Source organism: Cellulosimicrobium cellulans (assembly GCF_006539945.1).
GTDB lineage: Bacteria > Actinomycetota > Actinomycetes > Actinomycetales > Cellulomonadaceae > Cellulosimicrobium > Cellulosimicrobium cellulans.
Window position 1 is genome coordinate 1 of the sequence record NZ_BJNZ01000006.1, and the last position, 115343, is coordinate 115343.

Sequence of the window (115343 nt, forward strand, 5' to 3'; positions counted from 1 at the left end):
GATGAGGCGATCGGTTCGTGGGCGCGAGTCAGATCGTGGGCAGGAACACCCGCATCGTTCCCGGTCCGTGCTCCGCCCAGCGGTGATAAGGGACGAGCGCGAGAGGGAGTTCCTCGTGCAGGGTCGTGATGGGCGAGGATCTGAGGTAGGGCAGCGTTGAGTGCTCGGTTCGGTGTCGCACGGTTCTGGCTTGGATGACTGCGCCGTCTCCCTCGGGCTGCGGGGGTGTGCCGACGTCGACGCGGACGTTCTCGATCGCCACTCCGGAAGGCAGGTCGGCGGACTCGAGACAGAGGACGAGAGGTCCCCTTTCGATGGCAACGGTGCTGCGCAGGGCGTCGATTTGGGGGTCTGGCCAGGTGAAGCGGGGCTCGACTGGCAGGTCGAGTGTGAGGGTGTCGCCGGTGCGCAAGATGGCGCAGATGGCGGCCCAGCCCGGGGCGATGAGCCGCTCGTGACCGCCGGTGTCGGTGAGCGTCGCCCCGTGCGCCCAACTGGGCACTCGCAGGCGTAGCGTCACTTCCCGATCAGGAGCGTCAAGGATCGTGACGTGGATGCGTCCGTCTACGGGGTATCTGGTCTCCACGCATACCGAGAGCCGACCACCGAGGTTGAGGCCTACGTCGATCTCGCAGGGTGCGTGCTGGATCAGGGTGAGTTCGTCGCCGTCGATGGTGGCGACGTAGGTCTGCCAGGACGCGAGGGTGCGCGCGACGTTCGTGGGACAGCAGGACACGTCGAACCACGGTGCTCGGAGTCCGCCTTCGGCGCGCGGGTTGACCTCGTCGGCTTGTGCAGTGTTGCCCAGGACACGTTGTTGCAGGGGGTTGGCGTAGAAGAACGCACGACCGTCGGCGCGCGGTGAGGTAGCGATGACGTTGTAGTAGGTGCGTTCCATGAGGTCGGCGTAGCGGACGTCGCCGGTGGCGAGGAAGAGCCTCCAGGACACCATGGTCGAGGCAATGCCGGCGCACGTCTCGCAGTACGCGCGGTCGGGTGGTAGCTCCCAGTCCTCCCCGAATCCTTCGTCTTGGTGGCGCGACCCCATGCCGCCCGTGAGGTAGGTGCGTCGCTGGACGGTACGTTCCCACTGAGCGGTTACGGCCTCGAGAAGGCCATGGTCGTGGGTGTCGACGGCGACATCGACAGCGGCGGTGGCGAGGTAGAGCGCGCGGACGGCGTGTCCGCGCCAGACGTCTGCTTCGCGCACGGGGATGTCGTCCTGGAAGTAGGCCGGGCTCAGCAGCGGGAGGGGGATCAGCGTGCCGCGTCCTCGGCGTTCGATGAAGAGGCGGGCCTGCTCGGTGTATCTCGGCTCGTCGAGGGCCCGACCGAGCTCGGCGAGGCCGAGCTCGATCTCGGGGTGGCCGCAGATGCGCTGCTGGCCCTGGTGACCGAACTCGCGGCAGACGTGGTCGGCGGCGCGACGGGCGACCTGGACGAGTAGGTCGTCCTCGCCGAACGTGCGCACGCGCGCGACCGCTGCCTGGAGGAGGTGTCCGGTGCAGTACAGCTCGTGCCCGCGTTCGAGGTCGCTGTAGCGTTCGCGTTGTCCGGGGTGGCCGTAGCAGGTGTTGAGGTAGCCGTCCTCGTCTTGTGCGGCCGCGACGCGCGTGACGAGGCGGTCGAACGTCGCCGCGAGCGGGCGGGCCCCGGTCCGTGCCTGTTCCCAGGCCATGGCCTCCAGAAGCTTGTAGATCTCGGAGTCGGAGAACTGCCAGCCGGGGCGCTCGCGCCGGGTGCGGCCGCCTGCAACGGCGTCGAAGTTCGTGATCCATCCCAGCCGTTCCATCCAGGTCAGGCAGTGCTGGATGGTCGCCCACGCGTTCGTCTCTTGCCGAACGCCCCAGAATCCGCCGGTCAGTCGGACCTCTCCGACCCCGAGCCCGCGCCGGGACTCCAGGAGCGGGGCGACAGGGCGCGCCCGCGGCGAGCCGGTGCGTCCCTCTGCGTCGAGGCCGAGAGGCGCACCGGCTGGGGTGGGATGGCTCATGAGCCGAGGTGTGCGAGCAGCTCGTCGAGGGTCTGGTCGCGCACGAACACGGGCACCACGTCCAACGGTGCGTCGACATCGATCTCGTGCCCGCCGTCGTGAACGGCTCCCGTCGCGTGCTCCACCCATCGCGCCCCGGCCGGGAGGTAGACGGTACGCCGACGGGCGCCGGCGGTGGTAACAGGCGCGACGAGGATGTCGGGCCCGTAGAGGTACTGGTCGTCGACGTCCCAGGCGCGGGGGTCCTGGGGGAACTCGTGGAACAGTCCGCGCAGGACCGGCTGTCCGTGCTCGTGGGCTTGGGCCATGAGGTGGCGGGTGTAGGGGCGCATCCTCTCGCGCAGCTCGAGGTAGCGCACAAGGATGTCGTAGACGTCCTCGCCAAAGCTCCACAGCTCGTTCGGGCCTCCCGAGCGCAGTCGGGGGCCGCCGTCGGCCGCGGTGACGTCCTCGTAGGGCAGGCGGTCGCCGTGCATGCGCATGACCGGGCAGAACGCACCGAACTGCATCCAGCGGATGAGCAGCTCGTGGAACGCGGGGTCGGTGGAGTCGCCCTGGTGGAAGCCCCCGATGTCGGTGGTGAACCAGGGGATGCCCGCGACGCCCATGTGGATTCCGGCGGTGATCTGGCGGCGCAGGTCCTCGAAGGTGGAGTGGATGTCTCCGGACCAGACGAGGACGCCATAGCGCTGACTGCCGGCCCAGGCGCACCGCACGAGGTTGACCACGTCCTTCTGCCCGGCCTCGACCTGCCCGTCGTAGAACGCACGCGCGTACAGCTGGGGGTAGATGTTGCCGACCTGGGCGTTGGTGCCGGCGTGGTAGCGGTAGTTGTCGAAGTCGTAGACGCCGTACTCCGGCTCAGCCTCGTCCAGCCAGAACGCTCGGATGCCGTGGTCGTAGTAGTTCTTCGTCACGATCTCCCACAGGCGGGCCCGGGCGGCGGGGTTGGTGACGTCGTAGAACATCGACGGGCCTTGGAAGCCCATCTGGACGTCCAGGCCGCGGTCGGCCTTGACGAGGTAGTTGCGCTGGCGGAACTCGGGGAAGTTCTCCGACTGGGTGGAGACCTGGGGCCAGATGGAGACCATGAGCTCGATGCCGAGGTCGTTGAGCTCGGCGACCATCGCCTTGGGGTCGGGCCAGAACTCCTCGTCGAAGCGGAAGTCTCCCATCTCGGGCCAGTGGAAGAAGTCGGCCACGATGACGTCCATCGGCAGGCCGCGGCGCTTGTGCTCGCGGGCTACCTCGAGCAGCTGTTCCTGGTTCCAATAGCGCAGCTTGCACTGCCAGTACCCCAACCCGTACTCCGGCATCATCGGCGCGTGACCGGTCGCGTCGGCGTAGGCGCTGGCGATCTGGGCCGGGGTGTCACCGGCGGTGATCCAGTAGTCGAGCTGCTGGGTGGAGCCGGCGGTCCACTCGGTACGGTTCGCGGCGAACGTGGCCTGTCCGATGGCGGGGTTGTGCCACAAGAAGCCGTAGCCGGCGCTGGACAGCACGAACGGGACGCTGGCCTGAGAGTTGCGGTGCGCGAGCTCGAAGGTGCTGCCCTTGATGTCGAGGATGTGCTGCTGGTACTGCCCCATCCCGTAGAGCTTCTCGCCGGGGTTGGGCTCGAAGCTCGCGGTGAGTCGGTGGTCCCCGCCCAGCAGCGGCTGGAACGCCCGGGCGCGGAGCTTGAGCGACCCGCCGGCGCTGAGCTCGCGCAGCAGCGTGCGCCCGTGGTGGTCGACGAACTCGATCGAGCAGGTGGCGGTGTCGTACCCGGTCTGCTCGTCGTACCCGCGCTTGGCGCGCAGGTGGGCGCTGATGCGTCCGTTGGTGATCACGGCGTGCTCGTCGCCGGTCGTGATCTGCGCGTCGCGGGTGCCCGGCTCGAGCAGCGCCCAGTCGGCGTCCAGGACCTCGCCCATCACCGTGGCCCTCACCCGGAGGCTGTTCGCCCCCCAGGGCTCGACGACGATCGTCTCGCCGTCGCCCCGCCAGATCAGGCGGTGGCCCTCGATGTCGAAGGTCCTCATCGTGTGCTTCCTTTCCGATGGTGCCCACCGCGACGACTGCGTCGCAGCAGGACGTGATGCCCCTGCTGAGGTGAGTGCGTGACCGCTAGTCCTTGACCGCTCCGGCCGTCACGCCCGCGGCGACGTAGCGCTGCGCGGCGATGAGGAGCAGGGCGGTCGGGATGGAGGCGACCACCGCGGTCGCCATCATCGGGCCCCATTCCTGGTTCTGGGCGCCGATGTAGTTGTAGATGCCCATCGTGATCGGACGCAGCTCTCCGCCCTCACGGTTGAGGGTCGAGGCGAAGATGAAGTCCGACCACGCCCACAGGAACGCGAACAGTGACGCGGTCACCATCGAGTTGCGCGAGACCGGGATGACGACCGAGCGGAACGTGCGCCAGGTCGAGGCGCCGTCGAGCTGGGCCGCCTGGATGAGCTCGCGCGGGATGCCCCGCATGAACGCCGTGAACAGCATGACCGCGAACGGGATCGCGATCGTGGAGTCGGCGATGATGAGGCCGGGGATCGTGTTGAGCATGCCCAGGCGCGAGTAGATCGAGTAGAAGCCGAGCGACATGACGACGGCCGGGACCATCTGCGCGACGATCAGGACGAAGCTCAGGGTGTTCCCCCACGGCAGCGCGAGCTTGGCGATCGCGTACGCAGCCGGCATCGCCACGACGAGGGTGAGCACGACCGTGCCCAGCCCGACGACCAGGCTCGTGCCCAGGTAGGGCAGCTGCTCGGACAGCACCGTGGCGTAGTGACCGAGGGTGAAGTCGAACGGGAGCAGGTCACCGCGACGGATGGACTCACGCCGCGTGAGGGAGACGTTGACCATCCAGTAGATCGGGAACAGCATCACCGCGGTCAGGGCCAGCGCGATGAGGGTCTTCCACCAGGTGCGATGCGTGGTGTGCAGCATCAGTCCTCCTGCTTGCGTTGCAGTGCGAGGTACAGCAGGCCGAAGGCGAGCGCGACCACCAGCAGGATCGAACCCACGGCCGATGCCTCGGAGTACTGGATGGAGGCCGAGGTGCCCTTGCCGAACGCCATCGCGTACGACCAGGTCGCCAACGTCTGCGACGTGCCGGTGCCCATCGTCATGATCCAGATGATGTCCACGACCTTGAGCGTGTAAACCAGGCCCAGCAGCAGCGTGATCATTGACACCGGCCGCAGCAGGGGGAAGGTGATGCGCCAGAACTGCTGCCAGGTGTTCGCGCCGTCCAGCGCCGCCGCCTCGTACAGGTCCCCGGGGATGTTCTGCAGCCCCGAGTACAAGATGACGAGGTTGAACGGGATCCCGAGCCAGATGTTGGCGATGATGACCGCCGCCAGGGCGTTCTCGGCGTTCAGCCACCAGACCGGGTCCACGCCGAAGAGGCCCAGGAATCGGTTGAGGATGCCGTTGTCGGCGTTCATCATCCACTGCCAGGTCGTACCCGAGACGATCACCGGCAACAGCCACGGCACGAGGAACATCGCGCGCAGCACGCTGGACAGTGGGAACGCGCGACGGAAGAACACGGCCAGTCCCAGACCGGCGGCGTACTGCACGATCAGCGAGGCGAACGTGAAGATCGCGGTCTGGATGACGATACGGCGGAACCGGTCCTGACCGAGGATGTCGGCGTAGATGTCGAAGCCGACGAACGGGGCCCCGCCGTAGACGAACGTGTTGCGGTCGTACTCGTGCAGGCTCATCGAGAAGTTTTGGACGAGCGGGTAGACGTAGAACAGCACGAGGTAGATGACCAGGGGCGCCGCGAACGCCACGGCCACCCAACGGGGCGACAGGCTGGGGCGGCGGCGAGGCTGCCTGGCCGGGCCCACAGGTGGACGGGCCGATTGCGGGCTCGTCCGGGCCGGGGCAGGCATCGTGGGGGACGACATGGAGTTCACCTGACTGACGAATCGGTGGCGGGCGCCAGCGGCGTCCACCTCGCGGCGACGCCCGATGCCCTGAGGCGCGGGCGTCGCCGCCGGGTGTGGCAGATCAGCTCTCGGCCGCGTCCTTGAAGGCGGTCTCGACCTGGGCGCTGTCACCTGCGGCGTTGAGGGAGGTCTGCAGGGCCTCGCTCAGGCGTGCCGAGACGTCGACGTACTCCGCCCCGAGCTCGGTCGTGCGGCCCTGCGCGCCCTCGACGATCGGTGCCCACGGCTCCCACAGCGGGTTGGCCGCGACCTGCTCGGCCCGCACCTCGGGCTTGGCCGCGAGGTAGCCCAGGGTCTCGTTCGTCTCCAGGAGCTTGTCGCCCTCAGTCAGGCACGAGATGACCGCGGCCGCGTTCGCAAAGTGGTCCGAGGCGTTCTCCGACTGCACCGGGGCCATGAGGAACTCCCCGCCCGTGGGCACGGGCGCCACTCCCCCGTCCTTGGCCGGGATCGGGATGACGCCGACCTCGAAGCCGGCGTCGGCCGCGGCCGCGGCGAACCACGACCCGTTCTCGGCGAAGGCGTACTCCCCCGTCAAGAACAGGTCCCACGCCGCCGACTGGTTGTCCGTGGCCGCGGACTTGGGTGCGTACCCGTTGCCGATCCAGTCCGACATCAGCTGACCGGTGGCAACCGCCTCTGCCGAGCCCAGGTCGGACAGATCCGCGCCCGCGCCCCAGTACCACGGCAGCGCCTGGAAGACACCCTCCTCACCGGCGATACCGGAGAAGGTGATGCCCTTGTCGCCGGCCGCGGTGACCGCCGCCAGCGCATTCTCCAGCGCGGCCCAGTCCGTGATCGACGCCGGGTCGATTCCCGCTGCCGACAGGATGTCCGCGTTGTAGTACAAGCCCAGGGCGTTCGAGCCGAACGGGATCCCGTAGGTCGTCCCGTCGACCACACCGGGGCCGAGCAGGTTCTCGTCGATCCCACTCGAGTCGATGCCCACCTGGTCCGCGGTCGCCACCAGGCCGGCGCCCACCGCCTCGGGCATCGCGGGGTTGTCCAGCAGGATCACGTCGGGCGCGTTGCCCTCGCGCACCGAGGTGGTGAGCTGGTTGATCAGGTCCGCCGTCGGGGCGGCGGTGCGGGTGATCGTGGACCCCTGCGGCGCGCAGCTCTTGACCAGGGTGTCCCACGGCGTGCCGTCGGTGTGCTGAGGGTAGGGGTCCCAGAAGGTGATCTCGTCGGTCGTGGTGCCTTCGCTCGCGTCGCCGGTCGCCTCGGGCACGCCCCCGCCGCCCGAACCGCACGCGCTGAGCGCCAGGCCCACCAGCGTCACCGCACCCAGGGCGGCGATATTCCGCCTGCGCTTCGTTGCCATCACACTCTCCTCCACATCGAGGGCTGTTCCTGCGTCCCGGTCCGTCCCGGCAGCTCCGCAGTCCATCCGGTGTCGAACCGGTTCGAGTTGAACGTACCGACAATGAATCGAACCGTCAACTCTGTGTGAGGTGACGGTTCGATAACGGGGGGACTGCCCGGCAGATCTAGCTAGCTCAGCGTGCGCACGCTGCCGCGGTCGGTCAGCTGCGGGGGGACGAGCATGTGCGAGGTGGTCGACTCGGCCTGTCCACCCATGCGCTGGGTGAGCAGCCGCACCGCGGACTGCGCCACCATCTCGGGCTGGGACTCCACGGAGGTGTAGGGCAGGGCGAAGAAGTCGGCAAGCTCGGAGGAGTGCAGGCTGACCACCGACAGGTCCCGGGGCACCTCGAGGCCGGCCTCGTGCAGCACCGTCGGGAGCATCGCGACCGCCCCGTCGTTGTGGACCAGCAGCGCGGTCGACCCGTCGTGGCGGTGCAGCAGGTCGCGCAAGTCCTGGCGGATCTCGGCCGGCTCGGGCCGACAGTAGTGGTCCACGAGCCTGACCCCGAGCCGGCGGGCACGCGCCCGGGCCGCGCGCTCGAACCGCGTGGCGAAGGTGTGCCCGGCCTGGTAGATCTCCTGCGGCCAGCGCACGAAGGTGACCTCGCGGTGGCCCTTGTCGTGCAGGTGGTTGACCAGTGTCTGCGCCCCGCTCGCGAAGTCCAGGTCGACCGCGTCCAGGCTCGAGCCGTCGGCCATCCCGACCAGGACCGCCGGGAATCCGGCGGTCTCGATGGGGTCGACGCGCGGGTCGTCGGCGACGACGTTGAGCAGCACCAGTCCGTCGACCTGGTGCCCGGCGATCGCGCTGCGCACGGCCCGCACACCGTCGCCGTCGGTGATGAGCTGCAGACCGTAACCGGCCTCTCGTGCCGCGTCCGACAGCGCCACCAGGTAGGCCGCCATAGCCGGCTGGAACTCGGAGTGGTGGAACTGCACGACCACGCCGATGTTCATCGTGCGGGCCGTGGCCAACGCCCGGGCGCTGGAGCGCACCGAGAAGTCGAGCCGCTGGATTGCCGCGTTGACCCGGTCCTTGGTCTCCTGCGAGATCGTGCGCTTGCCCGACAGCACGTAGGACACCGTGCTGCGCGAGACGCCCGCCTCGCGCGCGACATCTCCGATGTTTGCCATGCGCCTCTCCTTCAGCCCGCCCCCGACGGGGGCCCCGCCTGCCGCGGGGATCGACCGGGGGTCACCTCGCACTGTCGAACAAAGCGAGCCCCCGTCGTGAGTGCACCCTTGACCACTCGTAGACGTCAGGCTAGCGTAATCGAACCGGTTCACCACGTCCAAGGTCGGACGCGTGATTGACGAGACGACCGGGGGGCGTGTGCACCGACTGTCCAGTCACACGAGAAAGTTGGATCCAGTGGTACGACGACGTACACCGGCGCGCACGCGCCACGCGACCCCACTACGCAGAGCGATCGGCGGCGGGCTCGCCGCCGCGCTCTCCTTCGGGACCCTCGGCACCGCTGTCGTCCTGGCCCCGTCAGCCGCTGCAGAGGTGCCCGACGACGAGCTGGTCCTGCACTACGACTTCGAGCCGTCCCAGGTGTCCGGCGGAGTGATCGAGGACCTGTCCGCCAAGGGCCTCGACGGGACTCTGGTCAACGCCGACAACGCGACCTTCCCGCAGGGCCACACCGACGGCAGCGCAGCGCTCGAGCTCCCCGGCGGCTCGACGGGCTCCACCACCGCCCCCTACGTGCAGATCCCCAACGGAGTCTTCGAAGGCCTCGAGGCCGCCACGATCTCCACCTGGGTTCGCTGGGACGGCGGAGCCGACTTCCAGTGGGTCTACAACCTCGGCCGAGACAACAACCGGGCCACGTTCCTCACGCCATCCTTCGGCGGCGACCCACGATCGCGCTCGTCGATCAAGCCGGTCAACAACAACGCCGAGGTCGGCGTCTCCAGCATCGGCAAGCTGCCGACCGGTGCCTGGGTCAACGCCGTCACCGTGATCGACCAGACCACGATCACCTACTACCTCAACGGCATCAAGGTCGGCTCGACCAACGCCACCCTCGACCTCGACGCCGTCATGCACTCCCCGAGCAACACCACGTCCGGGTTCCTCGGCAAGCCATTCTGGGGCGGTCACCCGTTCTTCGACGGTGCTCTGGACGACTTCCGCGTCTACGGCACTGCCCTGGGCGCCGAACCCGTCGCCGAGTTGTACGGGCAGGACCTGCCCACCCTCGAAGGCGTCGCGCAGACCTCGTTCTCGGTCGAGACCACCAGGGGCACGGCCCCCTCGCTCCCGGCGACGGTCTCCGGCGACTTCAGCGACAGCATCCAGCGCGCCGTGGGCATCACGTGGGACGAGGTGGACCCCGGCGCCTACGCTCAGCCCGGACGATTCTCCGTCAACGGCACCGTCGAGGGCACCGACCAGGTGGTCACCGCGAACGTGCGCGTCACGCTCCCCGGCCAGACCACGATCGACCTCGCCGAGAGCACCGGGGCCTTCCACGGTGGCGCGTCAGGCACCCTGTACGGCCTGTACGACCAGGGCCTGCCATCGAACAACCTCGTCGACGCGATCAACCTGCGCACCGTGGCCACCAAGGCCCAGGACGGCCCCCAGCACCCCGGCGCGGACGCGCTCGAGGTCGTCAAGCCGCTGGCAGACTCCTCCGACGGCGACGTGTACATCTACATGACCGACATCCACCGCGGCTTCCCCTACCAGTGGCCCGGCAGCACACCCCAGCAGAAGCTCGACCTGTACATGGAGAAGCTCGAGAAGCAGGTCGACCAGGTCCTCGAGCTACCCGCCGAGTACCAGGACAACATCGTCCTCATGCCCTACAACGAGCCCGAGGGCAACATGTTCGGCACCGGTGAGTGGAGCTACAACCGCGTCAGCTGGCTCAACAACCCCACCGACTTCTTCGCCGCCTGGGACCGTGCCTACACCATGATCAAGACCAAGTGGCCCGAGGCCCGCATCAGCGGACCCAACACGAGCATCCTGTACAACCAGGTCTACGGCTTCATGGAGCACGCCGTCGAGGCCGGAACCGTTCCCGACGTCATCGCCTGGCACGAGCTCTCCGACCCCGCCACGATCCGCAGCTCCGTCGACCGGTACCGCGGCTGGGAGGACGAGATCTTCGCCGGCACGGACCTCGAAGGCACCCACCTGCCGATCAACATCACCGAGTACGCCTTCAACTACCACACCTCCGTGCCCGGGCAGATGATCCAGTGGGTGTCCGCGCTCGAGGACAAGAAGGTCTTCGGAGACATCGCGTACTGGAACATCGACGGCAACCTGTCCGACTCCGCCGTCCAAGCCAACCGCGCCAACGGCCAGTGGTGGCTGCTCAACGCCTACGCCCAGATGAGCGGCGACACCGTCAAGCTCACACCGCCGCGCCCGAACGTCAGCTACACCCTGCAGGGCGTAGCGACCCTCGACCGGGACAAGGCACAGGCCCGCACGATCCTCGGAGGCGCCGGTGGCGAGAGCTTCGTCACCTACGAGAACGTCCCCACCGACCTGCTGGGCCAGAAGGTCCATGTCCAGGTCCAGGAGATCGGCTGGACCGGGCAGATCGGCGACTCCGCCAACCCGCCCACCGTCGCCGAGTACGACGCCCAGATCAGCAACGGCGGGCTCGTCGTCCACTTCGGCGGCGAGCATGTCCCGGCCATGAACGCCGAGTCGGCCTACCAGATCATCCTCACCCCCGGCGCGAACGCGTCCGCTTCCTCGACCAGTCCGACGATCTGGGACGCGACGTACGAGGCCGAAGACGCCGCTCACACCGGCTCCGGCTGGTCCCTGAACGGCCCCGAAGGTGGACCCACGCGTCAGGGCAGCTTCTATACCTCGGGCGAGTACAACGTCGGTGGCTTGCGCACCGGATCCAACGTCACGCTCGATTTCGCCGTCGACGTTCCTCAGGACGGCACCTACGACCTGAGCGTGTTCGCGAACTCGCTCAACACGTACAACGCGATCCAGGAACAGGGCCCCACCAATGTGTTCCTGCGCGTGGACGGCGACGCCGCCACCGAGCAGGAGATCCACCTGCCCCTCGGGTACAAGTGGGTCGTGTGGGACCACGCCGACACCACCGTCGACCTCACCGCCGGGGAGCACACCATCACCCTGGCCGCCCGCAGCCTGGACGGCACGGGCGAGACCAAGGGCGACGCCATCGTCGACAAGATCGACCTGTCCCTGGCCAACCCCGAGCACACCCAGGAGATCTACGAAGCCGAGTACGCCTCCCTCGACGGGGCACAGCTCGACTACACCGTCCCGGACGTGTCCGGCTCCGGCGTCGCGAGCATCGGCGCGGACCAGTCCGTGACGTTCTGGGTCTACTCCCCAACCGACGCCGGCGCCCACCTCACCGTGGACGCCACCGGCGACGGCGAGCGTGCCCTGGTGGTCAACGACCGCCAGATCACCACCCAGAACGAGGTCACCACGTTCCTCATCGGCGGGATCAACAAGATCACCGTCCAGGGCACGGCGGGCACCACGCTCGTCGACCGCCTGCGCGTCGAGTTTGACGACGAGTCCCTGACCGGCACCGCCTACGAGGCCGAGGACGGCGAGCTCGCCGGCACCGCCCAGGCGTCCGACCTGACCCTGGCCAGCGGCGGCAAGACGGTGACCAACGTGGGAGGCGATCCAGGCAACGCCAACACCCTCACGTTCACCGACGTGGAGGCCCCCGAAGCCGGCACGTACGCGATGACCGTGCGTTACTCCAACCAGGAGCAGTCGCCGGCCACGCACTACAACCCCGACCCGCTCGCCCGCTACGCCCACATCTCGGTCAACGGCGGCGAGGTCCAGAAGGTCCCGTTCCCCCACTCGTTCCACCAGAACAACTTCTGGGACCTGACCGTGTTCGTTGAGCTCGACGAGGGCACCAACACCATCCGGTTCTCGTCGGAGGAGAAGCCCAACTTCGACGGCGTGACCTACGCCTCGGACGCCTGGCCGGACGTGCTGCTGCGCTCGAAGTACGCGCCGAACCTCGACAAGATCACGATCACCCCGGCTACCGCGGTCGAGGCCGACGAACTCGACGTCTCGGTAGAGGCGACGCCGCGCTGCCTAGCTGGCAAGGCCTACCTCGCCGTGCGGGCGACGAACAACGAGGACGGGCCGGTGGACATCACCGTCACGACCCCGTTCGGCACAAAGACGTTCGCCGACGTCGCACCGGGCAAGAACGCGTACCAGTCGTTCAACTCGCGCGCCACGAACCTGGCCCCAGGAACCGCGACCTGGGAAGTCACTCACGAAGACCAGGCCACCACCCTCACGGCGGACTACCAAGGCACCCAGTGCGGGTGAGGCTCGCACTGTGATGCCCCATTGATGGCAGGGCCGGTCCAGGTGAACGCTCATCTGGACCGGCCCTGCCACGCCACCACCGGCACACGCCGCGTACGCGTGTGAGTCACCCACGGACGTTTGGTACTGGACGCCGCTGGGCGTTCGATAGTGGTGTGCGAGTGGTGGTAGCTCATTGGCGGCCCACTGTCGCCTGACTGATGCGGAGTCTTCCCCGAGCAGACTCCGAGCTGCCAACCCTTCGCGGGTTAACTAGGGCGCGTCTCTCAAGTCGGAGGCCCCGGCCTGGTGGTCGTTGATGCGGCAGAATCTCGGCTGTGATCAGGGTTGGCTTCACGCGCAGCATCGAGGACAACTACGAGGCGATCGTGCTGCTGGACGTGGAGTCGGGAGACACGATCGAGTTTCAACGCTCGCTTGCCCACGATCCGCAAGACGTGGCGCTGGGAATGGAGACCTACGCGATCGTGCGTGATGGTGCAGCCGTGCACTACGGCGGGCTTGTGCGGTTCGATGTGCAGGGCGACGTCCTTGCGCTCGAACTGGACTCTGAGGCAGCCGGAGTACTCGAGCTGCCCAACCTGGTCGAACTCGCCCTGGACGGAGCGGCAGCCGAGATCATCGAGCAGCACCTGCCTCGGATCGTGGCGCCGACTCGTTAGTCACGGTGTGCTCGACGCCCAGAGCAGGATCGCTGCGAGAACGGCGCCGCCTCGGTAGACGAGCGCGTGTTTGTCGTAGCGGGTCGCGAGTGCTCGCCATTGCTTGATGCGGTTGAAGAACCGCTCGACCGTGTTGCGGCCCCGGTAGGCGACGGGGTCGTAGGTCACGGGCCGTCCGCCTCGTGACCCACGCCTGCGACGGTGAGCCTGCTGATCGCGAGGCTCGGGGATGACCGCGACGATGCCGCGCCGGCGCAGCTCGGCACGGATCGCGCGCGAGGAGTACGCCCTGTCGCCCAACACGGCGTCCGGGGTGGTGCGCGGTCTTCCCGCCCCCACCCGGGGGACCCGGATCACATCCAGCAGCGGCAGGCACATCGGCGCGTCACCGCCCTGGCCTGGTCCCACGAGTACCGCGAGCGGTCGCCCGTTGCCGTCGACCGCGGCATGGATCTTCGTCGACAACCCGCCACGGACCGGCCCAGCGCGTGGTCAGCCGGTTCGCGCCGTTCCAGATTCTTGTGATTCGTCGGTGCCCCCTGTGGTCCGGGGCAAGGTCGCGGCGTGCTGGTGGGCCCGGTTGATCGTGGAGTCAACGCTCACCCGCCAGTCGATGCCACCGTTCGCGTCCGCACGGACCTGCAGGGCCGTCAGGATCTTGTCCCACGTCCCGTCGCGGGAGAACCGCGCGTGGCGCTTCCACGCGGTCTGCCAAGGCCCGAACCGCTCGGGAAGATCACGCCACGCGACCCCGGTCCGATACCGGTGAACGATCCCCTCGACGACCTGGCGATGATCCCGCCACGGACGCGAGCGACCCGACACCTTCGGCATCAACGGGCCGATCACCGCCCACTGCTCATCCGACAACTCTCGACCACGATCCACGACCGCACTCTGCAACGTCGCGGCGGTGCGACTAAGGAGACACGCCCTAGGCGTCGCCAGCTGCGAGGGCGTGTCTCCAGACCTCTCACCCGAGGTGCGGAGACACGCCCTTGCTGCGTCCACGAGTCGGTCTCGTCCACGGGCATCCGTCCCCTCGCTCCGTTCGGAGCGGCGCGGCGCTTACCAGCTGGGGTTTGCCGATCAGCAAGTTTCCTTGCCGCTCTCCGTCCAGGGCCCACATGCTCGGTCCGGTCGCCCTCACGCTTCGTGAGATCGACCGACCCGCGCTGACAGGGACCGGGTCGACATGTCGGGCACGACCTGTCTGCGCCGCGATCTCTCGCGCCCTCCACCGGAAGGACTCCTATGACCTCGACCCCCGTCACGGCAGCAGCCGACGGCTCGTCCACGATCGACGATCCGCGCCGACGCCGTTCGATCCTGCTCGCGGTGAGCCTTGCGCTCATGGCCGTGGTCGCCTCGGTGTCTGGACTGAACGTAGCCCAGCCGCACCTCGCGCTGGAGTTCTCCGCCTCGCAGAGCGAGGTGCTGTGGATGATCAACACCTACACGATCACCCTGGCCGCGCTGCTGCTGCCTCTCGGCGCCGTCGGGGACCGGTGGGGCCGCCGACCGGTTCTCTTGATCGGCCTCCTCGTCTTCGGCGTCGCGAACGTCGCGGCTGGTCTTGCACCGACCATCGGAGTCATGGTGGGTGCGCGGCTGGCCAGCGGTGTGGGCGCCGCGCTCGTCATGCCCGTCACGCTGTCGGTGATCACGTCCACGTTCCCCGACGGAGAACGGTCCAAGGCCATCGGAGCATGGACCGCGGTCGCCGGCGGCGGCGGGATCCTGGGCATGTACCTCTCGGCACTGTTGGTGGATGTGGCCGACTGGCGGTTCCTGTTCGTCTTGCCGGTCCTGCTCGTCGTCGCCGCAGGCGTGGTCGCGCTGCGCTCCGTGCCGAACTCGCGGGAACATCGGTCGCACCGCTACGACATCGTCGGCGCGCTCACCTCGGTCGTCGCCGCGGTCGGGTTCACCGTCGCGCTGCACGAGGGCCCTGAGCGAGGATGGTCTGCCCCGGTACCGAGCGTCAGCCTCGTCCTGGCGCTCGCGGGCGCGGTGGGCTTCGTGCTGTGGGAGCTGCGCACCCCTGCGCCCCTGTTGGACGTCCGCCGGTTCCGCACTCGGGGGCTGTCCAGCGGGTCGACCCTTCTGCTGGTGATGTTCGGGGTGCAGGCCGGCGTCTCCCTGGTGCTCTACCCCTTCTTCCAGGTCGTGCTCGGCTGGACCGGGCTGCTGTCGACCCTTGCCATGATGCCGATGGCACTGCTCATGATGCTGATGTCCGGTCTTGCTCCTCTCGTCGCCGCTCGCGTGGGCGCCCGGGCCACGATGGCTGCCGGCGTGCTGATCGCCGGCGCAGGGCTCGCGACGATGGCCTCGCTCGTGTCCGTGGAGGGCGGCTACCTCACCGTCCTGCCGGGGCTCGTCGCCATGGGCCTGGGCATGGGACTGGCCATGACTCCTTCTACCGAGGCCATCACGTCCTCCCTGCCACGCGAGCAGCAGGGTGTGGCCTCGGCCCTGAACGACCTCACGCGCGAGCTCGGCGCGGCTCTCGGCATCGCACTGCTCGGGGCGCTGCTGACCGCCGGCTACCGCACCGCGGTCGAACCGCAGCTGGTGGGCGTGCCTGCCGCGGTCGCCGACGACGCCCGAGACGGGATCGCCAACGCCGTTGCGGCCAGCGCGGACGCGGGGCCCCTGGCCGCCCAGGTCGTCCGCGCAGCTCAGGAGTCCTTCGTCACCGGCTGGCAGCAGTCGATGTGGATCGGCGCCGCCGTCATGGCAGCCATGTTCGTCGTCGTCCTCCTCCGTGGCCCGCAGCGAGGACCCACGCTCTCCGCCCCGACGCCCGAGCCGTCGCTCGAGACCGACGCCGACCAGCCCAGCCACCCGCTCACCGCGAAGTGAGCACCATGGCCGACAGCACGCCCATGCGCAGGGCCTGCCCGGGGCCCAGTCCAGGCAGACCTACCTGACCGCCCTCGAACGGGCCGCGACCTCATGACCACGACCTCATGACCACGCCCACCGCGCGGCATGCGCGCTGGCAGACTGACCGTATGCCCGCCGACACCGACCGCACCCTCGACGCCGTCGGCGCACGCCTGAAGCTGCTCCGGCAGCGACGCGGGCTCACCCTGGCCGAGCTCGCCGACCAGACCGGCATCTCCGTCAGCACGTTGTCGCGCCTCGAGGCGGGTCTCCGCCGGCCCACCCTCGAGCAGCTGCTGCCCCTCGCACGCACCTACGGCGCGACACTCGACGAGCTCGTCGACGCTCCGGCAACCGGCAACCCCCGGGTCAACCTGCGCCCCATTCCCTGCGCCGACGGCTCCGTCATCCTCCCGCTGACACGCCGCCCGGGCGGCATACAGGCCTACAAGTTCATCCTCCCCACCGGCGACGACGACAAGCAGCCCGAGCTGCGCACCCACGAAGGGCACGACTGGGTCTACGTCCTCAACGGTGCGCTCCGGCTCGTCCTGGGCGAGCACGACCTCCTCCTCGAACCCGGAGAGGCCGCCGAGTTCGACACCCGGACCCCGCACTGGTTCGGCGCCACCAGTGCTGGCCCCGTCGAATACCTCAGCCTGGTCGGACGACAAGGCCAACGTGCCCACGTCCGCGCGTCGTCCGAGCGTGACCGCCACGCCCACCCCTGAACCTGCATCCACGACCGCGCTCCGCAAGGCCGGGTGTCGCCGCTCGGGCGAGGGGCTAGTCCGGGCGGGGTGCGTACATGATGACCGCGACGCCGGCGAGGCAGAGCAACGCGCCGGCGACGTCCCAGCGGTCCGGTCGGAAGCCGTCCACGACCATGCCCCACGCGAGCGACCCGGCGACGAACACCCCGCCGTAGGCGGCGAGGATGCGACCGAAGCTCGCGTCGGGCTGGAACGTCGCGACGACGCCGTAGAGTCCGAGCGCGACGACGCCCGCCCCGATCCACAGCCAGCCCCGGTGCTCGCGCAACCCCTGCCACACGAGCCACGCCCCGCCGATCTCCAGCAGCGCGGCGAGCACGAACAGCGGGATCGAGCGCGCGAGGTCCATGCGCGCCAGGGTAGGCGAGCGTGTGCGCACACCCTGGGGGCCCGAGTCCGGGTGCGGCCGGCGCGGGCCGCCGTGGGTGCTACCGCCGGATCTGCTCCAGCGGCTCGGCGAGCCGGGTGCACTCGCTGCACCGCAGCCGTCGCGCCGTCCGCACCACGGGGTTCCCCACGGAGCTGGCGGGGATCCGGATCCGCACCTCTCGCGTGTGCTCCGCGCACGTGGCTGCGCCGCACTCGCTGCACACGGCCGTCGCGGGCCGTCCGTCGCGGGAGGTGGTTCCGCACTCTGCACACTGCATGAGTCCTGCTCTCCGCCGGCACCGGCGCCGGCTGTCCGGGTGACTGTGTCGTCGAGCGCGCCGGGTGTCTTCGGCCCGGCGCGCGGGCTGGTTCAGCGGGAGGTGGTGTCCTCGGGGGCGGTCGTGATCGCGCGGACGGGACGGCACGGGTTCCCCACCGCGACGACGCCCGCGGGGACGTCCCGCGTGACCACGGACCCCGCGCCGATGATGCTGTCGTCGCCGATCGTCACGCCGGGCGTGATCGTCACCGAGCCGCCGATCCACACGTTGCTCCCGATGACGACGGGCTCGGGGCGCTCCCATCCCTCGCGGCGGCGGACGACGTCCTCGGCGTGGTTCGGCGTGTAGATCGAGCACCGCGGCCCGATGAGGCAGTCGGGACCGATCGTGACGAGGCCTCCGCCGATGACCATGAAGTCGGCGTTGATGAAGGTCCGCGCGCCGATCAGCAGACGGTCGCCGTAGTCGATCGTCAGCGGCGGGCGGAAGTCGATACCGTCCTCGGCGCCGGGGACGAGGCGGTGGAAGAGGCGGCGCGCCTCGTCGACGTCCTCGAAGTACACGCGCCCGATCCGGGCGCACGTCGCGTGCGCGTCCCGGGTCAGCTCCTGGAGCGCCGGCGACGTGCGGTAGCGCAGCCAGCCGCCGGAGAGCAGGCTGCGGAGGTCCTCGTCCGTGGCGGCCAGCTCGGCCATCCTCGTCGTCGGCTCGGTCGTGCTGCTCATCGGACTCCTTCGTCCCGGATTAGTATTTCGGTTAAACATATAGGCGCCCGCGCGGTGGCGCAAGCCCCGTGCGCAACCTGCCGCGCCGCCGTGACTGCCGGTGTCCGGGGTGGCGGCCGCGGCACGGTCAGGCCGTGCGGTCGAGCACGCGGCGCAGGCGCGCCTTCTTCTCGTTCTCGCGCACGACCCACGCCACGTCCGGGTCCGACGACCCGCGCAGCGCGGCGAACCGCGGCGCGCCGGCGGCCGGGTCACCGGCGACGGCGACGCTCCAGCAGTACCCGAGGGCCTGACGCAGGGTGCGCACGTCGGCATCGCGGCGTGCGTCGGAGGGGAGCGCGCCGATCGAGGCGGTCGCGGCCGCGCACGCGTCCAGCGCGGCGGTCGCGGTCGCGGCGTTCCGGAGGAGGCGCGGCTCGCAGATCCCGGCGACCGCCGCGCGGCGAACGAGCGGGTCTGGGTCAGCCACCCACGACGACACGAGCGCGTGGAGCGTGGCGGGCTCGGCGTCACCGATCCGCTGGAGCGCCATCGCGACGGCCTCACGGACGCGCCACGACCCGTCCGACGCGCGGGCACGCAGCCGGTCGGTCGGCCTCGCGCGTGCGTCGGCGGGGGCCTGGACGACGAGCCGGCCCAGCCCGCACGTGCCGCAGCAGCGGAGGTACTCGTCGGGGTCGTCGGCGAGGTCGCGCACGAGGTCGGCGGGGGCGACGTCGGCGAACGCGCCCAGGAGCTCGAGGTTCGCCCGGGGCCCCGGGAGTCCGGAACCCGCGGCGAGGTACGCCCGCACCGCGGCCGGGTCACCGTCGAGGGCGCGCAGTGCCGCCCGGTGCTCCTCTCGCACGCTCATGACGACCACGCTAGGACGCGGTGCCTCCGCCGGACAGGGGCTTTCGGCCGGGTCGGCCGGGTCGGTCGCCGTCGGGCTCAGCGCAGCGGGTCGAACGGGCGGATCTCGTCGGGGGTCTCCCCGGTCGTGACGAGGTGGGCGAGCGCGCGGCCGGTCGCGGGGCCGAGGACGATGCCCCACATGCCGTGGCCGCCCGCGACGTAGACGCCGGGGGTGCGCGTCGCGCCGACGAGCGGGAGGCCGTCGGGCGTGACGGGGCGCGACCCGACCCACTCGTCGTGCCGGTCGTCGAGGTCGACGCCCTGGAACAGGTGCCGCACGGACGCGAGGATCGCCTCGATGCGGCGCGGCTGGAGCGGCTCGTCGGGGCCGCGGAACTCCATGGTTCCCGCGATGCGGAACCGCCCCTGGTACGGCGTGCACGCGACGCGGCGCGCGGGCAGGTAGATCGGCGTCTCGACGGGCTCGTCCGTCTTCACGGTGAACGAGTAGCCGCGCCCGGCCTGGACGCGCGTGCGCACGCCGAGCGGCGCGGCGAGCGTCGGCAGCCATGCGCCGGTCGCGAGCACGACGGCGTCGCCACGCAGCACGACCCCCTCCTCGCGCTCGGCGGGGGACCCCGCCCGGCGGGGCGTCCCGGCCTCGTGCCCGACGGCGTCGCCCGCCCCGGCCGAGCCGCTCGCCCCGGTCGCACCCACGAGCGCGGGGTGCGCGGCGGCGTCGGGGTGCACGGCGCGCGCGAAGACGCACGCGCCCAGGCGGCCCGGCTCGACGTCGAGCACCTCGAGCCCGGTGAGGATCCGCCCGCCGCGGGCGCGCACGGAGTCGGCGAGGGCGTGGACGAAAGGTCCCGGCTCGAGGAAGCGCTGGCCCTCGAGGGCGTAGACGGTGGAGACGTCGTCGGTGAGCTGGTGGGCGCGCTCGCCGGCCTCGACGCGCCGGACGGGCACGGACTGCCCGGCGGCGGCGACGTGCTCGAGCTCGCGGAGGAACGGCCGGGCCTCGCGCACGTGCTCGAACGCGACGCTGAACGGCCCGGGCGTGGTGCCGACCTCGACGCCGTGCCCGAGGCTCCCGCCGGCGGCGAGCTCGTCGAACGCGGCGAGCGCGACGCGGTCGATCGGGGTGAGCGCCGCCATCGCGTGGTCCCAGCGGCGCTGCGTCGCGTGCGCCATGAAGCGCGCGAAGAACGACCACAGGCGCGGGTCGAACCGCAGCGGGACGTGCAGGGGTGCGGCGGGGTCGAGGAGGGCGCGCGGGCCGTACGTCCACAGGGACGGGTCGGCGAGCGGCATCGCCATGCCGGGGGTGAGCCACCCCGCGTTGCCCCACGAGGATCCGGCGGCGACGCCCTCGCGGTCGACGACGGTCACCTCGACGCCCTGCTCCTGCAGGTGCCAGGCGGTGGCGAGGCCCACCATGCCGGCGCCGACGACGACCGCCGTGCGGGGCGCTCGGCCGGGCGACGCGGACCGGGCGTCGTGGGTGCGGGGACGGGGACGAGAGGTCGTGCTCACGCCGGGCTCCTTCGACCGACGCCCGCCTCGCGGGTGGCGAGGCGGGCGCGTGGCTGGTGTGCGACGGGATGGTGTCGCAACCACTCCAGCGTGGTGGATCCTTCGGTGTGCGGCAAGATGTGCCGAAGGATCGTCGTCGCGCCCGGCGGCGATCGACCCGATCTCCGCCGAACGACCTGAGGAGGCTCCTCGTGCCGAAGGATCTTCGACCCGCCGTCCTGGACGACGTGGACCGCCGCATCCTCGACGTCCTCGCGACCGACGCGCGGGCGACGAACGCGGCGATCGCGGCCCGCGTCGGCGTGGCCGCGTCGACGTGCCACGCGCGCGTGCGCGCCCTCGTGGACCGGGGCGTGATCCGCGGCTTCCGGGCCGACGTCGACCCGGCCGCGCTGGGGCGCGGGCTCGAGGCGCTCATCGCGATCCGGCTCCAGGCGGGCGCGCGCAAGGGCCTCGAGGCGTTCCGCGACTATCTGCTCACGCTGCCCGACGTCGAGGGCGTCTTCTTCGTCACCGGCGACCGCGACTTCCTCCTGCACGTCGCCGTCGCCGACTCCGACGCGCTGCGCGACCTGGTGTCCAAGACGCTCAGCGTCCGGCCCGAGGTCGCGGGCACGAGCACGACCGTGATCTTCGAGCACGCGCGCCCTTGACCCCGGCGGCGCGGTCGGGGTCAGGGGCGGGCGACGGGTCAGACGGCGGTGCTCTCGCGGACCTGCGAGCGCAGCACGTGCTTGGTGAGCTTGCCCGACGGGTTGCGCGGCAGCTCGGTGACGAGCACGACGTCGCGCGGCACCTTGTAGCGCGCGAGCCGGTCGGCGAGGAACGCGCGCAGGGACTCGAGCGAAGGCTCGGCGCCGGGGGCCGGCACGACGAACGCGACGACCGTCTCGCCCCAGTCGGCGTGGGGGCGGCCCACGACGGCGACGTCCGCGACCTCGGGCGACCCGCGCAGCGCCTCCTCGACCTCCTGGGAGTACACGTTCTCGCCGCCCGTGATGATGACGTCCTTGAGCCGGTCGACGATGAACAGGTACCCGTCCTCGTCGACGTGCACGACGTCGCCCGTCCGGTACCAGTCGCCGACGAGCACCGCCTCGGTCGCCTCGGGGTCGTCGAGGTAGCCGACCATGCGGGTGTCCGACCGCAGCCAGACCTCACCCGTACCGCCCGGCCCGACGTCGTTCCCGTCGAGGTCGACGACCCGCACGTCGACGCCGGGCATCCCGGCGTGGCCGATCGAACCGGCCTTGCGCTCCTGGTCGGCCGGGCCGAGCGCGGTGCCGACCGGACCCATCTCGCTCATGCCGTACACCTGGTGCAGCTCGCCGGGGTACGCGGCGCGGATCGCGCGGACGGTGTCCGCGCCGACGGGCGCGCCGCCGGCGAGCCAGAGCCGCGCGCTCGACAGGTCGAAGGCCGACAGGTCGATCCCCTGCGCGGCCGCGACCTGGAGCGGCGCGACGTACGCGATGGGCGCGCCGAAGAACGCGGTCGTGCGCTCCGCGGCGACCGTGCGCAGCATCTCGATCGGGTGGTACTCGCGCAGCAGCACCGTCGTCCCGCCGAGGAACACCATCGACAGGAACCAGTTGTTGAGCGGCGACGCGTGCCAGATCGGCATCGCGAGGAGAAAACGGTCGTCCGCGCGGAGCCCGACGGCCGCCGTCGTGTAGGCCGCGACCGAGCTCAGCCCGCGGTGGGTGTGCTCGCAGCCCTTGGGGGCCGCCGTCGTGCCGGACGTGTAGAGCACCTGGGCGATCGCGTCCTGGTCGGGCGCGACGCCCTCCCACGGCGTCGCCGCAGCGACGATCCGGTCGAAGTCGTCGCGCTCCTCCGTCCCCTCCGCGTCCGGCCCGACGGCGTCCGCCTCCGTCCAGAGCCAGCGCACCCCCGGCGCCGCGACCGTGGCCACCGGGGCGAGCGAGGCGTCGGCGACGCCCAGCACCGCGCCGCTGTGCGTGACGAGCCGCGCGACCTCCGGCGCCCGGAGCTTGTGGTTGACCGGCACGAGCACGGCGCCCGCACGCCACAGGCCGAACGCCGCGACGACGAAGCCAGGGGTGTTGAACGTCATCACGGTGACACGGTCGCCGGGCCGCACCCCGGCGTCGCGGAACACCGCGGCGGCGCGGCGCGCGGCGTCGTCCAGCTCGGCGTAGGTGAGCCGACGCTCGCCCAGCACGAGCGCCTCCTTGGCGGGGACCTTGCGTGCCGTGCTCTCCAGCATGCTGCCCAGGTGCATGTCGTCCTCCTCGACGTCCTGCCCGGCGTCGCCCTCGACGCCGTCTCGGCGGCCCGGCCGGAGCCGGTACCGCGATGAATTGAAGCATGGTTCAATTCTTGGTGGGAAGCCGCGACGGGGCGGCGCACCCTCGACGACGACGGAGGAACCGTGCCCTACCGCGAGACGCCCGCCACGCGGGCCGCCCGCGAGCGCAAGCGCGAGGCGCTGCTCGACGCGGCGCGCACGATCGTCGCCGGGCACGGCTTCGCGGGGGCGAGCGTGCAGGCGCTCGCCGCGCGCGCCGGGGTGAGCACGGGCGGCGTCTACTCCTACTTCCCCACCAAGGCCGACCTGCTCGTCGCCGTGTTCCGGCAGGCGGCCGACGTCGAGCTCGACGCCGTGCGGGCCGCCGCGTCGGCGCGTGCGGACGACCCGGCCGGCGGGACGACCGTCGCGCGCCTCGGCCGCGCCGTCGACACGTTCGCGCGGCGCGCGCTGCGCGGCCCGACGCTCGCGTGGGCGCTGCTGCTCGAGCCGGTCGACCCGGCCGTGGACGCCGCGCGGCTGGAGTACCGGCGCGCGTACGCCGAGACGTTCGCGGAGGTCGTGCGCGCCGGCGTCGACGCCGGGGAGATCCCCGACCAGGACGTCGCGGTCGTCGCGACCGCCCTCGTCGGCGCGATCGGCGAGTCGCTCACCGGTCCGCTCTCGCCGCTCGCGTCGGGCCGCCCGGACGCCCCCGACGGCGCGGTCCCGCCCGCGGCGCGCGACGCCGTCGTCGCGACGATCCTGCGCTTCTGCCTGGGCGCCGTCGGCGCCCAGGCCGCCGCGCGGGTGGCCCTGACCGTGTCCGAGCCGACCTGAGCGTCGGACCCCGCCCGCACCGCCGCCGCAGCGCGGCCCCGAGCCACCCGCAGAGCCGCAGGAGGACACCGTGACCCCGACCGACACCACCACGACACCCGCCTCCGCCCCTTCCTCGAACCCGGCCGCGACGGCGCCGTGCCCGGCGCCCCACGTCACCCACCGGGTGACGAACCAGCCGCCCGAGCGCGAGGGCGTCAACGAGTACCTCGACCACCCCGTGCTGCGCGAGGCGGTGCACGCGTACGGCGGCGCGTGGGGCGAGGACCGGCTCGTCGAGGTCGGCGCGCTCGTCGGGACGGGCGACTTCCAGCGCGCGGCCGAGCTCGCGAACGTCCACGAGCCCGTGCTGCGCACGCACGACCGCCGGGGCCACCGCATCGACGAGGTCGAGTACCACCCCGCGTACCACGAGGTCATCGGGGCGGCCGCCGCGCACGGCGCGCACACGAGCGCGTGGGCGGAGCCGGGTCCGGGAGCGAACGTCGTGCGGGGCGCGGTGTTCACGCTGTTCGCACAGGTCGAGCCGGGCCACGCGTGCCCCATCTCCATGACGCACGCGGCGGTGCCGTCGCTGCGCCACGCGCCGGGGCTCGCCGCGGTCTGGGAGCCGCGACTGCTCTCCCGCGGCTACGACGGCGCGCTCGCGGCCCCGGGGAGCAAGCCCGGCGCGCTCGTCGGCATGGCGATGACGGAGAAGCAGGGCGGCTCGGACGTGCGCGCGAACGCGACGACGGCCGTGCCCGCCGGAGCGGACGGCGGCTACCTGCTGACCGGGCACAAGTGGTTCTGCTCGGCGCCGATGTCGGACGCGTTCCTGGTGCTCGCGCAGGTGCCGAGCGCGCCACGCGGGACCGCGGGGGGTGGCGACGCGGCGCCGTCGTGCTTCCTCGTGCCGCGCGTGCTGGAGGACGGCACGCGCAACGTGTTCCGCATCCAGCGGCTCAAGGAGAAGCTGGGCAACCGGTCGAACGCGTCGTCGGAGATCGAGCTCGACGGCACGGTCGGGTTCCTCGTCGGGGAGCCCGGGCGCGGCGTGCGGACGATCATCGAGATGGTGTCGCGCACGCGGCTCGACTGCGTGCACGGCTCGGCCGCGGGCATGCGCCAGGCGGTCACCGAGGCGCTGTGGCACGCGCGGCACCGCAGCGCGTTCGGCGCGGCGCTCGTGGACCAGCCCGCGATGACCGCGGTGCTCGCCGACCTCGCGCTCGAGTCGGAGGCCGCGACGCTCACGTCCGTGCGCCTCGCCGCCGCGCACGACGGCGAGTCCGAGCACGACCGCGCGTTCCGCCGCCTCGCGACGGCCGTGAGCAAGTACTGGGTGTGCAAGCGCGGGCCGCACCACGCGTACGAGGCGATGGAGTGCCTGGGCGGCAACGGGTACACCGAGGCGTTCCCCCTCGCGCGCCGCTACCGCGAGCAGCCGGTCATGGCGATCTGGGAGGGGTCTGGCAACGTCATCGCGCTCGACGTCCTGCGGGCCATGGGCCGCGAGCCCGCGTCCGTCGCGGCCTTCGAGGCCGAGCTCGGCACGACGGCGGGCGCGCATCCTCTCCTCGACGCGCACGTCGCGCGCACGCGCCGCCTGCTCGCCGAGGTCGCGGCGTCCGACGCCGGCGCGCAGCAGGCGCAGGCCCGCCGGGTCGTGGAGTCGCTCGCGCTCGCGCTCCAGGCCTCGCTCCTGGTGCGGCACGCGCCGTCGGGCACGGCGGACGCGTTCGTCGCGGCGCGCCTCGGGGAGGACCGCGGCCACGGCTACGGCGTCCTGCCCCGCGGCACCGACGCGCACGCGATCCTCGCGCGCCACACGGGCGAGGACGTGGTCCCGCGCGCGTGACCGGCCGGCTCGTCCGTGCGCTCGACGCCGCGTCGGACCCCCGGCGTACGGTCCCGGTATGGACGTGCGACTTCGCGACCTCGCGGACGGTGACCTGGACCGGCTCTTCGGGTGGGAGCGCGACCCCGCCGCCGTCGCGCTGGCGGCGTTCACGCGGGCGGACCCGTCCGACCGCGCCGCGTTCGACCGCCACTACGAGCGCATCCGCGCCGACCCGACGTGCACGGTGCTGGCCGTCGAGCACGCCGGGTCGTTCGTCGGGACGATCGGGAGCTTCACCCTCGACGGCGAGCGGGAGGTGACCTACTGGGTCGACCCGTCGCTCTGGGGGCGAGGGATCGCGTCGTCCGCCCTCGCGGCGTTCCTGACGGTCGAGCGCGAGCGACCGCTGCGGGCGCGCGTCGCCGTCCACAACGTCGGCTCCGCCACGGTGCTGGTTCGCGCCGGGTTCGTGGAGGAGGGGCGCGAGACGTCCTACGCCCCCGGCGTCGGCTCCGACGTGGTCGAGCAGGTCTACCGTCTGGACTCGTGACCGCGGAGCGCTCGTGTGGGTGCTGGGCCGTAGCGTCGCGGCCATGGACCGTGAGACCTTCTGGGAGATCGTCGACGCCGCGCGTGACCGGGCGGGCGCCGGTGCCGACGACCGCGGCGCCGAGGACGACCCGCTGCCCGACGTCCTGACCGACCTGCTCGTCGAGCGGCTGAGCCCGGACGAGATCCTCGCGTTCGCCGACGTCGTCGGTGCCGTGGCGCGCGGCGCGTACACGTGGCCGCTGTGGGGCGCGGCGTACCTCGTCGAGGGCGGGTGCAGCGACGACGGGTTCATGGACTTCCGCGACGGGCTCGTCCTCGCGGGCCGTGCCACGTTCGATCGTGCGGTCGCCGACCCGGACTCGCTCGCCGACCAGCCCGTGATCGCCGCGATGGCGGACGGCGGGTCCGCCTGGTTCGGGTACGAGTCGCTGGACTCGCTCGTCGGCGACGCATGGTCGCGTGCGACGGGCGAGGACGACGAGGCGTACTACGCGGCTCGGGAGCGGACGTCGTCGGGCCACGCCCTCGCCGAGCCCGCCGGCGAGCAGTGGGACTTCGACGACGACGAGGAGAACGCGCGTCGCCTCCCGCGGCTCACCGCCCTCTTCGCCGTGTGACCGCGACGGGCCGGGGCGCCTCCCCCGGGCGCCGGGGGAGGCGACGACGTCACTGGCGCCAGGCGAAGAGGCCCGTCGGGTCGTAGGCCGACCGCACCGACGCGAGACGCGCCGCCGTGTCGGGTGACCAGGCCCGCGCGAGCGTCTCGTCCGTCCACGGCCCGGGCAGGAAGTTGATGTTCGTCTGCGTGGCGGCCCACGGCTGCGACCACTGCGCGAACGCGGCGGTGGTCGCGACCATGTCCGGCACGCGCGGCGGGTTCACCCCGACCAGGCTGCACAGGAACCCTGCCGTCCGGCCGCCCGCGGCCGACCCGCCGTCGACGTCGCGTGCTCCCGCCGCGCCGACGTGCCGCAGCTCCGCCGCGACGAACGGGGACCCGCTGCCCGGCCCGAGCTCGGCGAGGAACCGGTCGAGGAACGCCGCGTCGACGTCGCGCAGCCCGGCACCGTAGACCCACGACGGGCCCGCGTCCTCGGGGTCGGCATGGATCGTCGCGACGGCGGTCGTCGGGATCTCCCCGAGCGCGTCGGCCATGACCGGCGCGAGCGCCCGCAGCGGCGCGGCCAGGCGCTCGCCCTCGCCGACGTCACCCGGGTAGGCGAAGCGCAGGTTGAGCACCGTGCGACCGCGCAGGTGCTCCGGGATGAACGGGAGGTCCGGGAGGGCGAGCACGACGACCGAGGTCGTGACGTCGTCGGGCGCGGTCGCGGTCCAGGCGACCCAGCCGCGCAGCACGTCCTCGATGTGCGGAGCGTCGAACGTGAGCGCCCCCGCGTACAGGGTGCGCAGCGGCGCGAGCTCGACGTCGACGCGCGTCACCACGCCCAGACCGCCCTTGCCGCCGCGCAGCGCCCAGAACAGGTCCGGCTCGGACTCCGCGCTCGCCTCGACGACCGAGCCGTCGGCCAACACGACCCGGAAGCCGCGGACCCAGTCCGTCGTGAGACCGTGGCTGCGCGTGAGCGGGCCGAACCCGCCGCCGAGGGTGTACCCCACGACGCCGACGCCCGTGGACGACCCCGTGACGGGGAGCAGCCCGTGCTCCGCCGCCGCCTCGACCACGGCCTTCCAGCGCGTGCCCGCGGCGATGCGCGCGATCCGTGTCTGCGGGTCGACCTCGACGCCCGCGAGGTCGCCCGTGCCGAGGACGAGGCCGTCCGTGACGGGCGAGGCCGCGCCGTGGCCCGTCGCGTGGGCCCGCACGCGCAGCCCGTGGTGGGACGCGAACCGGACCGCCTCCACGACGTCGGCCTCGGTCGCGGCGAGCACCGCGAGGTCCGGGTCGTGCGCGACGAGCGTGCTGTGGGCGGCGACGGCCTCCGCGGCCGTGGGGCCGCCGTCGGGCAGGTCGCCACGGGCGAGGACGCGGCCCGTGACGCGGTCGCGCAGCGCGGCGACCTCGGTGGGCGGGAGCGTGGTGGCAGCGGTGGTCATGGTGGTGGTCCCCTTCGTCGCGGTGTGCGCGTCTCGACGCCAGGTACGGCTACCCACACGACGACGCGCGGGCACGGTGTGTGACACGTGCCCCGACGCGTAGGGAGGGCTGCGGGTCAGTTTCGTGGCGTCCCCGGCAGCGGCAGCCAGTCGAGGACGTCCTGGATCGTGCGGTCCCAGAAGCCCCACTCGTGCGTGCCGGGCGAGAACTCCGACCGCAGCGCGACGCCGGACTCACCGGCGACCCGCTCGAACGCGCGGTTGCCGTCGACGAGGAAGTCCTCCGTCCCGCACGCGAGGAACAGGTCCGGCAGGTCCGCGGTGCGCCCCTCGGCGGCAGCCCGGCGCAGCAGCGCGAGCAGGTCGTCGTCCGAGCCCGCGATCTCGCGGTCGCCGAACACGCGCTCGATGTCCGGCAGGCGGCGCTCGCGGTACGACTCGTCGGCGAGGTCGAGGACCCCGGACAGGCTCGCCGCGGCCGCGAACCGCTCGGGGTGGCGCAGCGCCCACCGGAACGCGCCGTAGCCGCCCATCGACAGGCCGGCGACGAACGAGTCCTCGCGGCGCGACGACACCCGGAAGAACTGGTCGACCAGGCTCGGCAGCTCCTCCGACAGGAAGGTCCAGTACCTGTGCCCGTGCGCCTCGTCGGCGTAGAAGCTCCGCTCCACGCGCGGCATGACGACGGCGAGCCCGCGGTCGGCGACGTACCGCTCGAGCGACGTCCGGCGCGTCCAGATCGTCTCGTCGTCGCTCATGCCGTGCAGCAGGTACAGCACCGGCGCGCCCTCGGCGCGGGCGCTCGCGGACCCGGCCATCCCGATCTGGGTCGTCGTGGCCTGCGGGAGCACGACGGTCATCGTCGTGCTCACCTCGAGCACGTCGGAGTAGAAGGAGCAGCGGACGAGGGCCACGGGGTCGCCTCCAGGGGGTCGTTCGGGTCGCCGGGGCGGGTGCCCGACGGCGCCCGCCCAGTCTGCCGGACCGCCGTCCTCGAGCGCCGTGTGAGGCATCGCACGGCCTGTGCGGCTCGCCCCTCGGGAAATGAGGCTAGCCTTACCTTGCTCTGACGCCGCGCCCGGCGGCGCCACCGTTCCCCTGGGAGAGTCCATGCGTCGTCCGACGTCCTCCACCTCGCACCGCGCCGCCGCGGTGGCCACCCTCGCGCTCGGCGCGCTCGTGCTCGCCGGCTGTTCCACGGGGGCCGACGACGGCGCCGCCGCCGACGCGCCCACGACCCCGGCCGCGGGTGGCGCCTTCCCGGTGACGATCGAGAGCGCCCTGGGCGACGCCGTCATCCCCGAGCAGCCCGAGCGGGTCGTGACCTGGGGCTGGTCGACGCAGGACGCGGTGCTCGCGCTCGGGGTCGTCCCCGTCGCGATGCCGCGCAACGACTACGGCGGCGGCGAGGCCGGAATCCTGCCGTGGGACGAGGACACGATCGAGGAGCTCGGCGGCGAGACGCCGACCCTGCTGTCCGGCTCGGGCACGGGCGAGGTCCCGTTCGAGGAGGTCGCCGCCGCCCAGCCCGACGTCATCCTCGCGCCCTACTCCGGCATCACGCAGGAGGAGTTCGACCGGCTGTCCGAGGTCGCGCCCGTCGTCGCGTACCCGGACCAGCCGTGGGCGCTGCCCTGGCAGGACCAGCTCGAGATCGTCGGGACGGCCCTCGGCAAGAGCGACGAGGCGGCTGCGCTCCAGGCGGAGACCGACGAGTACGTCGCCGCGCTCGCCGCCGACCACCCCGAGCTCGACGGCACCACGTTCGTCTACGCCGCCGCGAACACCCCGGGCACGCTCAACGTCTTCCGGGCGGACGACCCGCGCGTCGACCTGCTCGAGGACATGGGCATGACGCTCAGCCCGAGCGTCGCCGAGCTCGACGCGTCGCCCGACGACGGCACGTACTTCTACGGGCTCAGCGAGGAGCGCCTCGGCGAGATCGACACCGACGTGCTCGTCATGTACTTCGGCACCCAGGAGGAGGCCGACGCGTTCACCGCACTGCCGTCGGTCGGCGCGATGGAGTCGGTGCAGCAGGGCCGGTTCGCCCCGATCGTCGGCGAGTCGTTCGTCATGGCGAGCAGCGCCCCGACCGTGCTCTCCATCCCGTGGATGCTCGACCAGTACGTCCCGCAGCTCGCCGAGGCGGCTGCCGCGTCGAAGTGAGCAGCGTGGCCGCATCGTGCGCGACGCGGCCACGGTGGCGGGATCAGCCGCCCAGGGCGTCCAGCAGGCGCCGGACCGACGTCCCGAGTCCCCACCGTTCGGTGAGCTCCGCGAGCGCGTCGGGGTCGGCGGGGGCCGTGGGGAGCGCGTCGTGGAAGTCCCCGACGGGTGCGTCGGGGGCGACGCGCACCACGAGCGGGGCGACCTCCAGGTAGGTGGCCGCCTCGGTGAGCCGACGGCGCTGGGTCGCCGTCAGGCCGGGGTCCCCGGCCTCGCGCGCGGCGAGCACGCCCGCGAGGTCGCCGTACTTCCCGAGCAGCGCGACCGCCGTCTTCTCCCCGATGCCGGGAACGCCCGGCAGGCCGTCGCTCGGGTCGCCGCGCAGCACCGCCATGTCCGCGTACGCCGCGCCGGTCGTGATGCCGTACCGCTCCGCGAGGCGTGCCTGGTCGACGACGTCGAGGTTCCGCACGCCCTTGGTCGGGTAGAGGATGCGCACGCCCGCGGCGTCGTCGACGAGCTGGAACAGGTCGCGGTCGCCCGTGACGACCTCGACGGCGGCGCGCCCCGACGAGTCGGGCGTCGCACCCTCGGCCGCGCGCCGCGCGACCTCGCGCGCGGTGAGCGTGCCGATGACGTCGTCGGCCTCGTAGCCCGCCGCTCCGACGCGCGCGATCCCCAGCGCCGCGAGCACGTCGACGATCACCGGGACCTGTGCGACCAGCTTCTCCGGGACCTCCTCGACCCCCGTGGTCCCGGGCACCTTCTCGGCGACGCGGTGCGCCTTGTACGTCGGGATCGCCTCGACGCGGAACGCCGGGCGCCAGTCCACGTCCCAGCACGCGACGAGGCGCGACGGGCGACGGTCGGCGACGAGCGTCGCGATCATGTCCAGCAGCCCGCGCACCGCGTTGACCGGCGTGCCGTCGGGGGCCTTGATCGAGTCGGGCACCCCGAAGAACGCGCGGAAGTACAGGCTCGCGGTGTCGAGGAGCATGAGCTCGCCACCCGCGGTCGTGCCGGTACCCGCCGGGTCGCCAGCGGGGCCGCTCGAGGGGGCGCCGTCGTCCGTGCTCTGCGTCATGCCGCCATCCTGCCGCACGGCCCCGACACCCGGCCCGCGGTGGTCCCACGGTCCTGCCCTCGCCGTCCAGCGGCGCGCGCGGTTCACTGGTGCCGTCGACGGAGACACGGAGGTGAGCGTCATGTCCACGACGGCGCGACGAGGAGCCGGTGCGGCTCTCGCCATCGCGGTGATCCTGCTCCTGGGGGCCTGCGCGGCCGGGCCGAACCTGGAGGCGAACCCGGGCGGCTACGGGTTCTGGTGGGGCCTGTGGCAGGGCATGATCCTGCCGATCACCTTCATCGTGTCGCTCTTCACGGACACGGTGAGCATCTACGAGGTCGACAACAACGGGAACTGGTACGACGTCGGGTTCATGCTCGGCATCGCGCTGTTCTCCGGTCCCGTGATCGCGCTGCGGGGCCGTCGGTCCTGACTGCCGGCGCGCTCGCTCAGGCGCCGTTCGGTGCCGCGGTGCGCGTCTCGGCGGCCTCCTCTCGTCCCGCGCACGGTGGTCGACGACCACGACGGCGCGGGCGTCGCTGACCGCGGCCGCGGGAGAAATCGACTGGAGATCGTCCGGCCAGGGTCGCAGGATCGACCCGTGACCGGACTCCTGCTCCGTCCCGTGCGCCCCGACGACACCGACGCCCTCGTGGACGTGTGGCGCCGCGCCGTCGAGGCGACGCACGACTTCCTCGCGCCGGACGACGTGCGCGAGCTCGAGACCGGCCTGCGGGACGAGTACCTGGCGGCGGTCGACGTGACCGTGGCCGAGCTCGACGGTCGGGCCGTGGGGTTCGTCGGGACGGACGAGCACCGGGTGGAGATGCTGTTCGTCGACCCGGACCGGCACGGGCGGGGGATCGGCCGCGCGCTGCTGACCGAGGTCGGCCGGGCGCACCCGGTGCTCGAGCTGGACGTCAACAAGCAGAACCCGGCCGCGCTGGGCTTCTACAGGGCGCTGGGCTTCGAGGTCACGGGGCGCTCCGAGACGGACGGCCAGGGCCGCCCGTTCCCGCTGCTGCACCTGCGCCGGGAGGCGTGACCGCGGTCCGCGACCGATGAGCGGGAGAGCCCGCGCCGGTCGACCCTGGGGAGAGCGGGCCGCCGGCCCGCGGGACCCCAGGAGGAGACATGCTCGGCAAGGCGTTCAGCGGGTTCTCGGTCGACGACGTCGAGGCCGCGCGGCACTTCTACGCCGACCGGCTCGGGCTCACGGTCGAGGGCGACGACCTGCTGTGGATCCGGGTGCCCGGCGACTCGGGCGTGCTCGTCTACCCGAAGGGCGACGCCCACGAGCCCGCCTCCTTCACCGTCCTCAACTTCCCGGTCGACGACGTGCCCGGCACGGTCGCGGCCCTGCGCGAGCGCGGCGTCGTCTTCGAGCGGTACGCGGGGACGCCGGTCGAGACCGACGACGACTTCGTCTTCCGCGGCGGCGGCCCGCTCATCGCATGGTTCACCGACCCAGCGGGCAACGTGCTGTCGGTCATCCAGGAGGACGAGGGCTGAGCGGACGCGCGCCGAGGACGGGTGCACGGTCCTCCCTCGATGACCGCTCCTCTACCTCGCGGTGCCCAGACCCTCCTCACGGGCCCGGACGATCGCGGCGGCGCGGTCGCGGACAGCGAGCTTGGCGAGCACGTTCGCGACGTGGTTGCGCACGGTCTTGGGGCTGAGCACGAGGCGCCGGGAGATGGACGCGTTGTCGAGACCGGCCGCGACGAGGTCGAGCACCTCGCGCTCGCGGTCGGTGAGCTGGGGGAACGGGACGCGTGCGGCGGCGCGACCGCCCACGACGTAGGCCATCGCCCGGTCGGCGACGGAGGGGGAGAGGATCATCGCGCCGTCGGCCACCGCGCGGACGGCGCGCTCGACCTCCGCGGGGCTCGCGGACTTCACGAGGAACCCGCGGGCCCCGGCACGCACCGCGGCGACGACGGCGTCGTCGTCCTCGTGCATCGTCACCACGAGCACGCGCGCGGCGGGGTCGGCCCGCACGAGCTCGCGCGTCACGTCGACGCCCGAGCCGTCGCCGAGGTCGAGGTCCATGAGCACGACGTCGGGCGTCGTCCCCACCCCGTCCGCGCCCACCACGTCTCCCGTCGGGGTGAGCCCGAGCAGCGCGCGCGCCCGGGCGGCGGACGCCGCCTGCCCGACGACCCGCACGCCGTCGAACGAGTCGAGCAACGCGGCCATCCCGAGCCGGAAGACCGGGTGGTCGTCCACGACCGCCACGCGGATCACGAGGCGCCCTCGCGCGCGAGGGCACCGGATGGGAGCAGCGGGAGGGTGGCGCGCACGCGCGTGCCCGGGCGCTCGCCGTCGGGCCGGACCGCGGTGACGTCGAGCCGCCCGCCGAGCTCGTCCGTGCGCTCCCGCAGCGACCGGGAGCCGACGCCGCGCGTCGCGTCGGGCCCGATCCCGCGCCCGTCGTCCTCGCACGTCACGACGAGGCACCGGTCGCCGAGCCGCACCGTCAGCCGGCACTCCTCGGCGCCGGAGTGCCGCGCGGCGTTGACGACGCTCTCGCTCGCGATCGCGTAGGCGGCCGCGGCGACGCGCGGGTCGAGGCCGTCGCACGGGTCGCACCGCACGTCCACGACGAACCCGGAGAGCGCCTGGCGGCCCGCGAGCTCGCCGAGCGCGACCTCCAGGCCGTGCTCGTCGAGCGACGGCGGCAGGAGGCTGCGGGAGAGGGCGCGGACGTCCTCGACGCGCTGCGCGACCTCGGCGCCCAGGGCGTCGAGCACCGCGGCGGCCGAGGCGGGATCGGTCTCGAGCGCGTTGCGCGCGCCCTGGAGACCGAGGCGCAGCCCGACGAGCCACGGCCCGACGCCGTCGTGCAGCTCGCGGCGGATCATGCGCCGTTCGGCGAGGCGGGCTCGGGTCGTCGCGTCGCGCGCCTCCTCGAGCTCGCGCGCGCCCTGGGCGAGCGCGAGGCCCGCGCCGAGCACGGGCAGGAGCTGGTCGAGCGCGTCCCGGGTCCGCGCGTCGAGGCGCTCTCCTGCCCGCGCGACCACGTGGACGCGGCCGAGCACCCGCCCGCCGTGCTCCACGGGGAGCGAGGCCGTCTGCCCGGTCGAGAAGGAGGTCGGCCCGGCCCATGCCGGGGCGGGCAGGTCTGCGGGTGCGCCGGGCGTCGTCGGGCGGTCCGGGGCGCGCTCGATCGTCACGCTCTCGAGGCGCAGCGCCTCGCGCACGCCGACGGCGAGGCTCACGACGAGGTCGTCGGCGGTCGACGCGGACGACAGGTGCCGCCCGACGCTCAGCGCCGCACGCCCCGGGTCGTTGCCCTCCCCGTACACGAGCGTGCGCACGCGGTGCCGCAGCCACGTGTGCAGCGGCTGCACCGCGAGCGCGACCCCGACCGCCGCGACGACCTGCGCGGCCGGGCCGTCGACGACGGTCGTCGCGAGCACGACGACCACGGCGTAGACGACGGCGAGGCCCACGGCGAGCATCGCCGCGACGGTCGCGCGCGACAGCACGAGGTCGATGCCCCACAGCCGGTTGCGCAGCACGCACACGAGGATCGCGGCGGGGAACAGCGCCTGGCACGCGAGGTGGGTGAGGGGCAGCGCGAGGAGCACGTCGGGGTTGGCCCACGTGCCGAGCAGCGGGAGGAACGACAGCGCCATGAGCGCCGTGCCGAGCGCGAGCAGCCCCAGGCCGCGGCGCTCGTCCGCGGGCCCGTGCCGCCAGCGCCAGGCGGTCGCGGCGGCGGTGACGAGGCCCCATGACGACGACGCCGACGATCGCGGGGCGCGGGTCGTCCGTGGGGGCGCGGAGGAAGAACGCGACGGACGCCACGCCTCCCGCGACGCCGCACCACGCGCCCGCGCCGAGCCGCCCGCCGCGCACGAACCACGGCACGAGCACGAACAGCCCGACCGTCCCCGGGACCCACGCCCACCCGTAGGCGTCCGCGAGCGGCGTCAGCGGCGGCAGGCCGGGGTGGGTCGACGCGTAGCTGCGCCACCCGCCGCCCAGGGCCGCGACCCCGCCTCCGAGCCCGGCGAGCGCGACGAGCCACCCGACGACGTGCGGCCGGCGCACGAGGATCACGGCGGCGACGGTGCCGTACACGAGCGCGACCGTCGCGTCGACGACGACGAACAGCAGGTCACCCAGCAGCAGCGGCACCCCGGAGGTGAGCTGGAGCGCGAGCGCGGACACGCCGAGCACCCAGGCGAGGACGCCGATCGTCCAGCCCGTGCGGGGCATCCCGGCGCGGCCGGGCCCGGGGTCGGCCACGGGCCCACGGTAGGGCCGCGGCACGCGCGGCGAGAAGGGCCCGGGCGGGAGATCACCCGGCCGCGGTCGACGGCGAGATCGGCGGTCCGAGCCCAGGTCGGCGGTCTGGACCGCCGACCTCGACCGGACGTGCCGATCTCGCCAGGAGCTGCCGATCTCGCGCGTCGTGCTCAGCGCCGGTCCCCGAGCGCGAAGCCGAGCGCGGTGACGACGAGCCAGATCGGGCCGACGAAGCCCGCCATGTACTGGAGCGGCGAGACGCCCGTGAGGAGCGCGAGGCCACCGAGCACGAGCCCGACGACACCGATCCAGCGCGGCGCGGCCGCGTGCCGCAGCGCCGCGACGGCGAGCGCGACGCCCGACACGCCGGCGCCGACCCACAGCCACGGGATCGTCGCGACCCAGTCGGCGTAGAACGCGCCCGACTCCGGGACGATGAGCGCGGTGTCGCCGAGACCGAAGAGGAACTGCGTGTCGAGGCCCGAGCCGAGCAGCCCCGCGACCGAGACGAGCACGAGCCCCCAGCCCGCGACCGTCGGCAGGAGCGACCCCGCGGGGGCCTGCGCGTCGAGCCGACGCTTGAGGCCCGCGGCGAACACGAGCACGAGGAGCGCGCACGCGATCGTCGCGGTGTGGAAGAGGATCTGCGTCCCGGTACGGCCCGCGAGGTCGGCGACGATCGCGTCGGCGTCCCCGGCCGTCTCCTCCCAGTTCGCGCCGAGGGCCATGGACGACTGGATCGACAGGAGGCCGAGGGCCCCGGCGACGACCCCGGTCCAGGCCCACGCGCGCGGAGACGAGCCGCGAGCGCGGCGGGCAGGTTCGCCGGCGAGCGGCGACGGGGCGGTGAGCGAGCTGTCCTGCATGGGACGACCTTCCGTTCGAGGCCGCCTGTCCCGCGGCCGGGGCCCGCCACGTGCCGCGGCGGTCCCCGCAGCGTCGACCGGGCGGCGTCCCGGGCCCCAGGGGCAGGTGTCCCGACCGTGCGGGCGGATCGCGCGGGCTCGCGGGCCTGCCGCGACCCGTGGTGCCTCAGCGCGCCTTGAGGACCGCGATGAACTCGTCGGCCATGTCGAGCTTGCGCGCGAGGTCGGCCCGGCGCTCCTCGGCGGTCCCGACGTACACGGCGAGGCGCTCGCGCAGCCGGGAGTCGACGTCGCCCGCGGCGAGCCGGTCGGAGATCTCGAGCAGGTCGGCCATCTCCTCCAGCGTGAACCCGAGCGGCTTCATGCGGCGCACGACGAGCAGCTGCTCGACGTCCTGCTCGGTGTACAGACGGAAGCCGCCGTCGGAGCGACCCGAGGGACGGACGAGCCCCACGTCGTCGTAGTGGCGCAGCGTGCGCAGCGACAGGCCGGTGCGGGAGGCCACGGCGCCGATGTGCATCGTGGCCGGGAAGGTACCGGTGGGCTCGTCCATGGTCCCGATTCTCTCGTGCCACGGGCGGGCTCCGACCCTACCCTCACGTCAGGGTAGGGTTGAGGTCGGCTCGGGCTCCTCCGCTCCCCGCTCCCGAGGACCCTCGCCGCCACCCTCACTCTTCGCGCGCAGCGTGGCGCGGCCCTGTCCTGCCCGACGGGACCGTGCCGCCCGGCCCGGCTCCGGGGCGCGCCGCGCCCGTCGACCCTGAAGGAATCTCCGCGTGCCCGACGACGTCCGTGCCACCCAGCCCGACCCCGCCCCGGCGCCGCAACCCGTCCCCGGCGTGCCCGAGGCGGACGAGTCCTTCTCCGTCCTCGCGGCGCTGAGGTCGCCGCGGCGGCTCAAGACCGAGGTGCTGGCGGGCCTGGTCGTCACGCTCGCCCTCATCCCCGAGGCGATCGCGTTCTCGATCATCGCCGGGGTCGACCCCCGGATCGGACTCTTCGCCTCGTTCACCATGGCGGTGTCGATCGCGTTCCTCGGTGGACGCCCGGCGATGATCTCCGCCGCCACGGGCGCGGTCGCGCTCGTCATCGCCCCCGTCGCGCGCGAGCACGGGATCGACTACCTCGTGGCCACGGTGATCCTCGCGGGGATCATCCAGGTGGTCCTGGGGCTCCTCGGGGTCGCGCGGCTCATGCGGTTCATCCCGCGCTCGGTCATGGTGGGCTTCGTCAACGCGTTGGCGATCCTCATCTTCCTGTCCCAGCTCCCGCACCTGCAGGACGTGCCGTGGTCGGTCTACCCGCTGGTCGCCGTCGGCATCGCGATCATGGTGCTGATGCCGCGCTGGACGAAGGCGGTCCCCGCGCCGCTCGTCGCGATAGTGCTGCTCACCGCGGCGACCGTGCTCGCGGCGATCCACGTCCCGACCGTGGGCGACGAGGGCGAGCTGCCCGAGTCCCTCCCGTCGCTGCTCCTCCCCGACGTGCCGCTCAGCCTCGAGACCCTCCAGGTCATCGCCCCGTACGCGCTCGCGATGGCGCTCGTCGGCCTCCTCGAGTCCCTGCTCACCGCGAAGCTCGTCGACGACGTCACCGACACCCACTCGAACAAGACGCGCGAGGCCTGGGGCCAGGGCGCCGCCAACATCGTCACCGGCTTCTTCGGCGGCATGGGCGGGTGCGCGATGATCGGCCAGACGATGATCAACGTGAAGGTCTCCGGGGCGCGCACGCGCATCTCGACGTTCCTGGCGGGCGTCTTCCTGCTGATCCTCGTCGTCGGCCTCGGTGACGTCGTCGCGATCATCCCCATGGCCGCCCTCGTGGCCGTGATGGTCATGGTCTCCGTCGGCACCTTCGACTGGCACTCGGTCCGGCCGAGCACCCTGCGGCGCATGCCGAAGTCCGAGACCGCCGTCATGCTCGCCACCGTCGTCGTGACCGTGTGGACCCACAACCTCGCCTACGGGGTGGTCGTGGGCGTCCTCGTGGCGATGGTGCTCTTCGCGCGCCGCGTCGCGCACCTCACCACCGTCACGCGCCTCGACGCCCGGCCGGGAACCGGGGCCGACGACGGCACCCGCACCTACGCCGTCGAGGGCGAGCTGTTCTTCGCCTCCTCCAACGACCTCGTCTACCAGTTCGACTACGCGGGCGACCCGGCGCGGGTCGTCATCGACATGAGCCGGGCGCACGTCTGGGACGCCTCCACCGTCGCGACGCTCGACGCGATCCGCTCCCGGTACGAGGCGAAGGGCAAGAGCGTCACCATCGTCGGCGCCAACGCCGACACGACCGAACGCCTGGAACGGCTCGCGGGACGGGTCACCGCGGGCCACTGACGGCGGCGCGGCCGGCCGTCGTCCGGCGCCGTCAGGTGCCGGCCGTGGCGACGAGCGCCGCCGCGACCTCGTCGACGGCACCGGGGACCACCGCGTAGTACGCCCAGCGCCCGCGCTGCTCGCGGGAGAGGTAGCCGGCGTCCACGAGGATCTTGAGGTGATGGCTCACCGTGGGCTGGGAGAGGCCGACCGGGGCGGTGAGGTCGCAGACGCACGCCTCGCGACCCTCCTGCGCGGCGACGATCGCGAGCAGCTGGACCCGGGCCGGGTCGGCGAGCGCCTTGAACACGCGGGCCAGCCCGCGCGCCGCCTCGGGGTCGACGGCGGCCGTCGCGTCCGGCGCGCAGCACCCCGTGGCGCTCGCGGTCGGCGCGAGGGGAAGCTCTGTCGTCGTCATGACCACCATCGTCGCACACATTGACAAACATCGATACGTGGCCCCACGATGGCCGCATCGACAGTCTTCAATGTGTGAGGAGCGGTGATGAGCGAGGTCGTGCGGGACGAGCTGCCGGTCGTGGTGGTCGGAGCGGGGCCGGTGGGTCTGGCGGCGGCGGCGCACCTGCTGGAGCGGGGGCTCGAGCCGGTCGTGCTGGAGGCGGGCGACGGCCCGGGCGCGGCGATCGCGTCGTGGGGGCACGTCCGGTTGTTCTCGCCGTGGCGGTACGACGTGGACGCCGCCGCGCGGCGCCTCCTGGAACCGACCGGCTGGGTGGCGCCGGACCCGGACACCCTGCCGACGGGCGGGGAGCTCGTCGGGCGGTACCTGGCTCCGCTCGCCGCGACGCCCGAGATCTCCGCACGGCTGCGCACCGGGGTGCGGGTGCTCGCGGTCGCCCGTGACGGGGCGGACAAGACGCGGTCGCTCGGGCGGGAGCGCCGCGGCTACCGGGTGCGCACGGTCGATGGTGACGGCGTCGTGCGTGACGTGCTGGCGCGCGCGGTGATCGACGCCTCGGGCACGTTCGCGACCTCGAACCCGTTGGGCGTCTCCGGCCTTCCGGCCGCCGGGGAGGCGCAGGCGGCCGGGTTCGTGACGGGGCCGCTGCCCGACGTCCTGGGGCCCCAGCGCGACCGGTTCGCCGGCCGTGACACGCTCGTGGTCGGGATGGGGCACTCGGCGGCGAACACCCTGCTGAGCCTCGTCGAGCTCGCCGAGGCCGAGCCGGGGACGAGGATCACGTGGGCGATCCGCGGGGGGTCCGCGCGTCGCCTGTTCGGTGGTGGGTCCGACGACGAACTGCCGGCGCGCGGTCTGCTCGGCACCCGCCTGCGCGCAGCCGTGGAGGCGGGGCGCCTGACCCTGCTCACGCGTGTCTCGATCGAGCGCCTCGTGCCCGACGGGGAGACCGTCCAGGTGCTCGGGACGGCCCGCGACGGCGCGCTGCACCTCGACGTGCACCAGATCGTCAACGCGACCGGCTTCCGCCCGGACCTCGACATGCTGCGCGAGGTGCGCCTGGACCTCGACCCGGTCGTGGAGGCGCCGTCGGCGCTGGCTCCGCTGATCGACCCGAACCAGCACTCCTGCGGGACGGTCCCCCCGCACGGCGAGCAGGTGCTGTCCCACCCCGACGACGGCTTCTACCTCGCGGGCATGAAGTCCTACGGGCGGGCGCCGACCTTCCTGCTCGCCACGGGGTACGAGCAGGTGCGCTCGATCGCCGCGGCGCTCGCCGGGGACCGCGCCGCGGCCGACGTGGTCGAGCTGGACCTGCCCGCGACGGGTGTCTGCTCGAGCGACCTGGCTCTGGGGGCGGACGGCGAGAGCGCGGGCGGGTCGTGCTGCGGCACCGGGCCTGCGGAGCCGCAGCTGGTCACCCTCGGCGTCGGGGCGCCGGCCGGCGTCGGGTTCGCGACGGGCGTCGTGCACGGGCGCTCGGGCGACGGCCCGGAGGCGTGAGCCCGACTCCTCGGGCGGGTGTCAGGCGGTCGCGTCCGGGACGGGCGCGACGCCGAGCTCGTCGACCAGGGTGAGCACACGGCCGCGGATATCGTCGCGGACGGGGCGCACGGCCTCGATGCCCTGCCCGGTGGGGTCTTCCAGGGGTCGGGGTCTGCGTGGTCGTGACGCACCTCGACGGCCCGCGCGGATCACCGCGCGATATCGACCGTGCATCGATAGTGACAGGTATCGATCTGGTCGCCGGGTGGCCGCACGGAGAGCCCGTCACGTCGTCCGACCTCCCGGATGCAGCATCATGACGGCGCTGCGATGCTCCGAGACATGTCGACTCCGAAGCCAGCGACGCCCGCGGTCGTCGCGCAGAACACCGCTCTCCTCCAGACGCTCCCCTTCGCGGACACCCGGGACTTCGACGACGCGACGCGCGGCCTGCTGGCGCGGCGCGAGCCGAACGCGATCACGGCGGACGACGGCCGGGTCGTCTGGGACAACGACACCTACGCGTTCCTCGAGGGCGACGCGCCGGACACGGTGAACCCGAGCCTGTGGCGGCAGTCGCGGCTCGTCGCGGAGCAGGGCCTGTTCGAGGTCACGGACGGGATCTACCAGGTGCGCGGGTTCGACCTGTCCAACGTGACCTTCATCGAGGGCAGCACCGGTGTGATCGTGCTCGACCCGCTCATCTCGACCGAGACGGCCGCGGCCGCGCTCGCTCTGTACCGCGAGCACCGCGGCGACCGGCCCGTCACGGGGATCATCTACACGCACTCGCACGTCGACCACTTCGGCGGGGTCAAGGGCGTCACGACCCAGGAGGACGTCGACGCGGGCCGCGTGCCCGTCGTCGCACCGGAAGGCTTCACCGAGCACGCGATCGCGGAGAACGTCTACGCGGGGACGGCGATGGCCCGCCGCGCGGGCTACATGTACGGCGCGGCGCTCGCCCGCGGGCCGCAGCGCCAGGTGGGTACCGGGCTCGGGCAGACGACGTCGACCGGGACGGTCACGCTCATCCCACCGACCCTGTTCGTCACGACCACCGGCCAGGAGGAGACGGTCGACGGCGTCCGGATGGTCTTCCAGATGGCGCCGGACACCGAGGCACCGTCGGAGATGCTCATCTGGTTCCCGGACCACAAGGCGCTGTGCTCGGCAGAGGACGCGACCCACACGCTGCACAACCTGCTGACGTTGCGCGGGGCCGTGGTCCGCGACCCGCACGTGTGGTCGCGCTACCTGACGGAGTCGATCGACCTGTTCGGCGCCGAGGCCGAGGTCGTGTTCGCGTCGCACCACTGGCCGACGTGGGGCTCGGAGCGGATCGTCGAGTACCTGTCGCTCCAGCGCGACCTCTACGGGTACCTGCACGACCAGACGCTGCGCCTGCTCAACCAGGGCCTGACGGGGCCCGAGATCGCGGAGCAGATCGTGCTGCCGCCCGCCCTCGAGAACGCATGGCACGCGCGGGGCTACTACGGGTCGGTGAGCCACAACGTCAAGGCGATCTACCAGCGGTACATGGGCTGGTTCGACGGCAACCCGGCCCACCTGTGGGAGCACCCGCCGGTCGAGCGTGCCCGCCGCTACGTCGAGCTCGGTGGCGGGGCGGACTCCGTCGTCGCGACGGCGCAGTCGGCGTTCGACGCCGCGGACTACCGCTGGGTCGCCGAGCTGCTCAACCACGTGGTGTTCGCCCAGCCCGACCACGCGGGTGCCCGCGAGCTGCTGGCCGACACCTACGAGCAGCTCGGCTACGGCGCGGAGAACGGCACCTGGCGCAGCTTCTTCCTCTCCGGGGCGACGGAGCTGCGCGACGGTCCGTTCGGCACCCCGACGGCGACGTCCGCCCCCGACATCCTCGCCGCGCTCACGCCGACGCTGCTGTTCGACGCGCTCGCGGTGCAGATCGACGGTCCGCGCGCGTGGGACGAGGACCTCTCGATCGACGTCGTGCTCACGGACTCGGGCGAGCGCTACCGGCTGTGGCTGCGCAACGGCGTCCTCTCGTACAGCGCCGCGCCGCAGCGGGGCGACGCTGACGCGACGCTGACGGCCACGAGCACGGCGCTCCCGGTGCTCGCCACGGGCGCGGCCACGCCGGACGCCCTCGCGGCCGCGGGGGTCGAGGTCGCCGGGGACGCGAGGGTGCTCGCGCGCCTCACCGCCGTGCTCGACCCGGGCGACCCGGACTTCGCGATCGTCACCCCCTGAGCCGGCCGACGCCCGCGCCACAGCCCCACGGGCGGTCGCGCGGGCGTCGTCGTTCCCGGGCCCGTGCGCGTCCCCGTTCGCCGCGACGAACCCGAGGCGCTGTGTCAAGGTCGTGACGGCGGGCGTGTGCCGGCATGCGCCGCGGGGCCGAGCATGACCGGAGGGCGACGGCATGACGAACGGGCGGGCGACGCAGGTGACACGGGGGACGCGAGCACGGGCCGCGCGGCGTTCGAGACGCCTGCGTCGCGCCTGGGCGGCCCTCGGGACGTTCCTCCTCGCGCTGCCACTGGTCCTCGTGCCCGCCGTGCCGGCCTCGGCCGCCACGTGGAGCATCAGCAAGGAGGCGACCACCCCCGGCCCGTACAGCCCGGGGCAGCTCGTCACGTACGAGGTGCAGATCTCGTGCTCCGACCCGAGCACCGCGTGCCAGAACACGGTCTTCACCGACGACCTGCCGGACGGGCTCCAGCTCGTCTCGGCCGAGATCATCAGCCAGCCGAGCGGGACCGCAGGCGACCTCACGGTCGACACCGACGGCGACGTCGTCACGGCCACCTGGCCCTCGTTCACGAACGGCGAGCAGGCGACGATCGACATCACGGTGCAGATCGACCCCGATCTGCCGTTCAGCGCCGACGGCGTGCCGATCGTCAACACCGCGTCGGTCGTCGCGGACAACGCCCCGCAGAACACCGCCGACGAGTCGATCACGCCCGAGGTCGAGCTCGTCCTGGACTCCGAGACGACGAAGACGATCGCGCCCGAGGGAGCGCTCGCCGTCCCGGGGACGCCTGCCACCATGACGATCGGCGCGACGAACACGTCGAACGACCCGGTCGACACGCTCGTGATCCAGGACCCGGTCGACCCGAGCGCGGACCCGAACCCGTTCACGTACCTCGAGTACGTGAGCACGGGGGACGTCACGCTGCCGCCGAACGCGACCACGGTCACCGAGGAGTACTGGGACGGGGACTCGTGGGAGCCGCTCGACGACACCGTCGACCCGGCGACGGTCCAGGGCGTGCGGTACACGTTCAGCGGGGACATCCAGCCTGGCGCCTCGGCGAGCATCCCGGTGAACGTCCAGCAGTCCGACGCGGTCACCGGGCTCACCGACCCCACGACGATCACCAACGACACGTCGTCGTACGTGACCCACGCCCAGGGCGAGTCCGACCCGACGACCGCGGACGACACGTACGTCGTCACGCCGCCGAACAACAGCGTGACCGCCTCCAAGAGCTTCGACCCCGCGACGGTGAGCGCCGGCGACCCGACGACGGTGACCCTCGGCGCGACGAACACGGGCACGGCCGTCGATACGTTGACCATCAGCGAGCCCGCGCCCGGCACTCCGAGCCCGTTCGAGGGCGACGACCCGCTGACCTTCACCGGGTTCGGGCCCACGGGCGACGGCACGGGCGTGCAGTGGCCGATCGGGGCGACCGGCGCGAGCGTGACGTTCACGTGCGCCGACGGCTCGACGCCCGAGGTCGACGCCTCCGCGCCCAACACGCTGCCCAACCCGCCCGACGACTGCGTCGTCGTCGGCTTCACGGTCGTCTTCACGGGCGACCTGCCCAACGGCGCGGCGGCGTCGATCCCGTTCACGGCCGACACGGACCCCGACCAGGAGGCCGACGACGTCACGCACCCCAACACCGTCGAGGCGACGGTGCCGAGCGCGGACCCGGCCGACTCCACCGCGAACCTGGTGACGCTCGTCGACCGGCTCGCGACGCAGACGGACAAGCTGATCTCGCCCTCGGAGATCCCCGCGATCCCCGGGCAGAGCGTCATCGTCCAGCTCCCGACCACGCTCCTCCCGTTCGGTCCCGACGGCTCGACGACGAACGCGGACCAGGTGGTCGTCCAGGACCCGACCGACCCCGCGAACCCCGGCGACTTCTGGGACCACTTCGAGGCCTCGTCGGTGCGCTCCACCGACGTCCCGGCCGGCTCGACGCTCACCGTCAACTACTGGGACGGCTCCGCGTGGGTCGAGGCCCCGGACTGCGGCAGCCCGGTCGCCGGAGCCGCGACGGTGAGCTGTGACCTGCCCGAGGACGCGCAAGGCGTGCAGTTCGTGTACGACTCGACGAGCGGCGGCTTCCCGCCGGGGACGAGCTTCCAGCCGAACTTCGTCGCGGACTTCACCGGACCCACCGGCTGGGACGAGCCGCTCACGAACTGCGGCGGCTCCAGCGCGTCGTCGGGCTCGGTGTCCCCGACCGAGCCCGCCGAGGGGTGCGCGTCGGTCGACCCGTACCCCGTCGACGGCACGGGCGACCTCGACTTCATCCAGAAGTCGTTCCTCGGCGATGCCCCGGTGAGCGTCCTCGCCCGCTCCGACGACCAGGTGACAGCGCAGATCACGTGGTCGACCAACGGGTTCTCCGGGGTCGACCCGATGGTGATCTCGGACATCGCCGACCCGGAGACGACGGCCGTCGCCGACTCGTTCTACGACGCGTTCGACCTCGTCCGCATCGAGGCGATCGACGGCTCGGTCGACCCGCTCATCACGTACGACGCGATCGTCGGGGTCGAGCTGTACGACGGCGCGACCTGGACCCAGGCGACGAACGCCACGTGCACGACAGCGACGCCGTGCGCCGGGGGCATGCCCGCCGTCGACCTCACGGCGGACGAGCAGGCGTCCACGACGTCGGTCCGGCTCGTCTACACGGAGAGCCCGGACCGTGGCACGAGCGACCCGCTCGCCCCGCAGCCGGGGGACGGGGTCGCTCGCTCGACGCTGGCGGACGGGCGCCACCTCGACCTCACGTTCGAGGTGCGGGACTACAAGCGCTCCGACCCCTCGGTGCCCGTGCTCGGCTCGACCAACGGGACCCTGTACAACACGGCCGACCCCGGCCTGGTCGACGACACCGCGCGGGCGACGGGCACGTTCGACGGCACCGACTACACGGACACCGACGACGACGCCGTCCTCATCATCGACCAGCCGCTCAACGTGACCGTCGCCAAGGACTGGACGGGCGGGCCCATCTCGGTCCCTCCGACCGGCACCCCGGCCGAGTTCTACCCGACGACGGACGTGGTGGTCACCGCGACGAACGCGTCCGCCGCGAAGGTGGACCAGCTCCGCATCGTGGAGCCGGGAGCCGTCGACTCGAACGACGTGCAGACCGCCGCGGGGACGAAGCCCTTCGACGCGTTCACCCTGCGGGCGATCTCCATCACGTCGCCCGACGGCGCGACGAGCACGACCGTCCTGCTGACGAACGCGGCGGGGGAGGTCGGGACCTTCACCGAGGCCGAGGCGGAGGCGCTGACGGTCGGAGAGCTGGCCGGGGTCGTGGGCGTGGTCGTCGAGTTCGACGGCCTCGTCGAGCCCGCGGCGAGCGGGACGCTCGACCTCACGCTCCAGCTCCGCGAGCTCGACCGGTACACGGGTGCGCCCGTGACCGTCGCGGGCTACAGCCCTGTGCCGAACGGCGCCGTCGCCACGATCAGCGACCCGGGCGGCGTCCCGGGCCAGGACGACCGCCACGCGTACGACGACGCCGAGATGGTGCTGCAGGACGCGGCCATCGACATCGCCGTGGGCAAGTCGTTCAGCCCCGACACGATCGTCGAGCCCGGGACGGGCCCGGTGACGATGACGATCTCCGGTCAGCCGCTCGGCCCGTCGCGCAGCGTCGAGATGGTGCTCACCGACGACGACCCCCAGTTCTGGAACCAGTACGACTTCGTCGGGTTCGCGGGGGCGAGCCTCGTCCCGCCGATCCAGCAGGTGCGGGTCGACGCGTTCGTCGGCGGCACGTTCTCCGGCGACCCCGGCTCGCCCGACCCGGTGACGGTGACCGGGGGTGGCTGGGTGCTCGGCCAGGAGCAGGCCTTCTTCGCGCTCCCGGACACCGTCGACCCTGCCGACGTGCAGGGTCTGCGGTTCACGTTCAGCCGCACCGACGGCTCGATCTGGGAGAACCCGGCGACCCCGCTCCAGCCCGTCCCGATGTCGGTGGAGCGACGGGAGGAGATGCGCTCCGGGGGACCGGTGCTCCCGGACCTCGCGGCGAACCCGCCCGGTCCGGGCGAGACCGCCCCGGGAGTGGCGAGCAACTCGGTGCAGGGCACGACGACGGGCGCCGACCTCGTCGTCGACCCCGGGACCGGCGAGCTGGTCCCGGTGAGCGCCGACGGCTCGGCGGACGCGTCGATCCTTTACGAGCACGCCACGAACGGGGTGCAGATCGTCAAGGACTTCGACGGCGTCGCGTCCGGCAGCCTCAAGCCGCCGAACGCGGTGATCCCGATGAACATCGCGATCACGAACACGGGCGACCGGCCGATCGTCGACCCCGTCGTGGTCGACGATCCGATGCCCGCGGACGCGCTGGGCCCGCAGCTCACGCTGGCCGACGCGGCGCAGCCGTTCGTGTACGCGCTGAGCGGGGCGGACCCCGACCCGACGACGCCCGACCTGCCGACCGACGCGACCCAGGTCACGGTCGACCAGGCGGGGAACATCGAGAGCCTGCGGTTCTCGTTCCCTGACGGCTCGGTGCTGGAGCCCGACCAGACGTACACGATCACGGTGCTCGTGAAGTTCCGCGTCGGGATCGCGCCGAACACGCTCGTCGCCAACACGGCCGGCGTGATCGGCGACCGCCCGTGGGACGAGTGCGTGACGCGGCTGGACGAGGAGACGGGTGCGTGCGAGGCGGACGCCGACGTGCGTCCCACCGAGACTGCCGTCATCGCCCAGTCGAAGTTCGTCAAGGCGACGGACGACGACGAGCTCGACGTCTTCGTGGACCCGGACTACACGGGCGCACCCGTCGTGTGCCAGCCCAACGCCGCCGGCTTCTACTCCTACCCGTGCGTCCCCGTCATCGCCCCCGGGCACGACGAGACCTGGCGCGTGCGGATCGACAACGTCGGCAACAACCCGTTCACCAAGGTGGTGGGGTACGACCGGTTCCCGACCCCGGGCGACGCGGGCTCGTACGACACGTCGCCGCGCGGGTCGGCCTGGGCGCCGGTCCTCTCCGCCGACCCGCCCCCGGCGCTCGTGAACGCGCCGCCGGGGACGCAGGTGCAGTTCTCCTTCACGACCGCGGACGACCTCTGCGGCGACGACATCGAGGACCCGCTCGACGAGCCGATCTGCCCGACGGACCCCGCGACCGGGTGGGCGCCGTTCGTGCCGGGCCTGCCGGCGTCGCTCCTCGAGGAGATCACCGCGATCAAGTTCGTCCTCACGTTCCCCGAGGACGAGCCGTTCGAGCCGGGCGAGTTCGTGGCGATCGAGGCGACGTCGACGACGCCGCCGGAGGTCCCCGAGGCGGGTGACCGGTCGATCGCGTGGAACTCCGCCGCGGTGTCCGCGGCCTACCAGCGGTCGGACGGCACCATGCACAGCCTCCTGCCGACCGAGGGCCAGAAGGTGGGCGTCGCGACGGCGTCCGGGCCGCTCGAGGTGAACAAGATCGTCACCGGCGAGGGGGCCCAGCACGCGCCCGACTCGTTCTCGATGTTCGTGCAGTGCACCTCAGCCGTCGGGTCGTGGCTCGAGACGCAGCTGGACCCGATCCCGATCACGGTCGTCCCCGGGACACCGACGGTCGTGCCGAACCTTCCGTACGGTGCCGAGTGCACGATCACCGAGGACGGGACCAACGGGGAGACCGAGCTGATCGTCGGCACCGTGACGATCGACAGCGAGGACCCGGAGGATCCCGTCTCGATCACCGCGACCAACGTCTACGCGCTGTCGAGCATCGAGATCTCGAAGGAGGTCGTCACCGACGCGGTGGACCAGGACGGGAACCCGGTGCCGTTCGGCCCGTTCGCCGTCGACGTCGCGTGCACGTTCCTCGGCGAGGACGTCTACGCCGAGGGCTACGACGCCGAGAACCCGATGACCGACCTCCCGATCGAGGACGGGGAGACGATCGAGCTCACGGGCCTGCCCGTCGGCTCCGTCTGCACCGTCACCGAGTCGGGCACCGGCAACGCGTCGTCGGTGACGATCACCGTCGACCAGGGCCTGCCGGGCCATCCCGTGACGACCGACGGTCCGACGACGGACGTCACCCTCACCCCCGACGTGCTCGGCACGAGCACGAACGACGTCACGCTGACCAACACCTACGACGTCGGCGCGATCGGTCTCCAGAAGGTGGTCGACGGCGAGGGCGGGCCCGCGTACGGGCAGGGCCCGTTCACCATCACCGTCGTGTGCACGTACGACGACGACGGCGACGGGCCGGGCGAGCCGCGCACGGTCTACGACAGCCAGGTCGTGCTGGGCGGCGCCGGGCCGCTCGACGCGCAGATCGCGAACCTGCCCACGGGCGCGGTGTGCGACATCGAGGAGGTCGACGACGCCGGGGCGACCGGCTCCGTCGTCGTCCCCGACTCCGTCACGGTCGGCAGCGGGGACGTCGCGAACGTGGTCGTCACCAACACGTTCGACGTCGGCTCGATCCAGGTCGACAAGGAGCTCGCCGGGCTCGGCGCGCTCTACGGTCCTGGGCCGTTCGAGTTCACGCTCGAGTGCGTCTACCGGGACGCCGCCCTGACCATCCCGGGCGGCGCCACGCGGGTGGTCGACGGCGGGGAGAGCGTGGTCTACGACGGACTGCCGGTCGGGTCGTTCTGTTCCGTCACCGAGACGGACGCTTTCGGGGCGTCGTCCGTGACCATCACGGTCGACGACGGAGAACCGGTGACCTTCGACCCGGTGGATCCGGAGGCGCCTCCGTCAGCGGAGGGGATCACGGTCCCACCGGCGGGTGGGGGAGAGCCGACGACCGTGACGGTGACCGTCGAGAACACGTTCACCACGGCACCGCTCGTCGTGCGCAAGGTCGTCGACGGTGACGCCGCGGGCTTCGCGCCCCCGATGCCGGACCTGCCGCCGCTGCCCGAGGTGCCCGACGGCCCCGTCGACCCGGAGACGCTGCTGGAGCTGCTGGAGCAGCTCGAGGAGTACCTGGCGGCGGTACCGTTCGACGAGTTCCCCTACGCGGTGACGTTGGAGTGCACCACGTCCCAGGGCGCGCCGGTGACCTTCATCCCGGGCGGCCCCGACCGGCGGTTCGGGCCCGGCTTCCCCGCGCTCTACTTCGGGCTCCAGGACGGTGACACCTGCACCGTGACGGAGACGGAGACCGGCGGCGCGACCGGGGTGGCCTACGCGCCGAACCCCGTGGTCATCACGGGGACGTCGAGCGCCCTCGACCCGGTCGAGGCGGTCGTGACCAACACCTACGCCGCCGGGTCGCTCGAGGTCGAGAAGGTCGTGGCCGGCGACGGCGCCGAGGCGTTCGGCACCGGGCCGTTCACGGTGAGCGCGGCGTGCACCTTCCTGGGCGAGCCCATCGAGGTGCCCGGGGGCGCGGACCGCACGATCTCCGGTGGCGAGGTCGCCGTCTACGACGGCCTGCCCGTCGGCGCGGAGTGCGTCGTCACGGAGACGGCGACCGGCGGGGCCGCGTCGACGACGATCTCCGCGTCGGTCGAGGGCGGCGAGCCCGGTGCCGCCACGATCGGTCCCGACCCCGCCCGGGTGACGGTGACCAACACGTTCGACGTCGGGCAGGTCGTCGTCACCAAGGTCCTCGCCGGGTCGGGCGCGTCGCAGCACCGCGGCGACGAGTTCGTCGTCACGCTCGCGTGCACGTGGGACGTCGACGGCGTCACGACGGAGGTCGTGGTCCCGGGCGGCGCCGAGCGGACCCTCTCGGCGGACGACGACTGGACCGCCGTCTACGAGCTGGTCCCCCAGGGGGCCGAGTGCACGCTCGCGGAGACCGACGCGGGCGACGCCGTGGCCGTGACGCTCGCCGTCGCGGGGACCGACGTGACCGTCGACCCCGACGACAGGACGCCGACGTCCGACGCGTTCACCGTCCCGACGGGCGGCGCCGCCGAGGTCGACGCGACCGTGACCAACGCGTTCCGCGCCGACGGCGGGGGCAGCCTCCCGCCGACCGGCGCGAGCGTCGGTGCGCTCGCGGTGCTCGCGATCCTGCTCACGGGTACCGGCGCACTGCTGGCCGACGCCCGGCGGCGTGGAACCCGGACCCCGGGCCGTGCCTGACACGCCCTGGGTCAGGCCGCGCCTGCGGTTGCGGAACCTGACCGGGGGCGGGACCGTTACCGCATGATCCGCTTCCTGCTGAGCTTCGCGATCAACGTGGTCCTCGCCGCCGTGGGCCTGCTCGTGGCCTCCAGCCTGTTCGACGGGGTCACGGTGCACGCCTCGGGCTTCGTCGTCGCGGTGCTGATCTTCGCGGTGGCGCAGGCGATCCTCGCGCCGTTCGTGTTCAACGTGGCGCGCAAGTACGCGTCGGCGATCCTGGGCGGGATCGGCCTCGTGTCGACGTTCCTCGCCCTGTGGGTCGCGACGCTCATCGGGGACGGGCTCGAGATCTCGGGCGCGTCCACCTGGATCGGCGTCACGGTCGTCGTCTGGCTGATCGGGGCGCTCGGCGGCTGGTTCCTCGGCTGGCTCGTGCTCACGCGCTGGTGGGACCGCCGTCAGGAGCAGAAGCGGATCCGCGAGGCCACGGCCAAGGGCTGATCGCGACGGCCGGCCCCGACGGACCGAGGGCCAGCCGTCCGTGCTACCGCAGCAGCGCGTCGACGTGCTCGACGCTGTCGGGCCCGCCCCGCACGCCCTCGTGCACGACGAGCCGGGCGAGCTCGCGCAGCGGCACGTTGCGGTTGTTGGACGCGCGCTTGAGACGGGCGAACGCCTCGTCGGGGTGCACGCCGTAGGCGGCGACGACGACGCCCTTGGCCTGCTCGATCGTCCCGCGGGTCTCCGCGGCGGCGGCGATGTCGTGCCGTGCGCGCTCCTGCGCGTTGTCGGTGACGGTCCGCGTCACGTCCACGAAGTACCCGACGAGCTCGGTGACCTCGCCCGTCTCGCGGTCCCGTCGGCCCTGGCCGACGACGACGAGGAAGCGTTCGCCGCCGTGGGCGTCCATGATCCGGTGCACGCTCGAGAACGGCTCGCCGGTGAGCCGTGCCTCGTCGAGGATCTGCCGGACCCGCTCGCGGTCGTCCGGGTGCTTGTGGGCGAGCACGAGGGTGGTCGTGGGCACGACGTCGCCCGGCTCGAAGCCGTGCAGGCGGTACGTCTCGGGCGACCACCACCACACGCCCGTGCTCAGGTCCAGGCGGTACTGGCCGATCTGCTGGTGCGCGCCTCGCGCGAGTGCCTGCTCGATGGCATGGTCGTCGACGGACATGCTGGCCTCCGGATCTCCGGTGGATGAGGAGCCAGGTCCAGACTCGACCCTCTGACCGTACTCCACTTCTCCCGCCGGGAGTGCCGCTCGCGAGCACGGGGTGACTTCGGCGAAGTCCGGGTCGACCGCGTGGAGGGCCGGCGCGCGCACGTCCGGCACGGACGTGTCGCCGCTGAGGACGAGCGGCCTCAGCCGTACTCGGGCCTGCCCGCGGGGACGGCGACGCGCATCGGCGGCATCGAGCGGACGACGAGCCACAGCGGGAGGACGGCCACGCACAGCACCGGGAGCAGGTGGACGTCGCCGACGGTCACGGCCGCCATGAACAGGGCGAGCCAGCCGTCGCGGGCCACCACCAGGACGGCTCCCAGCACGCCGGCGGCGACGGCGACCGCGGGGGGCACCGCGGGGACGAGCCCGGTGGCCGAGAGCCCCAGGGCCACGCCGACGAAGACCGCGGGGAAGATGCGGCCTCCGCGGAAGCCGGCGCCCGCGGCGACGACGAGCGCGACGAGCTTGACGACGGCCATGAGGAGGATCGCGGACCAGGCGAGGGTGTCGGCCTGGTCGGCGAGCTCCTTCATCTGCTCGAGGCCCTTGAAGAGGGTGAGGGGCCCGCCCAGGACGCCGAGCAGGCCCAGCACGAGGCCGCCGATCCCGAGCGCCAGCACCGGGCTGCGGAAGCGGTGGAACAGGGCGTGCACGGGCGTGAACGCGAGCACCGCGAGGAGCGTGACCAGGGCCGCGACGGTGGCGATCACCGCCGTGCTCAGGACGTCTCCGAGGGCGGGGCCCGGGTAGTCCGGGAGCGAGATCGCGAACGTCGGGGCGCCGAACGCCGTCATGGTGACGGCGCCCGCCCCGGCAGCGCCCAGGGGGGCGAACAGCCGGTCGAACAGCGGGCCGCTCCGGTCCCCGCGCTCGGCGAAGCTCTCCGTGAGCACGAGCGCGGCGGCGACGGGCGTCGCGAACATCGCGCCGATGGTGCCGGCCATCGCGAGCGCGACCGCGCCCGTGACGGGGACGCCGAACCGCGGGCGGCACAGGAACCACGCGGCGAGCGCGACGTTGAGGGCGATGATCGGGTTCTCGGGCCCGAGGCTCACCCCTCCGGCGAGGCCCAGGACGAGCGCGAGCGCGAGACCTGGCAGGGCCCGGAGCGGGAGCGGGGCGGAGACGAGCTCCGTGGTGGCCGGGTCGACGCCGGCGTGCCCCGGCGCCCAGCGCACGGTGGCGCCCACGAGCACGCCGGTGAGGGTGAGCACGAGGACCGTCCACCAGGTGCGCGTCGTCGTGACGCCCCAGGCCTCGGGCAGCCGGTCCCACACCAGGTGCTGGATCCAGCCGGCGAGCTCCGAGAGCGCGAGGAGCGTGAGCGCGCTGACGACCCCGACGACGAGTGCCGGGACCACGGACCGCAGGAGGCGCCTCGTCGTGAGGGCGGTAGCCGGCGTGTCGGACACACGGGAAGAGAACCACGGTGGGGCCGGGGCTGCATCCGGAGCCCCGGCGTCCGCGGGGCGTGGATCGGTGCCATGCTCGACGCGCGCGACCCGGCACCCGGGGATACGTTCGACGCGTCCCGGGGCGCAGCGTCGCGCTCCCGCCGAACGTACGAGCCGGAACGAGAGGTCTGCCGTGGCAACGCTCACCGTGTGGAAGTTCGACACCCCCGAGGGGGCGCAGCGCGCCGAGGACGCGCTGCTCGCGCTCCAGAAGCAGGAGCTCATCCAGGTCCAGGACGCGGCGGTCGTGTCCTGGGAGGAGGGCAAGAAGAAGCCGAAGACGCGGCAGGGCACCAGCACGACGGCGGTCGGGGCGCTCGGCGGCACGTTCTGGGGCCTGCTGTTCGGCCTCCTCTTCTTCGTCCCGCTGCTCGGCGCGGCCATCGGCGCGGCGTCCGGCGCGATCGCGGGCGCGCTGACCGACGTCGGCATCGACGACGACTTCATCGACTCCGTGCGCAGCAAGGTCACGCCGGGCACGTCGGCGCTGTTCGTGCTGACGTCGGGTGCCGTGATCGACCGCGTGCACGACGCGCTCCAGGCCGAGGGCGTCCACGGCGAGCTCATCCAGACGAACCTCTCCGCGGACGAGGAGGCCAAGCTCCGCGCGGCCTTCGACGAGAACGCCTGAGCCTGACCAGGGCTCGCGGGTGAGACGCCCGCCGCGGTGCGTGCCGCCGTCGTGCCGCCGGCGGCCGCGAGATCCACCGACCCGCGCGACGGGCGGCACGCCACCGCGAGTGCCGCCCGTCCTCGTCGCGGTGCTCGGAAGGCCGACCGCCACCGCCGGTCCCGGCCTTCTGATCGGCGTGGTCGGCCCTACCGGTCTTGATCGACCAGTCGGCTTCGGGTCTGTCCGACGGACGGGTCACGGCGCTCCTCGGCTGCTCGAGGGCTGATGCGCCCCTCGAAGGTGACGACGAACGCGGTCGGTGCAGAGGAACCTACGGATCTCGACGTCGTGGTCCACGAACGGCATGACCTCGCTCCCTGCGCCTGCTCGGTGTCGACCGCGGTGTGCATCGGCTTGAGCTCCCGCACGGTGGTGATCGCGTCGGGCGGGCCCTCGAGGCCGTCGCGGACCGCGATGCGTACGTCGGAGACGGTGTCCTTGGAGACCGACGCGCCGTAGACCTCGGCGAGGTGCGCGCTGGTCTCCCCGGTCCTCAGGCCCCCGCGCGGTCGCCGGCTCGGCATGTCCAGGCCGAGACCCACCCACCGTTGGTCAGACGGACCCGTCGCGGCCGAGCCCGACGGCGAGCGATGTGCCGCCGACGCCGTCAGGACGTTCTGAGCCCGCTGTCGTCGGACGCACTCGTGAAGAAGAGCGCGCTGAGCTCTATCGCCTCGTTCCTCGTCGAGCATCCGAGCTTGCGGTAGAGGGACTTGAGCTGTGACTTGATCGTGTTCGGCGAGACGTGGAACTGGGCTGCCAGATCGGCGACGGTGCGATGGAGCGGGAGCGCGTACAGCACGCGCAGCTCGCTCCCGGTCAGTGCCGACCGGTTGGGCACGTCGCGCAGCTCGAGGCCGTCGACCGATCGGTCGAACTGGAGCGCCGACCGTTCGCCCAGGCGGCCACGGACCGCTTCGACGAGCTGCCGAGGCGTTGACGCGATCAGCCGGCGGATGTCGCCCGTGCTCGCGGTACGAGCGACGGCCAGTGCTGTGTGGTGGCTGACCCTCCCGTTGTGCGCCAGCTCGAGCCATGCCGAGAGCACGAGGTGCTCGGCACGCAGACGTGGCCCGAGCGGCGAGTCGCCGGCGAGCCGCCGCAGCGTCTTCGTCGCTGTGTCGAGCCGGCCGAGGTGCAGGTCCACCCGGACGGCGGCGAGCCTGGTCATCGGGCCACAGCGGACCCGGTCCTCGGCCAGGCGGCGCGCGGTGGCCTCGTCGCCCATCGCGAGCATCGCCTCGATCGACACCGCTGCGACGATGTCGTTCGCGATCGAACCGTGCTGACGCGGGTGCGACTCCTGAGCGAGCTCAGTCACCTCGATCGCCTCGCTCGGCCTGTGCTGGGCGACGAGCGCGCGTGCACGGGCGAGGAGCGCGAAGGGCCACGTCATCTCCACGCTGTGGTAGGGCTCGAGCTCCGCGAGCCGCAGCTCCATGTCCGCGCTCATCCTGTCGACGGCGACGAGAGCCTCGGCGGTGGCCTCGGCCGCCTGCGTCGACCTCTCGTGCGCCGGGGTGGGGCCAGGCTTGCCTGAGCCCTCGTCGAGCGTCGTCCGTGCGTCGTCGAGGGATCCGCGCAGCGCGTGGGCGAGGGCGAGCCTGCTCAGGGTGAACCGCTCCGCATCCGGCTGGATGGAGTGCCGAGCGAGCTCTCGGGCGGTTGCGAACTCCACGAGTGCCCGACGGGAGTCGCCGGCAAGGAGGTACGTCGAGCCGATCTGGGCGTGCGCGAACCAGAGGGGCCCGTCGGTCCGTTGGTGCCACTCGGCATCGGCGTTCGCGAGCCGGTCGCAGAGGCGCTGAGCGCACACCACCGCTGCCGCGACGTCTCCGCTGAGGCGGAACGCGAGCATCTGCGCCATGGCGAGGCAGTCGAACTCCTCCGCACTCAGAGTTCGTGCCTCGTCGGGATCGATGAGCGGCTTGAACGGGCGGTGCGTCCGGGCGAGGAGGGGCGTCATCGGGTGGACGATGCGGAGCGCGAGGTACCGCTCGACCGTCGTGGCCGGCAGCCCTTCGATCGTCCGCACGAGCAGGTCGTAGTGCGCGCTGTAGAGCGGCCAGAGATTCGTCATCGCTGTCGCCGCGACCGTCTCTGGCGAGCCGGATGCGACCGCCTGTTCGAGCGCCCTGACCGCCGCGACCGGGTCGTTGAGGTTCACGGGGCTCCCTGCTGCGCGCCGGTGACCGGTGCTGTCGTGGGTCGGCCCCCCCGGACCACGGCACCCCTGGGCGGACCACTCCACTCGCTGTCGCGAACGTCGTTCGACATCGTTTGTCAGAACCTCCAGGTCGGCAGCTCGGAGCCGCAGATCGGTCAATCTGAACTCAGTCGTACCACGGGAGCAGCAGGTCAGCATGCCCAAATAACAAAATACCGGGTGAAAGCGCGGGTGAAAGACCGGGGGGTGCCGCGTGTGAGAGGTCGGGGGAAATTGCAGATTCGACGTCGGGTGTGCAAGTGGTGCTGGTTAGCATCGCGGCATGAGCGTATCCACGGCGGCATCCCAGAGAATGATTATTCGGAATGTCCGAGTTTTCGACGGTCTGAGCGAGAAGACGCTCGACAATGCGGACGTGCTGGTCGAGGGCCAGCACGTCGTCGCGGTCTCGTCGTCGCCCGTCGGAGGCCACGAGACCGACGGCGTCATCGAGATCGACGGCGGGGCAAGGTTCCTCATGCCCGGCATGAGCGACGCCCACGCGCACCTCATGGGCAACGCCAACACCATGATGGATTTCGTCCAAGGACCGACCGGCACCTTGTACGGCAACACCATCGCGGAGGCGAGACGCATGCTCCTGCGCGGGTTCACGACGGTGCGCGACATGGGTGGGGACACGGCGCCGGTGAAGGCGCTCATCGACCGTGGCGTCTTCGAGGGGCCGCGCATCTTCCCGAGCCAGGCGATGATCTCGCAGACGTCCGGGCACGCGGACTTCGCGTTCGTCTACGACGTGCCCCAGGAGTTCGGCGGCCGACCGAGCCGTACCGACGACCTCCACTTCACGCGCGTCGCCAACGGGGTGCCTCACGTCCTCGCCGCGGTGCGCGAGCAGCTGCGGCAGGGAGCGAGCCAGATCAAGCTCACGCTCGGCGGCGGAGCGGCCTCGATGTACGACCCGCTGAGCACGTTGCAGTACACCCCGGAGGAGATCCGCGCCGCCGTGCAGGCAGCGTCCGACTACGGGACCTACGTCGCCACGCACGTGTACACGGTGGACGGCATCCGGCGTGCGATCGATGCCGGCGTGCGATCGATCGAGCACGGTCACCTGGCCGACGAGGCCACGGTCCGGCACATCGGGGAGACCGGGACGTGGCTCTCGATGCAGCCGTTCGCGGAGCCGGACCACCACTATCCCGACCCGGCGCGCGCCGCGAAGAACGCGCAGATCTGCACGGGCACCGATCAGGTGTACGAGTGGGCGAAGCAGTACGGCGTCAAGACCGCGTGGGGCACCGACCTGCTCCTCGAGCCGCAGTCGGCGGCCCGGCAGAGCGTCATGGCGGCGCGCATGAGCGAGTTCTACAGCAACGTCGAGGCGCTGAGGATGCTGACGTCCGGGAATGCGGAGCTGTTCGAGCTCGCGGGGGAACGCAACACGTACCGAGCAGGAAGGCTGGGCGTCATTGCCGAGGGCGCCTGGGCCGACCTCGTCCTGGTCGATGGCGACCCTCTCACCGACCTTTCCGTGATCGCCGACCCCGACACCAACTTCAAGCTCATCGTCAAGGGAGGAGAGGTCGTCAAGAACACGCTCTGACCTTGTCGGAGGTGATCTCGGCGAAATCTCTCGTGCCGCGGTGACCGACGACGGAGCGGAAGCCGGGGTCGTGGGCATTCCGGTGGGAACCCCTGTCAGAGCCACGACCGACCTACCCCACCCGAGCACCAGGAGGACAGAATGACCGTCAACACCACGAAGGCTCGCCAGACGACGAACATCGACCCGACGCTGAGCATCAACCCGGTCTTCGTGCGGCCCGGTGAGGCGACGGAGCTCGACAAGTTCAAGATGCCCGGGGGGCCGAGCCTTCCCGAGACGGCATACCAGATCGTGCACGACGAGGCGATCCTCGACGGGAACTCTCGCCTGAACCTGGCGACGTTCGTGTCCACCTGGATGGACGACCACGCGCTCAAGCTCTACAGCGAGTCGGCCGACAAGAACATGATCGACAAGGACGAGTACCCGGCGACGGCCGCGATCGAGGACCGCTGCTGGCGGATCCTCGCGGACCTCTGGCACGTGCCCGACCCCACGGACACGATCGGGACCTCCGCGATCGGCTCGTCCGAGGCGTGCATGCTCGGCGGGCTCGCGCTCAAGCGGCTCTGGCAGGAGAAGCGCAGGGCTGAAGGGAAGTCGACCGAGCGGCCGAACCTCATCATGTCTGCCGCGGTGCAGGTCGTCTGGGAGAAGTTCTGCAACTACTGGGACGTCGAACCTCGCTACGTCCCCGTCTCGCCCGACCACCTGGTCCTCGACGGCTACGACCTCGAGGACTACGTGGACGAGAACACGATCGGCGTGGTCGCCATCCTGGGCCAGACCTTCACCGGGCTCTACGACCCGGTCGAGGCGATCGCGAAGAAGCTCGACGAGATCGAAGCGAAGACCGGGTTCGACGTCAAGATCCACGTCGACGGGGCCTCCGGAGCCATGGTGGCTCCGTTCTGCCAACCGGACCTCGGCTGGGACTTCCAGATCGACCGCGTGAACTCGATCAGCACGTCCGGTCACAAGTACGGCCTGGTGTACCCCGGCGTCGGATGGGTGGTCTGGCGCAGCACCGCGGTGCTCCCCGAGAGCATGGTCTTCCACGTCAGCTACCTCGGCGGGGACATGCCGACGCTCGCGCTGAACTTCTCCCGGCCGGGGGCGCAGGTCCTGCTGCAGTACTACCAGTTCCTGCGCCTCGGTCGGGAGGGCTATCGGGAGATCCAGCAGAACTCCATCGACGTCGCCACCTACCTCTCGAGCGGGATCGCCGACATCGGACCGTTCGAGCTCATGAGCAAGGGCGACACCATCCCGGTGTTCGCCTGGGTGCTCAAGGACGGCTACACGGACAAGTGGACCCTGTACGACCTTGCCGACCGGCTCCGGATGAAGGGCTGGCTCGTCCCGGCGTACCCGATGGCGGACGACATGGCAGACGTCGTCCTGCAGCGCATCGTGGTCAAGGTCGGGCTCAGCCGTGACCTGGCCTCGGCGCTCCTGTCCGACATCAAGGGTGAGGTCCAGTTCCTCGACGCGCTCGACGCGCCGCTCCCGCGAGAGGCCTCGAGCGGGTCGCACTTCCACCACTGAGCCGGCACCGCGGGGCGAGGGCGGTCTCACCGCCCTCGCCCCGCGGCCGTCCCGTCCACCCGTCCCACCGGCCCACCGAGGGAACCGTCACCATGAGCGAAGCGATCATCACCGCGCCCGTCCGACCACGGCCGTTCCTGGTCCCGACCCTGACGAAGCAGTGCTGGGGGTTCATGATCGGTTCGTCGCTGTTCGCGGTCGGCTCGGCACCGGGGTTCGAATCGTGGGCCGGGTCGTCGGTCGCGAACCTCCTCTACTTCGTCGGGGCGCTCTTCTTCACCGCGGCCGGGTTCGCACAGCTCCTCCTCAGCGGGGCGGTGAGCGTCCCCGTGCGCTACGCGCCCGGGCGCATGGTGCGGGCCGAGTGGCTGACCGCGGCCACCCAGTCCTTCGGCACGATCATGTTCAACGTCAGCACCACCGCCGCCCTGTACGCGCGGTCGCGCCACGCCGAGACGGAGTACGTCTGGAACCCGGACGCGGCGGGGTCTCTGGCGTTCCTCGTGAGCGCCAACCTCGCGTTCGTCGCGTACGTACGCGGGGGCGCGACGTGGTGGGACCCGCGGCGGATCGGATGGTGGTCGGTGGTCGTCAACTTCGTCGGGTGCGCGGCGTTCGCGGTCTCCGCGGTCGGGGCGTTCGTCCTCCCGGGCGGGTCGGCGATCAGCAGCTCGCTCGCGAACGGCGGGACGTTCGTGGGTGCACTCTGCTTCTTCGTCGCGTCGCTCGTCGTCCTGCCGTGGTGGAGCCGCCAGCGCGCGTCCGACGTCGCCGGCGCCGCCGTGGGGCGGGAAAGGAGCCCGGGGCCGGGACCGTCGGACCGCGACTGAGCCGGGTGGCCGGCGCGACCTCCACAGCTCGACCGACCCCGGGACGGGCACGTGCTCACAGTTCTCGCAGACCTGTTGACGATCGGTGTCGCCGTGGCGATCAGCCCGCTCGCGATCGTCGCGGTCATCCTCATGGCCACGTCCGGCAAGGGGCGCACCAACGGCACGGCGTTCGTGCTCGGCTGCTACACGTTCGCGATCGTGTTCATCGGTCTGCTCGTGCTCCTGGGGCGATCGAGCGGGACGGACGAGGCAGGTTCCGAACCGCACTACGCCGTCGACGCCCTGGAGATCGCGCTCGGGCTGGCGCTCGTCGCGCTCGCGGTCGTGCAGTGGCGGAAGCGGTCGTCGACGGAGACACCGAAGTGGATGGAGAGCCTGGACCAGCTCACGCTGATGAAGGCTTTCCTCGTCGGCGTGCTCATCTCCGGTCCGCTGTCGCCCAAGGACCTGCCGCTGCTCGTCGCCGCCGGCGGTCGGATCTCGCAGGCCTCGCTCGCCGTGGCCGAGGTCGTCGCGGTGATCCTCGTCTTCGGGCTCCTCGGCGTGACGGCGGTGGCGGTCCCGTGGGTGCTCAGCGTCGTCGCCCCGGGCCAGGTCGAGAAGAAGCTCGCCGCGCCGCGGGACTGGCTCGTCGCGAACCACGCGGTCATCATGACGGTGCTGTTCGTGATCCTGGGGACCAAGCTGGTCGGCTCCGGCGTCTCCGACCTGACGACCGCCGGAGGGCCGTGACGTGTCGACCGAGATGCTGCTGGTCGTCCTTTCCGCGGTCGTCCTCGTCGTCGTCGTCACCGTGCTCGCCCGGAAGGTCGGCGTCGCCGGCCCGCTCGTCCTCGTGGGCACCGGCGTCGCGGTCAGCTACGTCCCCGCGATCCCTCCGATCTCGGTCGAGCCGAACCTGATCCTCGTCGGGGTGCTGCCTCCGCTCCTGTACTCCGCCGCCGTCGCGGCGCCCCGGATCGAGTTCCGCCGGGACTCGACCGCGATCGGGGGGCTCGCCGTCGTCCTCGTGATCGTCAGCGCGCTCGTGCTGGGAGTCTTCTTCGCCTGGGCGGTCCCCGGCCTGGGACTCGGCCTCGGCATCGCCCTCGGGGCGATCCTGAGCCCGACGGACGCGGTCGCCACCTCGATCGTCAAGGAGCAGGGGGCGCCGCGCCGCGTGCTCGCGGTGCTCGAGGGGGAGAGCCTGCTCAACGACGCCACGGCCCTCGTGACCCTGCGGACGGCGATCGCCGCGGCCGCGGTGGGATTCTCCGTGCTCGGTACGGCCGGCTCGTTCGCCTGGGCGGTGCTGTCCGCGGTCGTCGTCGGGGCCGGGGTCGGCGCGATCGCGCTGCGGGTGCGGGCCTGGACGCAGAGTGCGACCGCCAACACCGCGCTGGGACTGACCGTGCCCTACCTGGCCTACCTTCCGACCGAGGCGCTCGGTGGCTCGGGCGTCGTCGCCGCGGTCGCCGCCGGGATCGTCTGCGGACGCGGTGCGACGCGCTGGCTGACGCCGGAGCAGCGGATCTCCGACAAGCTCAACTGGCGGACGGTCGAGTTCGTCCTCGAGGGCGCGGTCTTCCTGGCGATGGGCCTCGAGCTCTACGGGATCGTCTCCCACGGCGACGCCGACGGGGCGCACCTGCTGCGTGCGCTGTGGATCGCGCCGGCCGCGCTCGTCATCCTGACGGGCATCCGCGCCGCCTACGTGTTCCCGATGCTCGGCCTGCACAACGTGCGGGTCCGCAGGTCGGTCGACAAGCGCCTCGCCGCACGGGAGAAGGCGTTGCGCGACGGAGACGATCCACCTCGACCACTGGTGGTCCTCGGCGAGCGACGGAACGCGAGCGCACCGGAGTCCATCCGTCGCCTGCGCAACGACATCGACTACTACGAAGCGGCGCCGTTGACGAGGAAGGACAGCACCATCGTCGTCTGGGCGGGCATGCGGGGCGTGGTGACCCTCGCGGCGGCCCAGACGCTCCCGGAGCAGACCCCGGCACGGGACCTGCTGGTCTTCATCGCGTTCCTCGTGGCGGCCGGGAGCCTGATGCTCCAAGGTCTCACCCTGCCGGCTCTCGTCCGTCGGCTCAGCGGTCCGGGCGCCGACCGCGACGCGCCCGACGACGTGCGCCTCATCCATGCCGACCTGCACGACGTGGCCGAGCGAGCCGTCGCTCGTCGCACGGTGGCACGCCCCGACTCGACGGCGTTCCCGCCGGAGCTCTACCAGTCGTCGCGGCCGTGGTTCTTCGAGATAGGTCGTGCTCGGCACGACGCCGGTCCCGACGCGCTCGAGTTCGAGCTGGCGCTGGTCGGCATCATGAGAGAGCGCCTGCGCGGCCTCACGTCCTCCGGACAGTACGACAGCGGTGCCGCGCAGTACGTCTTCGACGAGCTCGACGCGTACGAGATCACGCTGCGGCTCCACCTCGCCGGCGGCGAGTGACGAAGAACCTCACCCAGCGAGGCGTCGCCGGACGGTGCTCAGCTCGCGAGGCGTGAGACCGCCCGACATCAGGTACTCCGCGCTCCCGCCGCTGGCGCCGACCCACGCGAGCGCCTGCTGGATCGCGGACGGGGGCGTCCCGGTGGCCAGCGTCCGCAGCTGCGGCGTGACGGTGATGCCGAGCGACTCGATCATGTGGATCATGCCGTCCGCCCACGGACCGGCGAGATGACGCTGGGACTCCGCGTAGTCGTCGACGGTCGCCGTGCGCTCGACCCCCACGGCGTCGAGGAGCAGCGCGACGGCCACGCCGGTCCTGTCCTTGCCGGCGGTGCAGTGGACGACCACTGCCGTGGGAGCGCCGTCGTGCGAGGCCGCGACGATGCGCGCGACCTCGGCGAACGCCGCGGCGGACCGCTGAAGCATCCAGACGTAGAGGTCGCCCAGTGCCGGCAACGCCTCGACGCCCGCACGGACGTCGTCCGACGACGGCGCACCCGTCGGGTCCACCAAGGCACCGATCTGCTCGCCGACGGCCCCCTGGGCGATCGCCAGCCGGACCGTGTCGAACGGCCTCGTGCTCGGCAGCCGGTCGGGCGCGGCCTCGCGTTCGGCGGAGGTGCGGAGGTCCGCGACCACACCGATCTCGGTCGCGGCGAGCTGGGCGACTCCCTGGTCGGTGAGGCCCTCGGGCCCGCCCCAGGGGCAGGGTCAAGCCTCCTTCCGGTGGCGGTGCGGTGGCCCGCGGCCTACGGTCGGCGCAGCCGCTCGGCGTCGAGCGCGCGTGCCGTGCACCGATCGACGGAGGAGCCTGAGCCATGTCCGACGCGAGCACCGGGTCGAGCCCCGACGAGAGCACGGCGACGAGCGCCGGGGACGACGCCCTGGCCGCTGCGGTCGCCGCGGTGAGCACGCCCTCCCCGGTGGACACCCCGCTCGGGCGGTTCGACCTGGTCGACGGGGTGCCGACCCCGGAGTCCGTCGAGCGGCTCTACGACTCGCTGGACTTCCTGCGCGGCGTGGAGGCGTTCCTCAGCACGATGCCCGGTGCGTCGCTCGTGGCGATGCGGCGCGGGTTCCGCGAGCTCGGCCTCCTCCGCTCGAACCAGGTCGGCTACACCGACCCGCGGGCCGACTCGGGCGGCATCTTCCTCACGCCGAACACGGCGACCACGTACGGGTCGCTCTTCGTCGACCTTCGCGAGACGGGCCCGCTCGTCATCGAGCCCCCCAAGAGCTCGCTGTGCGTGGTGGACGACTTCTGGTTCCGCTACGTCGCCGACATGGGCATCGCGGGTCCGGACCGCGGCGAGGGCGGTCGCTACCTGTTCCTCCCGCCCGGCTACGACGGCGAGGTCCCGGACGGCTACTTCGTCTACCGGACGCCGACGTTCACCAACTGGGTCGTGCTGCGCGCGCTGGGCGGCGTGCCGGCGATGAAGGAGACGCGGATCTACCCGCTCGCCGACGCGGGGGACCCGCCCCCGACCGAGTTCGTCAACATCGCGGGCACGCGCGTGAACACCGTCCACGCCAACGACGCCTCGTTCTTCGACGAGGTCGCCGAGATCGTCGCGGAGGAGCCGACGAGCGCGCTCGACCCCGAGCGCGCCGGGCTGCTGCGCGCCGTCGGCATCGTGCCCGGGCGTGCGTTCGCCCCGAGCCCGGAGCTGCGCGCGACGCTCGACACGGCGGCACGGGCGGGGGCGGCGATCAGCCGCGCGCTGGTCTACTCGCCGCGCGATCCCGAGGCGCGGGTCGCGCCCGGGTCGAGCTGGCTCCAGGCGTTCCTCGGGGGGTCGTACGAGTTCCTCGCCGACGGGGCGCGCCTGCTCGACGCGCGCGCGCAGTTCCACTTCTTCGCCACCGTCATCACGCCGGCGATGGCGCACGCCCAGGTCGGGGCCGGGTCCGCCTACGCCTACACGGCCCACGACGCGCAGGGCCGCATCCTCGACGGCGCGCGCACGTACCGGCTCGTGCTCCCCCCGAACCCGCCCGCGAAGAACTTCTGGTCGGTGGACCTCTACGACACCCAGACCCGGTCGCTGCTCCAGACCGACGACCCGTACCCGAGTCTCCTGAGCCTGAGCGGGACGGTCGCGACGGAGGAGGACGGCAGCACCGTGCTGTGGTTCGGCCCGGTGCCCCCGGCGGGACGCGAGTCCAACTGGGTCGGGACCGTCCCGGGCAGGTCGTGGTTCCCCATGCTGCGCCTCTACGGGCCGCTCGAGCCGTGGTTCGACCGCACGTGGCTCCCGGGGGACCTGGAGCTGGTCGAGGACTGACACCCGCGCAGCACGACACACGCGTCCGGCGCTGGGTCGGCCGCCCCGGGCCCGGGCCGGCGTGGCCGAGCATCCGCGATATCGATCAGCTCCGATCTGATATCCTGGAGGCGGTGTCGAGGGGAGCCGATCATGAGCATGGCGAAACAGCGCAAGGCCGACGCCCCGGACGGGGCGACGACGGTCAGGACTGTCTCGAAGACCGCCACGCGAGGTCATGTCGACCTGCGGGCCGGTGAGGCCAAGCCCACGGTGGTGCGCGCGAACCCGCAGGCGTTGGCCCGGGCCAAGAAGCTCCTCGGCTACAAGTCCAACCAAGAGATGGTCATCGATCTCATCCAGAACGCCGTCGACGAGGAGGAGACGCGCGAGGAGCGAGTCCACGCTCAGCGCAAGGCGCTGTCGATGCTCGACGACCTGGACGTCTCCGACCTCGCGGAGGTCACCCAGTTTCGACCCGTCGGACGGACTGTGTGAGGCGTGGCCGGCTACATCGTCGACAACTCGGTGTGGGGTCGGATCAAGGTCCCCGAGGTTCGGCAGGCAGTGGAGGCCCTGACCGACGTGATCTACACGGTCACGCCCCAGCGTCTGGAGTTCCTCTACTCGGCCACGTCCCAGGAGGACTTCGACAAGCAGCAGCAGTTCCTCGACGCCGTCGGGGTGTACCTCGAGCCCGCTGACGACCTCAACGACACCTGCGAGGACATCCAGCGCGCGTTGGCGACACACGGCAAGCTGCGGTCGGTTGGTCCCGTCGACGTGATGATCGCGGCATACGCCTACCGGCACCGTCTCACCGTGCTGCACTACGACTCCGACTTCAGCGACCACATCGCCGCCTCCATCCAGGGGTTCCAGCAGGAGTGGGTCGTCCCTCGCGGCTCGCTCTGACCGAGGACCAGGCCCTCCCGACGACCGACTCTCTCGTCTGCACCCGGTCGTTGGACGACGCGACGCGCAGGTTCGCGACGAGATGGACACCCTCATGGCAGCCCGACGGCGAGCGCGACCTCCGCGACGATCGCGTCCGGCTCGTCGGACCACGGGACGGCGTACACCTCGCGCGACGTGGCGTGCGCCAGCCCGGTCCCGACGCGCAGCGCGTCGAGGTACCCGACGATCTGCGGGAAGCGGCAGTCGCGCGAGGGGACCTCGACGTACGCCTCCGTGCGGGCCGGGTCCTCGCGGAGCACGACCGGCCCCGCGGGGACGACCGCCCCGCGGTACGGGACGCACGCCTCGACGCGACCGGGGACGTCGCGTCCGACGGGCGAGTGGTAGATCACCCAGTGCGCGGCGCCCGCCTCCGCGCCGGCCGCGGCGAGATGCGCCCGGATCGTCAGCAGGTCGGCGCTGAACGTGGGCACGAGGTCGGCCTGGGTCGTGGACGACGTGATCGTGGCGACCGTGCACGCGGGGACCTCGCGCCACCGGACCTCGGCGTCGCCGCGCCGCACGGCGAGCCGCCGCGCGAGCTCCTCGGCGGTCGCGCGCTGCTCCGCGAGCGCCTGCTGCTGCTCGTCCCACCAGCCGAGGAGGACGTCGCGCACGTCGCGCGGGTCGGCGTCGAGCACCTCCGGGACGCGCGCGAGCGGCACGTCGATCCGGCGCAGCAGCGCCAGGGCGCGAGCCCGCTCCACCTGCTCGGGCGCGTACGCGCGGTAGCCCGTGCGGGGGTCGACGCCGGCCGGGACGAGCAGGCCGTTGGCGTCGTAGAGCCGCAGCGCCTTGATGGACAGCCCCGACGCGCGCACCATCTCGCCGCTCGTGAGCGTGTCCGCCGTCGGGCGCTCCCCCTGCTCCTGCGTCACGCGTCGAGCGTAACGACGGGCGCACGTCGTGCCACGGCGACGGCGCGTCGCCCGGCGGCACTACCCTGGCCAGATGCCTGACGACCTCACGCAGACCGCCACGCCGACCCCCGCGGAGCGGGAGGAGCCGCCGGCGCCCGTCGCCCCGCGCCGCCCGGCGCCGCGCACGCACCACGGGGAGACCGTGGACGACGACTACGAGTGGCTGCGGGAGAAGGAGTCGCCCGAGGTCGTCGCGCACCTCGAGGCCGAGAACGCGTACACCGAGGCGCGGCTCGCGCACCTCGAGCCGCTGCGCGAGCGGATCTTCGAGGAGATCAAGGCGCGCACGCTCGAGACCGACCTGTCCGTGCCCGTGCGCCAGGGCGCGCACTGGTACTACGCGCGCACGGTCGAGGGCTCGCAGTACCCGATCCGGGCGCGCGCGCCGATCGACGCGAGCGTCGGCAGCGACGCGCCGTCGTCCTGGGTTCCGCCCGTGCTGGAGCCCGGCGTGCCCGTGCCGGGCGAGCAGGTGCTGCTCGACGACAACGTCGAGGCCGAGGGGCACGACTTCTTCTCGCTCGGGTCGTTCGACGTGTCGGTCGACGGGACGCGGCTCGCGTACGCGGTCGACGTCGTCGGCGACGAGCGGTACACGCTGCGCATCCGCGACCTGGACACGGGCACGGACCTCGTCGACGAGGTCCCGGGGACGTTCCCGGGAGCCGTCTTCTCCCCGGACGGGCGGTACGTCTTCTACCCGACGGTCGACGACGCGTGGCGACCCTGGCGCGTGTGGCGCCACGAGGTGGGTACCCCGGCGACGCAGGACGTCGTGGTGTTCGAGGAGCCCGACGAGCGCTACTGGGTCGGGGTGGGCGTCTCGCGCTCGCAGCGGTTCGTGCAGATCGACGTCGGCTCGAAGATCACGTCGGAGACGTGGCTGATCGACGCCGCGGACCCGACCGGTGACCCCCGGGTCGTGTGGCCGCGCCGCGAGGGCGTCGAGTACACGGTCGAGCACGCGGTCCTGCCGAGCACGTGGTTCCCCGCCGTCGAGCACGAGGAGAGCGGCGGAGAGGCGGCGAGGACGACAGCGACGTCGGGTTCGGCGGGAGAGCGACGAGACGTGCTGCTCGTGCTGCACAACGACGGCGCGGAGAACTTCGAGCTCGTCGTGACCGGCGTGCCCGAGGGCGGCGGGTCGGTCGGGCCGGGCGACGCGACCGTCGTCGTGCCGCACGACCCGGAGACGCGGCTCGAGGGCGTCGACGCGTTCGCCGGGCACCTCGTGGTGTCCTACCGGCGCGACGCGTTGTCGCGGGTCGGGGTGATCGACCTCGCGTCGGCCGAGCCGCCGCGCCCCGTCGGCCTGCCGACGCCGATCCGCACGGGCGACACCCCGGCGCCCTCGGGCGACCACTGGCACGTGCACGAGGTCGCGTTCGACGAGCCCCTGTACACCGCCGCGCTCGCCGGGAACCCCGAGTGGGACCAGCCGAACGTCCGCCTGTCGTACGCGAGCTTCGTGACGCCGTCGACCGTGTACGACCTGCGCGTCGAGACCGACGAGCTCACGCTGCTCAAGCAGCAGCCCGTGCTCGGCGGGTACGACGCCGCGGACTACGTGCAGCGCCGCGAGTGGGCCACGGCTGAGGACGGGACCCAGGTGCCGGTCTCGCTCGTGTGGCGGCGCGACGCCGTCGGGCTCGACGCGACGGGCACGGGTGCGGAGCCCGCGCCGCTGCTGCTCTACGGGTACGGGTCGTACGAGATCAGCATCGACCCGGGGTTCTCGATCGCGCGCCTGTCGCTGCTGGACCGCGGGGTCGTGTTCGCGGTCGCGCACGTGCGCGGCGGCGGCGAGATGGGGCGCCGCTGGTACGACGAGGGCAAGACGCTCGCCAAGCGCACCACGTTCACCGACTTCGTCGCCGTCGCGCGGCACCTCGTCGACGCGGGCTGGACGAGCCCCGAGCGCCTCGTGGCGCAGGGCGGCTCCGCGGGCGGCCTGCTCATGGGCGCGGTGACCAACCTCGCGCCCGAGCTGTTCGCGGGCGTGCTCGCGCAGGTCCCGTTCGTCGACGCGCTCACGTCGATCCTCGACCCCTCCCTGCCACTGACCGTCGTCGAGTGGGACGAGTGGGGCGACCCCCTGCACGACCCCGAGGTCTACCGGTACATGCGCACGTACACGCCGTACGAGAACGTGCCCGACGACGCGGCCCACTACCCGCGGATCCTCGCCGTGACGTCGCTCCACGACACGCGCGTGCTCTACGTCGAGCCGGCCAAGTGGGTCGCGCGCCTGCGTGCCGCCGGGGCGCCCGCCCTGCTGAAGATCGAGATGCACGCCGGGCACGGCGGCGTCTCGGGCCGGTACGAGGGCTGGCGCGAGGTCGCGTACGAGGACGCCTGGGTGCTCGACGTGCTCGGGCTCGCGGCGCGGTGACGGTCGGGTGAGCGGCCCGGCGCCCGCGCCCGACCCGCGGACCTCGCGCGACGCGACGCCCCCGGGGACGGCGGCGCTGCTGCTGCGCCCGGTCGGCTACCTCGCGATCGGGCTCGTGTGGACGACGATCGGGCTGTTCGTCGTCGGGCTCTCCGTCGCGCTCGCGGCGTACGGGCTGTTCGAGCCGCCGGCCGACCAGGAGCCGTGGGCCGAGCTCGTCGCGTCACCGGGTGCCGTGCTCGGGCGCCTCGCCGTGATCGCGCCGATCGCCGTGGTGCTCGCCGGGCCGGTCGCCTGGTACCTGTCGTGCGCGATCTGGCCGCTCGCGGCGCTGTCCTTCGTGTACGCCGGGCGGGCGCTGCGGCCGTCGTACCGCGGCGACCGGCTGTCCTTCACGAGCCACGTCGCGGCGGGGACGACGGTCGGCCCGCCGGTGCCCGGGCCGGTGGCGATGTCGCTCCAGCCGCAGCGGCGCTCGCGGCTCACGGACACGCTGGTGCGCTTCTCCGCCTGCGGGTGGAACCCCGACCTCCGAGAGTTCTGGCCCGCCGTCCCGGCGGGGATCGCGTGGGCGCTCGCGAGTGTCGGGGCGTCGACGGCGCTGCCGCCCGGCTGGCGGGTCGGGCTCGTGGTCGCCGCGGTCCCGTTCGCGCTCTGGTCCGTGGTCGCGCTGCGCCGGGCCTGGACGTGGCGGTTCCATCGCGAGCGCGCACGCCTGGCGGCGCAGCGGCGTCTCGAGCGCCACGGCGACCGGTACCGGATCGACCCGCGCGTCGTCCGGACACGTCCGCAGTCGGCCGAGCACCGGGCCGCCGTCGAGGCCGAGCGTGCCGAGTCGCGCGTCGCGCAGGACCGCCTGACGAGCCTCACGAGCGACGAGATCGGGGAGCGCCGCGAGGCCGTGCTCCGCGCGCGCCGGGACCGCGAGGCGCGGGAGGCTCGCGAGGGGGCTCGTCGGGACCGGCGGGGCGGGACGCCGTCGGACCGCTGAGCCCGCCGCCCTCGGTCCGGACGGCCTGGGCTCGGACCGCCGGCGTTCAGGCGGCCTGCGGGCTGCCGCACTCGGCGCAGAACCTCGCGCCCGCGGCGTTCTGCGTGCCGCACTCGCGGCACGCGGCGACCTGCGCGAGGCGCTCGCCGCACTCGGGGCAGAACTTGCCGCCGTCGACCTTGGCCGAGCACGACGCGCACTGCGTGACGACCGGCGTCCGCAGGTCCGTACCGCCGACCAGGTCGGTCGTCCGGAGCTGCTCCTGGAGCTGGTGGCGGCGGGCCTCGGCCTGGAGCTGGGCGAGCTCCTCCGCCTGCTGGGGCGAGCAGCGCACGCACTGCCCCACGGCGTCGTTCCAGCAGACCTCGTGGCACATCCAGTCGCCGCACCCGTGGCACTGGCGGAACGCGTCGCGGACCTCGCCGACGGCGGCGTCGAGCGCCTTGTCCTTCGCCGACGAGTTGGTCTGCCGGTCGGCGGCCCACGACCCCGCCGCGTACGACAGGTCGGCCACCTTGCCGCCGAAGAACCGGCCCGCCGCCTGGATGAGGCTGCTGCCCTTGGCGACCACGTCCGTCTGGTAGGCCGAGCGGTAGCCGTTGCCGCACCGCTCGCACCGGAACTCGAACTGGTACCCACCGGCGTTCGACAGGTCGCGGACGTTGTCGGTGAAGGCGATGGGCGCGCTCATGGCAGGGACCTCGGCAGGCTCGGGTGTCGGCGTCCCCGCAGGCCAGGCCCGCGGGAGGGGAAGGTCATGGGGATCCCGTGACCGCAGCGATGCTACCCACGGACCCTCGTCGCCCGGGCGGACCACCCGGGTGAAATCGGGGCAGACCGCGCGGTCCGGTGCCCCGAGAGGGTCGCGGTGCGCGACGGGTCAGGGGCGGACGAGCCGGAGCGGGGTGTCGGCGGTGCGGACGGTGACGGTCTGGCCCCAGGCGGCGACGAGGCGGTCGTCCTCCATGCCGTCGCCGAACGCGACGAGCCGGTCCGAGGCGACGGTGAGGGCGACGTCCGCGCCGTCGTCCACGACACCCTCCGTGAGCGTGGCGCCCGTCGTGGGCGACGGCCATGCCTCGCGGACGAACCAGCCGAGCCGGTGCTCCGTGCGCCCCGGTGCGGGGCGGCGGCCGCCGCGGTCGTGCGCGAGCGACGCCCACCAGCCCGTCGCGCCGGTCCCCGTCGCGACGAGCACGCCCGACGACGACTGCCGCTCCTCGCCCGCCGCGCACCGCAGCGTGTAGCGCGCGCTCTGGTGGCTCGGGTGCCCGACGAACACCTCGTTGAGCGCCGTGAGGTGCTGCCCGTCGTCGAGGTCGGCGCGCACCATGGTCAGCGCGTCGACGGGCAGGACCGCCACCCGGTCGGGTGCGCCGCCTGGTGCCTCGGCCTCGGCTCCGAGCCCACGCAGGAGGGTCGTCGCCGCCGCCACCGTGTGCCGCACGAGCACGCCGACGTTCACGCCCGGCTCCGGGTCGACGCCGAGGACCGGCTGGCCGTGCAGGTACTTCGCGACGTTCGCGACGAGGCCGTCCTGCCCCACGACCACCACCACGTCCTCGGGCGCGACGAGGAACCGCGACAGGTCCGCGCGCTCGACGTCGGCACGTGCCCAGCCTGCGGGCAGGGCGGCCACGACGGCGTCGCGCGCGGCGGCGAGGGCGTCGTGCCGCGCCTGCACCTCGGCCAGCGACCGGCCGCGCGACCGGAGGAAGAACTCCGCCTGGCCGCGCGTCCCGTGCCGGTCGAGCAGGTCGTCGAGCTCGGTGCGCCGGTGCACGACGACGGCGCGTCGCCGGAGCATCGTCAGGCCGCCTTCCCGGGCGCCGCGGCGGGCGACCCGCCGTCCGGGCCGAGCCCGCGTGCCAGGGTCGACAGCACCCCGGTGAGCAGGTCGGGCGTGATGGTGAGGTTCTGCACGTCCGGCAGCGACCCGGCGGCCTCGCGCAGCGCGAGCGCGAGCAGCGTGCCCTGCCCGGCGCTCGCGTAGACGTCCATGCGGGCCTGCTCGGCGGCGGCCTCGGCCGCGCCGACGACGCGCACCTGCTCGGCCTTCGCGTCCGTCGCGAGCCGCGCACGCTCGGCGGTCGCGCGGGCGTCGACCAGCGCGGCGGCAGCCTTCTCCTCCGCCTCGCGCCGGGCGTTCGCGCCGTCCTGGGCGACGAGGCGCTCGCGGCGCGTCGCGAGCTCGATCTTGCTCGCCAGCTCGTTCTCCGCGATCGCGCGCTCGCGCTCGACGGCGAGGGCCCGGCGCTCGTACGTCGCGCGGTCGGCCTCGGCCTGCACCCGCTCGCGCGCCGGCGTCTGGAGCGCGCGCTCGACGTCCTTCTCGGGCCGGACGGCGAGCACCTGGACGCCGATGACGACGATCCCGGTCGCGGTGAGGCGGGGGTCCGTGGTCAGCGCCTCGGCGAGCACGTCGCGCACGCGGAGCACGCCGGCCGTCAGGGCGTCGGCGAGAGGCATCGCCGCGAGCGCGTCGGCGGCGCGGCTCTGCGCGAGCCGTCCGACGATGCTCGTCACCTGGTCCCGGCCCGCGGTGCTCGTCTCCCCGCTGCCCGGGTCGACGGCGAAGTCGAGGCGCTGCGAGACGGTCACGGGATCGGCGAACCGGTACGTGACCCCGGCCTGGACGGTGACGTCCTGGTGGTCGGCGGTCACGGCGTGGAAGAAGACGGGCAGCTCCTGGTCGTCGACGGGGACCTCCGAGAGGACCGACGTCGTCGGGCGGAACCAGAACGCCTGCCCGACACCCTCGTGCGCGACGCGCCCGCGGCGCAGGTGCACGACGTGCCCGGTGGGGCTGCCGAGGAAGTGCCGGGTCCACGGGTAGGCGCGGATGGTGGCCATGGTCGTCTCCGATCGTTTTCGTCGTTCTGACGATAATGACGCTAGTCCGATCCAGGATTCTCGTCAACTTGACATGAATGTGCGACGATGACCGCATGACGCCGCCTGCGAGCCCGACCCCCGACGTCCCGCCGACCGCCGCGCTGCTGCCCGTCACGGTCGACGTCGTCACGCTCACGGTCCGCGACGACGCCCTGCACGTGCTGCTCGTCGAGCGCGGCATCGCACCGTTCCGCGGTGCGCTCGCGCTCCCGGGCGGGTTCGTGCTGCCCGAGGAAGGGCTCGCCCGGGCGGCCCGGCGCGAGCTCGCGGAGGAGACCGGCGTCCGCCCGCCCGGTCACCTGGAGCAGCTCCGCACCTACGGGCCGCTCGGTCGTGACCCGCGCGGCCCGGTCCTCTCGGTCGCCTACCTCCTCCTCGCGCCGGAGTTCGGCGTCGTCCACGCAGGGTCCGACGCCGGGGGAGCGGCCTGGTACCCCGTCGCGCCCCTGCTCGCGCCCGCCGCGGGCGGGCCGACGGCGTCGGGCGACCGGTCGCCGTCGGGCACCGGCCTCGCGTTCGACCACGCGCGGATCCTCGCCGACGGCGTCGAGCGCGCCCGCGCCAAGCTCGAGTACTCGGCGCTCGCGACGGCGTTCTGCCCGCCCGAGTTCACCGTCGCCGACCTGCGGCGCGTCTACGAGGCGGTGTGGGGCGTGCGGCTCGACCCCCGCAACTTCTCGCGCAAGGCCACGACCACCCCGGGGTTCCTCGAGGACACCGGTCGCACGACGTCGGGCGGCACCGGCCGCCCCGCGACCCTCTACCGCGCCGCGCCGAACCCGGGGATGTCGCCGGGCTCGGCGTCGGACGTGACCACGACCCCGGGTTCGGCGGCCGACCCCGACCTCGCGCCCGCGAGCGTGCCCGCCGTCCTCGACCCGCCGCTCATGCGTCCGCGCCGCTGACCGCCGCGGCGCGGGCCGGGGGAGAACTCCCCCTCGACAGCGGGGCAGGGCTGAGTACGCTCGCGCGCATGTCGACCTACAGCTACTGGCGCAGCGACCAGGGCAACATGCAGGCCCTCTCGGACGAGCTCGCCGCGCAGGCCGCGATGGCGCGGTCGCGGGAGGCGTCGCTCAGCCGGCGGCTGCGCTCGCTCGAGGGCGACCTCTCGAGCCGCGTGGAGGTGCTCACCCGCCTCGTCAACGCGCTCATCGAGCTGGGCGAGGTGCGCGAGGAGCTCGCGCTCTTCACCCCCGCCCGACGCGCCCGGGACGCGGCGCGCGCCCTGACGCGCGCGGTCGTGGCGGGCGAGGGCGACGTGTCGCACCTGCGCCGGTCGCCCGACCTCGCCGACGTGCCGGGTTACTGGCTCGTCCCCGCGGCGCTCGCCGTCGCCGAGCTGCCCGGGGGGCGCCTCGACCCCGAGGCGGCACAGGAGGCGCTGCTGCGCGACCGCCGACGGGCCGCGACGTACCTCGTCGCGGTCTGCGCGCTCGTCGGGCAGCCCGGTCTCGCGCGCGAGTGGACTCCCTGGGTGCTCGACGCCCCCGTCCTCCCGGCGGCCGGCTGGGGCAGCGCCGACGGCGCGCCGGAGGCGGCGCCGGAACGCCCCGCCGAGGCGCCGGACGAGGTCCTCGTGACGACCTCCGAGCGAGCGCTGTGGGGCGCGGCGGCCGCGGGGCACCTCGGGGACGACGGCGTCGCGGTCGTGCGCGCGGCGCTCGCGGAGCGCGTGGCCCTGCTCGACGACGACGCGCACGCCCGCTGGCGCGCCCGGCTCCTCGAGGCGGCGCCCGCTCTCCCCGGGAGCGGGGACGACTGGGGCTCGCCCGAGGCCGGGGCGGCCGACGGGTCCGGCACGCGTCGCCGGGCCGCGGCACCCGACGCCCTGCCGCTGCTGCGATCCTGGACCGCGTGGTCGCGGGCCGTCGTCGCCGGTGAGGTGGCCCTGCCCGCGGCGGCGCCCGGTCCGCTCGCGCTCGGGGCGTCGTCGGGCACCACCGGCGACACGGGCACGCTGCCGGGCGCCGCCGCGACGCCGAGCGGCGCCCCGGCCCCGGGCGTGGCGCTGCTGCGGGTCGTCGGGTCGCTCGTGAACGAGGGGGCGCCCGTGGAGCGCGGCCTCCTCGAGCGGGCGGAGCTGCTGGCCGACCGCGTGGGCCGTGCGCCCGAGGACGACGGCCCGGAGTGGGACGCGTCCGCGGGGACGCTCGTCGACCTGCTCGTGGACGACGCGCGCGGCACCGACCCGGGGCTCGCGGCGCTCGCCGCCCCGCTGCTCGTCGACGACCTGCGCGTCGCGAGCCACGCGCGGGCCTCCGAGCTCGCGGCCACCCCCGCGCCGTCGCGCGTGCTGCGCCTCGCCGGCCGGACCGTCACCGTGACGCCGGCCGACGACGGTGCGGCGCTCGCCGCGACGGCACGGTCGGAGCTCCTGGCGCGCCCCGTCGACGGGGCGTCGTGGGGCGTCGTCGGCGGGGTCGGGGCGATCGCGCTGGTGACGCTCGTGCTGGGCATCGCGGTCGCGCCGGCCTGGTTCGCGGTCACCGTCGTGGCGGGCGTGGTCGCCGCGTGGCAGTGGTTCTCGGGCGAGCAGCGCGCGCGGGACCAGCGCTCGGCCGCGCAGGCGAGCGCCCAGCGGTTCGACGCCGAGCTGGCCGAGGCGCGCACCGCCGTCGCGGCGGAGGCGGAGCGTGCGCGGACGCAGCGCGAGGCGGTCGCGACCGTCGTCGACGACCTCGACGACGCCCTCGCCGACCTGGGCGCGCCGACCCCCGCCTGACGCGAGCGACCCGGGCCGTCCGGCCCCGCTCGGCACCTGCTCGAAGGGGGCTCGACAGCCGTTCGAACAGCGGCTTCGAACACCGGATGAACTGTCGGTGAACAGTGGCGGAAGAATCCACAGGATGGTCGAGCGCGCTCCGGGGATGACCCCACCATGGACGACGTGACCGAGACGCTCCTGCTGGTGCTCGTCGTCGTGACCGCACTGGCCTTCGACTTCACCAACGGCTTCCACGACACGGGCAACGCGATGGCTACGTCCATCGCCACCAAGGCCCTCAAGCCCAAGACCGCCGTCGCCCTCTCCGCCGTCCTCAACATGGTCGGGGCGTTCCTCTCCCTGGCCGTCGCGGCGACCATCGCGAAGGGTCTGGTCGACGCGAACGTCATCACCCTCGAGGTCGTCCTCGCGGGGCTCGTGGGCGGCATCACCTGGAACCTCCTGACCTGGTTGCTCGGCATCCCGTCGAGCTCGTCGCACGCCCTCATCGGCGGCGTCGTGGGCTCGGTGCTCGCGGCCGTCGGCACGCAGGGCGTCATCTGGAGCGGCGTCGCCGCGAAGGTGCTCATCCCCGCGCTCCTGGCCCCGCTCGTCGCGGTGGGCGTCGCGAGCGTCGGCACGTGGGCGGTCGCCCGCCTCACGCGCGACGTCCCCGAGGACGTCTCGACGCGGGCGTTCCGCTGGGGCCAGGTCGGCTCGGCCTCGCTCGTCTCGCTCGCGCACGGCACCAACGACGCGCAGAAGTCGATGGGCATCATCCTGCTCGCGCTCATCGCGGCGGGCGCCGTCCCGGCGGACTCGGGCGTGCCGTTCTGGGTGATCCTCGCCTGCGCGTCCTTCATGGCCCTCGGCACGTACCTGGGCGGCTGGCGCATCATCCGCACGCTCGGCAAGGGCCTCGTCGAGATCGACACCCGCCAGGGCATGGCCGCCGAGACGTCGTCCGCGGCCGTCATCCTCATGTCCGGCCTGTTCGGCTACTCGCTCTCGACGACGCACGTCGCGACCGGCTCGATCCTCGGCTCGGGCGTCGGGATGCCGGGCGCCAAGGTCCGCTGGGGCGTCGCGGGCCGCATGCTCGCCGCGTGGGGCCTGACGCTCCCGGCCGCCGGTCTGGTCGGCGCGGCCTGCTACGGCATCCAGCACGGGATCGGCGGCACGGCCGGCACGGTCGTGGTGTTCGCGATCCTCGTCGCGACGTCCGTCGCCATCTGGGTCGCGTCGCGCCGCAAGCCCGTGGACCACAACAACGTCAACGACGCCTGGGAGGAGGGCGCGGTGGACGCCGGGCTCGAGACCGAGGTCGTCGAGGCGCGCGAGGCCGCGCTGGAGCGCCGCCTCGACGCGGCCGACCCGTTCACCGACGCCGAGCCGCAGGCCGCGTCGTCCGTGCCCGCCTCGGGCGCACCCACCGTGACCCCGACCGCCGCGCGCCAGCGCGCGAGCGTCTGACCCCGGCAGCCCGGAGGAGAGAACCGTGTTCGTCGAGATCGACTCGCTGCTCAAGGTCGTCGTCGCCGGCCTCGTCGTCGGCGCGGGCCTGCCCGCCCTCTTCGCGCTCGGGGTCCGGCTCGCCGCCGGCCGCGCCGTGCCCGTGGAGGTCGGCACCCCGGACGGCCGCTTCACGTCCGACGGCCGCACCGTGCGCGTCGAGCGCACCACCCGCGGTCGCCAGGTGGGCGCGCTCGTGTGCTTCGCCGTCGTCGTCGTCGCGATCGCTGTGGGCATCGCCTTCATCGCGAGCGGCGGCCACTGACCGGCTCAGCCCCCGCTGAGTGCATGAATTAGTCGCGGTCGAACCGGTTCGACCGCGACTAATTCATGCACTCAGCGCGGGGGAGGTCAGGCGGAGTCGCGGACGACGAGGCTCGGGTCGAACAGGACGGAGCGGGCCTCGGTCTCCGGGTCGTCGATGGCCGCGAGCAGGAGGCGCGCCATCTCGGCCGCCATCTCCTCCACCGGCTGCCTGACGGTCGTGAGCGGCGGGTGCGCCTGGCGGGCGACCGTCGAGTCGTCGAAGCCCACGACGGCGACGTCCTCCGGCACGCGGCGCCCGGCCTCCTGGAGGACCGTGGACGTGCCGTCGGCCATGAGGTCGCTCGCGCCGAACACGCCGTCGACGTCGGGGCGTGCCGCGAGGAGCTCGCGCGCGGCCGCCTCGCCGCCCGCGCGCGTGAAGTCGCCCTCCACGACGAACGGCTCGGAGAGACCCGCGGCCCGCACGGCGTCGAGGAACCCCTCGAGCCGGGCGCGCGCGAAGGGGACGTCGGAGGGTCCCGCGACGGTCGCCAGGCGCGTCCTGCCCCGCGACACCAGGTGCTCGGCCGCGAGCCGGCCGCCCGCCGCCTGGTCGAGGTCGACCCAGCTCACGCCGGCCGACTCGTCCGCGCCGTGGAGGTGCGTCGAGAGCACGACCGGCACGGGCAGCGCCGCGAACCGCGCGGGGAGCGGGTCTCCGGAGCTCGACGTGATGAGCAGGACGCCGTCGACGTGACCCTGGCGCACGTACCGCACGACCTGGTCGTGCGCGGGCGGGTCGGCGGGCAGGATCGCGAGGTGGATGTCGCGCGGGCGGAGCACCTGCTGCGCCCCTGCCGTCACGCGCCCGATGAAGGGGTCCGTGAACAGGCGCTCCAGGAAGGGGCTGGCGTGCGGCCGCTCCGTCGGCTCGGAGACGACGAGCGCGACCGACCCGGTCCGCCGGGTGACGAGCGTGCGCGCCGCGAGGTTGGGGACGTAGCCCGTCTCGTCGATCGCCTTCTCGACGACCTCGACGATCGCCGGGTCGACCGTCGGCACGCCGTTGATGACGCGGGACACGGTGGCTCGGGAGACGCCCGCGACGGCCGCGACGGCCTCGAGCGTCGGGCGGGGGGTGGGGCGACGGTCAGCCATGGCGTCAGTTATACCGCCCGGCGCTCAGCCCAGCCGCTGCTTCGCGGCGAGCACGCGGACGACGGCGGCGTCGACCTTCGCGGCGAACGCGGGGTCCGTCGTCGCGCGCTCGACGACGGCCGCGACCATGGGCTGCACGACGCTCGGGTCGGCGGACGCGAGCACCATGTCGCCGCCCGCGTCGATCGTCAGGACGGCGCGGTCGGCGGGCGACCACGCCTGCACCTGCTGCGCCGCGGACACGTCGTCCGTGATGACGACGCCGTCGAACCCCAGGTCGCCGCGCAGCATCCCGTCGACGACGACGGGCGAGAACGCCGCGGGCAGCGACCCGTCGATCTGCGAGTAGACGGCTGTGGACGTCATGACGAACGCGGCGCCCGCCTCGATCCCCGAGGCGAAGACGGCGACGGACGGGTCGTCGCGCGTCGTCACGTCGTCCGTGACGCCCGCGTCGGTGTCGGTGTTCTCGGTGACGCGGCCCAGCCCCGGGAAGTGCTTGATCGTCACGTCCACCCCGGACGCCTCCATGCCGGCGCTGAAGGCGTTCGCGTGCGCCGTCACCGTGTCCGGCGTGGTGCCGTAGTTCCGCTGGAAGTACCCGATCGGCGGGTTCTGCGCCTCCGTCCCCTCGGGAACCAGGTCCATCACCGGCGCGAGGTTGAGGTTCACGCCCGCGGCGGCGAGCTCGCCGCCCCACGTCGTCGCGTCGGCCTGGAGCGCCGCGGGGTCGAGGCCCGCCTGGTCCGTGGCCGTGGGGATCTGCGAGAACCCGGGACCGCGCAGCACCTGGACGTAGCCGCCCTCCTGGTCGGTCGCGACGAACAGCGGCGTGCCGTTCGTGGTCTCCGGCGAGACGAGCGCCGTGAAGCCCGCGACGAGGTCCGCCGTCGGGCCGGTGCCCGCCTGCGACCGCCCGGCGAGGAACACGTTGCCGACGTGGAGCTGCGACACCGCGTCGTAGCTCACCTGCTGCGGGTCGCTCACGTCGACGCCGACCATGAAGAGCTGGCCGACCTTCTGCTCGAGCGTCCACCCGGCGAGCGGGTCCTCGGGCGGGGTGGACGGCGTCGGGGGGGTGCCCGACGGCGACGGCTCGGGGGAGGCGCTCGGCGCGCCCGAGGGCGACGGAGCCGGGGCGGGGGCGGGGCGGGTGAGGTACCACGCGACCGCGGAGACGGCGGCGAGCGTGGTGACGACGGCGACGACGATCCAGATGGTCCGGGCACGGGTGGTCACAGGGCGGGCACCTCCAGCGGCCACCGTAGCCCGCTCCGTCGCGCCGGAGGTCGTGGACACGTCCGTGCCGCGTGCTGACCGGAGCCGCGGTTATGACGCGCATCACCTCGACGTTCCCGTCATGATCCTCACGGGGGGCCGTCTCGTGTGTGAGGGGTACGGCCCGATCGGGCCGTGCCGCATCGTCCGACCTTGGAGCCAGGCATGACCCACCGACCGCCCGCACGTACCGTCGCCATGGGAGAGCGTGCCCGCCGCGTCGTCGCGGCGACGCTCGCCGCCGTCCTCGCCCTCGTCGGGGCGGTCGTCCTCGTCGCGGGGCCGCAGGCCCGGTCCGCCTCGGCGGCCATCGGCTTCTGCCCTGACCCGGACGACTTCCCGAACATCGGCCCGTTGCCGATCTTCACGGACAACAACGTCGCCGTGTACGCGGGCGGGGACTACACGGCGGCCGGGACCTCGGCCGAGAGCGAGGGCGTGCTCGTCGTGCGCGGGGACGCGTCGTTCGAGACCCCGGGGAGCTTCAACGTGGGCTCGGTCGGTGCCGGGTCGGGCATCACCCCCGCGCCGGGGTCGCCCATGCTCCACGTCGGCGGCGTGATGAGCATCGCCGCCGGGACCAACGTGATCGTGGGCGCGAACCTCGACGGCGGCGGTGCGGTGCACGTCGGCGGCGACCTGGCGAACGCGGGCGGGCTCGACACCAACGGCGCTGCGATCGAGACGAACATGGGCGCCGACGCCGCGCTGGCCCCGTGGCAGGGGTTCCAGGACGCGGTCGTCGACACGTCGGCCGTCCTGGGCGCCGCGCCGGACACGGGCTCGGCGGCGCGCGCCGGGAACCGCGTCACGTTCACCAGCAACGACCCGGCCAACACGGCGCTCCAGGCGTTCACGGTCTCGGCGACCCACCTCGACGGCGCGTCGGAGTTCTTCTTCGAGGGTATCCCGGACGGGGCGCCGATCGTCGTCAACGTCGTCGGCGACGAGCCCCTCACCGTCTCCGCCACCTACGTCGACATCAACGGCGAGCGCGTCGACGACCCCGCGAACATCGGGAACGCGGCCGCGCGGACCCTGTGGAACTTCACCGGCACGGGCGACCTCACCGTGAGCGGTTCGGGCCAGTGGGTGGGTTCGATCCTCGTGCCGTCGGCCGACCAGGTGACGATCACGTCGAGCACAAACGGGCGCGTCTACGCGGGCAACGACCTCACGACGTCAGGCATCGGCAACGAGCAGCACAACTACCCCTGGATCGGGCCGGGGCCGTTCGACTGCATCCCGTCGGCGAGCTTCGTCGTCCAGAAGACGGTGACGGGTGAGGCTGCGGCCGACGTGCCCGCCGGCACGACGTTCGAGGTCGAGTACACGTACGAGGCGCCGGACGGGACGACCGGTGGCGACACGCTCGTCGTGCCGATCAGCGGTGCGCTCGTGAACGGTCCGACGCTGCCGGTCGGCACCGTCGTGACGGTCACCGAGACGGACCTTCCTTCCGTGCCCGGCGTCGAGTGGGGAACGCCCGTGATCCAGGTGAACGGCGAGCCGCTGGGCGACCCCGCGCAGTTCACGATCCAGGAGAACCAGACCGTCACGGTGACCGTGGTGAACACGGCGAACGGCGGCGTCCCGGCGGCGGGAGGGTTCTCGGTGGCCAAGGCCGTGACGGGAGACGCCGCGGGGCTCGTCCCCGCCGACACCGCGTTCCTCGTCGACTGGGAGGCAGGGCTCCCCGAGGGGGCCACGTACGAGGGCGCCCTGTCCGGCACGCTGACCGTCCTCGCGGACGGGACCGTGACGAACGGCCCCTCCGACCTGCCCGTCGGTACCACCGTCGCGTTCGCCGAGCGGACGCCGCTGCCCGAGGTGGACGGCGTCGAGTGGGGGGATCCGGTGCTCAGCCCGGCGTCGCCCGTCACGATCGTCGAGGGCGCGGCCGGGGTGGCGCTGACGGTCACCAACGTCGCGGACGCCGCCGTCGGGGGATTCACGGTCCAGAAGGCTCTCGAGGGAGGCGCGGCGAGCGCCGTCCCCGGTGACACCGCGTTCCTCGTCGACTGGACCGCGACCGTCCCTGCGGGCGTCGCGTACGACGGCGCCACGTCGGGCACGCTGACGGTGCTCGCCGACGGGACCGTGGCGAGCGGCCCGACCGACCTGCCGGTCGGCACGACGGTGACGCTCGCCGAGCAGCAGCCGCTGCCCGAGATCTCGGGCGTGGTGTGGGGTGTACCGACGCTCGAGCCTGCCTCCCCGATCACGATCGTCGAGGGACCGAGCGGTGTCGCGGTGACCGTGACGAACACGGCGGACGCGCCCGCGGAGATCGGCGGGTTCGCGGTGCAGAAGTCCGTCACGGGTGACGCGTCCGGGGCGGTGCCGCCGGACACCGCGTTCGTCGTCGCGTGGGAGGCCGAGCTCCCCCCGGACTCCGGCTACGAGGGAGCGACCTCCGGGACGCTCACCGTGCTCGCGGACGGGACCGTGGTGGACGGGCCGCAGGACCTGCCCGAGGGCACCGTCGTGACGTTCACCGAGCAGACGATCCCCGACGTCCCCGGCGTCGACTGGGGCACGCCCACCGTGTCGCCCGGCACCGTGACGATCGGTGACGGCGACGCTGTCGCGGGGGTCGTGGTGACGAACATGGCGACCGCGCAGACGGGCGGGTTCTCCGTCGCGAAGGCGGTCGAGGGCGGCCTCGCCGGGAGCGTGCCGCCGGGCACGCAGTTCGAGGTCGAGTGGTCCGCGACCCTGCCCGCGGGCTTCACGTACGACGGCCCGCTGACGGGGGCGCTCACCGTGCTCGCGGACGGCATCGTCGTCGACGGCCCGCAGGACCTCCCGGTGGGGACGGTCGTGACGTTCACCGAGATCAACCTGCCGGAGGTCGACGGCGTCGTCTGGGGTCCCCCCACGTTCTCCCCGGAGTCGGTGACGGTCGGGGACGGCGCGAACACCCTCGTCACGCTGACCAACACCACGCAGGACGTGGCCGAGGTCGGCGGGTTCTCCGTGGCCAAGGAGGTGACCGGCGACCGCGCGGAGCTCGTGCCCGCCGACACCCTGTTCACCGTCGCGTACTCGTACGAGCTCGAGGGCACCCTCGTCGGCGGCTACCTCCAGGTCCCGGCCGACGGGACGGTCGTCGCCGGGCCGCAGAACCTCCCGGTCGGCACGGTCGTCACCTACACGGAGGCCGACCTGCCCGACGTCACCGGCGTCGCGTGGGGCGTCCCGACGTTCAGCCCGCAGTCGGTGGTCGTCGGCGACGGGGACGACACTCTCGTCACCGTGACGAACACGGCGAACCAGGCGGCCGGCGGGTTCTCGCTGGTCAAGCGGGTGACCGGCGAGGCGTCCGCCGCCGTCCCCGCGACCACGGAGTTCGTCGTGGCCTACGCGTACGACGCGCCCGCCGGGACGGTCACCGGGACGCTGACCGTCCGCGCCGACGGGGTCCCGGTCGAGGGGCCGCAGGACCTCCCGGCCGGGACCGTCGTCCGGCTCACCGAGACGGAGCTGCCCGAGATCGGTGGGGTCGACTGGGGTGCGCCGGCGTTCACCGTGGACGGCACGGCGGTCACCGAGGTGACGGTGGGCGACGGCACGGTGGTCGTGACGCTCACGAACACGGCGGGGGAGCAGGGTCTCGCGGTCACGGGATCCGACGCGGTGCTCGTGACGACGCTCGCGCTGCTGTTCCTCGGGACCGGCGCCGCGCTCCTCGCGATCCGCGCCCGCCGCGGCCGCACCGCCTGACCCTCGGGACGTCGTCGCCACCACGACGCACGACGGGCCGGTCACCCCGCGGGGTGACCGGCCCGTCGTCGTACCGCTCGCGCGAGGGTGCCCGGCCTCAGTCGTGGCCTGCGAGCGTCGCGAGCGCCTTGCTCCACAGCGCGTGCGCGCGCTCGGCACGCTCGCCCGTCTCGATGTTGCGCTCGACGACGCGCACGCGCGTCCCGGAGTCGTCCGGCTCGAGCGTGATGGTGATGTCGTGGTAGTTCTCCGGGACGTCGGGCAGGCCCATCGTCGGGGAGAAGTGCGTGAAGTGCAGCAGCCGCGGGCGCTCGACCGCGACGACGGTGCCCCAGTCCGCGAACTCGCGGCCCATGTAGTGGCCCTCGAACGTCACGGGGCTGCCGGGCATGAAGTCGGTCTCGACGTTCATGCCGAGCATCCAGCGGGCGCTCGGGTGCATGAGCTCGGCCCACACGACCTGCGGGGGTCGTGCGACGTGGATCTCGGCGGTCGTGCTGTGGTCGGTCAGGGTGGGGTCGCTCATGGGTACCTCGGGGGCTCGGGGGCTCGCTCCTGGGGCCGACGGTAGACCCTCCGGGCGACACCGGCAGCCGGTAGGTTCGGGCACGTGACCCGACTCGTGCTCGTCCACGGCCGCGACAACCAGGGCCTCGACGCCGACGTCCTCGACCGCACGTGGACCGCCGTGCTGGACGCGGGCCTGAGCGCGGCGGGGTCCGGCCGCGTGCTGCACGACGACGACACGTCGTTCGTCTTCTACGGCGACGCCCTCGCGGGGCTCGTCGCGGGCGACGCCGAGCCGCCGCCGGTGACCGTGCACGCGCTGGCGGCCCTGCCCGACGACGAGCTCGCGTTCGTCGCCGACGTCGCCGAGGAGGTGCTGCGCGCGGCGGGCGCGATGGTGCCCGCGCGCCCGCAGGGTGCCGCGCCGGCGGGCGGGGTCGACGTCGGGGCATGGCTGAACCTGCTGCTGTCCGCGCTCGACCGGTACGTGCCCGGCCTGAGCAGCGGCGTCGTCGTGCTGCTCGCGCGCGACGTGTGGGCGTACCTGCACGACGACGCCGTGCGCACGAGGATCGACGACGCCGTCGCGGCGGCGATCCCCACGGACGGCCCGGCCGTCGTGGTCGCGCACTCGCTCGGGTCCGTCGTGGCGTACTCGGTGCTGCGCGAGCACCCCGACGCCGCGCGGTGGGACGTGCCCCTGCTGCTCACGCTCGGTTCCCCGCTCGCGATCCGGGCGATCCGGGACGTCCTCGCCGCCCGCGCCCCGCTGCGCGTGCCCGCCCCGGTGCGGCGCTGGGTCGCGGTGCGCGACCGCCGGGACGCGCTCGCGCTGCACGGCCTCGGCCCGGACGCGTTCCCGCTCGACCCGGCGACGCCGGCGATCGAGGACCTCGTCGTCGCGAACGCGGCGCCCGGGCACCACGCGGCGGCCGTGCTGCTCGCCGACGGCAGCCCGGCGGGCTACCTCGCGCTCCCGGAGGTCGCGGGCGCGGTGGCGGCTGCGCTGGACGGCTGACGCGACCTGCCGGCGCGAGGTCGCGGCAGGGTGCGGCGTCGTGCCCGCCAGGTTCAGGCCGCGCCGTGCAGGCGCGCGTGCAGGGTCCGGATCTCGGGCGCGAGCTCGTACGCCGGGCCGCGGACGGAGATGCCGGGGGCGACGTCGCCGATCGCGAGCGGGCGCACGGGTCCGGGCGCCACGCCCCACTCGTCGAGCCACCCGACGAGCTGCGTCGTGCTCGACGCGTAGACGATCGGGCCGAGCCCGACCCAGGCGTGGGCCGCGCTGCACATCGCGCAGTGCTCGCCCGACGTGTACACGGTCGCGGCGCGCCGCTCGTCGGGCGTGAGGTGCTCCGCGGCCCAGCGAGCGATCTCGAGCTCGGGGTGCCGGGTCGCGTCGCCGTCCTTCACGCGGTTGCGGTCCTCGAACCGGACGACGCCGTCGCGGTCGACGAGGAGGGAGCCGAACGGCTCGTCGCCGTCGTCGAGCGCCTCGCGCGCGAGCTCGACGCAGCGGCGCAGGTGCACGAGGTCCTCGGGGGTGGGCAGCGTGTCGGGAGTCATGGCGCCCATCCTCGCCCGGTCAGCGCGCGACCGCGAGGACGCTGCGCACGTCCGCGACGAACCCGTCCACGTCGTCCGGGGTCGTGTCCCACGCGCACATCCAGCGGACCTCGACCCGGTCGGGCGTCTCGCCCGGCCCCCAGTCGTAGAAGCGGTGCCGCTCGCGCAGGCGCGCGACGGCGGCGCGGGGGAGCGTCGCGAAGACCGCGTTGACGAGCGTGGGCTGCGTGAAGGCGAGGCCCGACGTCGGCGCGGGGACGGCGTCGTCGGGTCCGAGCGCCGCGGGGACGACGACGTCCGCGAGCCCGGCGCGCAACCGCCCGGCCATCGCGTTGGCGTGCCGCGCGTTGCGCAGCCACAGCTCGTCCTCGTCCGCGATCTCGTCGACCTCGGCGACGGCGTCGCCCACCGGCTCGAACAGCGCGAGGAGCTGCGCGGAGACGTAGCGCATCTTCGACGCGAGCTGCATCGTCGCCTTGCGCACGAACTCGACGCCGTCGACGGCCGACGGGTCGAGCACGACGACCGCCTCCCCGAGCGCGAGCCCGTTCTTGGTGCCGCCGAACGACAGCACGTCCACGCCCGCGTCCGTGGTCAGCGCGCGCAGCGGGACGTCGAGCGCCGCGGCGGCGTTCGCGACGCGCGACCCGTCGAGGTGCACGCGCATGCCGCGGGCGTGCGCGGCGTCGGCCACCGCGCGGATCTCGTCGGGCGTGTAGAGCGTGCCGAGCTCGGTCGACTGCGTGAGCGACACGACGAGCGGCTGCGCACGGTGCGGGTCGCCGAGGTCGCCTGCGAACCGCTCCACGGCGTCGGGCGTGAGCTTGCCGTCCGGCGCCGGGACGGCGAGCACCTTGACCCCGCCGACACGCTCGGGCGCGCCGTTCTCGTCGGTGTTGAGGTGCGCGTGCTCGGTCGCGACGACCGCGCCCCAGCGCGGCAGCATCGCCATGAGCGCGACGACGTTCGCGCCCGTCCCGGTGAGCACCGGGTAGGCCGCGGCGTCCGGGCCGAAGCGGGACCGCACGGCGTCCTGGAGGCGCGCGGTCCACGGGTCCTCGCCGTAGGAGATCTCATGGCCGGCGCTCGCCGCGGCGAGCGCGGCGAGGACGTCGGGGTGGGCGGGGGAGTAGTTGTCCGAGGCGAACGACGTCACGTCCCCAGGGTAGGCCGCCGCCGGTCACGCGACGAAGGTCCGCCAGGCGCCGCAGTCCTTGATCGGGCCGCCCGCCGAGAGGTCCTGCCGGCACGCGCGGACCGACACGGACTTCCCCTTCGACATGCCGCCCGAGTACCAGTACACGCTCGAGCCGACCCCGTCGCTCGCACGGACGGTCTTCGTCGTCCCGTCGAACCGGACCTGCGCGACGGCGCTGGCGCCGTCCTTGCGGTTGTCGACGACCGCGACGTACGCACTGTGGCGGCCCGGGTCGTTGGGGGCGAACGTCGCCCTCGCGTAGTACGGGCTGCCGGCGCTGTACACGGTGCCGGAGGTGCCCGCGGAGGCACCGATCGCGGTCCCGAGCACCAGGGCGCCGGTCATGACGGCGGTAGCGACGAGCTGACGAGTCCTCATGCGTGCTCCTTCCAGAGGCCGCTCCGTCCGGAGCGGCGAACAGCCTGACGGCGGACGTCCGGATCGTAGGCACCACCGGCTCGGACCGGCCATGGGCACCCGTCCCCATGGGGGACGAGCGGCGGTCCCGCCGCGCGCGAGCGGGGCGCGGCGCGCCGAGCGTCGAGGAGGGACGCCGCGGGCGTCCCGAGGAGCCGTACCGAGCAGCGCGGAGGTGCAGCCCGGCCGGCTCACAGGAGCCGGCGCGAGCCCGGGTGCGTGACGCGCAGCCAGCGGTAGCCGTAGCCGTCGAGCCGGACCTCGGCGCTCCCGTCGGGGTCCGGCTCGACGTCGTCCGCGTCGAGCAGGTCGACGAGGCGCGCCTCCGCAGGCAGCTCCCCGAGCGCGAGCCGGACCACGACCGGGGCCGGGGACAGGTTGTGGACGGTGACCATCGACGCCTCCTGCCACGTGCTGCGCAGCGCGAGGACCGACGGCTCCGGCTGGTCGAGCACGTCGACGTCGCCCCAGCCGAGCTCGGGGCACTCGCGGTAGCGGTGCGCGAGCAGGCGCACGAAGGTCAGCAGCGAGTCGGGGTCGCGCCGCTGGTCCGCGACGTTGACGTGCTCGGGCGCGTAGCCGTCGCCGGGAACGGGCCCCGCGAGCCGGCGCGCGGGCGCACGCGAGAACCCGCCGTTGCGTTCCGACGTCCACTGCATCGGCGTCCGCACGGCGAGCCGCCCGTCCGCCGCGAGGTTCTCGCCCATGCCGATCTCCTCGCCGTAGTAGAGGACGGGCGTCCCCGGGAGCGCGAAGAGCAGCGAGTACACCATCCGCACGCGCCGCGGGTCACCGCCCAGCATGGGCGGGAGCCGACGGCGCAGCCCGCGCCCGTAGAGCTGCATGTCCTCCTCGGGCCCGAACGCGGCGAAGACCTCCTGGCGCTCGTCGTCGGAGAGCTTGTCGAGCGTCAGCTCGTCGTGGTTGCGCACGAACGTCGCCCACTGCGCGTCGTGGGGGATCGGGGGGCGTGCGGCGAGCGACGCGGCGAGCGGCCCGGCGTCGTGCCGCGCGAGCGACAGGTACAGCGCCTGCATGCCGTTGAAGTCGAACTGGAGCGTCAGCTCGGAGCTCGACGGTCCGGACTCGCTCCCGTCGCCCTCCCCGTCGTCGCCGAAGTAGAGGCGCTGCTCCTCGAACGGCAGGTTGACCTCGCCCATGAGGATCGAGTCCCCGGTGCGGCGCGAGAGGAACGAGCGCAGCGCGCGCAGGAAGTCGTGCGGGTCCTCGATCTCGTCCGACGGGTTCGCCGCCGCGTCCCCGAGGAAGAACGGGACGGCGTCGACGCGGAACCCCGAGAGCCCGAGCTGGATCCAGTAGCCCATCGTCTTGGCGATGGCGTCGCGGACGCGCGGGTTGGCGGTGTTGAGGTCCGGCATGTGGCGGTAGAAGCGGTGCCGGTACCACTCGCCGGTGCGCTCGTCCTGGGTCCAGATGCTCTCCTCCTGGTCGGGAAAGATGACCTGGTCCTTCGTGGGCGGCGGCTCGTCGGCGCGCCACACGTAGAAGTCGCGGTACGGGTTGTCCGTGCTGGAGCGCGAGGCCTTGAACCACGGGTGGCGGTCGGACGTGTGGTTGACCACGAGGTCGGCGATGACGCGGATGCCGCGGTCGTGCGCCGTCCGGATCAGCTCGACCAGGTCCCCGACGTCGCCGAGCCGCGGGTCGACCGCGAGGAAGTCGGTGATGTCGTAGCCGTCGTCGCGGTCCGCGGTCGGGTAGAACGGCATGAGCCACAGGCACGTGACCCCGAGGTCGGCGAGGTGGTCGAGGCGCTGCACGAGCCCGGCGAAGTCGCCCACGCCGTCGTCGTCCCAGTCCATGAACGTCTCGACGTCCAGGCAGTAGATCACCGCGTTCTTCCACCACAGGTCGCCGGTGTCGCTGATCCTCATGCCGCACCCCCCTCGGTCGTCGCGGTCGCCGACCGCAGGAGCGGGAGCAGCGTCGCGCCCGCCGCGTCGAGGAACGCGTCCTGCTGCTGCCCCACGTGGTGCAGGTACACCTCGTCGAACCCGCACGCCACGAGCTCGGCGACGCGGTCCGCGAACCGCTCGGCGTCGTGCTCGACGAGGACCGTCCCGCGCACCTCCTCCGGACGCACGAGGTCCGCGACGGCGTCGAACTGCTCCGGGGTCTCGAGGTGCCAGCTCACGCTCGGCGGCAGCAGGTTGGAGCGCCACTGGTCGTGCGCGACGGCGAACGCCGCGGCGTCGTCGTCACCCCACGCGACGTGCACCTGCAGCGCGAGCGGGCCGCGCCCACCCGCGTCGCGGTACTCGCCGACGACGCGGCGCAGCAACTCGACCGGCTGGTTCACGGTGACGAGGCCGTCGGCCCAGTCCGCGTGCCGGCGCGCCGTCGCCGGGGTGACGGCCGGGCCCACGAGGCGCGGGACGACGTCGGGCAGCGACCAGACGCGCGCGCGGTCCACGGTGACGTGCCCGTGGTGCGTGACCTCCTCGCCCGCCAGGAGCGCGCGGATCACGTCCACGCACTCGCGCAGGCGGGCGTCCCGGTCGGCCTTGGTGGGCCACGGGTCGCCCGTGACGTGCTCGTTCATCGCCTCGCCGGAGCCGAGCGCGGCCCAGAACCGGCCGGGGAACATCGCGCCGAGCGTCGCGATCGCCTGCGCGACCACCGCGGGGTGGTAGCGCTGACCGGGCGCCGTGACGACGCCGAACGGGAGGTCGGTGCAGGCGAGCGCGGCGCCGAGCCAGGACCAGGAGTGTCCCGACTCGCCCTGCCTGACGCTCCAGGGCGCGAGGTGGTCGGAGCACATCGCGACGTCGAACCCCACCTCCTGGGCGCGCCGCGCGGCACCCAGCAGGGGGCCCGGGGCGATCTGCTCGTGGGACGCGTGAAAACCGAGGGAGACCATGGCGCCCAGTGAACCGAGGGTCCGGGTGCCACGCTCGGTGAGGAGGGGAACGGTGGAGGGTCCGTGCCCGTCCCGAGGATCGCCGCGCGGGCCGTGCCGGCCGCCGTACGCTGACGCGATGCGCCTGCTGACCTGGACGTTCGCCGCCTACCTCGCCGCCGTCCTCGTCGTGACGCTGTGGCCGTCCCCGCAGTCCACCGACGCGCCGGGCTGGGCGACCGCCACCCTGGACTTCCTCCAGGGCCTCGGCATCCCGATCACGCTGCCGGTGCTCGAGGCGCTCGCGAACGTCGTCATGTTCGGGCCGTTCGGCGTGCTCGGGGTGCCGCTCCTCCGGGGCGCGACCGCACGACGGCGCGGCGCACCGCTGGGCGTGTGGGGCGCGGCAGGGGTCGTGACGGTCGCGGGCTGCGCGCTGTCGGTCGCGATCGAGCTCACCCAGAACCTCCTGCCCGGCCGCGTCCCGACCGTCCAGGACGTGGTGATGAACACCGCGGGCGCGCTGCTCGGCGCGGCGCTCGTCGCGGTCGTGCTCGTCGCGGTGCCGGCGCGCCGCCCGGTGGCGCCACGGGTCGGGTGACGTGACCCGCGAGACCGGGCGTCAGCCCACGACGCCGTCCGCGTAGAACCAGCGGTCGCCCTCGCGCACGAACCGGCTGACCTCGTGCAGGCGCCCGCGCTCCGCGGGGTCGGTCCGCGACCGGTGGTGCGCGACGAACTCCACGACGCCCGTCGCGTCGAACGGGCCGCCGTCCTCCGTGCGCAGGACGTCGAGCCGGCGCCACTCGAGGTTGTCGTCGAGGTCGAGCGACCGGGGCCGGTTCGACGTGTGCCAGGTCGCGAGAAGGTAGGCGGCGTCACCGACGGCGAACGCGCTGTAGCGCGAGCGCATGAGCGCCTCGGCGGTCGGCGCGAACGGGCCCGGGGTCGTGCCGTCGGCTCGGGGACGCAGGCCCGCGTGGTAGCGGCCGCAGCACGAGCCGTACGTCTCGCCGGACAGGCAGGGGCACCGCGCGTCGTCGGGCGGGGGAGCGGGTGTCTGGGGGAGCGGGTGTCGCGCCATGCCGAGGAGCGTAGCGGCGGCGCCCCGGACCCGGTGCGGCGCGGACGCCTGCGGCCCGGTGCGCGACGGCGCCCGCCCACCGCGAGGTGAGCGGGCGCCGTCGTCCGCGGCTCACCCGGGCGCGCGGCCCGGGTGCGGTCGCGTCAGTCCTGCGGGTCCCACGGGCCCCAGCGGTCGCCGGGCTCCTGGTTCCGGGTCCACCACTTCGCGGTGTACTCGGTGCCCTCGTGGGTCACCGTGTCGCCCTTGGTGTAGACGCGGCTCGGCTTCCACGCGCCGACCCCGTCCGCGTCGACCCCGGCGATCTCCTCCCACGGACCCCACGGGTCACCGGGCGTCTGGCCCTTGGTCCACCACTGGGCCTGCCAGACGGCGCCCCCGTAGGTGACCGTCGCGCCGCCCTGGTAGGCGGTGCTCTTCGACCACGCCGGCGGCTCGGTGTACGTCGGCTGGGCCTGCGGGTTGAGCTCGTCCGTCACGACCGACTTCGCGGCGTTGGTCACCGGGTCGTCGAGCAGCAGGACGTCGAGGCCCTGCTGGATGTCGTTCGAGATGATCGCGCCGTTGTACCAGTACGCCGACCACGAGCCGCCGAGGATCAGGCGCTCCGAGGAGAGCGGGCCGCGGTCGAACCACGCGATCTCGACCGGGTTCGCCGAGTCCGTGAAGTCCCACACCGAGATGCCGCCCTGGTACCAGGCCTGGACCATGATGTCGCGGCCCGGGACGGGGATGAGCGAGCCGTTGTGCGCCACGCAGTTCTCGGTCGCGGCCTGCTCGCGCTCGATCTTGTAGTAGCTCTTGAACACGAGCTCGCCGCCCACGATGTCGTAGATGGCGTCCGCGCCCTTCTCGGGCCCGACCGTGGGGTTGCACGTGGGCGCGCCGCCGCCGCCGAGCTCGTCCGTGAAGACGACCTTGGTGCCGGCGTTGTTGAACGTCGCCGAGTGCCAGAAGGCGAAGTTCGTCGTGTCGCGGACCACCTCGGTGACCACCGGGTGCGCGCGGTCGGAGATGTCCATGAGGATGCCGTCGCCCATGCACGCGCCCGCCGCGAGGTCCTTCGACGGGTAGGTCGTGATGTCGTGGCAGCCCGACGTCGTGCTCGAGCCGTTGCCGCCCGGGTTGCCGCCCTCGGGGAAGAGGACGGGCGTGGAGACGAGCTCCGCCGCGGCGGGGTCGTCGAGCGGGATCTGCACGACCGAGATGAGGTCGTGCGGCGGGAGGCAGTCGGGGAACGCCGCGTTGGGGCTGTACGACGAGACGTAGACGAACAGCTCCTCCCCGTCCTTCGACGGCGCGAGGGAGTGCGTGTGCGAGCCGCACTGCGTCTCGACCGACGACACGTACTCGGGCGACGTCGGGTCGGAGATGTCGAAGACCTTGATGCCCTCCCACGAGTCCTTGACCGTGGCGCTCTGGGCGACGTTCTCGCACGAGTCGTTGCTGCGCGACGAGTCGGTGCTGAGGACGAGGAGGTCCCCGTAGACCGAGATGTCGTTCTGCGACCCGGGGCAGACGACCTGGGCGACCTGCTGCGGCGCCGTCGGGTTCGCGACGTCGTAGACCGTGAACCCGCCGTAGTTGCCGGCGAACGCGTAGCGGCCCTGGAACGCCAGGTCGCTGCTGTACTGGCCCTCGGGCGCGAACGCGCCGTTCTTCGGGATGTTCGCGACGTGGGTCAGGTTGGGGCTGCCGGCGACCTCTCCGGGCGCCAGGACGTCGGTGGCCTGGGCGAGGGGAGCGAGCCGCTGGGCGGGAAGGTCGGCGAGCGAGCCGGCGGCCTGCTCGGTGAGAGAGGCCACGGCCTCGGGAGAGCCGTCGGACGGCTCGGCGGCCGCCGACGAGGCGACGGCGAGCGAGGAGACGGCCAGCGCGGCCGCCATGGACGAGGCGAGCAGGACCCGGCTTCTTTGCCGGCGCGTCTTGTTCGTCGTTCGATGCACGAGCGAAACACCTCCTTGGTAGTGTTCTGCGAATTCTGTCCGTCAGGTGTGATCTGGACCACCCCAAGAGCGCGCTTCACGGCGAGTTTTTACACGGAGGGAACAGGGCGGGTGCAGAGTTTTCCCAGTGGTAACGCAACCTCGACCGCAGCCGCACGGGCCCTGACCTGCGGCGCGGTCGTGCTCGGGGTGGCGCTGGGCGCGGCGGCGTGCACGCCCGACCCGGTGCCGACCTCGACACCGTCGAGCGTCGTCGTGCAGCCCGGCCGGCCCGGCGAGGAGGCGACGACGGTCGCGCCCGAGGACTACGACGCCGCGCCCGACGCAGAGTCCTGGAACCAGGCCGACGCCGCGTTCGTGACCGGGATGATCGAGCACCACCTCCAGGCGCTGGAGATCGCCGCGCTCGCGCCGGACCGCGCCGGGTCCGACGCCGTCCGGTCGTTCGCGGAGCGCGTCACCGCCGCGCAGGGCCCGGAGGTCCACGCGCTCGCGTCGTGGCTCCAGGCGCGCGACCTCGCCGTCCCGGAGGGAGCGGAGGGCGACGGCGGCACGGGCCCCCGCGCGCCCGAGGGATCGGGGCACGAGCACGGTGACGGAGCGTCCGGGATGCTCACGGACGAGCAGCTCGCCGAGATCGAGCGCGCGAGCGGCGCGGAGTTCGACCGCCTCTTCCTCGAGGGGATGATCCAGCACCACGAGGGCGCCCTCGCCATGGTCGACGTCGTGCTCGTCGAGGGCCAGGACCTCTTCGCGAACGAGATCGCGGCCGAGACCGCGTCCGGCCAGGGCGGCGAGATCGACCGCATGCGCGACCTCCTCGCGGACCTCTGACGCGCCTGAGCGAGAACCCCGGTCGGCCGAGGGAGAACCCTGGTCCCGCGAGGTAGAACCCTGGTCCCGCGAGGTAGAACGCTGGTCCCGCGGGGTAGAACGCTGGTCAGCGCACCGTCTCGTCGATCGAGGGCTCGCGGCCGTGGCCCGCCCCGATGTCGGGACGGGCCACGGTGGCTCGCGCGGGAAGGGGCGCGGTCAGCAGTAGAGGTTCGCGCCCGTCGTCGTGCCGAGGATCTGCGCGAAGCGCTGGAACGCCGTCACGCGGGACTGGACCTGCGCGGGGTTGCCGCCGTTGCACTCGATCGAGCCGTTGATCGAGCGGATCGACTCGCCGAAGCCCGCGCCGGAGACGATCGCCTGGTGCCCGGACATCGAGCCCGCGCCCGACTGCGTGTTCCAGAACCAGAGCCCGGTCTTCCACGCGATAGCGGAGTTCTGCTCCACGAGATACGGGTTGTTGAGCAGGTCGATGCCGAGCGCGTCGCCCGCGGCCTTGTAGTTGTAGTTCCAGCTCAGCTGGACCGGGCCCTTGCCGTAGTACGCGCTCTGGCCCGCCGGGCAGCCGTAGGGCTGCGAGTAGTCGCAGTAGTGCGGGTAGTTCGCGGTGTTGATCTCCTTGACGTAGACGAGCCCGCCTGTCTCGTGGTTGACGTTCGCGAGGAACGCCGCGGCCTCGCGCTTGGCGACCTCCGTGCCACCCGTCGTCGCGAAGCCCGGGTACGCGGACAGCGCGTCGACGAGGCCCTGGTAGGTGTAGAACGGGTTCCGGTTCGGGAACATCTGGTTGAACTGGGCCTCGGAGACGACGAAGCCGCTGGGCGTGCCGGGGTTCCCGGGGTTGCCCGGGTCGGTCCCGCCGCCGCACGCGCCCTGCGAGCGCCAGACGCCCCACTCGCCGGTGGTGCCGGGCGTCTCGCCCTGGGTCCACCAGCCGGCCTTCCAGTTCTGGCCGCCGTGCGAGACGACGGCGCCGCCCAGGTAGACCGTGCCGGAGCTCCACGCGGGGGCGCAGGTCGCGGCGTGCGCCTGCTGCGCCGGGCCGGCGACCGCCCACGAGAGCGCTCCCACGAGCACGAGGAGAACGGCGAGGAACAGGGCGAGAGGACGGGACGCGGGCCGTGGGGCGACCACGGCGGACGCCGCGGTGGGAGACGACGCCGGAGCTCGGGTGTGCATCGGTGCACCTTTCGTCGGTGGTCGGGTCGGTTCGAGCCTTGCGGCGCCTCACCGTGGTGGACAACCCCCGTACGCAGAACCCCGTACTCGTGGACGATGCGAGGCAGAGCCTCGTGGGGCGTGCGGTGGGGTTGACGCCCGGGCGGGCGGGTGCGAGAGTGTGCGCATCCCGGAAACGTTTCCAGGTCCGTCGAGGCCGTCAGTCTGGAAACGTTTCCAAACGCGACGGTCCTTCGACGACGAGGTGGACGACAGTGACGTCATCACGCGCCACGCTGATCCAGGTGGCACAGCGGGCCGGGGTCTCCCTGGCCTCGACCTCCCGCGCCCTGCACGGGACGGGCGCGAGCCCGGCGATGGTCGAGCGCGTGCGCGCCGCGGCCACGGAGCTGGGCTACAGCCCGGACGCGATCGGGCGGTCGCTGCGCCTGAAGAAGACGTTCCAGGTCGCGTTCGCCGTCGCCGACATCGGCAACCCCGTCTACGTCGAGATGATGACGGCGATCCACGAGGTCCTCGCGCCGCACGGCTACCGCGTCGTCGTCATGACGACCGGGGACACGACGTCCTCGACCGTCGAGCTCGTGCGCAGCCTGTCGCGCGGCTTCGTCGACGCGATGATCCTCAGCCCCTTGCGCACCGACGACGAGCTCGTCGAGGAGATCCGGCAGGCGCCGGTCCCGGTCGTCGTCATCGGTCGCACCCTCGCCGACCGCGGCATCGACTCCGTCTCCACCGACTCGGCGGGCGGCATCGGCGATGCGGTGCGCCACCTGCTCGGCCTCGGCCGCCGCCGGCTCGCGTTCCTCAACGGCCCGCTCGACACCACCCCGGGCGAGGCGCGCCAGCGCGGCTTCGACGCCGCGACGCGCGCCGCCGAGTTCACGGGGGAGCGCGCGGACGCCGTCGTCGCGACGGACTTCACCGTGGCCGCGGGCCTCGCCGCGACGCGCGAGCTCCTCGACGGGTCCGACGGCGGCGCGCGCCCGGACGCGATCGTCGCGGCCAACGACCTGCTCGCCATCGGGGCGATCCGGGCCGTGCGCGAGCGTGGCCTGTCGGTCCCCGAGGACGTCGCGGTGACCGGGATGGACGACACCGAGATCGGCCGGGTGTTCCAGCCCAGCCTCACGAGCGTCTCGCTCGGCTCGACCGAGCGCGGGCGGATCGCCGCGGAGCTCGTGGTCGACCTCGTGGACGGCGACGCGCAGGCCGGGCGCCACACCGCGGTCGGTCCGCGCCTCGTCGTGCGCGAGTCGACCGCCGCGCCGGCCGCGACGCCCGAGGCGTCCGGGCAGCACGAGGCGAGCGACGCCGTCGGGCACGGGGCGAGCGCCGACGCCGCGGGAGGGGTGACCCGATGAGCGCACCGACCCTCGCGGGCGACCCGCACGCCGCGGCCGCGCGTCGACCCGACCGCGGCGCCCCGCGCCGGACCGGCGGGATGGCCCGCGCCAAGCGGCGCGAGGCGATCGCGCTCGTCATGCCGTCGCTCCTGCCGATCCTCGTGCTCAGCGTCGCGCCGCTCGTCATGGGTGTCGCGCTCGCGTTCACGGACGCGCGGCTCGTGCGCCACCCGGACTACCAGTTCGTGGGCGTCGACAACTTCGTGCGCCTCGCGGACAACTCGTTCTTCTGGGACTCGTTCCGCATCGGCATGATCTGGGCCGTCTCGGTGACGCTGCTCCAGCTCGTCGCCGCGATGGGACTCGCGCTCCTGCTCAACTCCGGGCTGCGGCTCCAGGGGCTGACGCGCGTCCTCGCACTCATCCCCTGGGCCATGCCCCCGGTCGTCGTGGCGATCATGTGGCAGATGATCTACTCGCCCAACGCCGGGCCGCTCAACGCGTTCCTCGGCGCCCTCGGGCTCCCGGACGACATCAACTGGCTCGCCGACTTCTCGACCGCGCTGCCCGCGGTGATCGTCGTCGGCGTCTGGGTCGGCATGCCGCAGACCACCGTGACGCTGCTCGCCGGTCTCCAGCAGATCCCGGACGAGCTGCACGAGGCCGCCGCGATGGACGGTGCGGGCGCGTGGCGCCGCTTCACCGCGGTGACGCTCCCGAGCCTGCGCCCGATCATCACGTCGATCACGTCGCTGAACTTCATCTGGAACTTCAACTCGTTCTCGCTGGTCTACGTGCTCACCGAGGGCGGGCCGGGCGGCCGGACCATGCTGCCGATGCTCTTCACGTACCTGGAGGCGTTCAAGAACCGGAACATCGGGTACGCCGCCGCGATGGGCGTGGTCCTCGTGGTGGTCGTCGTCCTCCTGCTCGCGATCTACCTGCGGTCGCAGTTCCGCTCCGAGAAGGAGAGCTGACCCGTGCGCGCACTCGTCCGCCCGGCCCAGTACGTGGCCCTCGCGTTCTACATCCTCTTCCTCGGCTTCCCGCTGCTGTGGCTCATCTCGGCGTCGCTCAAGTCGTCGGGCGAGCTCAACTCGCTGACCGTGAGCCTGATCCCGCAGGACTTCCACTGGGAGAACTACTCGCAGGCGCTCTCGCGGCAGGGCCTCGTGCGCTCGGCGTGGAACAGCGCGATCGTCGCGGTCGTCTCGACGGCGCTCGTCATCGTCATCGCGCTGCCCGCGTCGTACGTGCTCGCGCGCCTGCGCGGCAAGATCCGCGCGGCGGGCGTGGGCTGGATCCTCGTGAGCCAGGTGTTCCCGGTGATCCTCATCATCCTTCCGCTGTTCCTCATCCTGCGGACCGTCGGCCTCACGGACTCGTTGGTCGGGCTCACGCTCGTCCACACCACCTACACCCTGCCGTTCGCGCTGTGGATGATGCAGGGCTACGTCTCCGCGATCCCGGTCGACCTCGAGGAGGCGGGCTCCATGGACGGCGCGAGCCGGTTCACCGTGCTCCGCAGGATCGTCTTCCCGCTGCTCATGCCGGGCGTCGTCGCGACGGCGATGTTCAGCTTCGTCTCCTCGTGGAACGAGTTCTTCTTCGCGCTCGTCCTGCTCCAGTCGCCCGAGAACTACACGCTGCCCATCACGCTGAAGATGTTCATCGGCGGCGAGGGCAAGGTGGCGCTCGGTCCGCTCGCCGCGGGCTCCGTGCTCGCGGCCATCCCCAGCATCGTCTTCTTCTCGATCATGCAGAAGAAGCTCACCGGCGGCCTGCTCTCGGGCGCGGTGAAGGGCTGACCGTGATCCCCTCCACGCCCGGTCCCGCCCCCAGGCTCTCCCGACCCCACCCCCACCCGAAAGGTAGAACCATGAAGACTCGTGGTGCGTCCATCGCCGCATGCCTCACGATCACGACCCTGCTCGTCGCGTCCTGCTCCAGCGGGGGCGGCAGCGGGGACGACGGCGCCGACGGCGGCCCGGTGACGCTGAAGTTCCAGTCGCTGTCCGACCAGCCCGCCGCGATCGAGGCGACCGAGAAGATCGTCGCCGACTGGAACGAGGCCAACCCCGACGTCCAGGTCGAGATCGTGCCCGCGGGCTGGGACGGGATCTACGACAAGCTCATCACCCAGTTCAACGGCGGCGCCGCGCCGGACATCATCCACTACGAGGCCGCGAGCATCGTGCCCTTCGCCGTGGACGGCTACCTCGCCGACCTGTCCGAGTACATGTCGGACGAGAAGCGCGCCGACATCCCCGAGGGCATCCTCGACTCCGTGACGGTCGACGACCAGGTCATCGCGTACCCGACCGAGCTCCAGTCCTACATGGTGTTCGCGAACAAGACGATGCTCGAGGCTGCGGGCGTCGAGATCCCCACGGGCGACACGATGACGTGGGACGAGCTGCGCGAGATCGCGAAGGCCACCACGAAGGACGGCGCGTACGGGCTCGGGTGGGGGCTCGCGAGCCCGACGGCCGCGTTCATGGCCATGGCGCCCGGGTTCGGCGGTCAGTACTTCGAGGGCACCGGCGCCGACGCGATCATCACCATCGGCGAGGGCGAGATGGCCCTGCCGGAGCTCGTCGACGAGATGGCGCACACCGACAGCACCGTGCTGCCGGTGACGCTCACGCAGTCCGGCTCGGAGACGCTCGCGTCGTTCTACGCGGGGCAGGTCGCGATGACGGTCCAGGGCTCGTTCCAGGCCGCGAACATCGCGAACGACGCACCCGAGGGCTTCGACTGGGTCGTGCTGCCCCCGCTCGAGGGCCCCGACGGCGCCGAGCAGGCCGCCAACCCGCAGACGCTCTCGGTGAACATCGACTCCGAGCACGTCGAGGAGTCCGCGGAGTTCATCGAGTTCTTCACCGACACGGAGAACCTCGCCGCGCTCAACGAGGCGGACGCGCTCATCCCGGCCACGACGTCGGCGCAGGAGGCCATGGCGGCCTCGCTCGGCGACGAGAACGGCTGGTCGACGATCCTCTCGTCCGGCCAGTACCTCACGTCGGCGCCGTACCTGTTCGTCGACGCGTACGCGCAGTGGAAGGACACGGTCGCGACGCCCGCGTACCAGAAGTTCCTCGCCCAGGAGATCGACGCCGACCAGCTCGCGACCGAGCTCGAGGCCGGCTGGGACGAGATCACCAAGTAGCAGCGACCGGGGCGGTCGCGCACGCGACCGCCCCGGCCGGGAACCGCGACCCGACGGGTCGCACCGGGCGCGTCGCGCGCCGAGGAGAGATCGACAGGGAGTGGACCGTGACCTGGCTGGACGACCGAGCGGTGGCAGTGATCACCGGAGCGGCGGTGGGGGACGCGCTGGGGGGCGCCACCGAGGGCTGGACCCCCGAGCAGATCGAGGAGCGCCACGGGGGGCGCGTGACGGGGATCGTCGAGCCCTGGTACCCGAACTGGCAGGACGCGCGTCCGATCGCGCCCTACCACAAGGGTGACGGGCACATCACGGACGACACCCTCATGACGCGCGCGCTCGTGGAGGTGTACGCGAAGCGCCGCGAGCACCTCGACGCGTACGCGATGGCCGAGGACCTCGTGCCCCTCATGATCGGCGAGCCGCGCTGGATCCCCGAGCTGGAGTCGACCGCGCTGCTGCTCCAGCGCGTGTTCCTCGCCGAGAAGTGGATCGTCGCGCGCCTGCACTACGGGCACGTCGACCCGCGCGAGGCGGGCGTCGGGAACGTCGTCAACTGCGGCGCCGCGATGTACGTCGCGCCCGTCGGGCTCGCGAACGCGGGCGACCCGCGCGGCGCGTACGCCGAGGCGATCGACCTCACGGGCGCGCACCAGTCGAGCTACGGCCGCGAGGCCGCGGGCGTGTTCGCGGCCATGGTCGCCGCGTCGGTCGCACCCGGGGCGACGGTCGACGACGTCGTGCACGCCGCGCTCGACGTCGCGCACGACGGCACGGCCGCCGCGCTCCAGGCCGTCGTCGAGGCGTTCGACGGCTGGACGACGGCGCCCACGACGGACGAGGAGGAGCGCGCCCTCGCGCGGCTGATCCGGGAGACGGTCGCGCCGTTCGACTCCGTCGGGCCCGCGTACCGGCAGATGTCGATGGACGCGCGACGCCCGTCGCGCACCAAGTCCATCGAGGAGCTGCCCGCGGCGCTCGGCTTCGTGCTCGGGCACCGCGGCGACTTCCGCGGCGCGGTCCTCGGCGCGGTGAACTACGGGCGCGACGCCGACTCGATCGCCGTGATGGCCGGCGCGGTGTGCGCGGGCCTCGGCGGGACGGCCGTCGTGCCCGACGAGTGGCTCGACGCGATCGAGGAGGCGAGCCGCATGGACGTCCGCGAGACGGGTCGCCTCATGGCGTCCGCCGCGCAGGACATCCTCCGCGCCGACCGCGAGCGCGCGACGTCGCGCCTGCGCGCGCTCGCCGAGCTCGGCGGGGCGTCCGTGGACGGCGCCGGTCTCGGCGTGCACGACGGCGAGGCGCGCGCCGCGCGGGCGGGTGACCCGGCGTGAGGCTCACGTGGGCCCAGCCCGAGGACCTGCTCGCCCACGAGCTCGTCCAGGCGGCGGCGGAGGGCAAGGACGCCGCGGCGCTCGCGGACGTGCGCGAGCGCTGGACCGCTGCGGGCGGCGACCCCGTCCCCGCGGTGAGCGGGGCCGGCCCGGTCCCCGCGACCCCGGCGCTGCGCGCGCTCGCGCGCGACCTGCTCGTGGAGCTCGACGCGCTGCCCGCGGCGCCCGCGCCGCACGAGCCCGACGACTGGGACGCGATCCTCGCCACGCTCCCGGCGGCGCCCGGCCTGCCCACCCGCCCGGGCGCCGTCGGGTCCTCCGGCGGCTTCGCGGCCGGTGCGCCGACCGGAACCGCCGCCGACGCCGCGTACGCGGACCGCGTGCTCGGCGCGTGGACCGGGCGCGCGGCGGGCTGCCTGCTCGGCAAGCCCGTGGAGAAGATCCCGCGCGCCGGGATCGAGGAGATCCTGCGCGCGACGGGCCGGTGGCCGCTCGACCGCTGGTTCACCGCCGTCGGCCTGCCCGACGACGTCGCCGCGCGCTGGCCGTGGAACCGGCGCAGCGCCCCGACGTCGCTCGAGGAGAACATCGACGGGATGCCCGAGGACGACGACCTCAACTACCCGATCCTCGCGCTCGCCCTGCTGGAGCGGCACGGGCGCGGCTTCACGACGGACGACGTCGCGCAGCTCTGGCTCGACGCTCTGCCCGCGGGCCGGGTGTTCACGGCCGAGCGCGCCGCGTACCGCAACATCCTCGACGCGCGGCCCGTGCCGGAGACGGCGACGCACCACAACCCGTTCCGGGAGTGGATCGGCGCGCTCATCCGCACGGACGTGCTCGGCTGGGTCTCGCCGGGCGACGTGCGCGAGGCCGCACGCCTCGCGTGGACGGACGCGCGCCTGAGCCACACGCGCAACGGCGTGTACGGCGCGATGTGGGCGGCCGCGCTCGCGTCCGCGGCGATGGTCTGCGAGACGGTGGACGAGGTGCTCGACGCGGCGGACGCCGTCGTGCCGCCGGGCAGCCGCCTGGCCGCCGCGATCCGGCTCGGCCGCGACGCGGGCCGCGACGGCGACGCGTCCGAGGCGGGCGTGCGAGCCGGGCTCGACACGATCCACGCCGCGTACGGCGACCTGCACTGGGTGCACGTGCTCGACAACGCCGCGGTGATCGCCTACGCGCTCACCGCGGGGCGCGGCGCGGACGGCCGCGGCGACTTCGGCGCGAGCGTCGCGATCGCCGTCACCGCGGGCTGGGACACCGACTCCGCGGGGGCGACGGTCGGCGGCGTGGTGGGTGCGCTGCAGGGCGTCGAGGGCATCGGCCAGCGGTGGACGCGCCCGCTCGACGGCCACATCGCGACCTCGCTGCCCGGCGGCGAGCAGAGGATCGTGGACCTCGCGGCGCGGACGGTCGCGCTCGCGACGGTCCCGGTCGTGGTGGCCGGGGGAGCCGTGCAGGGTCCCACGGAGGAGGCACAGGCATGAGCACGACGGCGGACGGGGAGCAGGGCGCCACGGTCCCGGGCGGGTCGGGACGGGTCGTGGTGGTCGGGTCGGCGAACGTCGACCTCGTCGTCGACGTTCCGCGCCACCCCGGCGGCGGAGAGACCATCCTCGGCGGCGAGCTGCGGCGCAACCCCGGCGGCAAGGGCGCAAACCAGGCGGTCGGCGCGGCGCGTGCGGGCGGTGCCGACACGACGTTCGTCGGCGCGCTCGGGCACGACGACGCGGCGGACCTGCTGCTCGCGTCGCTCCACCGCGGCGGCGTGCGGACCGACCTCGTCGAGCGCGTGGACGCCGCGACGGGCACCGCGCTCATCACCGTCTCGCCCGACGGCGAGAACGCGATCGTCGTCGCGCCCGGCGCGAACTCGCACGTGACGGTCGGCGCGGCACAGGCGGAGCGGATCGCTGCGGCGGACGTCGTCCTCGCGCAGCTCGAGATCCCGCTCGACGTCGTGCGCGCCGCCGCCGCGGCACGCCGCCCGGGCGCGCTGCTGGTCCTCAACGCGGCGCCGTCGCGCGACCTGCCCGACGACGTCTGGGCCGCGCTCGACGTGCTCGTCGTCAACGAGCACGAGGCGGCGGACCTGGCGGGCGCCGCCGGCGACGCCGACCCGAGCGCGCTCGCGGGGCTGCTGCTGGAGCGCGTGCCGGCCGTCGTCGTGACGCTGGGCGGCCGGGGGAGCCTCGTGCTCGAACGACTGCCCGGCGGCAATCTGCAGTTCCTCGTGCCTGCGGTCCCCGTTGAGGCGGTCGACACGACCGGCGCGGGCGACACGTTCTGCGGCGTCCTCGCCGCGGCGCTCGCGCGCGGCGCGGACCTGCCCGACGCCGCGCGGCTGGCCGCCGCCGCGGGTGCGCTCGCGGTGACCCGCCCCGGGGCGCAGGACGCCGTGCCCGACGCGGCGGACGTCGTCGCGCTCGCCGAGCGCGCCGAGAACCCCGCCCGACCGACCTGAGCCACTCCGCAGCACGTCCGAGCGCGGGCCCGGCCCGCCGAGGGAAAGGCACCATGACCTACACGTTCGACCCGCTCGTCCCGCGTCCGATCGACCTGCCGACCGAGGTCGCGCTCGACGGGCCGCTCACGCCCGAGCAGTCCCTCGCGCTCGACGAGGCGAAGATCTTCGTCGGCCCGGCCGACCCCGCCGACCGCCCGGCCTGGCGCGAGCGCCTCGCCGCGTGGCGCGACGACGCGCGCCGCCGCCACGGGTACACGGGCGCCGCGTACGACCGCCCGGACGCCGCGTGGGCCGCCGGGTGCTCGACGGTCGCCCAGGTCTGGCTGTGGGACGAGCTGCTGTACTCGTTCGAGGAGCACCGGTTCACGCCCGAGCGGTTCCTCACCGACGCGCGCGAGCGGTTCGGCGGCCTCGACGCCGTCGTGCTGTGGCACGCGTACCCCGTCATCGGGATCGACGACCGCAACCAGTGGGACTTCTACCGCGACGTCCCGGGGATCGTCGACCTCGTGCGGACGTTCCACGACGCGGGCCTGCACGTGTTCGTCGACTACAACCCGTGGGACGTCGGCACGCGTCGCGGCGACGACGACCTCACCGAGCTCGCGGCCGTCGTGCGCGACCTCGGCGCCGACGGCGTCTTCCTCGACACGCTGAAGAAGGCCGAGCCGGAGCTCGTGGCGCGGCTCGAGGCCGCGCGCCCGGGGATCGTCCTGGAGGGCGAGTCCAAGCTCCCGGTCGAGCGCATCGAGGACCACTCGTCGTCGTGGGCGCAGTTCTTCGCCGACTCGCCCGTGCCCGGCGTGCTGCGCGCGCACTGGTACGAGCGGCGGCACATGCAGCACCACGTGCGCCGCTGGCACCGCGACCACTCCGAGGAGCTCCAGTCCGCGTGGCTCAACGGCGTGGGCGTCATGGTGTGGGAGGTCGTGTTCGGCGTGTGGGTCGGCTGGTCGGCGCGCGACGCGGCGACGGTGAAGCGCCTGGTCACGGTCCAGCGCGCGGCCCGGCCGCTCCTGCTGGACGGCGAGTGGACGCCGCTCACCGAGCTCGCCCCCGAGGCGGAGGAGGCCGGTGTCTACGCGTCGCGCTGGGAGCTCGACGGCGTGACCCTGTGGACGCTGGTCAACCGAGGCGCCGCTGACTACGCCGGCCCCCTCCTCCCGCCCGACCACCCCTCCCGCCGAACCCGGGACTCCGTGGCACCCGAGGCGCTGGGTGACGTGCAACCCGGGGTTCGCCAGGGCGCGGATGACGCTCGGACCCGGGTTCGGCCCTGCGGGGGTGTCGACGGCGTGCGGGTGCCCGCGCGGGGCGTCGCCGCGGTGCTGCACGTGGCCGACGGCGCGCCCGAGCCCGCGTGGCTGCCGCACCTGCGCGACGTGGTCGCCTCGCTCGACGAGTCCGCGCGCCACGACCCCGACGCGCGGTTCCCGCACCGGCTCGCGCGCCGCCTCCACGCGTCACCAGCCGCGTCGCCCGCCGCGTCCGCGGCCTCGGCGGTGTCGATCGAGGCGACGGACCCGACCGGGTCGAGCGCCGCCGTCGAACAGGGCAGGACCGGGGCGACGGGCGCGCCCGAGCCGGGGGCCGTCGTCGTCCCCGCGGGGCCGTACGTGCTGACCGTCCGGTACCGCGCGCGCGAGACCGGGATGTACCAGGGCGCGCCGTACGTGGACGAGTGGAAGCCGCTCCCGCCGCGCCTGCACGACGCGCGGACCCTCCAGCGCGACGGCGAGCTCGCCGCCCCGGTGGCGGTGGGCCGCGACGTGACGAACGCGGAGTTCGCGGAGTTCCTCGCTGCCACCGGGTACGTGCCCGCCGTCGCGCACCGCTTCCTCGCCCACTGGGTCGACGGGCGTCCCGCGCCCGGCACGGAGGACGAGCCGGTGACCTTCGTCGACCTCGACGACGCGCGCACGTTCTGCGCGTGGCGCGGCGGACGCCTGCCCACCGAGGACGAGTGGCAGCTCGCGGCCGAGCAGCCCGGCTGGGCGCGCGGCGAGCCCGCCGTGTGGAGCTGGACGGGCTCCGAGCACTCCGACGGCCGGACCCGGTTCGTCATGCTCAAGGGCGGCAGCGACTACCGCGCCGAGGGCTCCGACTGGTACGTCGAGGGCGGGCGCCACGCCCCTGACTACGCGGTCAAGCTCCTCGTCCCCGGCCTGGGGCTCGCGCGCGGCGCGACCGTCGGGTTCCGCTGCGCGTGGGACCTCGCCGACGACGCGAGGGAGGTGACGGCATGACGGACGCACCGCGCGTCTCGCGCGATCCTGCCGCCGGCGCGCTCGCGGGCCTGCGCGTCGTCGACGCGTCGACGCTGTTCGCCGGGCCCATGGCAGCGATGCACCTCGGCGACCTGGGCGCCGACGTCGTCAAGGTCGAGCACCCCACGAAGCCCGACCCGTCGCGGACGCACGGCGCCGCGAAGGACGGCGTGAACCTGTGGTGGAAGACGCTCGGGCGCAACAAGCGCACCGTCACCGCGAACCTCGGGAGCGACGGCGGCCGCGAGGTGTTCCTCGCGCTCGTCGCCGACGCGGACGTCGTCGTCGAGAACTTCCGGCCCGGCACGCTCGAGCGCTGGGGCCTCGGCTACGACGAGCTGTCCGCGCGCAACCCGCGGCTCGTGCTCGCGCGCGTGAGCGGGTTCGGGCAGGTCGGGCCGTACCGCACCCGCCCCGGGTTCGGCACGCTCGCCGAGGCGATGAGCGGGTTCGCCGCGATGACCGGCGAGCCCGACGGCCCGCCGACCCTCCCGCCGTTCGGGCTCGCCGACGGCGTCGCGTCGCTCGCGACCGCGTTCGCCGTCATGGTCGCGCTGTCGACGCGCGAGCGCACCGGGCACGGGCAGGTCGTCGACACGGCGATCATCGAGCCCATCCTCGCGATGCTCGGGCCGCAGATCACGCGCTGGGACCAGCTCCGCACCGTGCAGCCGCGCACCGGCAACCGGTCCGCGAACAACGCGCCCCGCAACACCTACCGCACGCGCGACGGGCAGTGGGTCGCCGTGTCGACGTCGGCGCAGTCCATCGCCGAGCGCGTCATGCGCCTCGTCGGGCGCCCCGAGATCGTCGACGAGCCGTGGTTCGCGAGCGGCGTCGAGCGCGCGCAGCACGCCGACCTGCTCGACGAGGCCGTCGGCGGCTGGATCGCGCAGCGCACGCGCGACGAGGTCGTCGCCGCGTTCGAGGAGGCGCAGGCCGCCGTCGCGCCGATCTACGACGCCCACGACATCGTCGACGACCCGCAGTTCCGCGCGCTCGGCACGATCCACGAGATCGAGGACCCCGAGCTCGGACCGATGCTCATGCAGGGCCCGCTGTTCCGGATGTCCGAGAACGACGGCGTCATCCGCTTCACCGGCCGCGCGCACGGCGCCGACACCGACGCCGTGCTGGGCGAGCTGGGCTTCTCGCCCGAGCGCGTCGCGGAGCTCCGGGCCGAGGGGGCGGTATGACGGGGCGGGGCGACCGGCTGGGCGCCGCGCCGCCGCTGACGCTGCTGTACGTCCCCGCGGACCGGCCCGACCGGGTCGCGAAAGCGCTCGGGTCCGCGGCCGACGTCGTGCTCGTGGACCTCGAGGACGCCGTCGCCCCGGCGCGCAAGGACGAGGCGCGGGCGCACGCCGTCGCGCTGCTCGACGACGCGGCGGCCGCGCGCGGGGTCCAGGTGCGGATCAACCACCCCGCGACGCCGTGGCACGCCACCGACGTCGCGGCCCTCGCCGGGCTGCCGCTCGCCGTCGGGGCGCGCGCCCCCAAGGTCGAGTCGGCCGACGAGGTGCGCGCGATCGCCGCGGCGCTCCCCGGGCGGGCGCTGCACCTGCTGGTCGAGTCGGCGCTCGGCGTCGAGCGCGCGTTCGAGCTCGCGACGGCGTCGCCGCAGGTCGCGTCTCTCGGGCTCGGCGAGGCCGACCTCCGCTCCGACCTGCGGGTCGACGACGAGGCCGGGCTCGCGTGGGCGCGCAGCCGGGTCGTCGTCGCGGCCCGGGCGGCGGGGCTGCCGTCGCCCGCGATGTCCGCGTTCACGCACGTGCGCGACCTCGACGGGCTCGCGGCGTCGTGCCGCGCCGGGCGGGCGCTCGGGTTCTGCGGCCGCACCGCGATCCACCCCGCGCAGCTCGACACCATCCGTGACACCTTCCTCCCGACCCCGGACGAGGTGGACCGCGCGCGCGAGGTCGTCGAGCGCGTCGGCGACGCGGCGGCGTCGGGCACGGGCGTCGTGGCGCTCGCGGACGGCACGTTCCTCGACGTCGCGATGGTCGAGCGCGCGCGCACGGTACTGGCACTGGCGGATCGTCGCCCGCCCGGCTAGCGCGGCCCAGGCGTGCGCCACGCCGAGCACGACCCCGCCCGCGGTCGAACACGACATGAACGTCGCTATCGGCGCGATAACGACCCCCATGTCGTGCTCGGCGGGTGGGGGTGGGGGGCAGGGGGAGGGGGCAGGGGGAGAGGGGCGCGGGGGGCAGGTATCGCAGGATCTCGATGAGGAGACAGCATGGACGCAGCACGACGGCCGCTCCGGCGGCCCGGGACGACGGCGGCGCTCGCCGCGCTCGCGGTGAGCGCGACGATCGGCGGGGCGGCGCTCGCGCTGCCCGCGACCGCCGCGGAGCAGGGCACGGTGGAAGCGGGGCGGGTCGCGGACTCCGCGGCCGGCCCGATCGACTACACGGTCTACCTGCCGCCCGGCTACGACGACGCCGAGCAGGAGTACCCGACGCTCTACCTGCTGCACGGCCGCGGCGACACGCAGGCCGCGTGGCAGCAGGTCACGGGCGACCTCGACGAGCTCATCGGGGCGGGCGAGATCCAGCCGATGGTCGTCGTCATGCCCGACGCGCCGTGGAACGACCGCGGCTCCTGGTACACGGACTCGCTGTACACCGGGGACGCGACGGGCGCGGGCGCCGGCACCGCCGTCGAGACGGCGTTCACGCGCGACCTCGTCGCGCACGTCGACGCGACCTACCGCACGGTCGAGCACCGCGAGGCGCGCGCCGTCGGCGGCTACTCCATGGGTGGCGCGGGCGCGCTGCGGTTCACGCTCGCGCACCAGGACACGTTCTCCGCGGGCATCGTGCTGAGCCCCGCCGTGTACGTGCCGCAGCCGCCCGCGGACTCCTCGGCCCGCGACCACGGCGGCTACGGCGTCGGCACCGCGCCGTTCGACGCCGACCGGTACACCGCGCTGTCCTACCCGGCGGCGCTCGCGGCGCTCGACCCGGCGCTCCCGGTGCACCTGTTCGTCGCCGTCGGCGACGACGAGTGGGCCAACCCCGACCCCGCCGAGGCCACGCACGACATCGACTTCGAGTCCGCGCGCCTCTACAACCAGGCGCGCCGCGTCCCGGGCGTGACGGCCGAGCTGCGCGTGCTCGACGGCGGCCACGACTGGGACGTCTGGCGGCCCGCGTTCCGCGAGGGCGTCGTCGACGTCTCGGCGCGCCTGCGCACCACGCCCGCCGCTCCGTGGGACGCCGAGCTCCTCGGCTCCGCGGGCGACGACCGCGCGGGCGGGGTGGCGGCCCTGCCCGACGGCGGCACCGCCGTCGCGCTGAACCTCGCCGGTGCGTGGGACGGGTACGAGCCCGCGGGCGGGCTCGACACGGTCGTCGTGCGACGCGACGCCGACGGCGCCGAGGTCTGGCGGCACGCGGTCGCGACGGCCGCGGACGACCGCGCGTACGGCGTCGTGCCGGGCGCGGACGGCGGCGTGCTCGTCGCCGGGTACACGAAGGGCGACCTCGACGGCGCCCACGCGGGCACGACGCGCGACGACGGGTTCGTCGCGGCCGTCACCGCCGACGGCGAGCGGGCCTGGACGCTGCAGACCGGCGACCCCGGCGCGGCCGACCGCTTCTACGCCGTCGCACCCGACGGCGCCGGCGGCGCCTACGTCGCCGGGTACACGAGCGGCGCCGTCGGCGACGCGCCGAGCGCCGGGGACAAGGACGCGCTGGTCGGGCGGGTCTCCGCGGCGGGCGAGCTGCTGTGGCTGCGCCAGGTGGGCGGGCCCGGCGAGGACAAGGCGCTCGCGGTCGCGGCCTCGCCCGACGGCGCGGTGTACGTGGGCGGGGTGTCGGGCGGCGGGATGCCCGGGACGGAGCACGCGGGCGCGAACGACGGCTGGGTCGCGCGCTACGCCGCGGACGGCGAGCAGGAGTGGCTGCGCGCCGTCTCGACGAGCGAGAACGACCAGGTCAACGGCCTCGTGGCGCGCTCGGACGGGTCGGTCGTCGCGGTCGGGCACACGCGCGGGGCGCTCGGCGAGGACGGCAACCTCGGGGACAACGACGTCGTCGTGCGCGCCCTCGACGTCGCGGGCGAGGTCCTGTGGACGACGCAGGTCGGGACGTCGACCGACGACCGCGGCGTGACGGGCGTGCTCGGCGCCGACGACGCGGTGCTCGTCGTCGGCACGACGTACGGCGCGCTGGGGACGGCCGTCGGCGGGGTCGACGTCGTGACGTTCCCCGTCGCGGTCGACGGCACCCCGGGCGAGGCCACGCAGACCGGGTCGCGCGAGCGCGACGGAGCCGACGAGTGGGACGACGCGAACCTGTTGGCGGCCCCGGCCCCCGCCTCCTCCGGTCCGGACGCAGCCGGCGCGATCGGCGAGGGAGCCGCGCTGCTCACGGGGCTCACGTACGGCGCCCCCGCGGGGACGACCAACACGGGCGCCGCGGACGTGTTCGTCGCGCGCGTGCCGTGGGACGCCGTCGTGCCGGGTTCCGGACCGGGCGAGCCGCCGCTGACCGCGACCGCCGAGGCGCGGTGCCTGGCCGGGAAGGCCTACGTCGCGGTGCGCGCGACGAGCACGGCGGACGCTCCGGTCGACGTCGAGCTCGCGACGCCGTTCGGCACGCGGGTCGTCGCGGAGGTCGCCCCCGGGGCGAGCGCGTACCAGTCGTTCCCGGTCCGGGCGGCGACCGTCCCCGCGGGCGAGGCGACCGCGACCGCGGACGGCCGCACCGCCGTCGTCCCGTACGACGCGCTCACCTGCCCCTGACCCTGCCGCACGGCTGCCGACCACGACCCCACCCGCGGTCGAGCACGACATGAGGGTCGCTATCGGCCGGATAGCGACCCTCATGTCGTGTTCGGCGCCGGGGGTCAGCAGGTGAGGTGGTCGCCCGTCGTGGTGCCGACGATCTCGACGTAGTGGCGGAAGAGGCGGACGCGGTTGTTCATCTGGCGGGGGTTGCCGCCCTCGCACTCGAGCGGGCCGTTGATGGAGCGGATCGTCTCGGCGAAGCCGTGCTCGCCGACGATCGCGTCGTGGCACGTCATCGACGCGGTGCCGGGCTGCGTGTTCCAGTACCAGAGCGCGGTCTGCCACGCGACGGTCGGGTCCTGCTCGACGAGCCACGGGTCGGTGAGGAGGTCGATCCCCAGCGCCTCGCCGGCCGCCCGGTAGTTGACGTTCCAGGAGAGCTGGAGCGGGCCGCGGCCGTAGTAGGCGTCCTGCCCGGCGGGGCACCCGAACGGCTGGGCGGGGTCGCAGTAGTGGGGGTAGTTGGCGGTGGTCACCTCGACCACGTGCACCAGCCCGTGCGTCTCGTGGCTCACGTTCGCGAGGAACGCGGCGGCCTCGCGTCGGGCCAGCCGGTCGCCGCCCGTCGTCGCGAACTCCGGGTACGCGACCGTCGCGGCGACGAGTCCGGCGTAGGTGTAGAACGGGCTCCGCTCGGGGAACATCGCGTCGAACTGCTGCTCGGTCACGACGAACGTCGGCGCGAGCGAGGGCGTCGGGTCGAGCGAGGGCGTCGGGTCGGCCATGGGGTCCCCTTCGTCGGCGGCGAGCCGCGACGTCGCGGCCGCAGCCACCCTACGCGATTCGTGAGGAACCCTGCGCAATTCCTCCCCGAGCGGTCCGACGGCACCCCACCGCCGCTCGACCCCGACACCGCCCGCCCTCGAGCACGACATGAGGGTCGCTATCGGCTCGACAACGACCCTCATGTCGTGCTCGGCGGGGTTGGGGGGTCGGGGGTCAGAGGGTCAGCCGCAGGTCGTGTCCGGGTACGGGGCCGTGCCCTCCGCCTGGACGCCCTTTCCGTCGACGGTCTTGTACGCGACGAGAGACACCTCACCGGCGTCGAGCGTCTTGCCCTTGACCGCGAACGTCTTCTCGACCGTCTCCCCGGCGGGGATCTTCGTGAACTTGTGCTCGCCCGAGACCGTCGTGACCCGGACGTCGATCGGCACCGTGTCGGTGTTCGTCACCGAGGCGGTCAGCCAGAGCTGCTTGCCCGCCGCCTTGCACGACGGCGTCGCGGTACCGGAGAAGAGCACCGCGGTCGCGCCCGGCTCGGCGCCGATCTCGTCCGCCGTCGCCGACTGGTCGAACGAGGCGTTGCCGTACGTCGCGAACCAGCCCCGCGCCGTCGCGAAGTCCTCGGTGAAGGCGCGCGACAGGAGCAGCAGGAGCCGGGCCTTGACGGCCGTGAGGTCGCCGCCCGCGATGATGCCGTTGCCGCCCCCGTACGACGACCCCGACCCGGTGCGCGTCGTCGAGACGAACCACACGCCCTTGTCGCGGATCGCCGCGGTGCGCGCCTGGCTCATCGCGGACGAGATGCCGCCCGCGCCGGTGCCCGCGGTGACGATGCCCTGGACCCCGGCATTCGCGAACGCGGCGACGCCCTCGCCGCCCGCCTGCTGGTAGGACGTGACGATCTCGACGCGCGGGAGCGTCTTGGCGTCGACCGTCGCGAGGTCGAACGGCGTGAACCACTCCTCGGTGTCGCACGACAGCACGCGAGCCGGCGCGCGGCCCAGGGTGATGTTGTCGCCGTCGATCCAGCCGAGCACGCCGTACTCGCGCGTCTGGAACGTGTCGGTGCGGTACGAGTTCGTCTTGGTGACCTCGCGGGCCGCCTGGATCTCGTCGTTGAGCATGAGCACGGTGCCGAAGCAGAACGTCTGCTGCGACGCCGCGACCTTGATCGCGTTGTAGAGGTTCGCGGGCGCGTCCGTGCCGAACACGAGGCTCGAGTCCGGCCCGGCGCCCGACCCCCACGGGCGCATCGAGCCGGACGTGACGACGGGCTTGCGCGACCGCACCGTGAGGTCGAGCCAGTACGCGAACTCCTCCTGCGTGTCGGTGCCCGTCGTGACGACGACGGCGTCGGCGGTCTTCAGCTGCTTCTCGACCTCGAGCGTGAGCGCGTGGAACTGCTCCATCGAGTAGCCGGACGAACCGGCGTTGCCGAACTGGACGGCCGTGACGTCGGCGACCGCGTCGAGCTCGGGACGCAGCGTGTCCAGCATGTCCTCCATGAGGTACGTGCCGGCGCGGTAGCTCGTGAACGTGTCGCGGCCGGTCGCCTTGCCGGCCATGGTGCCGCCGGTCGCGACGACGACGACCTTCGGCTTCTCCGTGGTGGCGGTCGCCGTCGCGGTCGCGTACTGCGCGGACGTGATGCCGAGCGGGTTGGCCGGGGCGGTCCCGGCGGCGAGCACCGGTGCCGCGGCGCCCTCGGCGCGTGCGGCGGCGGCCGACGCCCGGGAGTCGGCGACGGTGTACGCGACCGTCGCGGCGAGGGCCGCGCACGCCAGGACGAGCGCGACGACGGCCGCGACGGCGCGGCCGGACAGGGTCAGGGTGAACGTTCTCAACAGGGGGCCTTCCGTCGGGGGAACATCTGGCCCGCCCGACGCTAGGGACGCCGTGTTGCCGGGTGATTGCCTGGGCGTAAGAAGTACGCGCGTACCGGATCGCCGCCCCGCGGTTGACCGCGGCCCGGCGCGGGTCCAGCCTGGCGGGAGGGCCGGCGCGGGTCCGGCCCGGTCAGGAGCGGTCATGGACGATCGCGACGCCGCCCTCCTGCGGGCGCACGAGCACGCCGCCGCGTGGCTCGACTCCCTCGCGACACGGCCCGTCCCGCCGCGGGCGAGCGTGGCCGACGTCGTCGCCGCGCTGGGCACCGACCTGCCCGACGGCCCGACGACGGCCGCGGACGTCGTCGACCTGCTCGCCACGGCGTGCGGCCCCGGGCTCACGGCCATGCCGTCCGGCCGCTTCTACGGCATGGTCATCGGCGGGAGCCACCCCGCGGCGCTCGCGGCCGACTGGCTCACGAGCGCGTGGGACCAGAACTCCGCGCTGCGCACGGTGACCCCCGCCCACACCGCCGTCGAGGACGTGACGAGCGCGTGGCTCCTCGACCTGCTGGGCCTGCCCGCCACGGGCGCGGTCGGGTTCGTCACCGGCGCGACGACCGCGAACTTCACGGCGCTCGCGGCGGCGCGCGGCGAGGTCCTGCGACGCGCCGGGTGGGACGTGCGCCGCGACGGCCTGACGGGAGCCCCGCGCGTCCGCGTCCTCGTGGGCGCCGAACGGCACGAGTCGGTCGACCTCGCGCTGTCCTACCTCGGGCTCGGCGCGCCCGAGGTCGTGGCCGCCGACGACCAGGGCCGCATCTCGGTCGCCGCGCTCGACGAGGCGCTGAGCGCGTCCGTCGACCAGGGCTCTCCCTCGGCCGGGGGGACCGGCGGCCCGACGATCGTCGTGCTCCAGGCGGGCAACGTGCACTCGGGCGCGTTCGACCCGTTCGCCGCCGCGGTCGAGGTGGCGCACCGGCACGGCGCGTGGGTGCACGTCGACGGCGCGTTCGGGCTCTTCGCCGCCGCGTCGCCGTCGTACCGGCACCTCGTCGCGGGGTACGAGGCCGCGGACTCCTGGGCGACCGACGCGCACAAGACGCTCAACGTCCCGTACGACTGCGGGCTCGCGATCGTCGCGGACCCCGCGCCGCTGCGCGCCGCGATGGGGATGCACGGGGACTACCTCATCCAGAGCGACGCGGGCGACCCGCTCGACAAGGTGCCCGAGCTGTCGCGCCGTGGTCGCGCGTTCCCCGTGTGGGCGGTGCTGCGCGCGCTCGGGCGCTCAGGCGTCGCGGACCTCGTCGACGGCTTCTGCCGGCACGCGACGACGTTCGCGGAGGGGATGCGCGCGCTCGACGGCGCGGTCGTGCTCAACGACGTCGTCTTCACCCAGGTGTGCGCGTCGTTCGGCAGCGACGAGCGGACGCAGGAGGTGGTGCGGCGTGTGCTCGCCGACGGCACGGCCTGGATGTCCGGCTCACGATGGCACGACCGCGCGGTGCTGCGCGTGTCGGTGAGCTCGTGGGCGACGACGGACGACGACGTCCGGATGAGCCTCGATGCGCTGCGCCGCGCGGCGTCGTCGGACTGACCTCCTCGCCCGACACACGAGCCGCCCCGGAACGGCGAGGCCCGGACGGCCCCGCCGCAGCGGGGGCGCCCGGGCCCAGCGGCGGGCCGGTCAGCGGCCCTCTGCCG

General features: G+C 73.3%; 89 protein-coding genes and 2 pseudogenes. 50 read left to right on the forward strand and 41 right to left on the reverse strand.

Annotated elements, in window-relative coordinates:
• Positions 1 to 28 precede the first annotated feature (28 nt).
• From CCE02nite_RS06200 to CCE02nite_RS06225, 6 genes are all read right to left on the reverse strand, one after another.
• A complete protein-coding gene (locus CCE02nite_RS06200) occupies positions 29 to 1993 on the reverse strand; it encodes a glycoside hydrolase family 127 protein (RefSeq protein WP_141388805.1) in 1965 nt (654 codons plus the stop codon).
• Entirely contained in the window at positions 1990 to 4017 is a 2028-nt protein-coding gene (locus CCE02nite_RS06205) for a glycoside hydrolase family 31 protein (protein WP_141388806.1), read from the reverse strand. Before CCE02nite_RS06205 ends, CCE02nite_RS06200 begins: the two co-directional genes overlap by 4 nt.
• 85 nt (positions 4018 to 4102) lie before the next feature.
• The gene (locus tag CCE02nite_RS06210; RefSeq protein ID WP_141388807.1) at positions 4103 to 4924 is read right to left on the reverse strand and encodes a carbohydrate ABC transporter permease; all 822 of its coding nucleotides are present in this window, start codon (positions 4922 to 4924) and stop codon (positions 4103 to 4105) included.
• On the reverse strand, positions 4924 to 5784 hold the full coding sequence (locus CCE02nite_RS06215; protein ID WP_255318675.1) for a carbohydrate ABC transporter permease: 861 nt from the start codon (positions 5782 to 5784) through the stop codon (positions 4924 to 4926). Before CCE02nite_RS06215 ends, CCE02nite_RS06210 begins: the two co-directional genes overlap by 1 nt.
• A 214-nt stretch (positions 5785 to 5998) precedes the next feature.
• Complete coding sequence (locus CCE02nite_RS06220; RefSeq protein ID WP_141388808.1) at positions 5999 to 7261, reverse strand: sugar ABC transporter substrate-binding protein; 1263 nt, start codon at positions 7259 to 7261, stop codon at positions 5999 to 6001.
• A 170-nt stretch (positions 7262 to 7431) separates the two neighbouring features.
• Positions 7432 to 8439 (reverse strand): LacI family DNA-binding transcriptional regulator, encoded by a 1008-nt coding sequence (locus CCE02nite_RS06225; RefSeq protein WP_141388809.1) that lies wholly within the window; start codon positions 8437 to 8439, stop codon positions 7432 to 7434.
• A 376-nt stretch (positions 8440 to 8815) separates the two neighbouring features.
• On the opposite strand from CCE02nite_RS06225, the gene CCE02nite_RS06230 reads away from it, so the two are divergent.
• A complete protein-coding gene (locus tag CCE02nite_RS06230) occupies positions 8816 to 12640 on the forward strand; it encodes a LamG-like jellyroll fold domain-containing protein (protein ID WP_170227237.1) in 3825 nt (1274 codons plus the stop codon).
• A 317-nt stretch (positions 12641 to 12957) separates the two neighbouring features.
• On the forward strand, positions 12958 to 13302 hold the full coding sequence (locus CCE02nite_RS06235; protein WP_170227238.1) for an Imm10 family immunity protein: 345 nt from the start codon (positions 12958 to 12960) through the stop codon (positions 13300 to 13302).
• Here CCE02nite_RS06235 and CCE02nite_RS06240 read toward each other — a convergent pair.
• Positions 13303 to 14205 (reverse strand): annotated as a pseudogene (locus tag CCE02nite_RS06240) (IS5 family transposase).
• A 351-nt stretch (positions 14206 to 14556) separates the two neighbouring features.
• Between CCE02nite_RS06240 and CCE02nite_RS06245 the strand changes: the two are divergent.
• Both CCE02nite_RS06245 and CCE02nite_RS06250 read left to right on the forward strand, forming a co-directional pair.
• The gene (locus tag CCE02nite_RS06245) at positions 14557 to 16170 is read left to right on the forward strand and encodes an MFS transporter (RefSeq protein WP_141388812.1); all 1614 of its coding nucleotides are present in this window, start codon (positions 14557 to 14559) and stop codon (positions 16168 to 16170) included.
• A gap of 152 nt (positions 16171 to 16322) precedes the next feature.
• Entirely contained in the window at positions 16323 to 16925 is a 603-nt protein-coding gene (locus CCE02nite_RS06250; RefSeq protein ID WP_141388962.1) for a helix-turn-helix domain-containing protein, read from the forward strand.
• Between the two features lie 55 nt (positions 16926 to 16980).
• On the opposite strand, the gene CCE02nite_RS06255 is transcribed toward CCE02nite_RS06250, so the two are convergent.
• The 4 genes from CCE02nite_RS06255 to CCE02nite_RS06275 form a co-directional block, all read right to left on the reverse strand.
• A complete protein-coding gene (locus tag CCE02nite_RS06255) occupies positions 16981 to 17316 on the reverse strand; it encodes a YnfA family protein (protein WP_141388813.1) in 336 nt (111 codons plus the stop codon).
• Between the two features lie 390 nt (positions 17317 to 17706).
• Complete coding sequence (locus CCE02nite_RS06265; RefSeq protein WP_141388815.1) at positions 17707 to 18342, reverse strand: sugar O-acetyltransferase; 636 nt, start codon at positions 18340 to 18342, stop codon at positions 17707 to 17709.
• A 127-nt stretch (positions 18343 to 18469) separates the two neighbouring features.
• Positions 18470 to 19195, reverse strand: coding sequence for a HEAT repeat domain-containing protein (locus CCE02nite_RS06270; RefSeq protein ID WP_141388816.1), 726 nt, complete (start codon positions 19193 to 19195; stop codon positions 18470 to 18472).
• A gap of 77 nt (positions 19196 to 19272) precedes the next feature.
• Positions 19273 to 20712, reverse strand: a complete 1440-nt coding sequence (locus CCE02nite_RS06275; protein ID WP_255318676.1) for an NAD(P)/FAD-dependent oxidoreductase — start codon at positions 20710 to 20712, stop codon at positions 19273 to 19275.
• Positions 20713 to 20903: 191 nt separating this feature from the next.
• On the opposite strand from CCE02nite_RS06275, the gene CCE02nite_RS06280 reads away from it, so the two are divergent.
• The gene (locus CCE02nite_RS06280) at positions 20904 to 21365 is read left to right on the forward strand and encodes an Lrp/AsnC family transcriptional regulator (RefSeq protein WP_255318677.1); all 462 of its coding nucleotides are present in this window, start codon (positions 20904 to 20906) and stop codon (positions 21363 to 21365) included.
• 38 nt (positions 21366 to 21403) lie between these two features.
• Here CCE02nite_RS06280 and CCE02nite_RS06285 read toward each other — a convergent pair whose 3' ends face one another.
• A complete protein-coding gene (locus CCE02nite_RS06285) occupies positions 21404 to 22957 on the reverse strand; it encodes a class I adenylate-forming enzyme family protein (protein WP_141388818.1) in 1554 nt (517 codons plus the stop codon).
• Between the two features lie 150 nt (positions 22958 to 23107).
• Between CCE02nite_RS06285 and CCE02nite_RS06290 the strand changes: the two genes are divergently transcribed.
• The 4 genes from CCE02nite_RS06290 to CCE02nite_RS06305 all read left to right on the forward strand — a co-directional run bounded on the left by CCE02nite_RS06290 (position 23108) and on the right by CCE02nite_RS06305 (position 26794).
• On the forward strand, positions 23108 to 23803 hold the full coding sequence (locus tag CCE02nite_RS06290) for a TetR/AcrR family transcriptional regulator (RefSeq protein ID WP_141388819.1): 696 nt from the start codon (positions 23108 to 23110) through the stop codon (positions 23801 to 23803).
• Between the two features lie 70 nt (positions 23804 to 23873).
• Complete coding sequence (locus CCE02nite_RS06295) at positions 23874 to 25643, forward strand: acyl-CoA dehydrogenase family protein (protein ID WP_141388820.1); 1770 nt, start codon at positions 23874 to 23876, stop codon at positions 25641 to 25643.
• A 58-nt stretch (positions 25644 to 25701) separates the two neighbouring features.
• Positions 25702 to 26175, forward strand: a complete 474-nt coding sequence (locus CCE02nite_RS06300) for a GNAT family N-acetyltransferase (protein ID WP_141388821.1) — start codon at positions 25702 to 25704, stop codon at positions 26173 to 26175.
• 43 nt (positions 26176 to 26218) lie between these two features.
• Positions 26219 to 26794, forward strand: a complete 576-nt coding sequence (locus tag CCE02nite_RS06305; protein WP_141388822.1) for a DUF4240 domain-containing protein — start codon at positions 26219 to 26221, stop codon at positions 26792 to 26794.
• 49 nt (positions 26795 to 26843) lie between these two features.
• Here the strand turns inward: CCE02nite_RS06305 and CCE02nite_RS06310 are convergent, their stop codons facing one another.
• Both CCE02nite_RS06310 and CCE02nite_RS06315 read right to left on the reverse strand, forming a co-directional pair.
• A complete protein-coding gene (locus CCE02nite_RS06310) occupies positions 26844 to 28232 on the reverse strand; it encodes an FAD-binding oxidoreductase (RefSeq protein ID WP_141388823.1) in 1389 nt (462 codons plus the stop codon).
• A 116-nt stretch (positions 28233 to 28348) separates the two neighbouring features.
• Positions 28349 to 29146, reverse strand: coding sequence for an alpha/beta hydrolase (locus CCE02nite_RS06315; RefSeq protein ID WP_218027037.1), 798 nt, complete (start codon positions 29144 to 29146; stop codon positions 28349 to 28351).
• Positions 29147 to 29342: 196 nt separating this feature from the next.
• On the opposite strand from CCE02nite_RS06315, the gene CCE02nite_RS06320 reads away from it, so the two are divergent.
• The gene (locus CCE02nite_RS06320; protein WP_141388825.1) at positions 29343 to 30401 is read left to right on the forward strand and encodes an iron-siderophore ABC transporter substrate-binding protein; all 1059 of its coding nucleotides are present in this window, start codon (positions 29343 to 29345) and stop codon (positions 30399 to 30401) included.
• Positions 30402 to 30444: 43 nt separating this feature from the next.
• Here the strand turns inward: CCE02nite_RS06320 and CCE02nite_RS06325 are convergent, their stop codons facing one another.
• On the reverse strand, positions 30445 to 31398 hold the full coding sequence (locus CCE02nite_RS06325) for a 5'-3' exonuclease (RefSeq protein ID WP_141388964.1): 954 nt from the start codon (positions 31396 to 31398) through the stop codon (positions 30445 to 30447).
• A gap of 208 nt (positions 31399 to 31606) precedes the next feature.
• Here CCE02nite_RS06325 and CCE02nite_RS06330 point away from each other — a divergent pair, with 208 nt between their 5' ends.
• The 3 genes from CCE02nite_RS06330 to CCE02nite_RS06340 all read left to right on the forward strand — a co-directional run bounded on the left by CCE02nite_RS06330 (position 31607) and on the right by CCE02nite_RS06340 (position 32979).
• Complete coding sequence (locus tag CCE02nite_RS06330; RefSeq protein WP_141388826.1) at positions 31607 to 31900, forward strand: hypothetical protein; 294 nt, start codon at positions 31607 to 31609, stop codon at positions 31898 to 31900.
• A 168-nt stretch (positions 31901 to 32068) separates the two neighbouring features.
• The gene (locus CCE02nite_RS06335) at positions 32069 to 32512 is read left to right on the forward strand and encodes an acetyltransferase (protein WP_141388827.1); all 444 of its coding nucleotides are present in this window, start codon (positions 32069 to 32071) and stop codon (positions 32510 to 32512) included.
• Between the two features lie 89 nt (positions 32513 to 32601).
• Positions 32602 to 32979 carry a VOC family protein gene (locus CCE02nite_RS06340; RefSeq protein ID WP_141388828.1) on the forward strand — a complete coding sequence of 126 codons (378 nt, stop codon included), beginning with the start codon at positions 32602 to 32604 and terminating at the stop codon, positions 32977 to 32979.
• A gap of 51 nt (positions 32980 to 33030) precedes the next feature.
• Here the strand turns inward: CCE02nite_RS06340 and CCE02nite_RS20905 are convergent, their stop codons facing one another.
• A complete protein-coding gene (locus CCE02nite_RS20905) occupies positions 33031 to 33714 on the reverse strand; it encodes a response regulator transcription factor (protein WP_255318678.1) in 684 nt (227 codons plus the stop codon).
• Positions 33711 to 35108, reverse strand: a complete 1398-nt coding sequence (locus tag CCE02nite_RS20910) for a sensor histidine kinase (protein ID WP_255318679.1) — start codon at positions 35106 to 35108, stop codon at positions 33711 to 33713. Before CCE02nite_RS20910 ends, CCE02nite_RS20905 begins: the two co-directional genes overlap by 4 nt.
• Positions 35109 to 35206: 98 nt before the next feature.
• Here CCE02nite_RS20910 and CCE02nite_RS06350 point away from each other — a divergent pair, with 98 nt between their 5' ends.
• The gene (locus CCE02nite_RS06350; RefSeq protein WP_141388829.1) at positions 35207 to 35389 is read left to right on the forward strand and encodes a hypothetical protein; all 183 of its coding nucleotides are present in this window, start codon (positions 35207 to 35209) and stop codon (positions 35387 to 35389) included.
• 505 nt (positions 35390 to 35894) lie between these two features.
• Here the strand turns inward: CCE02nite_RS06350 and CCE02nite_RS06355 are convergent.
• On the reverse strand, positions 35895 to 36590 hold the full coding sequence (locus CCE02nite_RS06355) for a hypothetical protein (RefSeq protein WP_141388830.1): 696 nt from the start codon (positions 36588 to 36590) through the stop codon (positions 35895 to 35897).
• A gap of 166 nt (positions 36591 to 36756) precedes the next feature.
• A complete protein-coding gene (locus CCE02nite_RS06360) occupies positions 36757 to 37143 on the reverse strand; it encodes a MerR family transcriptional regulator (RefSeq protein WP_141388831.1) in 387 nt (128 codons plus the stop codon).
• Between the two features lie 223 nt (positions 37144 to 37366).
• On the opposite strand from CCE02nite_RS06360, the gene CCE02nite_RS06365 reads away from it, so the two are divergent.
• A complete protein-coding gene (locus tag CCE02nite_RS06365; RefSeq protein ID WP_141388832.1) occupies positions 37367 to 38932 on the forward strand; it encodes a SulP family inorganic anion transporter in 1566 nt (521 codons plus the stop codon).
• Between the two features lie 31 nt (positions 38933 to 38963).
• Here CCE02nite_RS06365 and CCE02nite_RS06370 read toward each other — a convergent pair whose 3' ends face one another.
• Positions 38964 to 39329 (reverse strand): ArsR/SmtB family transcription factor, encoded by a 366-nt coding sequence (locus tag CCE02nite_RS06370; RefSeq protein WP_218027039.1) that lies wholly within the window; start codon positions 39327 to 39329, stop codon positions 38964 to 38966.
• Positions 39330 to 39416: 87 nt separating this feature from the next.
• Between CCE02nite_RS06370 and CCE02nite_RS06375 the strand changes: the two genes are divergently transcribed.
• From CCE02nite_RS06375 to CCE02nite_RS06395, 4 genes are all read left to right on the forward strand, one after another.
• Positions 39417 to 40835: an FAD-dependent oxidoreductase gene (locus CCE02nite_RS06375; RefSeq protein WP_141388834.1), complete on the forward strand. Its 1419-nt coding sequence runs from the start codon at positions 39417 to 39419 to the stop codon at positions 40833 to 40835.
• Between the two features lie 324 nt (positions 40836 to 41159).
• Positions 41160 to 43049 carry an alkyl/aryl-sulfatase gene (locus tag CCE02nite_RS06385; protein WP_174774893.1) on the forward strand — a complete coding sequence of 630 codons (1890 nt, stop codon included), beginning with the start codon at positions 41160 to 41162 and terminating at the stop codon, positions 43047 to 43049.
• A gap of 298 nt (positions 43050 to 43347) precedes the next feature.
• Positions 43348 to 51132, forward strand: a complete 7785-nt coding sequence (locus CCE02nite_RS06390) for a DUF5979 domain-containing protein (protein ID WP_170227239.1) — start codon at positions 43348 to 43350, stop codon at positions 51130 to 51132.
• A gap of 63 nt (positions 51133 to 51195) precedes the next feature.
• Entirely contained in the window at positions 51196 to 51615 is a 420-nt protein-coding gene (locus tag CCE02nite_RS06395; RefSeq protein WP_141388837.1) for a phage holin family protein, read from the forward strand.
• Between the two features lie 43 nt (positions 51616 to 51658).
• On the opposite strand, the gene CCE02nite_RS06400 is transcribed toward CCE02nite_RS06395, so the two are convergent.
• Positions 51659 to 52288 (reverse strand): PAS and ANTAR domain-containing protein, encoded by a 630-nt coding sequence (locus CCE02nite_RS06400; RefSeq protein WP_141388838.1) that lies wholly within the window; start codon positions 52286 to 52288, stop codon positions 51659 to 51661.
• A 188-nt stretch (positions 52289 to 52476) separates the two neighbouring features.
• Complete coding sequence (locus CCE02nite_RS06405; RefSeq protein ID WP_255318680.1) at positions 52477 to 53751, reverse strand: ion channel protein; 1275 nt, start codon at positions 53749 to 53751, stop codon at positions 52477 to 52479.
• A 175-nt stretch (positions 53752 to 53926) separates the two neighbouring features.
• Here CCE02nite_RS06405 and CCE02nite_RS06410 point away from each other — a divergent pair, with 175 nt between their 5' ends.
• On the forward strand, positions 53927 to 54424 hold the full coding sequence (locus CCE02nite_RS06410; RefSeq protein WP_141388840.1) for a DUF1269 domain-containing protein: 498 nt from the start codon (positions 53927 to 53929) through the stop codon (positions 54422 to 54424).
• 649 nt (positions 54425 to 55073) lie between these two features.
• On the opposite strand, the gene CCE02nite_RS06420 is transcribed toward CCE02nite_RS06410, so the two are convergent.
• Positions 55074 to 56633: a LuxR C-terminal-related transcriptional regulator gene (locus CCE02nite_RS06420; RefSeq protein ID WP_170227240.1), complete on the reverse strand. Its 1560-nt coding sequence runs from the start codon at positions 56631 to 56633 to the stop codon at positions 55074 to 55076.
• A 415-nt stretch (positions 56634 to 57048) separates the two neighbouring features.
• Here CCE02nite_RS06420 and CCE02nite_RS06425 point away from each other — a divergent pair, with 415 nt between their 5' ends.
• From CCE02nite_RS06425 to CCE02nite_RS06445, 5 genes are all read left to right on the forward strand, one after another.
• Positions 57049 to 58239 carry a metal-dependent hydrolase family protein gene (locus CCE02nite_RS06425; RefSeq protein ID WP_218027040.1) on the forward strand — a complete coding sequence of 397 codons (1191 nt, stop codon included), beginning with the start codon at positions 57049 to 57051 and terminating at the stop codon, positions 58237 to 58239.
• Between the two features lie 141 nt (positions 58240 to 58380).
• Positions 58381 to 59790: a glutamate decarboxylase gene (gad, locus tag CCE02nite_RS06430; RefSeq protein ID WP_141388843.1), complete on the forward strand. Its 1410-nt coding sequence runs from the start codon at positions 58381 to 58383 to the stop codon at positions 59788 to 59790.
• Positions 59791 to 59882: 92 nt separating this feature from the next.
• On the forward strand, positions 59883 to 60620 hold the full coding sequence (locus CCE02nite_RS06435) for a hypothetical protein (protein WP_218027041.1): 738 nt from the start codon (positions 59883 to 59885) through the stop codon (positions 60618 to 60620).
• A gap of 51 nt (positions 60621 to 60671) precedes the next feature.
• Complete coding sequence (locus CCE02nite_RS06440; protein WP_141388844.1) at positions 60672 to 61355, forward strand: GAP family protein; 684 nt, start codon at positions 60672 to 60674, stop codon at positions 61353 to 61355.
• Position 61356: 1 nt separating this feature from the next.
• Complete coding sequence (locus CCE02nite_RS06445) at positions 61357 to 63057, forward strand: cation:proton antiporter (protein ID WP_255318681.1); 1701 nt, start codon at positions 61357 to 61359, stop codon at positions 63055 to 63057.
• A 9-nt stretch (positions 63058 to 63066) separates the two neighbouring features.
• Here CCE02nite_RS06445 and CCE02nite_RS06450 read toward each other — a convergent pair.
• A pseudogene (locus tag CCE02nite_RS06450) lies at positions 63067 to 63735 on the reverse strand (tyrosine-protein phosphatase); the annotation flags it as partial.
• A 140-nt stretch (positions 63736 to 63875) separates the two neighbouring features.
• On the opposite strand from CCE02nite_RS06450, the gene CCE02nite_RS06455 reads away from it, so the two are divergent.
• The 3 genes from CCE02nite_RS06455 to CCE02nite_RS06465 all read left to right on the forward strand — a co-directional run bounded on the left by CCE02nite_RS06455 (position 63876) and on the right by CCE02nite_RS06465 (position 66239).
• Positions 63876 to 65345, forward strand: a complete 1470-nt coding sequence (locus CCE02nite_RS06455; RefSeq protein WP_141388846.1) for a DUF1254 domain-containing protein — start codon at positions 63876 to 63878, stop codon at positions 65343 to 65345.
• Between the two features lie 132 nt (positions 65346 to 65477).
• A complete protein-coding gene (locus tag CCE02nite_RS06460) occupies positions 65478 to 65822 on the forward strand; it encodes a hypothetical protein (RefSeq protein WP_141388847.1) in 345 nt (114 codons plus the stop codon).
• Between the two features lie 3 nt (positions 65823 to 65825).
• Positions 65826 to 66239 (forward strand): PIN domain-containing protein, encoded by a 414-nt coding sequence (locus CCE02nite_RS06465; RefSeq protein ID WP_141388848.1) that lies wholly within the window; start codon positions 65826 to 65828, stop codon positions 66237 to 66239.
• Between the two features lie 92 nt (positions 66240 to 66331).
• Here the strand turns inward: CCE02nite_RS06465 and CCE02nite_RS06470 are convergent, their stop codons facing one another.
• A complete protein-coding gene (locus tag CCE02nite_RS06470; RefSeq protein WP_141388849.1) occupies positions 66332 to 67159 on the reverse strand; it encodes a MerR family transcriptional regulator in 828 nt (275 codons plus the stop codon).
• A gap of 73 nt (positions 67160 to 67232) precedes the next feature.
• On the opposite strand from CCE02nite_RS06470, the gene CCE02nite_RS06475 reads away from it, so the two are divergent.
• A complete protein-coding gene (locus tag CCE02nite_RS06475) occupies positions 67233 to 69593 on the forward strand; it encodes a S9 family peptidase (protein ID WP_141388850.1) in 2361 nt (786 codons plus the stop codon).
• Positions 69594 to 69600: 7 nt separating this feature from the next.
• A complete protein-coding gene (locus CCE02nite_RS06480; RefSeq protein ID WP_141388851.1) occupies positions 69601 to 70584 on the forward strand; it encodes a hypothetical protein in 984 nt (327 codons plus the stop codon).
• Positions 70585 to 70630: 46 nt separating this feature from the next.
• Here the strand turns inward: CCE02nite_RS06480 and CCE02nite_RS06485 are convergent, their stop codons facing one another.
• The 3 genes from CCE02nite_RS06485 to CCE02nite_RS06495 all read right to left on the reverse strand — a co-directional run bounded on the left by CCE02nite_RS06485 (position 70631) and on the right by CCE02nite_RS06495 (position 73437).
• Positions 70631 to 71275, reverse strand: coding sequence for a zinc ribbon domain-containing protein (locus CCE02nite_RS06485; protein WP_218027042.1), 645 nt, complete (start codon positions 71273 to 71275; stop codon positions 70631 to 70633).
• Positions 71276 to 71464: 189 nt separating this feature from the next.
• On the reverse strand, positions 71465 to 72391 hold the full coding sequence (locus tag CCE02nite_RS06490) for a hypothetical protein (protein WP_141388852.1): 927 nt from the start codon (positions 72389 to 72391) through the stop codon (positions 71465 to 71467).
• A 2-nt stretch (positions 72392 to 72393) separates the two neighbouring features.
• Positions 72394 to 73437 carry an SPFH domain-containing protein gene (locus tag CCE02nite_RS06495; RefSeq protein ID WP_141388853.1) on the reverse strand — a complete coding sequence of 348 codons (1044 nt, stop codon included), beginning with the start codon at positions 73435 to 73437 and terminating at the stop codon, positions 72394 to 72396.
• Between the two features lie 95 nt (positions 73438 to 73532).
• Between CCE02nite_RS06495 and CCE02nite_RS06500 the strand changes: the two genes are divergently transcribed.
• The 4 genes from CCE02nite_RS06500 to CCE02nite_RS06515 all read left to right on the forward strand — a co-directional run bounded on the left by CCE02nite_RS06500 (position 73533) and on the right by CCE02nite_RS06515 (position 77963).
• Positions 73533 to 74384, forward strand: coding sequence for an NrtR DNA-binding winged helix domain-containing protein (locus CCE02nite_RS06500; protein ID WP_141388854.1), 852 nt, complete (start codon positions 73533 to 73535; stop codon positions 74382 to 74384).
• Between the two features lie 68 nt (positions 74385 to 74452).
• Positions 74453 to 76204 (forward strand): hypothetical protein, encoded by a 1752-nt coding sequence (locus CCE02nite_RS06505; RefSeq protein ID WP_141388855.1) that lies wholly within the window; start codon positions 74453 to 74455, stop codon positions 76202 to 76204.
• A gap of 156 nt (positions 76205 to 76360) precedes the next feature.
• The gene (locus CCE02nite_RS06510) at positions 76361 to 77659 is read left to right on the forward strand and encodes an inorganic phosphate transporter (RefSeq protein WP_141388856.1); all 1299 of its coding nucleotides are present in this window, start codon (positions 76361 to 76363) and stop codon (positions 77657 to 77659) included.
• A gap of 25 nt (positions 77660 to 77684) precedes the next feature.
• Positions 77685 to 77963, forward strand: coding sequence for a hypothetical protein (locus CCE02nite_RS06515; protein WP_141388857.1), 279 nt, complete (start codon positions 77685 to 77687; stop codon positions 77961 to 77963).
• Between the two features lie 86 nt (positions 77964 to 78049).
• Here the strand turns inward: CCE02nite_RS06515 and CCE02nite_RS06520 are convergent, their stop codons facing one another.
• On the reverse strand, positions 78050 to 79102 hold the full coding sequence (locus CCE02nite_RS06520; protein WP_141388858.1) for a LacI family DNA-binding transcriptional regulator: 1053 nt from the start codon (positions 79100 to 79102) through the stop codon (positions 78050 to 78052).
• Between the two features lie 24 nt (positions 79103 to 79126).
• The gene (locus CCE02nite_RS06525; protein WP_141388859.1) at positions 79127 to 80341 is read right to left on the reverse strand and encodes a glycoside hydrolase family 3 N-terminal domain-containing protein; all 1215 of its coding nucleotides are present in this window, start codon (positions 80339 to 80341) and stop codon (positions 79127 to 79129) included.
• Positions 80342 to 80545: 204 nt separating this feature from the next.
• Between CCE02nite_RS06525 and CCE02nite_RS06530 the strand changes: the two genes are divergently transcribed.
• Positions 80546 to 84106: a DUF5979 domain-containing protein gene (locus tag CCE02nite_RS06530; RefSeq protein ID WP_141388860.1), complete on the forward strand. Its 3561-nt coding sequence runs from the start codon at positions 80546 to 80548 to the stop codon at positions 84104 to 84106.
• A gap of 97 nt (positions 84107 to 84203) precedes the next feature.
• On the opposite strand, the gene CCE02nite_RS06535 is transcribed toward CCE02nite_RS06530, so the two are convergent.
• The gene (locus CCE02nite_RS06535) at positions 84204 to 84632 is read right to left on the reverse strand and encodes an SRPBCC family protein (RefSeq protein ID WP_141388861.1); all 429 of its coding nucleotides are present in this window, start codon (positions 84630 to 84632) and stop codon (positions 84204 to 84206) included.
• Positions 84633 to 84716: 84 nt separating this feature from the next.
• Here CCE02nite_RS06535 and CCE02nite_RS06540 point away from each other — a divergent pair, with 84 nt between their 5' ends.
• Positions 84717 to 85631 carry a hypothetical protein gene (locus tag CCE02nite_RS06540; RefSeq protein WP_141388862.1) on the forward strand — a complete coding sequence of 305 codons (915 nt, stop codon included), beginning with the start codon at positions 84717 to 84719 and terminating at the stop codon, positions 85629 to 85631.
• A gap of 53 nt (positions 85632 to 85684) precedes the next feature.
• On the opposite strand, the gene CCE02nite_RS06545 is transcribed toward CCE02nite_RS06540, so the two are convergent.
• From CCE02nite_RS06545 to CCE02nite_RS06565, 5 genes are all read right to left on the reverse strand, one after another.
• Positions 85685 to 86179, reverse strand: coding sequence for a nucleoside deaminase (locus CCE02nite_RS06545; protein WP_174774894.1), 495 nt, complete (start codon positions 86177 to 86179; stop codon positions 85685 to 85687).
• A gap of 19 nt (positions 86180 to 86198) precedes the next feature.
• Positions 86199 to 87335 (reverse strand): threonine aldolase family protein, encoded by a 1137-nt coding sequence (locus CCE02nite_RS06550; RefSeq protein ID WP_141388864.1) that lies wholly within the window; start codon positions 87333 to 87335, stop codon positions 86199 to 86201.
• A 24-nt stretch (positions 87336 to 87359) separates the two neighbouring features.
• The gene (locus CCE02nite_RS06555) at positions 87360 to 87755 is read right to left on the reverse strand and encodes a hypothetical protein (protein WP_141388865.1); all 396 of its coding nucleotides are present in this window, start codon (positions 87753 to 87755) and stop codon (positions 87360 to 87362) included.
• A gap of 230 nt (positions 87756 to 87985) precedes the next feature.
• Positions 87986 to 89689 (reverse strand): alpha-amylase family protein, encoded by a 1704-nt coding sequence (locus CCE02nite_RS06560; protein ID WP_141388866.1) that lies wholly within the window; start codon positions 89687 to 89689, stop codon positions 87986 to 87988.
• Entirely contained in the window at positions 89686 to 90675 is a 990-nt protein-coding gene (locus CCE02nite_RS06565; RefSeq protein WP_141388867.1) for a TIGR03885 family FMN-dependent LLM class oxidoreductase, read from the reverse strand. The genes CCE02nite_RS06560 and CCE02nite_RS06565 overlap by 4 nt, the downstream gene beginning before the upstream one ends.
• A 118-nt stretch (positions 90676 to 90793) precedes the next feature.
• On the opposite strand from CCE02nite_RS06565, the gene CCE02nite_RS06570 reads away from it, so the two are divergent.
• A complete protein-coding gene (locus tag CCE02nite_RS06570; protein ID WP_170227241.1) occupies positions 90794 to 91255 on the forward strand; it encodes a VanZ family protein in 462 nt (153 codons plus the stop codon).
• Between the two features lie 21 nt (positions 91256 to 91276).
• Here CCE02nite_RS06570 and CCE02nite_RS06575 read toward each other — a convergent pair whose 3' ends face one another.
• Both CCE02nite_RS06575 and CCE02nite_RS06580 read right to left on the reverse strand, forming a co-directional pair.
• A complete protein-coding gene (locus CCE02nite_RS06575; RefSeq protein WP_141388869.1) occupies positions 91277 to 91738 on the reverse strand; it encodes a YchJ family protein in 462 nt (153 codons plus the stop codon).
• Between the two features lie 143 nt (positions 91739 to 91881).
• Positions 91882 to 93684 (reverse strand): carbohydrate-binding protein, encoded by a 1803-nt coding sequence (locus tag CCE02nite_RS06580; RefSeq protein WP_141388870.1) that lies wholly within the window; start codon positions 93682 to 93684, stop codon positions 91882 to 91884.
• 225 nt (positions 93685 to 93909) lie between these two features.
• Here CCE02nite_RS06580 and CCE02nite_RS06585 point away from each other — a divergent pair, with 225 nt between their 5' ends.
• The gene (locus tag CCE02nite_RS06585) at positions 93910 to 94518 is read left to right on the forward strand and encodes a DUF305 domain-containing protein (protein ID WP_170227242.1); all 609 of its coding nucleotides are present in this window, start codon (positions 93910 to 93912) and stop codon (positions 94516 to 94518) included.
• A gap of 198 nt (positions 94519 to 94716) precedes the next feature.
• On the opposite strand, the gene CCE02nite_RS06590 is transcribed toward CCE02nite_RS06585, so the two are convergent.
• Complete coding sequence (locus CCE02nite_RS06590) at positions 94717 to 95697, reverse strand: glycoside hydrolase family 19 protein (protein WP_141388872.1); 981 nt, start codon at positions 95695 to 95697, stop codon at positions 94717 to 94719.
• A 254-nt stretch (positions 95698 to 95951) separates the two neighbouring features.
• On the opposite strand from CCE02nite_RS06590, the gene CCE02nite_RS06595 reads away from it, so the two are divergent.
• The 11 genes from CCE02nite_RS06595 (at position 95952) to CCE02nite_RS06645 (ending at position 111042) form a co-directional block, all read left to right on the forward strand.
• The gene (locus CCE02nite_RS06595; RefSeq protein WP_170227243.1) at positions 95952 to 97061 is read left to right on the forward strand and encodes a LacI family DNA-binding transcriptional regulator; all 1110 of its coding nucleotides are present in this window, start codon (positions 95952 to 95954) and stop codon (positions 97059 to 97061) included.
• Positions 97058 to 98020 (forward strand): carbohydrate ABC transporter permease, encoded by a 963-nt coding sequence (locus tag CCE02nite_RS06600; protein WP_052877368.1) that lies wholly within the window; start codon positions 97058 to 97060, stop codon positions 98018 to 98020. Before CCE02nite_RS06595 ends, CCE02nite_RS06600 begins: the two co-directional genes overlap by 4 nt.
• Before the next feature lie 3 nt (positions 98021 to 98023).
• Positions 98024 to 98851 carry a carbohydrate ABC transporter permease gene (locus CCE02nite_RS06605; protein ID WP_141388873.1) on the forward strand — a complete coding sequence of 276 codons (828 nt, stop codon included), beginning with the start codon at positions 98024 to 98026 and terminating at the stop codon, positions 98849 to 98851.
• A gap of 71 nt (positions 98852 to 98922) precedes the next feature.
• Entirely contained in the window at positions 98923 to 100212 is a 1290-nt protein-coding gene (locus tag CCE02nite_RS06610; RefSeq protein ID WP_141388874.1) for an ABC transporter substrate-binding protein, read from the forward strand.
• 107 nt (positions 100213 to 100319) lie between these two features.
• Positions 100320 to 101549 (forward strand): ADP-ribosylglycohydrolase family protein, encoded by a 1230-nt coding sequence (locus CCE02nite_RS06615; RefSeq protein ID WP_255318683.1) that lies wholly within the window; start codon positions 100320 to 100322, stop codon positions 101547 to 101549.
• Positions 101546 to 103039 (forward strand): ADP-ribosylglycohydrolase family protein, encoded by a 1494-nt coding sequence (locus tag CCE02nite_RS06620; RefSeq protein WP_141388875.1) that lies wholly within the window; start codon positions 101546 to 101548, stop codon positions 103037 to 103039. The genes CCE02nite_RS06615 and CCE02nite_RS06620 overlap by 4 nt, the downstream gene beginning before the upstream one ends.
• A complete protein-coding gene (locus tag CCE02nite_RS06625) occupies positions 103036 to 104016 on the forward strand; it encodes a ribokinase (protein WP_141388876.1) in 981 nt (326 codons plus the stop codon). Before CCE02nite_RS06620 ends, CCE02nite_RS06625 begins: the two co-directional genes overlap by 4 nt.
• Positions 104017 to 104069: 53 nt before the next feature.
• The gene (locus CCE02nite_RS06630) at positions 104070 to 106265 is read left to right on the forward strand and encodes an SUMF1/EgtB/PvdO family nonheme iron enzyme (protein WP_141388877.1); all 2196 of its coding nucleotides are present in this window, start codon (positions 104070 to 104072) and stop codon (positions 106263 to 106265) included.
• Positions 106262 to 107482, forward strand: coding sequence for a CaiB/BaiF CoA transferase family protein (locus CCE02nite_RS06635; RefSeq protein WP_141388878.1), 1221 nt, complete (start codon positions 106262 to 106264; stop codon positions 107480 to 107482). The genes CCE02nite_RS06630 and CCE02nite_RS06635 overlap by 4 nt, the downstream gene beginning before the upstream one ends.
• Complete coding sequence (locus CCE02nite_RS06640) at positions 107479 to 108342, forward strand: HpcH/HpaI aldolase/citrate lyase family protein (protein WP_141388879.1); 864 nt, start codon at positions 107479 to 107481, stop codon at positions 108340 to 108342. Before CCE02nite_RS06635 ends, CCE02nite_RS06640 begins: the two co-directional genes overlap by 4 nt.
• A gap of 186 nt (positions 108343 to 108528) precedes the next feature.
• Positions 108529 to 111042, forward strand: a complete 2514-nt coding sequence (locus tag CCE02nite_RS06645) for an alpha/beta hydrolase-fold protein (RefSeq protein WP_141388880.1) — start codon at positions 108529 to 108531, stop codon at positions 111040 to 111042.
• A 104-nt stretch (positions 111043 to 111146) separates the two neighbouring features.
• Here CCE02nite_RS06645 and CCE02nite_RS06650 read toward each other — a convergent pair whose 3' ends face one another.
• Both CCE02nite_RS06650 and CCE02nite_RS06655 read right to left on the reverse strand, forming a co-directional pair.
• A complete protein-coding gene (locus CCE02nite_RS06650; RefSeq protein WP_255318684.1) occupies positions 111147 to 111812 on the reverse strand; it encodes a chitinase in 666 nt (221 codons plus the stop codon).
• A gap of 222 nt (positions 111813 to 112034) precedes the next feature.
• The gene (locus CCE02nite_RS06655) at positions 112035 to 113654 is read right to left on the reverse strand and encodes an asparaginase (protein WP_255318685.1); all 1620 of its coding nucleotides are present in this window, start codon (positions 113652 to 113654) and stop codon (positions 112035 to 112037) included.
• Between the two features lie 184 nt (positions 113655 to 113838).
• Here CCE02nite_RS06655 and CCE02nite_RS06660 point away from each other — a divergent pair, with 184 nt between their 5' ends.
• Positions 113839 to 115236: a pyridoxal phosphate-dependent decarboxylase family protein gene (locus tag CCE02nite_RS06660; RefSeq protein WP_141388883.1), complete on the forward strand. Its 1398-nt coding sequence runs from the start codon at positions 113839 to 113841 to the stop codon at positions 115234 to 115236.
• Positions 115237 to 115343: the final 107 nt, after the last annotated feature.

What these genes read in the sequence shown, in the direction of transcription:
- CCE02nite_RS06200 (WP_141388805.1), bottom strand. Translation starts at nt 1,993, where the DNA reads ATGAGCCATCCCACCCCAGCCGGTGCGCCTCTCGGCCTCGACGCAGAG.
- CCE02nite_RS06205 (WP_141388806.1), bottom strand. Translation starts at nt 4,017, where the DNA reads ATGAGGACCTTCGACATCGAGGGCCACCGCCTGATCTGGCGGGGCGAC.
- CCE02nite_RS06210 (WP_141388807.1), bottom strand. Translation starts at nt 4,924, where the DNA reads ATGCTGCACACCACGCATCGCACCTGGTGGAAGACCCTCATCGCGCTG.
- CCE02nite_RS06220 (WP_141388808.1), bottom strand. Translation starts at nt 7,261, where the DNA reads ATGGCAACGAAGCGCAGGCGGAATATCGCCGCCCTGGGTGCGGTGACG.
- CCE02nite_RS06225 (WP_141388809.1), bottom strand. Translation starts at nt 8,439, where the DNA reads ATGGCAAACATCGGAGATGTCGCGCGCGAGGCGGGCGTCTCGCGCAGC.
- CCE02nite_RS06245 (WP_141388812.1), top strand. Translation starts at nt 14,557, where the DNA reads ATGACCTCGACCCCCGTCACGGCAGCAGCCGACGGCTCGTCCACGATC.
- CCE02nite_RS06250 (WP_141388962.1), top strand. Translation starts at nt 16,323, where the DNA reads ATGCCCGCCGACACCGACCGCACCCTCGACGCCGTCGGCGCACGCCTG.
- CCE02nite_RS06255 (WP_141388813.1), bottom strand. Translation starts at nt 17,316, where the DNA reads ATGGACCTCGCGCGCTCGATCCCGCTGTTCGTGCTCGCCGCGCTGCTG.
- CCE02nite_RS06265 (WP_141388815.1), bottom strand. Translation starts at nt 18,342, where the DNA reads ATGAGCAGCACGACCGAGCCGACGACGAGGATGGCCGAGCTGGCCGCC.
- CCE02nite_RS06270 (WP_141388816.1), bottom strand. Translation starts at nt 19,195, where the DNA reads ATGAGCGTGCGAGAGGAGCACCGGGCGGCACTGCGCGCCCTCGACGGT.
- CCE02nite_RS06285 (WP_141388818.1), bottom strand. Translation starts at nt 22,957, where the DNA reads ATGCACCTGGGCAGCATGCTGGAGAGCACGGCACGCAAGGTCCCCGCC.
- CCE02nite_RS06300 (WP_141388821.1), top strand. Translation starts at nt 25,702, where the DNA reads ATGGACGTGCGACTTCGCGACCTCGCGGACGGTGACCTGGACCGGCTC.
- CCE02nite_RS06305 (WP_141388822.1), top strand. Translation starts at nt 26,219, where the DNA reads ATGGACCGTGAGACCTTCTGGGAGATCGTCGACGCCGCGCGTGACCGG.
- CCE02nite_RS06310 (WP_141388823.1), bottom strand. Translation starts at nt 28,232, where the DNA reads ATGACCACCGCTGCCACCACGCTCCCGCCCACCGAGGTCGCCGCGCTG.
- CCE02nite_RS06320 (WP_141388825.1), top strand. Translation starts at nt 29,343, where the DNA reads ATGCGTCGTCCGACGTCCTCCACCTCGCACCGCGCCGCCGCGGTGGCC.
- CCE02nite_RS06325 (WP_141388964.1), bottom strand. Translation starts at nt 31,398, where the DNA reads ATGCTCCTCGACACCGCGAGCCTGTACTTCCGCGCGTTCTTCGGGGTG.
- CCE02nite_RS06330 (WP_141388826.1), top strand. Translation starts at nt 31,607, where the DNA reads ATGTCCACGACGGCGCGACGAGGAGCCGGTGCGGCTCTCGCCATCGCG.
- CCE02nite_RS06340 (WP_141388828.1), top strand. Translation starts at nt 32,602, where the DNA reads ATGCTCGGCAAGGCGTTCAGCGGGTTCTCGGTCGACGACGTCGAGGCC.
- CCE02nite_RS20910 (WP_255318679.1), bottom strand. Translation starts at nt 35,108, where the DNA reads ATGGCGCTGTCGTTCCTCCCGCTGCTCGGCACGTGGGCCAACCCCGAC.
- CCE02nite_RS06350 (WP_141388829.1), top strand. Translation starts at nt 35,207, where the DNA reads ATGACGACGACGCCGACGATCGCGGGGCGCGGGTCGTCCGTGGGGGCG.
- CCE02nite_RS06355 (WP_141388830.1), bottom strand. Translation starts at nt 36,590, where the DNA reads ATGCAGGACAGCTCGCTCACCGCCCCGTCGCCGCTCGCCGGCGAACCT.
- CCE02nite_RS06360 (WP_141388831.1), bottom strand. Translation starts at nt 37,143, where the DNA reads ATGGACGAGCCCACCGGTACCTTCCCGGCCACGATGCACATCGGCGCC.
- CCE02nite_RS06370 (WP_218027039.1), bottom strand. Translation starts at nt 39,329, where the DNA reads ATGACGACGACAGAGCTTCCCCTCGCGCCGACCGCGAGCGCCACGGGG.
- CCE02nite_RS06375 (WP_141388834.1), top strand. Translation starts at nt 39,417, where the DNA reads ATGAGCGAGGTCGTGCGGGACGAGCTGCCGGTCGTGGTGGTCGGAGCG.
- CCE02nite_RS06385 (WP_174774893.1), top strand. Translation starts at nt 41,160, where the DNA reads ATGTCGACTCCGAAGCCAGCGACGCCCGCGGTCGTCGCGCAGAACACC.
- CCE02nite_RS06395 (WP_141388837.1), top strand. Translation starts at nt 51,196, where the DNA reads ATGATCCGCTTCCTGCTGAGCTTCGCGATCAACGTGGTCCTCGCCGCC.
- CCE02nite_RS06400 (WP_141388838.1), bottom strand. Translation starts at nt 52,288, where the DNA reads ATGTCCGTCGACGACCATGCCATCGAGCAGGCACTCGCGCGAGGCGCG.
- gad (WP_141388843.1), top strand. Translation starts at nt 58,381, where the DNA reads ATGACCGTCAACACCACGAAGGCTCGCCAGACGACGAACATCGACCCG.
- CCE02nite_RS06435 (WP_218027041.1), top strand. Translation starts at nt 59,883, where the DNA reads ATGAGCGAAGCGATCATCACCGCGCCCGTCCGACCACGGCCGTTCCTG.
- CCE02nite_RS06455 (WP_141388846.1), top strand. Translation starts at nt 63,876, where the DNA reads ATGTCCGACGCGAGCACCGGGTCGAGCCCCGACGAGAGCACGGCGACG.
- CCE02nite_RS06460 (WP_141388847.1), top strand. Translation starts at nt 65,478, where the DNA reads ATGAGCATGGCGAAACAGCGCAAGGCCGACGCCCCGGACGGGGCGACG.
- CCE02nite_RS06475 (WP_141388850.1), top strand. Translation starts at nt 67,233, where the DNA reads ATGCCTGACGACCTCACGCAGACCGCCACGCCGACCCCCGCGGAGCGG.
- CCE02nite_RS06485 (WP_218027042.1), bottom strand. Translation starts at nt 71,275, where the DNA reads ATGAGCGCGCCCATCGCCTTCACCGACAACGTCCGCGACCTGTCGAAC.
- CCE02nite_RS06490 (WP_141388852.1), bottom strand. Translation starts at nt 72,391, where the DNA reads ATGCTCCGGCGACGCGCCGTCGTCGTGCACCGGCGCACCGAGCTCGAC.
- CCE02nite_RS06495 (WP_141388853.1), bottom strand. Translation starts at nt 73,437, where the DNA reads ATGGCCACCATCCGCGCCTACCCGTGGACCCGGCACTTCCTCGGCAGC.
- CCE02nite_RS06500 (WP_141388854.1), top strand. Translation starts at nt 73,533, where the DNA reads ATGACGCCGCCTGCGAGCCCGACCCCCGACGTCCCGCCGACCGCCGCG.
- CCE02nite_RS06505 (WP_141388855.1), top strand. Translation starts at nt 74,453, where the DNA reads ATGTCGACCTACAGCTACTGGCGCAGCGACCAGGGCAACATGCAGGCC.
- CCE02nite_RS06510 (WP_141388856.1), top strand. Translation starts at nt 76,361, where the DNA reads ATGGACGACGTGACCGAGACGCTCCTGCTGGTGCTCGTCGTCGTGACC.
- CCE02nite_RS06520 (WP_141388858.1), bottom strand. Translation starts at nt 79,102, where the DNA reads ATGGCTGACCGTCGCCCCACCCCCCGCCCGACGCTCGAGGCCGTCGCG.
- CCE02nite_RS06530 (WP_141388860.1), top strand. Translation starts at nt 80,546, where the DNA reads ATGACCCACCGACCGCCCGCACGTACCGTCGCCATGGGAGAGCGTGCC.
- CCE02nite_RS06535 (WP_141388861.1), bottom strand. Translation starts at nt 84,632, where the DNA reads ATGAGCGACCCCACCCTGACCGACCACAGCACGACCGCCGAGATCCAC.
- CCE02nite_RS06545 (WP_174774894.1), bottom strand. Translation starts at nt 86,179, where the DNA reads ATGACTCCCGACACGCTGCCCACCCCCGAGGACCTCGTGCACCTGCGC.
- CCE02nite_RS06555 (WP_141388865.1), bottom strand. Translation starts at nt 87,755, where the DNA reads ATGAGGACTCGTCAGCTCGTCGCTACCGCCGTCATGACCGGCGCCCTG.
- CCE02nite_RS06560 (WP_141388866.1), bottom strand. Translation starts at nt 89,689, where the DNA reads ATGAGGATCAGCGACACCGGCGACCTGTGGTGGAAGAACGCGGTGATC.
- CCE02nite_RS06565 (WP_141388867.1), bottom strand. Translation starts at nt 90,675, where the DNA reads ATGGTCTCCCTCGGTTTTCACGCGTCCCACGAGCAGATCGCCCCGGGC.
- CCE02nite_RS06570 (WP_170227241.1), top strand. Translation starts at nt 90,794, where the DNA reads ATGCGCCTGCTGACCTGGACGTTCGCCGCCTACCTCGCCGCCGTCCTC.
- CCE02nite_RS06575 (WP_141388869.1), bottom strand. Translation starts at nt 91,738, where the DNA reads ATGGCGCGACACCCGCTCCCCCAGACACCCGCTCCCCCGCCCGACGAC.
- CCE02nite_RS06590 (WP_141388872.1), bottom strand. Translation starts at nt 95,697, where the DNA reads ATGCACACCCGAGCTCCGGCGTCGTCTCCCACCGCGGCGTCCGCCGTG.
- CCE02nite_RS06600 (WP_052877368.1), top strand. Translation starts at nt 97,058, where the DNA reads ATGAGCGCACCGACCCTCGCGGGCGACCCGCACGCCGCGGCCGCGCGT.
- CCE02nite_RS06610 (WP_141388874.1), top strand. Translation starts at nt 98,923, where the DNA reads ATGAAGACTCGTGGTGCGTCCATCGCCGCATGCCTCACGATCACGACC.
- CCE02nite_RS06625 (WP_141388876.1), top strand. Translation starts at nt 103,036, where the DNA reads ATGAGCACGACGGCGGACGGGGAGCAGGGCGCCACGGTCCCGGGCGGG.
- CCE02nite_RS06630 (WP_141388877.1), top strand. Translation starts at nt 104,070, where the DNA reads ATGACCTACACGTTCGACCCGCTCGTCCCGCGTCCGATCGACCTGCCG.
- CCE02nite_RS06635 (WP_141388878.1), top strand. Translation starts at nt 106,262, where the DNA reads ATGACGGACGCACCGCGCGTCTCGCGCGATCCTGCCGCCGGCGCGCTC.
- CCE02nite_RS06640 (WP_141388879.1), top strand. Translation starts at nt 107,479, where the DNA reads ATGACGGGGCGGGGCGACCGGCTGGGCGCCGCGCCGCCGCTGACGCTG.
- CCE02nite_RS06645 (WP_141388880.1), top strand. Translation starts at nt 108,529, where the DNA reads ATGGACGCAGCACGACGGCCGCTCCGGCGGCCCGGGACGACGGCGGCG.
- CCE02nite_RS06650 (WP_255318684.1), bottom strand. Translation starts at nt 111,812, where the DNA reads ATGGCCGACCCGACGCCCTCGCTCGACCCGACGCCCTCGCTCGCGCCG.
- CCE02nite_RS06660 (WP_141388883.1), top strand. Translation starts at nt 113,839, where the DNA reads ATGGACGATCGCGACGCCGCCCTCCTGCGGGCGCACGAGCACGCCGCC.